This is a genomic window from Paucibacter sp. KBW04, assembly GCF_003852425.1.
Lineage (GTDB): Bacteria > Pseudomonadota > Gammaproteobacteria > Burkholderiales > Burkholderiaceae_C > Paucibacter_A.
In genome coordinates, this window is sequence record NZ_QAJN01000001.1 from 618749 (window position 1) to 731885 (window position 113137).

The 113137-nt window shown below is 64.7% G+C and carries 100 protein-coding genes (2 of these 100 cut by a window edge); 52 read left to right on the forward strand and 48 right to left on the reverse strand.

All coding sequences use genetic code 11. From position 1 onward, the window contains the following. Nucleotides 1-449: the beginning of a LysR family transcriptional regulator gene (locus tag DBR47_RS02755; RefSeq protein ID WP_124446596.1), read on the reverse strand. 544 nt of this gene lie to the left of the window's left edge; only the first 449 of its 993 coding nucleotides appear in the window; it begins with the start codon at nt 447-449; its stop codon lies off the left edge, out of view. A gap of 125 nt (nt 450-574) precedes the next feature. On the opposite strand from DBR47_RS02755, the gene DBR47_RS02760 reads away from it, so the two are divergent. From DBR47_RS02760 to DBR47_RS02770, 3 genes are all read left to right on the forward strand, one after another. Further along, nucleotides 575-1312 carry a pirin family protein gene (locus tag DBR47_RS02760; RefSeq protein ID WP_124446598.1) on the forward strand — a complete coding sequence of 246 codons (738 nt, stop codon included), beginning with the start codon at nt 575-577 and terminating at the stop codon, nt 1310-1312. Nucleotides 1313-1392: 80 nt separating this feature from the next. Further along, nucleotides 1393-1947, forward strand: coding sequence for a flavodoxin family protein (locus DBR47_RS02765; protein WP_124446600.1), 555 nt, complete (start codon nt 1393-1395; stop codon nt 1945-1947). A gap of 65 nt (nt 1948-2012) precedes the next feature. Then, nucleotides 2013-2720, forward strand: a complete 708-nt coding sequence (locus tag DBR47_RS02770) for a DUF599 domain-containing protein (protein WP_124446602.1) — start codon at nt 2013-2015, stop codon at nt 2718-2720. Between the two features lie 42 nt (nt 2721-2762). On the opposite strand, the gene DBR47_RS02775 is transcribed toward DBR47_RS02770, so the two are convergent. The 8 genes from DBR47_RS02775 to DBR47_RS02810 form a co-directional block, all read right to left on the reverse strand. After that, nucleotides 2763-3008: a hypothetical protein gene (locus DBR47_RS02775; protein ID WP_124446604.1), complete on the reverse strand. Its 246-nt coding sequence runs from the start codon at nt 3006-3008 to the stop codon at nt 2763-2765. A gap of 176 nt (nt 3009-3184) precedes the next feature. Further along, nucleotides 3185-3952: an ABC transporter ATP-binding protein gene (locus DBR47_RS02780; protein WP_124446605.1), complete on the reverse strand. Its 768-nt coding sequence runs from the start codon at nt 3950-3952 to the stop codon at nt 3185-3187. 12 nt (nt 3953-3964) lie between these two features. Beyond that, the gene (locus DBR47_RS02785; RefSeq protein WP_124446608.1) at nt 3965-5089 is read right to left on the reverse strand and encodes a succinylglutamate desuccinylase/aspartoacylase family protein; all 1125 of its coding nucleotides are present in this window, start codon (nt 5087-5089) and stop codon (nt 3965-3967) included. Nucleotides 5090-5124: 35 nt separating this feature from the next. Continuing rightward, nucleotides 5125-5811: an ABC transporter permease gene (locus DBR47_RS02790; protein WP_197046848.1), complete on the reverse strand. Its 687-nt coding sequence runs from the start codon at nt 5809-5811 to the stop codon at nt 5125-5127. Further along, a complete protein-coding gene (locus DBR47_RS02795) occupies nt 5811-6500 on the reverse strand; it encodes an ABC transporter permease (RefSeq protein ID WP_124446612.1) in 690 nt (229 codons plus the stop codon). Before DBR47_RS02795 ends, DBR47_RS02790 begins: the two co-directional genes overlap by 1 nt. Nucleotides 6501-6572: 72 nt before the next feature. Continuing rightward, nucleotides 6573-7382, reverse strand: a complete 810-nt coding sequence (locus tag DBR47_RS02800) for an ABC transporter substrate-binding protein (RefSeq protein ID WP_124446614.1) — start codon at nt 7380-7382, stop codon at nt 6573-6575. Between the two features lie 105 nt (nt 7383-7487). Then, nucleotides 7488-8453, reverse strand: a complete 966-nt coding sequence (locus DBR47_RS02805) for an alpha/beta fold hydrolase (RefSeq protein WP_124446616.1) — start codon at nt 8451-8453, stop codon at nt 7488-7490. Nucleotides 8454-8489: 36 nt separating this feature from the next. Next, nucleotides 8490-9311, reverse strand: a complete 822-nt coding sequence (locus DBR47_RS02810; protein ID WP_124446618.1) for a sulfurtransferase — start codon at nt 9309-9311, stop codon at nt 8490-8492. Nucleotides 9312-9415: 104 nt separating this feature from the next. Between DBR47_RS02810 and DBR47_RS02815 the strand changes: the two genes are divergently transcribed. Both DBR47_RS02815 and DBR47_RS02820 read left to right on the forward strand, forming a co-directional pair. Further along, entirely contained in the window at nt 9416-9637 is a 222-nt protein-coding gene (locus tag DBR47_RS02815) for a SlyX family protein (protein WP_124446620.1), read from the forward strand. 199 nt (nt 9638-9836) lie between these two features. Then, a complete protein-coding gene (locus DBR47_RS02820; protein ID WP_124446622.1) occupies nt 9837-10520 on the forward strand; it encodes a PEP-CTERM sorting domain-containing protein in 684 nt (227 codons plus the stop codon). 16 nt (nt 10521-10536) lie between these two features. On the opposite strand, the gene DBR47_RS02825 is transcribed toward DBR47_RS02820, so the two are convergent. Genes DBR47_RS02825 through pedF form a run of 5 tightly spaced genes read right to left on the reverse strand, consistent with a single transcriptional unit; the run spans nt 10537 to nt 15604 of the window. Then, nucleotides 10537-11478, reverse strand: a complete 942-nt coding sequence (locus DBR47_RS02825) for a beta-propeller fold lactonase family protein (RefSeq protein ID WP_124446624.1) — start codon at nt 11476-11478, stop codon at nt 10537-10539. Nucleotides 11479-11492: 14 nt separating this feature from the next. Beyond that, on the reverse strand, nt 11493-12023 hold the full coding sequence (locus DBR47_RS02830) for a cytochrome b (protein WP_124446626.1): 531 nt from the start codon (nt 12021-12023) through the stop codon (nt 11493-11495). 1 nt (nt 12024) lies between these two features. Further along, nucleotides 12025-14193, reverse strand: a complete 2169-nt coding sequence (locus tag DBR47_RS02835; protein ID WP_124446628.1) for a TonB-dependent receptor — start codon at nt 14191-14193, stop codon at nt 12025-12027. Beyond that, nucleotides 14190-15056, reverse strand: coding sequence for a transporter substrate-binding domain-containing protein (locus tag DBR47_RS02840; protein WP_231512092.1), 867 nt, complete (start codon nt 15054-15056; stop codon nt 14190-14192). Before DBR47_RS02840 ends, DBR47_RS02835 begins: the two co-directional genes overlap by 4 nt. After that, on the reverse strand, nt 15053-15604 hold the full coding sequence (pedF, locus tag DBR47_RS02845; protein WP_124446632.1) for a cytochrome c-550 PedF: 552 nt from the start codon (nt 15602-15604) through the stop codon (nt 15053-15055). Before pedF ends, DBR47_RS02840 begins: the two co-directional genes overlap by 4 nt. Nucleotides 15605-15929: 325 nt before the next feature. Here pedF and DBR47_RS02850 point away from each other — a divergent pair, with 325 nt between their 5' ends. Next, entirely contained in the window at nt 15930-18221 is a 2292-nt protein-coding gene (locus tag DBR47_RS02850) for a sigma-54-dependent Fis family transcriptional regulator (RefSeq protein WP_124446634.1), read from the forward strand. Here DBR47_RS02850 and DBR47_RS02855 read toward each other — a convergent pair whose 3' ends face one another. Together DBR47_RS02855 and DBR47_RS02860 are read right to left on the reverse strand one after the other, a co-directional pair. After that, a complete protein-coding gene (locus DBR47_RS02855; protein ID WP_124446637.1) occupies nt 18222-18704 on the reverse strand; it encodes a DUF456 domain-containing protein in 483 nt (160 codons plus the stop codon). Between the two features lie 59 nt (nt 18705-18763). Continuing rightward, nucleotides 18764-19756 (reverse strand): hypothetical protein, encoded by a 993-nt coding sequence (locus tag DBR47_RS02860; RefSeq protein WP_124446639.1) that lies wholly within the window; start codon nt 19754-19756, stop codon nt 18764-18766. Nucleotides 19757-20008: 252 nt separating this feature from the next. Here DBR47_RS02860 and DBR47_RS02865 point away from each other — a divergent pair, with 252 nt between their 5' ends. From DBR47_RS02865 to DBR47_RS02900, 8 genes are all read left to right on the forward strand, one after another. Beyond that, nucleotides 20009-20854, forward strand: a complete 846-nt coding sequence (locus DBR47_RS02865; RefSeq protein WP_124446641.1) for an MBL fold metallo-hydrolase — start codon at nt 20009-20011, stop codon at nt 20852-20854. Further along, nucleotides 20851-21549 (forward strand): MotA/TolQ/ExbB proton channel family protein, encoded by a 699-nt coding sequence (locus DBR47_RS02870; protein WP_124446643.1) that lies wholly within the window; start codon nt 20851-20853, stop codon nt 21547-21549. Before DBR47_RS02865 ends, DBR47_RS02870 begins: the two co-directional genes overlap by 4 nt. Further along, nucleotides 21546-22172: a hypothetical protein gene (locus DBR47_RS02875; protein ID WP_124446645.1), complete on the forward strand. Its 627-nt coding sequence runs from the start codon at nt 21546-21548 to the stop codon at nt 22170-22172. Before DBR47_RS02870 ends, DBR47_RS02875 begins: the two co-directional genes overlap by 4 nt. A gap of 7 nt (nt 22173-22179) precedes the next feature. Then, on the forward strand, nt 22180-22674 hold the full coding sequence (locus DBR47_RS02880; RefSeq protein WP_124446647.1) for a hypothetical protein: 495 nt from the start codon (nt 22180-22182) through the stop codon (nt 22672-22674). 4 nt (nt 22675-22678) lie between these two features. Next, nucleotides 22679-23401, forward strand: coding sequence for a hypothetical protein (locus tag DBR47_RS02885; RefSeq protein ID WP_231512093.1), 723 nt, complete (start codon nt 22679-22681; stop codon nt 23399-23401). Then, entirely contained in the window at nt 23398-24354 is a 957-nt protein-coding gene (locus tag DBR47_RS02890; RefSeq protein WP_124446649.1) for a sensor histidine kinase, read from the forward strand. The genes DBR47_RS02885 and DBR47_RS02890 overlap by 4 nt, the downstream gene beginning before the upstream one ends. Next, complete coding sequence (locus DBR47_RS02895) at nt 24351-24947, forward strand: response regulator transcription factor (RefSeq protein ID WP_124446651.1); 597 nt, start codon at nt 24351-24353, stop codon at nt 24945-24947. The genes DBR47_RS02890 and DBR47_RS02895 overlap by 4 nt, the downstream gene beginning before the upstream one ends. A 266-nt stretch (nt 24948-25213) precedes the next feature. Beyond that, nucleotides 25214-27727: a TonB-dependent receptor gene (locus DBR47_RS02900; protein WP_124446653.1), complete on the forward strand. Its 2514-nt coding sequence runs from the start codon at nt 25214-25216 to the stop codon at nt 27725-27727. Between the two features lie 144 nt (nt 27728-27871). Here the strand turns inward: DBR47_RS02900 and DBR47_RS02905 are convergent, their stop codons facing one another. From DBR47_RS02905 to DBR47_RS02920, 4 genes are all read right to left on the reverse strand, one after another. Continuing rightward, nucleotides 27872-28198, reverse strand: a complete 327-nt coding sequence (locus DBR47_RS02905) for a high-potential iron-sulfur protein (protein ID WP_124446655.1) — start codon at nt 28196-28198, stop codon at nt 27872-27874. A 26-nt stretch (nt 28199-28224) separates the two neighbouring features. Further along, nucleotides 28225-30000, reverse strand: a complete 1776-nt coding sequence (locus DBR47_RS02910; protein ID WP_124446657.1) for a PQQ-dependent methanol/ethanol family dehydrogenase — start codon at nt 29998-30000, stop codon at nt 28225-28227. A gap of 188 nt (nt 30001-30188) precedes the next feature. Beyond that, entirely contained in the window at nt 30189-31127 is a 939-nt protein-coding gene (locus DBR47_RS02915) for a quinoprotein relay system zinc metallohydrolase 1 (protein WP_124446659.1), read from the reverse strand. Next, the gene (locus tag DBR47_RS02920) at nt 31124-31945 is read right to left on the reverse strand and encodes a quinoprotein dehydrogenase-associated SoxYZ-like carrier (RefSeq protein ID WP_231512094.1); all 822 of its coding nucleotides are present in this window, start codon (nt 31943-31945) and stop codon (nt 31124-31126) included. Before DBR47_RS02920 ends, DBR47_RS02915 begins: the two co-directional genes overlap by 4 nt. Nucleotides 31946-32233: 288 nt before the next feature. Here DBR47_RS02920 and adh point away from each other — a divergent pair, with 288 nt between their 5' ends. The 3 genes from adh (at nt 32234) to DBR47_RS02935 (ending at nt 34941) form a co-directional block, all read left to right on the forward strand. Continuing rightward, on the forward strand, nt 32234-33754 hold the full coding sequence (adh, locus tag DBR47_RS02925) for an aldehyde dehydrogenase (protein WP_124446661.1): 1521 nt from the start codon (nt 32234-32236) through the stop codon (nt 33752-33754). Beyond that, nucleotides 33754-34131 (forward strand): DUF779 domain-containing protein, encoded by a 378-nt coding sequence (locus DBR47_RS02930; RefSeq protein ID WP_124446663.1) that lies wholly within the window; start codon nt 33754-33756, stop codon nt 34129-34131. The genes adh and DBR47_RS02930 overlap by 1 nt, the downstream gene beginning before the upstream one ends. Nucleotides 34132-34245: 114 nt before the next feature. After that, on the forward strand, nt 34246-34941 hold the full coding sequence (locus tag DBR47_RS02935; protein ID WP_124446665.1) for a bifunctional 2-polyprenyl-6-hydroxyphenol methylase/3-demethylubiquinol 3-O-methyltransferase UbiG: 696 nt from the start codon (nt 34246-34248) through the stop codon (nt 34939-34941). 10 nt (nt 34942-34951) lie between these two features. Here the strand turns inward: DBR47_RS02935 and DBR47_RS02940 are convergent, their stop codons facing one another. Further along, nucleotides 34952-35497, reverse strand: coding sequence for a LuxR C-terminal-related transcriptional regulator (locus DBR47_RS02940; RefSeq protein ID WP_124446667.1), 546 nt, complete (start codon nt 35495-35497; stop codon nt 34952-34954). A gap of 14 nt (nt 35498-35511) precedes the next feature. After that, a complete protein-coding gene (locus DBR47_RS02945; protein WP_124446669.1) occupies nt 35512-35919 on the reverse strand; it encodes a PaaI family thioesterase in 408 nt (135 codons plus the stop codon). A gap of 266 nt (nt 35920-36185) precedes the next feature. Here DBR47_RS02945 and DBR47_RS02950 point away from each other — a divergent pair, with 266 nt between their 5' ends. The 4 genes from DBR47_RS02950 to DBR47_RS02965 all read left to right on the forward strand — a co-directional run bounded on the left by DBR47_RS02950 (nt 36186) and on the right by DBR47_RS02965 (nt 42622). Next, nucleotides 36186-36887: a CoA transferase subunit A gene (locus DBR47_RS02950; protein ID WP_124446671.1), complete on the forward strand. Its 702-nt coding sequence runs from the start codon at nt 36186-36188 to the stop codon at nt 36885-36887. A 64-nt stretch (nt 36888-36951) separates the two neighbouring features. Beyond that, complete coding sequence (locus tag DBR47_RS02955; RefSeq protein ID WP_124446673.1) at nt 36952-37590, forward strand: CoA transferase subunit B; 639 nt, start codon at nt 36952-36954, stop codon at nt 37588-37590. Between the two features lie 206 nt (nt 37591-37796). Continuing rightward, on the forward strand, nt 37797-40769 hold the full coding sequence (locus DBR47_RS25325; RefSeq protein ID WP_124446675.1) for an EAL domain-containing protein: 2973 nt from the start codon (nt 37797-37799) through the stop codon (nt 40767-40769). Between the two features lie 74 nt (nt 40770-40843). Further along, complete coding sequence (locus DBR47_RS02965; protein WP_231512095.1) at nt 40844-42622, forward strand: gamma-glutamyltransferase family protein; 1779 nt, start codon at nt 40844-40846, stop codon at nt 42620-42622. Here the strand turns inward: DBR47_RS02965 and ubiM are convergent. The 3 genes from ubiM to DBR47_RS02980 all read right to left on the reverse strand — a co-directional run bounded on the left by ubiM (nt 42609) and on the right by DBR47_RS02980 (nt 44983). Beyond that, on the reverse strand, nt 42609-43898 hold the full coding sequence (gene ubiM / locus DBR47_RS02970; protein WP_124446677.1) for a 5-demethoxyubiquinol-8 5-hydroxylase UbiM: 1290 nt from the start codon (nt 43896-43898) through the stop codon (nt 42609-42611). The two genes, DBR47_RS02965 and ubiM, sit on opposite strands and share 14 nt — an antisense overlap. Nucleotides 43899-43988: 90 nt before the next feature. Then, the gene (locus DBR47_RS02975) at nt 43989-44480 is read right to left on the reverse strand and encodes a disulfide bond formation protein B (protein WP_124446679.1); all 492 of its coding nucleotides are present in this window, start codon (nt 44478-44480) and stop codon (nt 43989-43991) included. Then, a complete protein-coding gene (locus DBR47_RS02980; RefSeq protein WP_124446681.1) occupies nt 44480-44983 on the reverse strand; it encodes a RidA family protein in 504 nt (167 codons plus the stop codon). The genes DBR47_RS02975 and DBR47_RS02980 overlap by 1 nt, the downstream gene beginning before the upstream one ends. Nucleotides 44984-45133: 150 nt before the next feature. Between DBR47_RS02980 and DBR47_RS02985 the strand changes: the two genes are divergently transcribed. Both DBR47_RS02985 and DBR47_RS02990 read left to right on the forward strand, forming a co-directional pair. Further along, nucleotides 45134-47629: a DNA internalization-related competence protein ComEC/Rec2 gene (locus DBR47_RS02985; RefSeq protein WP_197046850.1), complete on the forward strand. Its 2496-nt coding sequence runs from the start codon at nt 45134-45136 to the stop codon at nt 47627-47629. Nucleotides 47630-47731: 102 nt separating this feature from the next. Then, nucleotides 47732-50512, forward strand: coding sequence for a pitrilysin family protein (locus tag DBR47_RS02990; RefSeq protein WP_124446685.1), 2781 nt, complete (start codon nt 47732-47734; stop codon nt 50510-50512). Nucleotides 50513-50522: 10 nt separating this feature from the next. Here the strand turns inward: DBR47_RS02990 and mltB are convergent, their stop codons facing one another. From mltB to DBR47_RS03010, 4 genes are all read right to left on the reverse strand, one after another. After that, on the reverse strand, nt 50523-51668 hold the full coding sequence (mltB, locus tag DBR47_RS02995; RefSeq protein ID WP_124446687.1) for a lytic murein transglycosylase B: 1146 nt from the start codon (nt 51666-51668) through the stop codon (nt 50523-50525). Beyond that, entirely contained in the window at nt 51665-53758 is a 2094-nt protein-coding gene (locus tag DBR47_RS03000) for a DUF3488 and transglutaminase-like domain-containing protein (RefSeq protein WP_124446689.1), read from the reverse strand. The genes mltB and DBR47_RS03000 overlap by 4 nt, the downstream gene beginning before the upstream one ends. Next, entirely contained in the window at nt 53755-54720 is a 966-nt protein-coding gene (locus DBR47_RS03005) for a DUF58 domain-containing protein (protein WP_231512096.1), read from the reverse strand. The genes DBR47_RS03000 and DBR47_RS03005 overlap by 4 nt, the downstream gene beginning before the upstream one ends. Before the next feature lie 75 nt (nt 54721-54795). Then, nucleotides 54796-55734: a MoxR family ATPase gene (locus DBR47_RS03010; RefSeq protein WP_124446693.1), complete on the reverse strand. Its 939-nt coding sequence runs from the start codon at nt 55732-55734 to the stop codon at nt 54796-54798. 58 nt (nt 55735-55792) lie between these two features. On the opposite strand from DBR47_RS03010, the gene DBR47_RS03015 reads away from it, so the two are divergent. Together DBR47_RS03015 and DBR47_RS03020 are read left to right on the forward strand one after the other, a co-directional pair. Next, nucleotides 55793-56728 carry a histone deacetylase family protein gene (locus tag DBR47_RS03015; RefSeq protein WP_124446695.1) on the forward strand — a complete coding sequence of 312 codons (936 nt, stop codon included), beginning with the start codon at nt 55793-55795 and terminating at the stop codon, nt 56726-56728. Between the two features lie 81 nt (nt 56729-56809). Then, nucleotides 56810-58111 carry a mechanosensitive ion channel family protein gene (locus DBR47_RS03020; protein ID WP_124446697.1) on the forward strand — a complete coding sequence of 434 codons (1302 nt, stop codon included), beginning with the start codon at nt 56810-56812 and terminating at the stop codon, nt 58109-58111. Between the two features lie 26 nt (nt 58112-58137). Here the strand turns inward: DBR47_RS03020 and DBR47_RS03025 are convergent, their stop codons facing one another. From DBR47_RS03025 to DBR47_RS03055, 7 genes are all read right to left on the reverse strand, one after another. Beyond that, nucleotides 58138-61344 carry a response regulator gene (locus DBR47_RS03025; RefSeq protein ID WP_124446699.1) on the reverse strand — a complete coding sequence of 1069 codons (3207 nt, stop codon included), beginning with the start codon at nt 61342-61344 and terminating at the stop codon, nt 58138-58140. A 104-nt stretch (nt 61345-61448) separates the two neighbouring features. Next, entirely contained in the window at nt 61449-62738 is a 1290-nt protein-coding gene (locus DBR47_RS03030) for a sensor histidine kinase (protein ID WP_124446701.1), read from the reverse strand. Between the two features lie 22 nt (nt 62739-62760). Further along, entirely contained in the window at nt 62761-63327 is a 567-nt protein-coding gene (locus DBR47_RS03035; RefSeq protein WP_124446703.1) for a carboxymuconolactone decarboxylase family protein, read from the reverse strand. Nucleotides 63328-63379: 52 nt separating this feature from the next. Then, the gene (locus DBR47_RS03040) at nt 63380-64174 is read right to left on the reverse strand and encodes a HAMP domain-containing sensor histidine kinase (protein WP_124446705.1); all 795 of its coding nucleotides are present in this window, start codon (nt 64172-64174) and stop codon (nt 63380-63382) included. 41 nt (nt 64175-64215) lie between these two features. After that, nucleotides 64216-65055, reverse strand: coding sequence for a response regulator (locus DBR47_RS03045; RefSeq protein ID WP_197046827.1), 840 nt, complete (start codon nt 65053-65055; stop codon nt 64216-64218). Between the two features lie 223 nt (nt 65056-65278). Further along, on the reverse strand, nt 65279-66481 hold the full coding sequence (locus DBR47_RS03050) for an ISL3 family transposase (RefSeq protein WP_124447011.1): 1203 nt from the start codon (nt 66479-66481) through the stop codon (nt 65279-65281). A gap of 188 nt (nt 66482-66669) precedes the next feature. After that, a complete protein-coding gene (locus tag DBR47_RS03055) occupies nt 66670-68217 on the reverse strand; it encodes a fumarate hydratase (RefSeq protein WP_124446709.1) in 1548 nt (515 codons plus the stop codon). 432 nt (nt 68218-68649) lie between these two features. Here DBR47_RS03055 and DBR47_RS03060 point away from each other — a divergent pair, with 432 nt between their 5' ends. Further along, complete coding sequence (locus tag DBR47_RS03060) at nt 68650-69177, forward strand: cache domain-containing protein (protein ID WP_124446711.1); 528 nt, start codon at nt 68650-68652, stop codon at nt 69175-69177. A gap of 69 nt (nt 69178-69246) precedes the next feature. Next, the gene (locus tag DBR47_RS25330) at nt 69247-70788 is read left to right on the forward strand and encodes a methyl-accepting chemotaxis protein (protein ID WP_197046828.1); all 1542 of its coding nucleotides are present in this window, start codon (nt 69247-69249) and stop codon (nt 70786-70788) included. Between the two features lie 77 nt (nt 70789-70865). On the opposite strand, the gene DBR47_RS03070 is transcribed toward DBR47_RS25330, so the two are convergent. Beyond that, a complete protein-coding gene (locus DBR47_RS03070; RefSeq protein ID WP_124446713.1) occupies nt 70866-71498 on the reverse strand; it encodes a TIGR00645 family protein in 633 nt (210 codons plus the stop codon). Between the two features lie 208 nt (nt 71499-71706). Between DBR47_RS03070 and acs the strand changes: the two genes are divergently transcribed. Next, complete coding sequence (gene acs, locus DBR47_RS03075; RefSeq protein ID WP_124446715.1) at nt 71707-73668, forward strand: acetate--CoA ligase; 1962 nt, start codon at nt 71707-71709, stop codon at nt 73666-73668. A 60-nt stretch (nt 73669-73728) separates the two neighbouring features. On the opposite strand, the gene DBR47_RS03080 is transcribed toward acs, so the two are convergent. Continuing rightward, a complete protein-coding gene (locus DBR47_RS03080) occupies nt 73729-74055 on the reverse strand; it encodes a c-type cytochrome (protein WP_124446717.1) in 327 nt (108 codons plus the stop codon). Nucleotides 74056-74246: 191 nt separating this feature from the next. Here DBR47_RS03080 and DBR47_RS03085 point away from each other — a divergent pair, with 191 nt between their 5' ends. Further along, nucleotides 74247-74501 carry a TIGR04438 family Trp-rich protein gene (locus DBR47_RS03085; protein ID WP_124446719.1) on the forward strand — a complete coding sequence of 85 codons (255 nt, stop codon included), beginning with the start codon at nt 74247-74249 and terminating at the stop codon, nt 74499-74501. Continuing rightward, a complete protein-coding gene (locus DBR47_RS03090) occupies nt 74498-76717 on the forward strand; it encodes an NHL repeat-containing protein (RefSeq protein WP_197046829.1) in 2220 nt (739 codons plus the stop codon). Before DBR47_RS03085 ends, DBR47_RS03090 begins: the two co-directional genes overlap by 4 nt. Nucleotides 76718-76719: 2 nt before the next feature. Here DBR47_RS03090 and DBR47_RS03095 read toward each other — a convergent pair whose 3' ends face one another. The 7 genes from DBR47_RS03095 to DBR47_RS03125 all read right to left on the reverse strand — a co-directional run bounded on the left by DBR47_RS03095 (nt 76720) and on the right by DBR47_RS03125 (nt 85377). Further along, on the reverse strand, nt 76720-77766 hold the full coding sequence (locus DBR47_RS03095; protein ID WP_124446721.1) for a response regulator transcription factor: 1047 nt from the start codon (nt 77764-77766) through the stop codon (nt 76720-76722). Nucleotides 77767-77850: 84 nt separating this feature from the next. Continuing rightward, nucleotides 77851-80175 (reverse strand): N,N-dimethylformamidase beta subunit family domain-containing protein, encoded by a 2325-nt coding sequence (locus tag DBR47_RS03100; RefSeq protein WP_124446723.1) that lies wholly within the window; start codon nt 80173-80175, stop codon nt 77851-77853. Nucleotides 80176-80178: 3 nt separating this feature from the next. Then, a complete protein-coding gene (locus tag DBR47_RS03105; RefSeq protein WP_124446725.1) occupies nt 80179-81714 on the reverse strand; it encodes a branched-chain amino acid ABC transporter permease in 1536 nt (511 codons plus the stop codon). A gap of 6 nt (nt 81715-81720) precedes the next feature. Further along, nucleotides 81721-82593: a branched-chain amino acid ABC transporter permease gene (locus tag DBR47_RS03110; protein ID WP_124446727.1), complete on the reverse strand. Its 873-nt coding sequence runs from the start codon at nt 82591-82593 to the stop codon at nt 81721-81723. Between the two features lie 45 nt (nt 82594-82638). Then, a complete protein-coding gene (locus tag DBR47_RS03115; RefSeq protein WP_197046830.1) occupies nt 82639-83343 on the reverse strand; it encodes an ABC transporter ATP-binding protein in 705 nt (234 codons plus the stop codon). Continuing rightward, nucleotides 83340-84083: an ATP-binding cassette domain-containing protein gene (locus DBR47_RS03120; RefSeq protein WP_124446729.1), complete on the reverse strand. Its 744-nt coding sequence runs from the start codon at nt 84081-84083 to the stop codon at nt 83340-83342. Before DBR47_RS03120 ends, DBR47_RS03115 begins: the two co-directional genes overlap by 4 nt. 1 nt (nt 84084) lies before the next feature. Further along, nucleotides 84085-85377, reverse strand: coding sequence for an ABC transporter substrate-binding protein (locus tag DBR47_RS03125; protein ID WP_124446731.1), 1293 nt, complete (start codon nt 85375-85377; stop codon nt 84085-84087). A gap of 316 nt (nt 85378-85693) precedes the next feature. On the opposite strand from DBR47_RS03125, the gene DBR47_RS03130 reads away from it, so the two are divergent. From DBR47_RS03130 to DBR47_RS03195, 14 genes are all read left to right on the forward strand, one after another. Beyond that, a complete protein-coding gene (locus DBR47_RS03130) occupies nt 85694-86596 on the forward strand; it encodes a transporter (protein ID WP_197046831.1) in 903 nt (300 codons plus the stop codon). A gap of 291 nt (nt 86597-86887) precedes the next feature. Beyond that, entirely contained in the window at nt 86888-88024 is a 1137-nt protein-coding gene (locus tag DBR47_RS03135; RefSeq protein ID WP_197046832.1) for an amine dehydrogenase large subunit, read from the forward strand. 8 nt (nt 88025-88032) lie between these two features. Then, on the forward strand, nt 88033-88611 hold the full coding sequence (locus DBR47_RS03140) for a MauE/DoxX family redox-associated membrane protein (protein WP_124446737.1): 579 nt from the start codon (nt 88033-88035) through the stop codon (nt 88609-88611). A 30-nt stretch (nt 88612-88641) separates the two neighbouring features. Continuing rightward, entirely contained in the window at nt 88642-89229 is a 588-nt protein-coding gene (gene mauD, locus DBR47_RS03145) for a methylamine dehydrogenase accessory protein MauD (protein ID WP_124446739.1), read from the forward strand. 28 nt (nt 89230-89257) lie between these two features. After that, nucleotides 89258-89812, forward strand: a complete 555-nt coding sequence (gene mauA / locus DBR47_RS03150; RefSeq protein WP_124446741.1) for a methylamine dehydrogenase (amicyanin) small subunit — start codon at nt 89258-89260, stop codon at nt 89810-89812. A gap of 2 nt (nt 89813-89814) precedes the next feature. Further along, the gene (locus DBR47_RS03155) at nt 89815-90249 is read left to right on the forward strand and encodes a cytochrome c (RefSeq protein ID WP_124446743.1); all 435 of its coding nucleotides are present in this window, start codon (nt 89815-89817) and stop codon (nt 90247-90249) included. 5 nt (nt 90250-90254) lie between these two features. Continuing rightward, complete coding sequence (locus DBR47_RS03160; protein WP_124446745.1) at nt 90255-90728, forward strand: cytochrome C; 474 nt, start codon at nt 90255-90257, stop codon at nt 90726-90728. Between the two features lie 69 nt (nt 90729-90797). Then, complete coding sequence (locus DBR47_RS03165; protein WP_124446747.1) at nt 90798-92186, forward strand: DUF1329 domain-containing protein; 1389 nt, start codon at nt 90798-90800, stop codon at nt 92184-92186. Nucleotides 92187-92201: 15 nt separating this feature from the next. Then, nucleotides 92202-93977 carry a DUF1302 domain-containing protein gene (locus DBR47_RS03170; RefSeq protein WP_124446749.1) on the forward strand — a complete coding sequence of 592 codons (1776 nt, stop codon included), beginning with the start codon at nt 92202-92204 and terminating at the stop codon, nt 93975-93977. 20 nt (nt 93978-93997) lie between these two features. After that, a complete protein-coding gene (locus DBR47_RS03175) occupies nt 93998-96358 on the forward strand; it encodes an RND family transporter (protein ID WP_124446751.1) in 2361 nt (786 codons plus the stop codon). Nucleotide 96359: 1 nt separating this feature from the next. Next, nucleotides 96360-97334 carry a glycosyl hydrolase gene (locus DBR47_RS03180; RefSeq protein WP_124446753.1) on the forward strand — a complete coding sequence of 325 codons (975 nt, stop codon included), beginning with the start codon at nt 96360-96362 and terminating at the stop codon, nt 97332-97334. Nucleotides 97335-97442: 108 nt separating this feature from the next. Then, nucleotides 97443-98399: an AraC family transcriptional regulator gene (locus tag DBR47_RS03185; RefSeq protein ID WP_124446755.1), complete on the forward strand. Its 957-nt coding sequence runs from the start codon at nt 97443-97445 to the stop codon at nt 98397-98399. A gap of 36 nt (nt 98400-98435) precedes the next feature. Continuing rightward, complete coding sequence (locus DBR47_RS03190; RefSeq protein WP_124446757.1) at nt 98436-100163, forward strand: AMP-binding protein; 1728 nt, start codon at nt 98436-98438, stop codon at nt 100161-100163. Beyond that, nucleotides 100156-101364, forward strand: a complete 1209-nt coding sequence (locus tag DBR47_RS03195) for a GAF domain-containing protein (RefSeq protein WP_124446759.1) — start codon at nt 100156-100158, stop codon at nt 101362-101364. The genes DBR47_RS03190 and DBR47_RS03195 overlap by 8 nt, the downstream gene beginning before the upstream one ends. Here DBR47_RS03195 and DBR47_RS03200 read toward each other — a convergent pair. Beyond that, nucleotides 101350-104280 (reverse strand): response regulator, encoded by a 2931-nt coding sequence (locus DBR47_RS03200; protein ID WP_124446761.1) that lies wholly within the window; start codon nt 104278-104280, stop codon nt 101350-101352. The genes DBR47_RS03195 and DBR47_RS03200 overlap by 15 nt on opposite strands. A gap of 639 nt (nt 104281-104919) precedes the next feature. Here DBR47_RS03200 and DBR47_RS03205 point away from each other — a divergent pair. The 4 genes from DBR47_RS03205 (at nt 104920) to DBR47_RS03220 (ending at nt 108229) form a co-directional block, all read left to right on the forward strand. Further along, nucleotides 104920-106428, forward strand: coding sequence for an aldehyde dehydrogenase family protein (locus DBR47_RS03205; protein ID WP_124446763.1), 1509 nt, complete (start codon nt 104920-104922; stop codon nt 106426-106428). 142 nt (nt 106429-106570) lie between these two features. Continuing rightward, nucleotides 106571-107077, forward strand: a complete 507-nt coding sequence (locus DBR47_RS03210) for an OmpA family protein (RefSeq protein ID WP_197046833.1) — start codon at nt 106571-106573, stop codon at nt 107075-107077. A gap of 300 nt (nt 107078-107377) precedes the next feature. Further along, nucleotides 107378-107728, forward strand: a complete 351-nt coding sequence (locus tag DBR47_RS03215) for a hypothetical protein (RefSeq protein ID WP_124446767.1) — start codon at nt 107378-107380, stop codon at nt 107726-107728. Between the two features lie 66 nt (nt 107729-107794). Then, nucleotides 107795-108229 (forward strand): DUF2846 domain-containing protein, encoded by a 435-nt coding sequence (locus DBR47_RS03220; RefSeq protein ID WP_124446769.1) that lies wholly within the window; start codon nt 107795-107797, stop codon nt 108227-108229. Nucleotides 108230-108343: 114 nt separating this feature from the next. Here DBR47_RS03220 and selD read toward each other — a convergent pair whose 3' ends face one another. Next, a complete protein-coding gene (selD, locus tag DBR47_RS03225) occupies nt 108344-109429 on the reverse strand; it encodes a selenide, water dikinase SelD (RefSeq protein WP_124446771.1) in 1086 nt (361 codons plus the stop codon). A 144-nt stretch (nt 109430-109573) separates the two neighbouring features. Between selD and DBR47_RS03230 the strand changes: the two genes are divergently transcribed. From DBR47_RS03230 to phnE, 4 genes are read left to right on the forward strand one after another with little or no spacing between them, the layout of a single operon-like run. Next, nucleotides 109574-110485: a putative selenate ABC transporter substrate-binding protein gene (locus DBR47_RS03230; RefSeq protein ID WP_124446773.1), complete on the forward strand. Its 912-nt coding sequence runs from the start codon at nt 109574-109576 to the stop codon at nt 110483-110485. A gap of 13 nt (nt 110486-110498) precedes the next feature. Next, on the forward strand, nt 110499-111314 hold the full coding sequence (locus DBR47_RS03235; protein WP_124446775.1) for a phosphonate ABC transporter ATP-binding protein: 816 nt from the start codon (nt 110499-110501) through the stop codon (nt 111312-111314). After that, the gene (locus DBR47_RS03240; RefSeq protein ID WP_124446777.1) at nt 111311-112159 is read left to right on the forward strand and encodes an ABC transporter permease; all 849 of its coding nucleotides are present in this window, start codon (nt 111311-111313) and stop codon (nt 112157-112159) included. Before DBR47_RS03235 ends, DBR47_RS03240 begins: the two co-directional genes overlap by 4 nt. After that, entirely contained in the window at nt 112156-112962 is an 807-nt protein-coding gene (gene phnE, locus DBR47_RS03245; RefSeq protein WP_124446779.1) for a phosphonate ABC transporter, permease protein PhnE, read from the forward strand. The genes DBR47_RS03240 and phnE overlap by 4 nt, the downstream gene beginning before the upstream one ends. A gap of 169 nt (nt 112963-113131) precedes the next feature. On the opposite strand, the gene DBR47_RS03250 is transcribed toward phnE, so the two are convergent. Next, on the reverse strand, nt 113132-113137 hold the 3' portion of the coding sequence (locus DBR47_RS03250) for a peptidylprolyl isomerase (RefSeq protein ID WP_124446780.1). Its footprint extends 876 nt past the window's final position; 6 of the gene's 882 nt are visible here — the last part of the coding sequence; the start codon falls outside the window, past its right edge; its stop codon occupies nt 113132-113134.

The following is a 113137-nucleotide window of genomic DNA, read 5'->3' on the forward strand; positions in this document are numbered from 1 at the left end:
GACAAGACCTCGGTGCGCAGCTTCAGGCGCGTGGGTGGGCCCTGGCGTTCGCCGCTTTTGCCGTCATCACCGGGCAGTTGGTAGAAGGCCTCCATCAGATCGAAGAGGGCGCGGCGGGCGATGGCGTCATCGATCGCGATGGTCAGCTCGCTCTCCCAGCCGGTGGCGATGCGGCGCACCCGATTGGCCACGCCGTCCATCTCGCTGAGCAGGCGCCGGCCTTCGATGAGCAACTCCTGGCCCGCAGCGGTCAACACGGCCTGGCGTGAGCTGCGATCGAAGAGCAAGACGTCCAGGGCCTCTTCCAGCTGGCGCACGTTGTAGGTGAGGGCCGAGGGCACCTTGCCCATCTCGCGGGCGGCGGCGGCAAAGCTGCCACTGCGGGCGATGGCGTCCATCATGGCCAGGGCCTCGGGGGTGAGTGCGCGGCTTTTGGGGGTGGTTTGCATGAGGGGAGGGGGCGGGCATGCGAATTCTTGAGCCCTTCATCTTATTTGAATGCTGGCTTCAAGCCGCCTCTCCCACAGCCCGGGCCTGGACTTCTACAGTGAAGACATTCAAGGAGAGAAACATCATGTTTGAACTGATCAAGTCTTGTGAGCGCGGTTATGCCGATCACGGCTGGTTGAAGTCCTTCCACAGCTTTTCCTTTGCGGATTACTTTGATCCCAAGCGCATGGGCTTTGGCGCCCTGCGGGTGATCAATGAGGATCGCATCGCCCCTGGCACCGGCTTCGGCACCCATGGTCACAAGGACATGGAAATCATCAGTTATGTGCTGAGCGGCGAGCTGGCTCACAAGGACAGCATGGGCAATGGTCAGCCCGGCCAGAGCGGCCAGAGCGGCAAGGCCGCTGGCGTGATCTTGCCCGGCGATGTGCAGCGCATGAGCGCGGGCAAGGGCGTGATGCATAGCGAGTTCAACCATGCGCAGGACCGCGAGACGCATTTTCTGCAAATCTGGATCCAGCCCGATGAGCGCGGCATCTCGCCCAGCTACGAGCAGCGCAGCTTCGGGCTTGAGCAAAAGCGGGGTCAGCTGCGCCTGGTGGCCTCCAAGGACGGGGCGCAGGACTCGGTGCTGATTCATGCCGATGCCAAGCTTTATGCCGGCCTCTTCGATGGCTCTGAGCAGGCACAGCTGAACCTGGCACCCGGCCGCCTGGCCTATGTGCATCTGATCCGCGGCGGCTTGACGGTCAACGGCCAGCGCCTGAGTGGCGGCGATGCCCTGGCTCTGCGTGAAGAGACGGCGATCGAGCTGAGTGCCGGGGCCGACGCCGAGGTCTTGGTGTTTGATCTGGCGCCCTGAGCGTCGAGGTTTTTGTGTTCAAGAGCTGGGTTTCGCGGCCTTGAACGGATTTTTAGACAGATGTGTGAGAGGTTCTTCCCATGAGCAAGATTGCGATTGTTTTTCATAGCGGCTACGGCCATACCCAAAAGGTGGCCGAGGCCGTCGCCGAGGGCAGCGGCGGGGCCTTGTTGGCCATCGACGCCGAGGGCCATCTGAGCGAGGCCGATTGGGCGCACTTGGCCGCGGCCGACGCCATCATCTTTGGCACGCCCACCTATATGGGCGGCCCGTCTTGGCAGTTCAAGAAGTTCGCCGATGCTTCCAGCAAGATCTGGTTCTCGCAGGGCTGGAAGGACAAGATCGCGGCCGGCTTCAGCAACTCCGCCTCGCTCAACGGCGACAAGTTCTCCACCCTGCAATATCTGTTCACCCTGTCCCAGCAGCACGGCATGGTGTGGACCGGCCTGGGTCAGATGCCGGCCAATCGCAAGGCAGCGACCCGCGACGATCTGAACAATCTGGGCGCCAGCATTGGCTTGTTGACCGCCACGCCTTCGGACGCTTCGGTGGATGAAATGGTGGCGGGTGACTTGGCCACGGCCAAGGCCTTCGGACAGCGCGTGGCAGCGGTGGCGGCTCGCTGGGCGGCCTGATGCTTTGAGGCCTTGAGCGGCGTCAGTTCACTCGGGCGGGGCCCGGGAGGTTTTACAGTTCGGGCATGAAGAATCTTCTAGCCGTCCTCAACTTCCTGCCCGCCACCGATTGGCTGGCGCTGCTGCTGTTCTTTGTTGGCTGGCTGGGCTATGCCGCTTTTGCCAAGCGGCAGTCACAGTTCGACGGCACGCTCTTGGCGGCCACCAACCGCGAGCGACGCCGCTGGATGCTGCAGACGACTTACCGCGATGTTCGGGTGATCGACGGGGTGGTGGTGCAAAACCTGTCCACCAGCCCCTCGTTCTTCGCTTCCACCACGATTCTGATCATCGGCGGCTTGCTGGCCAGCCTGGGTGCCAGCGAGAAGGCGACGGAGTTGGTGCAGGAGTTGCCCTTCACCGCCCGCACCAGTGCCCTGGTGTTTGATCTGAAACTGGTCTTGCTGATCGGCATCTTTGTCTATGCCTTTTTCCGCTTCACCTGGAGCATGCGCCAATACACTTTTGGCGCCTTGCTGGTGGCGGCGGCCCCTTCGGCCGAGGCCTTTGTTGAGCAAGGCCTGTCGCGCGAAGCCTTTGCCGACCGCGCCGGTCGGGTGATGGGCATGGCCGCAGAAACCTTCAATGACGGGCTGCGTGCCTACTACCTGGCTTTCGCCGCCATTTGCTGGTTCTTCTCGCCCTGGGCGTTTATGGCGGGCACGCTGGGTGTGCTTTTTGTGCTTTACCAGCGTGAGTTCCGTTCGGACGTCTTGTCCGTGCTGCAGAGCTGACACCGAAGCGGAGCTTGGGCCAAGCTCCGCTCAAACCGGGGCTTACTTGATGCTGCCGGACATGATCGCGTTCTGCTCCCGCAGCGCGTCCTTGGCAAATTCCTTGTCAGCCTTGGCAATGGGTTGAGCGCCCTTGTAAGGGATGCGCGAGCCGGTCACATAGGTGCGCTGCACATCGTCGTCGGCAGCGCTCTTGAGATTCGCCGGGCTGCTGCAGGCGCTAAGCGCGCCGACACCGATCAGCGTGGCCGTCAGACCGAGGCTGCGGAGTGAAAGAGATTTCTTCATGGCTAAGGTTCCCTGAACGTGTCGAGAAATCGCCTGAGCCCATGTATCCAGACTTGCGGCGAGGAATGCCTGGACTGAATGTCCAAGCCACAGACCTTGTGTGCCGGGATTTTGGGCCGGAAGCCAAACCTGAGTCAGTACGGGCAAACCCAGCCCGACTCAGGGAGGGTTCTCGCCTACTTCAAACCACCACTCAAGAACTGCTGCAAGCGCTGGCTCTGCGGCTTGAGCAAGACCTCGCGCGGATTGCCTTCCTCCACGACCTTGCCCTGGTGCAGGAACAGGGTGTAGTTGGAGACCTCGCGGGCAAAGCCCATTTCGTGGGTCACCACAATCATGGTGCGGCCTTCGGCGGCCAGGTCACGCATGACCTTGAGCACCTCGCCCACCAGCTCGGGGTCCAGGGCCGAGGTGGGCTCGTCAAACAGCATCACCTCGGGCTCGACGGCCAGGGCACGGGCAATCGCCACGCGCTGCTGCTCGCCGCCCGAGAGTTGGGCGGGGTAGACGTCTTTGCGATGGCCCACGCCGACCCGGGCCAGCAAGGCCTCGGCCTTCTCGATCGCCTCGGCGCGGGGCACGCCCAGCACATAGATGGGCGCCTCGATGACGTTTTCCAGCACCGTGCGATGGCCCCAGAGATTGAAGTTCTGGAACACCATGGCCAGGCGCGCGCGCCAGAGCTGCAACTGCTTGGCGTCGGCGGCCTTCAAGCTGCCGTCGCGGTCGCGCACCAGCTTGAGCTCCTCGCCCTTGAGCGAGAGCTTGCCTTCATAGGGTTGTTCCAGCAGATTCAGGCAGCGCAGAAAAGTGCTCTTGCCCGAGCCGCTGGAGCCGATCAGGGTGATCACATCGCCACGGTTTGCAGACAGGGACACGCCCTTGAGCACCTCGCGCTCGCCATAGCGCTTGTGCAGACCTTCGACTTTCAAACTGACTGTCATTTTGTTTTTCTCTCAAGCACCTAGCAGCTTGCCGGTGCGGATTGCTTCCTTGCCTGCGACCTTGGCCACGCGCATGCCGGCCGTGGCAAAGCGCAGGAAGTCGCGCGCAAAGAAGAGTCCGTCCACCGGGCTCTTCAGCTCGGTCACTTCGGCCGTGATGGGGTCGATCACATGGGCCAGCACATCACCGGCAGCCACTTGTTCGCCGACCTGGCGGACAAAGGTCAGCACACCGGTCGTCGTCGATTTGATGGGCATGCTGCCGGCCAAGGGGCGGCCATCGCCGATCGCGTCGGGCAGGGCGGGTTTGGGGCCGGCAATCAGGCCGCGGTAGCGCAGGAAGTCAACAATGTTCTGCGCATCCTGGCGCGCCAGCTCATGCTCGACATCGGCGGCGCCGCGCAACTCCACCGTCACCGACATGCAGGCTTGCGGAATGGGGAAGCGATCGCCGAAACGGTCTTTCCATTTCCACCAGACCTGGGAGCAGGCCTCATCAAAGGGGCTGTCGCCCGATTCCTGGGCCAGCAAAGCCACACGCGAGCCGATGAAACGGCCCAGCACCTCGCACTCCGGCCAGCAGGGGATCTCGGTATACATATGCATGACGGCCTGGGCATCGCAATGCAGGTCCAGCACGATGTCGGCATCGCAGCTCAGCGACATGAGCTTGCGGCGCAGCGACTGCAGCTCGGTGTCCACCTGGGACTCATCCACCGCTTTCTTCAGCTCGCGTCGCAGCACCCGCACATTGTGGGCGGGGTCCTGCGTCAGCTGCGCCTCGGCGGCCAGGGCCGCCGCCTCGGTCTGCTCGGGATAGTGGCGGTTGAAGTTCTCGCCTGTCATGGTTTCGAAGCGGCCCATATGCATGTACAGCAGATGCTGGGACAGGCCGATCGGGTTGGCCATGGGCACCAGAATGATCTCGCCCGTGATCTGGCCGGCGGCCTGCAGCGCGTTCAGCTGCTGGCGCAGATGGTGGGCGACCAACATGCCCGGCAACTCATCGGCATGCAGGGACGCCTGGATATAGGCTTTCTGCGTTCCAGCACCGGCGGGCTGGCCGTAGTGCAGGGAGATCAGCTCGCGTTGGGTGCCCGGAGCGGGCGAGATCAGGGCGTGTTTTTGAATCTGCATGGGAGCTTTTGCGGTTTATCTCGGCCTAGCGAGGCTTATCTCGGCATCAGCGGCTTCAGCCATTTGGCCTCGGCCTTGTGGAACAAGGCCACCAAGGTCAGGGTCATCAGGAAGTAGAAGACGGCCGCGGTGATGAAGGCTTCAAACGGGATGTAGTGGGTGGCGTTGACGCGGCGTGCCGCGCCGGTGATGTCCAGAATGGTCACGATGCTGGCCAGGGCCGTGCCATGCAGCATGAAGATGGCTTCATTGCTGTAAGCGGGCAGGGAGCGGCGCAGGGCCGAGGGCAGCACGATGCGGCGGAACATCACCCAGCGGCTCATGCCCAAGGCCTTGGCGGCCTCGATCTCGCCGGCCGGCAGGGCACGGATGCTGCCCGCAATGATCTCGGTGGTGTAGGCCGCCGTGTTGAGCACAAAACTCAGGCAGGCGCAGAACCAGGCCGAGCTGAAGTAAGGCCACAAGACGCTGTTGCGCACCGCTTCAAACTGGGCCAGGCCGTAATAGATCAGGAAGAGCTGGACCAGCATGGGCGTGCCGCGGAACACATAGGTGTAGAGCCAGATCAGGCGCGAGATCCAGCTGCCCGTGAGGCTGCGCAGCACGGCCAGCGGGATGGCCAGGGTGAGGCCCAGGACGAGCGAGATCAGCAAGAGCTGAAACGTGGTCCAGGCGCCGCTCAGATAGAGCGGCAGATTCTCAAGAATGGTGTCGTAGGCAATCACAGCGAACCCCTCCGCACGCCGGTGGAGAAGCGCTTTTGCAGCCAGTCAAACAGCAGTTCTGAAACGCTGGTGAAGGCCAGATAGATCAGGGCCACGGCCAGATAGAACACAAAGGGCTCACGAGTGGATCCGGCTGCTTGCTGGCCGCGTGTCATCAAATCGTGCAGGCCGATCACCGAGACGATGGCCGTGCTCTTGATCAGCACCAGCCAGTTGTTAGACAAACCCGGCAAGGCATGGCGGAACATCTGCGGAAAGGTGATGCGGCGGGCAATCTGCCAGGCCGACATGCCATAAGCCAGGCCGGCCTCGCGCTGCCCCGGCGGCACCGCCAGAAAAGCACCGCGGAAGGCCTCGGTCAGATAGGCACCGAAGATGAAACCGATGGTCAGCACACCCGCCACATAGGGGTTGATGTCGATGTATTCCTCGTGGCCAAGCGAGAGGGCGATGCTGTTCACCGCCACCTGGCCGCCGTAGAAGATCAGCAGCATCAGCACCAGATCGGGCACGCCGCGGATCAAGGTGGTGTAGAGATGGGCCAGTCCTCGGGCGAAACGCCATTTGGACAATTTGGCCAGGGCGCCCAACAAGCCCAGAATCATCGCCATCGCCAAAGAGGCCAGGGCCACGCTCAGCGTGACCCCGGCGCCTTCGATCAGGCTGGGCAAAAAGCCGTGCAGCATTGAGTCTTTCGAAAGTTCATTCAAGCGGCGGCGGGCCGCAGCAGCCCACCGCCGAGGCCAACAGGCCCGGGTTTACTTCTTCTTGATCGAAATGTCGTAGTCGAAGTACTTGTCGTTGATCTTCTTGAAGGTGCCATTGGCCTGCACGGCGGCGATGGCGTCGTTGAACTTCTTGCCCAAGGTCTTCTCGTCGGCCTTGCGCAGCCCGACGCCAGAGCCGACGCCAAAGTACTTCACATCATCGAAGTTGGGGCCGACAAAGGCGAAGCCCTTGCCCTCGGGCTTCTTCAGGAAGCCGAAGTCGGCGGCCGGCATATCGGCCAGGGTCAGGTCCACGCGGCCAGACTTCAGGTCCAGAAAGACCTGGTCTTGCGACTGGTAGCGCACGATATCGCTTTGCTTGAAGATGGCCGAGGCATAGGCCTCGTGGATGGTGGCGCTTTGCACGCCGATCTTCTTGCCCTTCAGACCGGCCGGGGTCAGATCAAACTTGACGCCGCTCTTGGCCACAAAGCGGGCCGGGGTGTTGTAGTAGGGGTTGGAGAAGGCGATGACCTTCTTGCGCTCGTCGGTGATGGAGACGGAGGCGATGATGGCATCGACCTTGCGGGCCTGCAGAGCGGGGATCAGGCCGTCAAAGTCTTGCTGCACCAGGGTGCACTCGGCCTTCATCTCGGCGCAATAGGCCAGGGCCAGATCGATCTCGAAGCCCTTGAGCTTGCCGTCGGCGCCCACTTCGGAGAAGGGTGGGTAAGCACCTTCCACGCCGATGCGGATCTTCTTCCATTCCGGGCCTTGGGCCTGGACGCTGAAACTGCTGCAAGCCAGGGCGGCAAGGGCCAAGGCGGTGGTGGTACGGGCGATCAGGGAACGGCGTTGCATGAGCTCTCCTAGAAAAAGGATGGGGGCAGTAAAGAGGTACAAAGAAGAGTACGGGGGAGGAAATGTCCAAGCTTTGATCTTGCAATGCGAATCAAGACTTGGCTCTTAGGGTTTGAGCGTATGCAGAAAGTCCAGGACGGGCGCCAAGGAGGCGGCGGGGTCCTCTTCCTGGGGAACATGGCCCAGGCCCGGCAGCATCACCAGGCGGCTGCCGACGATGTCGCGGGCAAAGTTCTGCGCGAAGCTGGGAGGGATCAGGCGGTCCTTCTCGCCCCAGAGAATCAGGGTGGGCAGGCGCAATTGGCGCAGTTTGTCCGCATGGGCGCCGGGCTGCATCTGCGCGAAGCGCTCGCGCAAGGCGGGCCGATTGCCGCTGCGCAGGGTCAGCTCAAAATAGCGATCGACCAGTTCCGCGCTCACCCGGCTGGGCTCACCGTAGACGGATTGCAAGCTGCGCTCCACCAGGAAGCGCGGCAAGACATAGTCGGCAATATGAGCGAGCACGGGCAGGCGCGCCAATCTAAAGCCCATGGGCATGGATTCGGGGGCCAGGGCATAGCCGGCAGCATCCACCAGGATCAAGGCCTTGACGCTGCTTGGGTGCGCCGCCGCGTACTCCCAAGCCAGCTCGCCACCCAGGGAATTGCCGCCCAGCACGACTTGTTGCAGTCCCAAATGCTTCAGCAAGGCCTCGATCAGGCGTAGGTAAGCCGCGTTGCTGTAATCGCCCTCGGCCTGTGGGCCGGTCAGGCCAAAACCCGGCAGGTCCAGGGTGATGATGCGGCGCGCCTCGCCGGTTTTTTGCAGGCCGTCGATCCAGCCCTGCCAGGTGTGCAGGCTGCTGGAGGTGCCGTGCAGCAAGAGCAGGGGGGCGGGGTCCTCGCGCGGGCCCACATCGCGGATATGCAGCAGCTGGCCGTTCAGGTCCAGGAACTCCGAGGGCGGCAGGGCCCAGCGGCCCACCAGGCTTTCCAGCGGGCGGTCGGGGGCCTTGGTGGCGGCAAAGCCCAGGGCGGCCAGCAGCAAGGCCACGCCAATCAGGCGCGGCAGGATCTCGGAGAGCTTTTGCACCGGGAAAGTCTAGCGCTTGTCGGCGAGGGTGTTGATCTAAGCGACTTTGGCGCGCAGCGCCTGAGCCGAGGCTTCGCGATGCGCCTCAGAGGCGGGGCGGACGATCTCGGTGGACGGCGCCAGGCCGGCGTCCAGCGCTTCGCGCTGGTCAAACACAAAGCAAGCGCCTTGGTAATGCGGGCCCCCGGTTTCCTCGAAGTACTTCAGGATGCCGCCTTCCAGCTGGTAGACCGGGCCATCTAAATTTTGTTGCTGCAGGTAAATCGCCGCCTTTTCACAACGGATGCCGCCGGTGCAAAAGCTCACCACCGTCTTGCCCAGCAGCTCTTCGCGGTGGGCTTGCACGGCCTCGGGGAATTCGCTGAACTTGGCGATACGCCAATCGATCGCGCCCTCAAAAGTGCCGTAATCCACCTCGAAGGCATTGCGGGTGTCCAGGGTGACCACGGGCCGGCCCTCGTCGTCATGGCCTTGGGCCAACCAGCGCGCCAGCGTGGTGGCCGGCAGGGCGGGGGCGCGGGGCAGGGCGTCCGGTCGAATGGCCGGATGGTTCATGCGGATGATCTCCGGCTTGACCTTGACCAGCAGCTTGCGAAAGGGCACGCCCTCGCTCCAACTCTCCTTGGGCGCGAGGTCGGCAAAGCGGGCATCTTCTTGCAAGGCCTTGACCCAGGCGCGCACGCCCTCGGCCGAGCCGGCCAAAAACAGATTGATGCCTTCCTCGGCCAGCAGCACGGTGCCCTTGAGCGCCAGCGCTTGGGCGCGCTCGAACAAGTGCTCGCGCAGGGCCAGGCAGTCCGGCAAGCCCACAAATTTGTAGGCGGAAATATTGAGAATGGGCAAGGCGTTGTTTGGCATGGTGAGCTAGGGATTGTAGGCAAGCCGAGGCACTGCTCAGGTCAAGTGTCTTTTTGCACCCCCAGCCCAGGCCGGGCCCGGCGCGGATGGGGTCCAATACGGCCATGGATCAACACAACATCACCGAGCAACGCCTGACCGAGCTGGAGATCAAGGCCAGCTTCACCGAGGACCTGGTCGAGCAGCTCAATCAAGTCATCGTGCGTCAGCAGCAGCAGATCGACGCCCTCGGGCGCGAGTTCGCCCGCCTGCAATCGCAGCAGCTGGAGCAGGGTAGCGGCCCGGGCTTTCGCAGCCTGCGCGATGAGTTGCCGCCGCATTACTGAGGAGCGCGGCCGCCTGGCGCGCAGGGTTCACCTATCGCCCCGGCCTGCACTGCCGGCCTCATTCGGGCAAACCCGTGGCATCAATTGATGAATTTCGGAGCCTGAATCCCCTAGCTCAAAGGATGCGCTAGTGCCCTAGGCGGACTACTCTGAACAGGCCTTCCCAGTGCTTGTTCAACCCCATAGAAAGAGAGCTCCCATGCGTCATACCGCCTCACTTCGCCTCCTCGTGGCCGCCAGCGCCTTGTCGGTGTCGGGCCTCAGCTTCGCCGGTTTCAGCAACGCCACCTTTGCCTACTCCGGTGGCAGCACGACCAACTATCTGCAGCTCAATGGCAGCAACCAGGTGATCGAGTTTTCGCGCGGCTGGGTCGACCAGACCGGCTCCAACAACGGTGGCGGCAGCGGCGCCAACTACATCGCCGGTGTCTGCGGCAGCTCCGATGGTTGTTTCGGTAACGATGCCGAGTACCACAACTACTTTGCCTTCAATTTCAACAATCTCTTCAGCGGCACGGTCAATACCGCCAGCCTGGTTTTGAATCAACCGAGCAATGGCTACATCACGCCAGCCAGCACCATCACCTACACCTTGTTCGATGTGAGCAGCAACCCTTCCCTGGGATCGGGCGTGGCGCTTTACAACGATCTTGGCTCGGGCATCAGCTATGGCACGGTGGTGGTGGATGCCAGCAGCGCGGGTGGCTTGGTCACGGTCAACTTCAATGCGGCCGGCCTGGCGGCTTTGAATGCGGCAGTCAGCAATAACACCAACTTCTATGTCGGCGGTGCTGTGGCTGCGGTGCCCGAGCCTGCCACCTGGGCATTGAGCGCCGCGGGCTTGCTCCTGCTGGCCCTGCGTCGGCGCGCCGCCCAGGCTTGAGAAAAGCGCCCAAGCTTTAGCGAATCGCCACACCCCAAGGCAGCTTGCCCACGGCGATATCGCTGAGTTTGCGGCGGCTCTCGGTATCGATGACCGAGACCGTGCCCGCGCGGCCACAGGCCACGTAGAGCTTTTTGCCGTCGGGCGTCAGGGCCATATTCCAGGGCCGGGCGCCCACGGCAATCGTCGCCACGATTTGCAGCGAGGCGCTGTCCAGCACCGAGACGCTGGCCGCCCCGCCATTCGAGATATAGACCTGGCGCCCATCTGGGCTGACGGCGATGCCATTGGCTCGCAGGCCGGCCGGAATCTTGGCGCTGATGCTCAGGCTGGCCCGGTCGATCACATAGAGCTCGCTGGCGTTCTCCGCCGCCACATAAGCCCGCCGTCCGTCGGGCGAGAAACCAATGCCGCGCGGCCTGGCGCCCACGGCGATCTGGCCGATCTGGCGGCGTGCGGCCACATCGATCACATCGACCGCCTCGCCTTCTTCGGCACTGACGAAGACCTGCAAGCCGTCCGGGCTGAAGACGGCGTGCTCGGGGTTCTTGCCTTTCAAGCTCACGCCAAAGGCCTTGCTCTGGGTTCGGGTGTCCACAAAGACCACCTCATTGCTTTCCTCAATGGCCGCCACCACCCAGCGCCCATCGGGCGAGATACCCACGCCCTCGGGTGATTCGCCCAGATCGATGCTGGCGATGGCCTTGCGTGCCTGTAGGTCCAGCAAGACCAGCTGGTTGCCCGCTTGATCGCTGACGTAGGCCAGCTTGCCGTCCAGGCTGATCACCGTGCCGCGCGGCTTCTTGCCTGCGGCGATCTCGGTCAGCACCTGATCGGTGGCGGTATCGATCACGCTGAGCGTGCCCGAGCCCTCGTTGGGCACATAGGCAAAGGGTGCGGCCCCCGCGCACAGAGGCAGGAGCAGGGCCAGAAAAGTCTTGAGTTGACGGGTCAGCATGGGGTACTCCAAGCTCAGGGCCAGATTCTTTGCAAGAGGCCGTCGCGGTCCACAAAGTGGTGCTTCAAGGCCATGGCGATATGGCCCAGGATCAGCGCGCAGAAGACCCAGGCCAGACCTTTGTGAAAGCCATTCAAGGCGGCGTAGACGGCCGGCGATTCGGGCCCCCAGGGCGCGATGGCATGGCCAAAAAACTTGATGCCGTGCTTGCTGAAGTTGGAGGCCAGATAGGCGCTCAGCGGCATCAGCAGCATGCAGGCGTAGAGGGCGCGGTGGCCCCATAGCGCGGCCAGGGTCTGTGCCCGGCTCATGCGGGCAGGCCAGCCGGGTGAGGGCTGTCGCAGACGCCAGAACAGGCGCAGCAGCAACAGGCCCAGCAAGATCAAGCCCCAGGACTTGTGCAGATTGATGACTCCAGCGCGCGCCGGTGTGCCACGCGGGGCCAGTTCATCGAGCGCGAAGCCAAAGCCGATCTGGGCCAGCAAGGCCAGGCCCATCAAGGCATGCAGCCAGCGGGCAAAGCGGTCGTAGCGCGGCGCGCCCATCTCAGAAGCTCAGGCCGGCCGAGATGCTGGCCAGCCAAATGCGGCCCGGCGCGGGCTCGAAGAAGCGGCTGTTGCCCTCGTTGACGATGACCGAGCCCGACACCTGGCGATCGAAAAGATTGTCGATGCGCACAAAGGCGTTCACATCCCAGGCCCCCAGCTTGAGCAGATAGCCCGCGTTGGCGCTTAGCAGGCCATGGCCGGGTGCGGCATCGCTATTGAGGTCGTTGACAAAGACCTGGCTCAGGGCGCGAGCCTCCAGCCCCGCGCGCCAGCCCTGTGGTGGCGCCCAGTTGAGCGCAGCGAAGAAGGCATGCTTGGCGATGCCAGGAATCTTGCTGCCCGCGGCGATGGCTTGATTGGGCGAGGCACAGGGGCTGCTGGTGCAAGTCATGAAGCCGTCGCGATACTCGGCGTCCAGATAGGTGTAGGCCAGCTGGGCTTGCAGGTCGCGAGGCAAGGTCTTGCTCCAGGCCAGCTCTAAACCCAGGCGGCGGCTGCGGCCGGCGTTCTGGTAGCTGGCGCGGCCGCCCACATTGCTTTGCGTCACGATCTCCTGCGCCGTGTGGGTCTGGAACAGGGCTAGGCTGCCTTGCCCCCATTCGCTGCTTCTAGCCTTGAGGCCCAGTTCCAGGCTGTCGCTGCGGGCGGCTTGCAGGGCGAAGTTGAGGCCGGTCTGGCCGTTGGGCCGGTAGGACAGCTCATTCAGCGTGGGCGTCTCAAAGCCTCGCCCGGCCGAGGCGTAAACATGCAGGCCAGGGCTGAGGGCGTAGAGCAGACCCAGCACTGGCAGGGTGGCACGGTAGTCGGCGCTGCCACTATCGTCCGGGTTGCTGGCCGTGATGTAGGCGTCGTTGGACTTGAAATGCACTTGGGTGCGGCGCAGCCCGGCATTGAGGGTCCAGCGCGGCGCGGGCTGCCAGCTCAGCTGCAGATAGGGGTCCAGGCTGCTGACCTCGTTGTTTTCCTGGCGGCGCAAATCGCCCTGTACGCCCAGGCTGCTGCCCACATAGTTGAGGTAGCCGCGGCGCTCTTCTTTCAGCTGGTCATAGGCCAGACCCGCGACGGCCTGCAAGAGCCCGCCGGCCCACAGGGTCTTGAGGTTCCAGCGCAAATCGGCTCCGCGGTAGTCCCGCGTTAGGTCGATCACGCCGCCCGGATGCAGCGGATTTTTTTGAGTGGCGACCGGGATGGACTGGAACTGCTCGGTGTTTCGGTGGCCGCCGTAGACCATGGCCGTCAAGGCATTGCTGCTGTCGAGCTGGCGTTCGTAGATCAGGCCCAGCTGGGTTTGATCCATGGTCTTGCGGGTGTTGAAGCTCAGGGCCGAGGGATCGACGCTGCGCGGGTCGGCCTGGAACTGGGCCCGTGTAAGGCCTAGCGGGTCTTGGGCGATGGGCAGGTCCACCCGATTGGCAACGAGGGTCAGCTTGCTAGCCTCATCCGGCCGCAGGCTCAGCTTGACGTTGCCCAGGCGGCGTTGGGCCTGGCTGTGCTCGCGATAGCCCTCGGTGTCGAACTGGCTGGCGCTGAGCATATAGCTGAATTGTTTGGGGCCTTCCACCGCGCCACTGAGCTGGCTGCTGATGCGGCGCAGGCCATCGGAGCCGGTGGCGACGCTCAGGCCCAAGCGAGGCGGCCCCGCGCCGTCCTCGCTGAAGACATTGATGACGCCGCCTGAGGAGTTGCCGTAGAGCGCCGAGAAGGGGCCGCGCAAAACCTCCATCCTGCCAACCGACCCTAGGTCCACATGGCTGATTTGGCCCTGCCCATCGGGCAAGGTGGCGGGGATGCCGTCCACATAGAGGCGCACACCGCGGATGCCAAAACTGGCCCGCGCGCCAAAGCCCCGCACCGAAATCTGCACGTCTTGCGCATAGTTTTGGCGGTCCCGCGCCAGCAGGCCGGGCACGGCAAGCAAGCTCTCGGAGATATTGATCTGGGCGCGGCGGTCCCGGGCTTCGTCGCCGTCGATACGGCTGATGGAGGCCGGCACGTCAAAGCTCTGCGCCTCGCTGCGGGTGGCGCTAACGACCACGCGCTCCAGGCTGGCGCGTGCCTCCGTTTCTTGCGCCTGGGCCGTGGCGCAGAGCAGCAGGGCGACGCACACGGTCGGGCGCAGGCTCAGGCCTTGGCGAGGGCAGGGCCGCGGGAGTGGGCGGCGCTTCATGCTTTTTGCCAGCTCACATTGTGGGCCTCGAAGATGCGCTTCAACTCGCCTCGGCTCGTCAAGGTATTGAGTGCCGCTTGCAGGGCTTGCGCCAGACCGACCGCGTCTTTCTTGACGGCCAGTCCGGTGGCCCAGCCATCGCGTGGCGCGCGGGCCAGGGGCAGGGCTTCGATGGCGAAGTCGGCGCGGCCACGCAAGACCGATTCCAGCTCCGAGGCCAGGCCCACGGCGGCCGCGAACTCGCCTCGCAGCAGGGCTTGGGCGCATTCGGCGCCATCCTTCCAATGGGTGTTCAGCTGGCCTTGGTAGGCCCCGCCATCGGCACCCAGCATCAACCAACCGGCCAAGGTCTGGCCCGGCACGGCCACCGTTTCGCGGCCCAGCTGGGCGAGTTGCTCCAGCTGCGGCAGGCGCGCCTTGTTGCGAGCCAGCACGATGTGCTCGCGGTAGTAGGGCGCAAAAATCAGGGCCTGGGGCGTGGCGTCCATCAGCGGCCGGTCCACCGGCACATGCATCAGCACATCGGCCGGGCCGTAGCCCAGGTAATGCCCTTTCCAGACCATATTGCGCAGGTCGTCGTTCATGCTTTCGTCGGCGTTGAAAGGCATCAGCTCCAGCTTGAGGCCCAGGGCCTGTGCCAGGGCTTGGGCCAGATCCACATCAATGCCCCGGCCCCGCACATGAAAAGGCGGCATGTCTTGGTAGATGCCCACGCGCAGGCTGCCACGGGCGAGGATCTTGTCCAGGCTGCTGGCGGGCTGATCGACGCCGGCTGCCCAGGCCTCGCCCAGGCTCGTGCCCGCACAAGCCAGCCCGGCCAGCTGAGCCAGCTGAGTCAGCAAGCGGCGTCGGCCGGCCTTCATTGCGACACCTGCAGAGGCTTCTCGCGACGACTTTCCAGATAGCTCTTGATGGCCCATATCGCCTCCTGATCGAAGACGCCCTCAAACGGCGGCATGTAAACCGCGCCGTTTCGACTGCGGCCATGGCGCACCGTGGTGAGGAAGTACTCGTCGTTGTCCTTGACGCAGGCCTCACGGCGCTTGAGCTCTTTGAGGCCGCTGCAGTCGTTGTCCAGCCGGCGCAGGTCGGGGGCGATGCCCCCGGAGATGGCTTCAAGCCCGTGGCAGCGGGCGCAGTTCTGGCCAAAGGCCGAGCTGCCGACCTTGATGGCGGCTTCGTTCTGGCGATAAGGGTTTTCGCTGCGCCAGCCCTCGCCCAGGCGGGGCAGGCTGGAGGTGTCCACCGCCTGGGGAGTGACATCGCCATGACTCCAGACCAGGCCCGTGCCGCCCAGCAGCAGGGCCAGGGCAAGGGCCGAGGCGCGCCAATGCAAGGGCTTGCTCAGGCCCGGGCTGGGCGCTGGCAGGCCTTGCTTGCGGGTGTGGGAAGAGGGGCTTGGCTGGCGCATGGTTTGTCTCCGCTTTGGGCTTTGGATTTGGGCTGGGTTGCTGTGGCTTTGCCAAGCTTGTGCAAAGTCCATGCCACGCGGGCCTGTCCCAATCTGACACAGATCAAACTGGGGAATGTTCCATGGACAAGTTTTGCTCCGGCGCGCAGCATGGGCCTGGGTGTTCAAAAGAGCGTGAACACCGGTCCGGCTCGGCTTCAGAGCGAGCTTTCTGCCCATAGGCAGGGCCATGCGGGCGAGCGGCGAGCAGCCAAGCCATGGATCGATGACCGGTGCGCGCGATGAGAGACAAGCTGCTTTGGGCAGCGCAAAAAGGAAGACCTTGATGTCCACGACTTCCAATCCTGCGCTTGGCAACGCGTCTGCATTGCCGCGTGCCGAATTCATCGAGCGGTCCCATCAGCGCAGTGCGGGTCTGGGCCTGTCCCGGGCGGAGAAGCGCGAAGTCGAACCCATGGTGCGCAGCGACCTGACCCTGGCGCGTGAGCGCAATCAGCGTCTCTATCTGCATGCCGCGCCGGTGATGCATATGCTGTTTGAGCAAATCATCAATACCGAAAGCATGATCGTGATGACCGACGCGGCCGGCACCATTCTTCACTCGGTGGGCGACGATGATTTCCTGGCCCGCGCCGATAAGGTGGCCCTGGCGCCCGGCGCCAACTGGGCCGAGCATTCGCGCGGCACCAATGCGATTGGCACGGCCTTGTTCGAGGGTTCGCCCACGCTGATTCATGGCCCCGAGCATTTCATGCACGCCAATAATTTCCTGACCTGCTCGGCCGCGCCCATCTTTGACCCCCGCGGCAATATGCTGGGCGTGCTCGATGTGACCGGCGATCACCGCAGCTATCACCAGCACACCATGGGCTTGGTGCGCATGTCGGCCCGCATGATTGAGAACCACTGGCTCTCCGACGATTACAACAACCGCCTGCGCCTGCACTTCCACAGCCGGGCCGAGTTCATCGGCACGCTGCTGGAGGGCATTCTGGTGGTGGGGCCGGATGGCAAGCTCTTGGGTGCCAATCGCGGGGCGCTTGATCAGCTGGGCTTGAGCGGCGCGGCCTTGCGGGCGCAGACCCTCACCAGCTTGCTAGGCACGACCACGGCCGCCATTTACGACCATTTCCGCATGCCTTTGTCGGCGCCCATGCGTCTGAGCCTGGTCAATGGCCAGAGCTTTTATGTCAGCGCCCGCTTTGACTGGCCCTCGCGCCCGGTGGTGGCGGGCCTGGGTTTACTCAAACCCGATCAGCAAGAGGCGGGCGCCTTCGATGGCGCGGCTGCGGGCGGCCTGAACAGCGACAGCGGCCCGGTGCGCTCCTGGCTGCCCGGCGCTGAGGCTTGCGAGCCGGGCTCCGTTGAGCAAGGGGTGGGCATGGAGCGTTCGGCACGCAAGCTCGGGGCCCCGCCAGCGCTTGCGGCCCAGCCTGGCGAGCCCGGTCATAAACTTTCGGGGCTGCAATATCTGCGCACCGGTGACGCCCAGGTCGACACCTTGGTGCAGAAAATTCAACGCATTCTGGACCGCGACATCCCCTTGCTGATCCTGGGCGAAACCGGCACCGGCAAGGAGTTGCTGGCGCGTGCCGTGCATGTGGATTCCAAGCGGGCGCGCCAGCCCTTTGTGGCCGTCAACTGCGCCTCCATCCCCGAGTCCCTGATCGAGGCCGAGCTGTTTGGCTATGAGGACGGCGCCTTCACCGGCGCGCGCCGCAAGGGGGCGACCGGCCGCATCGTGCAGGCCAATGGCGGCACTCTGTTCCTGGATGAAATTGGCGATATGCCTCTGCCTCTGCAGGCGCGGCTGCTGCGGGTTTTGCAGGAACGCAGCGTGACGCCGCTGGGCTCTAACAAATCGATCCCGGTGGACATCGCGGTGTTCTGCGCCACCCACCGCAATCTGCGCGAGATGATCGCCGCTCAGTCCTTTCGTGAGGACTTGTACTACCGCCTCAACGGCCTGGCCGTGCGCATCCCGGCCCTGCGTGAGCGCAGCGATCTGGATGTGATCGTGCGCCGCATCTTGCTGGCCGAGCGGCCCCATGATGTGCCAAGCTTGAGCCCGCAGGTGGCCGAGCTGTTCATGGCCTATCACTGGCCCGGCAATATTCGCCAGCTCTCCAATGTCTTGCGCACGGCGGCGGTGATGTCGGCCGGCGAGGCCCAGATCACCAGCGCCCATCTGTCCGACGATTTTTTGGAGGATGCGGGGGCCCAGCAGTCGCAGCGGGCCTCGCCTGCCGCGCCCCAACGCGAAGTGATAGAGAAACTGAGCGAGGCCACAAGTCCGCAGGGTCTGCCAGCACAGGCTTGTTCAGGCTTTGCGGGCCAGGTGGGCGCTCTCGATCCCTTGCTCGCTCAGCAACAGGCCGAGGTCGCCATGCGGGCCAGTCTAAGCCCCTTGAGTTCCATGAGCTCCATGAGCTCCTTGGGCCACGAGGCCAGCCTGGGCCATACCCTGGAGCAGGCCGAGATCGAAATGATTCGCGCGGCCTTGGCGGCCGCGGGCGGCAATATCTCGGCCGCCTCCAAAAAGCTGGGCATCAGCCGCAACACCATTTACCGCAAGCTGCACTGGAACAACACGCCAGCCGTGACCAAGAGCTCTTGATCACAGCAGCAGGGCGATCACAAACACGCCTATCATCATGAAGGCCAGCACCACCTTGGCGATCAGGCCCACCATGATGCCCAGCCAAGTTGCCAGGCCGACCTTAAGGGCTCGGCCCTCGTCCCGGCGGGCCAGATACTCGCCCAGGGCCGCGCCCAGCAAGGGCATGAAGAACACACCGATCAGGCCCATGAAGAGCCCGGCCACCGTGCCCAGGGCCGCGCCCGCGATGGCCTGCTTGCTGGCCCCGGCCTTGCGTGCGCCTAGCAGACCGGCCACATAGTCCAGCACCCAGGCCAGCACGGCCATGGCGCTGATCAGGGCCAAGCTCCAGGGTCCCACTTGCTTGAAGTCCCCCACCCAGGCCCCCAGCACGATGCCGCCCAAGACCAGGGCGGTGCCGGGCAGGGCCGGCAGCACCGTGCCGATCAAACCCAGCACGATCAGGCCCACACTCAAAATCCACCAGCCCGTATCCGCCATCCCCTTGCCCTCCATAACTGTTTTGTTGAGCAGAACAGATGGGGCTGCTCAGCCGACTTTCAAGGCGCGGCCGGTTGGAAGAGCTGGGGCTCCAGCTCCTTCCACAAATGTTGCAGATTGAGCGGATGGCGCAGCGCGTAGCTGGGCAAGGCGGCGAACTCGGGCAGGGCCAGACGGGGGTCTTGCACATCCAGCGCTTGACCGGCTTGCAGCTGCGCCCAGACTTTGGCGCGCAAGGCCTCGATGTAAGCGATATGCCGGGCCAGGCTGCCCGTTTGGCCTGCGGCATTTTGTTCGGCCTCGCCCTGCTCGCCCAGCAGCCGGGCCGAGCCGGCAAACTTCTGCAAGGAGCGCAGGGCGAGCAGGAACAGATCGCTGCGGCTTTTCTGCAGATCGGGCACATCGCCCACCCACACCAGGCCTTGGGCCAGCACCGTGCCGCTGTCGCGGTGGCGCAGCACCAGCACATGCTCGCCCATGCCGCGATCCAGGTTCAGCCAGTCAAAGGGGCCCAGCTCGGGTGCTTGCACCGCCTGCTTCGGTGTGCGAATCGTCTCGGGCAGCAGGCTGGCGCCCACCACGGGCCCCAGCTTGGCGCGCAGTTTGTCCTGGCACATCTGGCAGCGCTTGTTCATCAAGGCCATCACCTCGGGCAAGGCCCAGATGCGGGCCGGCTCAAAAGCGATATTGCCCATGGCCAGCTCGGGCGTGGCGCGGCTGTTGATCAGCTCGCTGGGCAGGCGCTGGAATTGGGTTTGCAAGGCGCAAGCCAGGCGCGCGCCAAAGGCCGGCGTGGGCCCGCTGCCGACCAGCCACAGCGACTCGGGGGCCTTGGCGTCCTGGGCCACAAAAAGCTGGCTGGTCAGGCCGCCGTTGCTGGCATTGGGTTCGCCTCGGGCAGCGGCAATGCGCCACAAGCCCGGGCCCACCGGCAGCAGCTGGGGCCAGCCGGCGGATTCGCTGGCGGGGCAGGGGCTGGCGGTGTCTGCCTGCGCTTGGGCCAGCGCCGGGGCCAGCAGCAGTAGCAGCAAGATCAGGCCTTGGGACAACATCTGCTCCAGTCTGCAACAAAGGCGGTGCAGCTTGGCGCAGTTGAGGGCCAAGGCATGCGGGGAAATGCGGGGCCGAGCCGGTTGCGCATACCGCTGGCTTCGGCATGGATATTGCGGTGACACAGGCATGACAAGGACTTTCATCAAAGGGCTGGGGCAGGCGGTGGCGCTGTCGGCCTATGCCCTGCAACAAGCAAGAAACCTGCCCCGAATCAGCGTGGCCCAGCTTGCCATGGGGGAGCCGAGCCAGCCATGAAGATTTTGGTCTTGGGCGCGGCTGCCAGCGGTGGATTACCGCGTTGGAACTGTGCGTGTTCGCAATGCCAGGGCCTGCGCCAGCAGGCGGGTGAGGGGGCCATGACACAAAGCGCCTTGGCGATCTCGGCCGATGGCCAGGCCTGGGTCTTGGTCAATGCCTCGCCCGATATTGCCGCGCAGATTCGCGCAAACCCGGTCTTGCAGCCCGGCCCGGATGCGGGGGGCAGCAGCCCCATCAAGGCCCTGGTCTTGCTGGATTCGCAGCTGCAAAGCGTGGCCGGCCTGCTGAGCCTGCGCGAGAGCCGCCAACTGGAGGTCTATGCCACGCCCATGGTGTTTGAGGACCTCACCGATGGCTTGCCCTTGCTGCCCGTGCTGGAGCAGTACTGCGCCGTGCGCTGGCACCCCTTGCCGGTGGCGGGCACGCAGACCGCCGCCGAGTTTAGCATCCCCGGCTTTGAATCCCTGCGCTTTGTGGCCCTGGCTGTGCCCGGCCAGCGCCCGCCCCATGCGCGCCAGCGCGAAGCCAGCGTGGGTGACAACATCGCCTTGTGGGTGCAGGACCTGCGCGGCGCGCAGAGCCTGATGTTTGCACCGCTGCTGGCAGCGGAGCCGGAGGCCTGGGGCGCTGAGGAGGCAGGCACCGAGGGCGGCACCTGGCAGTTCTGGCAGCGTCAAGCCGATTGCTGGCTGCTGGACGCACAAGCGCCCGAGGCCTGGCAGGCGCGGGCGGCCGGCCGCCGCATCCTGACCCGGCTGGGCCATGCGGCCTCTGGGCCTCAGAGCCAGGAACAGGCCGCGCTGGAGCAGGCCTTTGACGGCATGGTGATCGAGCTATGAAGCCCCTCAGCTGGACCCTGCCCCAAGCCAGGAGCGCGCCGCCCAGGCCGCAGCTGCCGCTGCACGAGCCCCTGTGGCTGGAATGGTTGGCCCTGGCGGGCTTGCTGGGTTTTGCGGCCTGGCTGCTGGGCCTGCGCGGGATTTGGGCCCTGTTATTGCGCAGCGATCCGACCGGCATCACCTTGCTGATCCTGCTGGTCTTTGCCGCCGCGTCGCTGTGGTGTGGCGCACGCTCCCGCTTGCTGCAGGCGCAAAGAGAGGCCTTGGGCAGGCCCCAGGATGGGCAGAGCTGGGCGGCGGAGTTTTTGCGCACGGCCAACTCGCCCGAGGCCGAGCAAAACACCGCCCTGGACCTGCTGCTGGAGCGCAGCCACGGCCCGCATGGCGCGGCCTGGTGGGTCAACAGCCTGCAGCTCAAGCTGGGCTTGCTGGGCAAGGTGGTGGGTTTCTCCATCCTGGCGATCAATATCAGCAGCATGCAGAGCTTTGACCCGACCCAGACCCAAGACCTGCTGCGCAGCCTCACCTCCGGCCTGGGCGTGGCCTTGCTGAGCACCATGGTGGGCCTGGTGGGCAATATCTTGCTGGGCCTGCAGCTCACGCGACTAGACCGTTATGCCGACGCCCTGGTGAGCGATATCCAGCGCGCCGGCCTGGCCCTGGCGCACAGCCAGGCCGCAGGGGCGCCCGCATGAATGCCAGAGGACAGCGCGCGCGGGGCGGCGGGGGTCCGCGCGAGCCCGAGGTCGACCCCTTTTACGACATGCTCTTCAATCTGCTGATTGCCTTCGTCTTCTGCTTCATCGTGGCCTTGCTGGCGATGAACCCCAAGGCGCTGAAGGCCGGCGACATCCCCTCCAAGGCCGAGTACATCATCAATGTGAGCTGGCCCGACAACAATCCGAACGACATCGACACCTGGGTGCAGGACCCGGCCGGCAATCTGGTCTGGTACCGCCAGCGTGAGGCCGGCCTGATGTATCTGGACCGGGACGACCGAGGCGACGCCAACGACGCGATTTTGATCAACGGCCGCCGCATCACCAGCCCTTTTCGCCAGGAGGTGGTGACGCTGCGCGGCATCGTGCCTGGCGAGTACACCGTGAATTTGCAGTACTACCAGTCGCGCAACGGCCAGCCGGTGGAGGTGAGTGTGAATGTGATCAAGGTCAACCCACGCGCCGAGGTGGTGTTTTACGGCCAGCTCAAGCTGGCCAAGCCCGGCGATGAAGCCACGGCCACGCGCTTCACCGTGCAGGCCGATGGGCAGGTGGTGCAGGTCAACACCCTGCCCAAATCCTTGGTGCAAAACTTTTGAGGCCCGCATGAGCTTGCCCTTGTTGCTCAGTCTGGTGGCCCTGGCCTTTGTGGCCTTGCTGGCCTTGTTGTGGTCGCGCTGGCCGGCCTGGCTCAAGGGCCTGCTGGTGCTGAGCCTCAGCGTGTTCTATTTCTTTGCCGCCGAGGCGGTGAGCCAGCTGGCCGGCTGGCCCTCGGCCGAACCCCTGCCCGAGCAGTTTGTGCTCTTGGCGGCCGTGATCGAAGAGCCCAGCAACAAGCGGCTGGGTAGCTTGCAGCTGTGGGTCCAGCCCTTGGAGGAAGGCAAGCCCACCGCGCAGGCACGGGCCTTCAGCCTGGCCTATCGCAAGGATCTGCATGCCTTGCTGAACGAAAGCCTCAAGAAAACCCGCGAGGGCGTCACCCAGGTCGGCAGCGCCACGCTGAAAAAAGGCCAGGGCGGCCTGGCCTGGCTCAGGCCCAGCGGCAGCGAGCAGCAGGTCAAGCTGCGCGATCTGCCCGTGCCCCAGCTGCCGGAGAAATGAGGCCATGCGCAAGCTGCTCGCCTTCGCTCTCTTGGCCCTGCTTTTGCAATTTTTGCAGGCCTGCCGAGGCGGCGCGGGCGTGCCAGACTACTTTCCCCTGGAGGCCGGGCACCGCTGGACCTATCGGGTGCAGACTCAGCTGGACGATGGCAGCCCGCCGGAGCAGGAAGTCTTGCGCATCGCCAGCCTGGGGGCGCAACGCCTGGCCGTGCTGGGCGATGCCGAAGCCTGGTGGCGCCAGGGCGATGCCGGGGTGGACTACTGGCTGCGCCGCGATGAGAGCGGCATCTACCGCGTGGCCAGCAAAAGCTTGGTGGACGAGCAGCCGAAGGCCGATCAACCGGTTCGTTATGTGCTGAAGGCCCCCTTTGTCGTGGGCAGCAGCTGGCAGGCCGACACCACGGCCTATCTCTTGATGCGCAGCAATGAGTTCCCGCGTGAGATCCGCCATGTCCACCCCCACATCCTCATGACCTACCAGATCAGTGCCACGGCGGTGGCGCTGGCCACGCCGGCCGGGCAGTTCAAAAACTGCCTGGTGGTCAGCGGCCTGGCCACCTTGCGCTTGTATGCCGACCCTGCCACCGGTTGGCGCGACCAGCCCTTGCGCAGCAAGGAGTGGTATTGCCCCGGCGTCGGCCTGGCCCGCCTGGAGCGCAGCGAACCCGCCCACACCGCATTTCTGCGCGGCGGCGAGCGGGTCTTGGAGCTGGAGGCCTACGAATGAAAGCATCGCTGCCAAACGCCCGGCCTCAGCGGCTCAGGGCGCGTTCAGATTTGGCCTGGGTTTTGCTCTTGACTGGCTTGAGTTTTGGCCTGGCCAGCGCCCTGGAGTTGCATGAGCTGTGGGTGCATTGGGCGCGCGGGCGCGAGGCCTGGCAGCTGGACGAGCTGCCCCTGGCCCTGTTGGTGCTATTCCTGGGCCTGGCCTGGTATGGCTGGCGGCGCGGGCGTGAGACGCAGGCCTTGTTGCAACACAGCCAGCAGCTGGCCCGCCAGCTGCTGACGCTGCAGGAGCGCGAGCGCCTGGCCCTGGCGCGTGAGCTGCACGATGAGATGGCCCAGCATTGCACCGCCATCCGCTGCGAGGCGGCCTGGATGCGCGGGGCGCAGGCCCAGTTGGCCAAGGCGGACTCGGCGGATTCGGCGCAGCGCATCAGCGAGCTGTGCGCCGCAGCCGAGCGCAGCGCGGCCGTGGCCGAGCAGCTCTCCAGCAGTCTGCGCTCGATGCTCAAACGCTTGCGACCGGCGGAGCTGGACGAGCTCGGCCTGTTTGAAGCCTTGCGGGCCCTGTGCCAGGCCTGGTCGGCCAGGACCGGCTTGCCGCATGAATTGGAGGTCAGTGCAGATTTGCAGGAGCTGCTGAGCCGCCAGCCTAGCGCGGCCCGCGACACCGCCTTGTACCGGGTGGCGCAGGAGGGTTTGTCGAATGTGGAGCGGCATGCGCGCGCCGGGCGGGTGCATCTGCGTTTGCAAAACCTCAGGGGCGAGCTGGAGCTGAGCGTGCTCGACGATGGCCAGGGCTTCGCAAGCCCGGCCAGCCCAGGCGGGCTGGGTTTGCTGGGCGCGGCCGAGCGCGCCCAGGCCTTGGGCGGGAGTTTGCAGATGCGCGGCCTGCCGGGTCGAGGCAGCTGCTTGCGGATGCGGGTACCGGTGGGTGCCCAGGGCCTGGCCACATGATTCGCGTGCTCTTGGTCGATGACCATCCGGTCGTGCGAGCCGGCTATCAGCGTTTGCTGGAGCAGCAAGGCGATATCGCGGTCGTGGCGCAAGCCGGCGATGCGCAGGAGGCCTTCGCCCTGTTCTGCCAAACCCAGCCCGACTTGGTCATCAGCGATATCTCCATGCCGGGCAGCAGCGGACTGGCCCTGATTCAGCGTCTGCGTGAGCGGGAGCCCCGCTGCCGCATCCTGATTTTCAGCATGCATGACAGCGAGGCCATGATGCGCCGGGCCCTGGACCTGGGGGCGAGTGGCTTCGTCAGCAAAAGCAGTGCGCCCGAGGCCTTGCTGGAGGCGGTGCGCAGCGTGCATGCGGGCAGGGTCTACCTGCCGCCCAGCGCGCCCGCAGAGGCGGACTTGAGCTGCCTGAGCCCGCGCGAGTACGAGGTGTTTCGGCTGCTGGCCTCCGGCCACTCCTTGCAGGACTGTGCCAAGGCCCTGCAGCTGAGCGCCAAAACCGTCTCCAACCACCAGACCCTGATCAAGGAAAAACTGGGCCTCAGCAGCCTGGCGGCCCTGGCCTTGCTGGCGGTCCGGCAGGGCCTGGTCTGAGAGCATCCCTGGCCCCGGCGGTGCCCGGCGTTCGCGGAAGAAACGGTGAACAGGTGAACAAGTGAACGAGTGAGCAATACAGACGGTTCGACGCGTTGACTTGTTCACTGTTCACCTGTTCACCTGTTCACCTGTTCACTTGTTCACCATTCTGTTTCTCATGCGGCTGAGCCGGGCAAACCCCAAGGCGCGGCGGGAAGTCTTCCCTGTGCATTGGCGCCCGGCCTTTGTAGTCTAGAAAAACAAGACGAACTGGAGGCGATTCGATGATCAAGAACTTTGGCGGGGTGGCTTTGAGTGCATTGGCCGTGAGCGCCTGCTGGGCCGACCCGGCCCCGGCCACCGAAGTGGCGCCACCCGCTCAGCTGCCGAGGGTGGAGGTGATCAGCAGCTCGCCCTTGCGTGGCAGCGAGCAGGCGCGTGACCAACAGCCGGGCTTGGTGCAAACCGTGAGTGCGGCCGAGCTGGAGCGGCGCCAGGCGCTGGACCTCTCCAACTACCTGGCCCGCCATATGGCCAGCGTCAGCATCAACGAGGTGCAGGGCAACCCCTTGCAGGCCGATCTGAATTACCGTGGCTTCAGCGCCTCGCCCCTGCTGGGTACGCCGCAAGGCTTGTCGGTCTATCTGGACGGGGTGCGCATCAACCAGCCTTTTGGCGATGTGGTGAGCTGGGACCTGATTCCTACCGCCGCCATCGAACAGGCGGTGTTGATGCCGGGCAGCAATCCCCTGTTCGGCCTCAACACCCTGGGCGGCGCGCTCTCGGTGCAAACCAAGACCGGGCTGAGCAGCCCGGGCAGCGCCTTGCAGCTCAGCGGCGGCAGCCATCAAAGAGTGGAGCTGGCGTTTGAAAGCGGCGGCGGCAAGCCCGATTTGCACTGGTTTGTCACCGCTCGTCGGCTGCACGAAAAGGGCTGGCGCGCCGCCTCGCCGACCGACTCTGCGCAGCTGTTTGCCAAACTCGGCGGCCGCTTGGGCCAGGCTGAGGCGCGACTGAGCGTGGCGCTGGCCGACAACGAGCTCACCGGCAATGGCCTGCAAGAGCAAGGCGCCTTGCAAAGCGACTGGAAGAGCATCTACACCGCGCCCGACAACACCCGCAACAAAGCCCAGCTCTTGAATCTGGAGCTGAGCCAGGGCCTGGCTGAGGGCTTGCGCCTGAGTGGCAATGCCTACTACCGCCGTATCTCGACGGACACCTTGAATGGCGACATCAATGAGGGCGCGCTGGATCAATCGGTCTACCAGCCCAGCGCAGCTGAAAGGGCCGAATTGACGCAGGCCGGCTACACCGGCTTCCCGGCCTCGGGCGCGACTGCCAGCAACACCCCCTTCCCCAAGTGGCGCTGCATCGCCAACGCCTTGCTCAACGACGAGCCGAACGAGAAGTGCAACGGCCTGCTCAACCGCAGCCACACCCTGCAGCACAATGCGGGGCTGAATCTGCAGCTCTCGGGTGAGTCGCAATGGGCCGACATGAAGGCCCAGTGGCTCTTGGGTGGCTCGCTGGATTGGAGCCGGGTCAATTTCGAGCAGAGTTCGCAGTTTGGCTATATCAACTCCGACCGCACGGTGACGGGCGTGACCGGGCCGGGTGCCTTTGCCGACGGTAGTCAGAACTCGGAAAATGCCTTCGATTCTCGCGTCAATTTGCGCAGCCGCAGCCAAACGGCCAGCATCTTTGGCAGCAGTACCCTGAATCTGAGCCCGGCGGCCCAGCTCACCCTGTCGGGCCGCTACAACCGCGCCAGCATCAGCAATCGCGACGCCATCACCCCGGGCGGCGGGACGGGCTCGCTGGACGGTGACTATGTGTTCAGCCATTTCAACCCCGGTCTGGCTTTGAGTTATGCCGCAGCGCCAGGGCTGAAGTTTTATGCCAGCGCCAACCAGGGCGCGCGCGCGCCCACGGCTGTTGAGCTGGGCTGCGCCGACCCGGCCAGCCCCTGCAAGCTGCCCAATGCCTTTGCGGGCGACCCGCCGCTGCGCCAGGTCATCACCCGCAGCCTGGAGCTGGGCGCAAGAGGGCGCTTGGGCCATACGCTGGACTGGCATTTGGGCCTGTTCCGCGCCGACAACCATGATGACTTGCTGTTTGTGGCCGACAACAGCAGCGGCTTTGGCTACTTTAAGAACTTTGGCCTGACCCGCCGCCAGGGCCTGGAAGCCAGTTTGCAGTGGCAAGCCCACCGCGACCTGCGCCTGAGTGCCAGCCTCAGCCTGCTGGACGCCACCTACCAAAGCGCCGAGGTGGTCGGTGGCTCGGCCAATAGCAGCAACGATCAGGCGCAGGCTGGTTTTCCGGGAGTGGAGGGCGTGATCGAGATTCGACCCGGCGACCGTATACCCATGCTGCCGCGCAGCCTGCTCAAGCTGGCGGCCGACTGGCAGCTCAATGCGCAATGGGGTCTGAGCCTGGACCTGAGCGCCACCTCAGGCGCCAAGGCGCGAGGCAATGAAAACGGCTTGCACCAGCCCGACGGGGTCAATTACTTTGGTAGCGGCCGCAGCGCGGGCTATGCCCTGCTCAATCTCGGGGTGGACTACCGGCCCAGCAGTCATATCAAGTTATTTGTGCAGATCAAAAACCTGCTGGATACGCGCTACAGCAGCGCGGCGCAGCTGGGGGTGAATGCTTTTGATGAGCAGGGCAATTACCGCGCCCGGCCCTTGCCCGCTAACGCGAACGGTGACTATCCGCTGCGCTACTCCACCTTCTTGGCCCCCGGCGAGCCGCGATCGGCTTGGATCGGTTTGTGCTATGAATTTGGGCATTGAGGAGAGGTCGTGAAAAAGAAAGGCGGGCAAGCGCCCGCCTGTTGAGATGGCTTCGGGAAGGGAAGCAAGTGAGTGAAAGCGCCTAGAAGGTGAAGGGCGGCACCGCAAGCACCGCCCTTTTTGATCGGCTCATCTCACTTGGACTCAGCTCGGCGCCTTGGCCCAGACCTGGCACCAGCCGCCATTGGCGATGTGCTTGCGGCCGAACATGGCGCAGCCCGCCCAGGCATCGGTGGGCTTGCCTTGCCAGAAAGTGCAGTTGGCGCAGTGCTGGCTGGCCTCATGCTTGGGGTACTTTTTGGCGTCGACCTTGGCCGTGTCCTGGCGGTAGCCCAGGGCTAAAGCCTGCTCATCGTTCTCGTCCACATGGGCGCCGGCCTGGGCGATGGCCGGTTTGCCTGCGATCAAGGCGCCGCCCGCCAGCAGCGCATGCAGGGCGATGAAGCGACGGCGGGAGTTACTCGTTTCCATGAGGGATCTCCTTGGCTTGCCGGGGCTTAGGGCTTGGGGATCTTGAAGACCCAGACCATACCGCCTTGCTCCAGGAAGTTGACGCGCTTGGCCACATCCCCGCCCCACAGCGGCACGGCGCCGCCCCAGCCCGAGACCACGCTCACGTATTGCTCGCCGCCCTGCATCCAGGTGATGGGCGGGGCCACGACGCCGGAGCCGGTCTGGAACTCCCAGACGATCTTGCCGGTCTTGGCATCGGCCGCCTTCAAGAAGCCTTCGGGCGTGCCCCAGAAGACCAGATTGCCGGCCGTGGTCAGCACACCGCCCCACAGCGGCGCATTGTTCTTGACCTCCCAGACGATCTTGCCGGTCTTGGGGTCCACCGCGCGCAGGGCGCCGATGTAGTCCTCGTTGAGCGGTTTGATGGTGAAGCCAGCGCCCAGATAGGCCGCGCCCTTTTTGTAGGTGATGGGCTCGTTCCAGATCTCCATGCCCCATTCATTGGCCGGCACGTAGAAGAGCTTGGTGTCCGGGCTGTAGGCCATGGGCATCTGGTTCTTGCCGCCCAGGAAGCCGGGTGCGGCGAAGACGGACTTGCCCTTCTTGCCGTCGGCACTGGCGGTAGGGTCGCCGCTGCGGTTCTCGGGGATGAAGTTGGGGCGGCCGGTCTTCAGGTCCACGCCCGTGGCCCAGGTGAGTTTGCGCACAAAGGGAAAGGCGTTCTCCAGTTTGCCGGTCGTCGCGTCGTTGACGTAGAAGAAGCCGTTGCGGTCGGCCTTGCCGCCCATGCGTTTGCCGTCCATATCGAAGGTGATGAACTCGTTGGCGCCGTCAAAGTCCCAGGCATCGTTGGGCGTGCCCTGGTAATGCCATTTGATCTTGCCGGTCTTGATGTCGATGGCGACGGTGGCGCAGGAGAACAGGTTGTCACCCTGGCGCAGATGGCTATTCCAGGGCGCGGGGTTGCCGGTGCCAAAGTAAGCCAGGCCGGTCTTGGCGTCATAGGTGCCGCCCATCCAGGTGGAGGCGCCGCCGGTTTTCCAGAGGTCGCCGGGCCAGCTCTTGTTGGTGGTGCCGGAGATGCCGTTCTCGCTCTTGTTGCCATCTTTGTCATAGGTGTAGCCCATATGGCCTTCCACCGTGGGGCGGGACCAGATCATGCGGCCGGTGCGCGGGTCGCGCGCCTCCACCCGCCCGACCACGCCGAACTCACCGCCAGAGACCCCGGTGAGCAACATGCCACCGGCGATCAGCGGGGCGGCGGTGGCGGAGTAGCCGGCGGCGTAGTCGTCGATCTTTTCCTTCCAGACCACATCGCCGGTGGCCTGGTCCAGGGCCACCAGCTGGGCGTCCAGGGTGGCGAAGATGACCAGGTTGTCGAACAGGGCGGCGCCGCGGTTCACCACATCGCAGCAGGGCATGATGCCCTCGGGCAGGCGGTGCTCGTATTTCCAGAGCTTTTTGCCGCTGGCCGCGTCCAGGGCGTAGATGCGGGAGTAGGAGGCGGTGACAAACATCTTGCCGTCGTGGATCAGGGGTTGGGACTCCTGGCCGCGCTGTTTTTCGCCGCCGAAGGAGAAGGCCCAGGCCGGCAAAAGCTTGGCCACATTGCCGGTGCTGATCTGCTTGAGCGGCGAGTAGCGCTGGCCTTGCGTGCCCAGGCCGGAGGACAGCACCTCCGCACCGCTGCGCGGCGAGTCCTGAATCATCTGATCGGTGACGCCCGCACTGGCCGCGATGGCATCGGGGCTGAGGCCGACGAGTGTGGCCACGGTGCCCAAGCTCAGCTGGGTCAGCAGGACGGAAAGCTTCAAACGCATGGATGTCTCCTCTTGAGGGGGTGGGAAGTCCGGCTCGCCTGAAGCGCTGCAAGAGCAGGGCGCGCCAGTCCGGGCGGATGCTCTTTGTCCGCAACAAACGTGCCACCCCAAGAAGCCCCGAATTGTTCTGTTTTGGACGAGTTCGGCCGCAGGGTTGCTACATCCTTGAGCAGGCCGGGGGGGAGCGATCAGCGCGCCTTCAGCACCGCCTGCTCATAGCGCGGGTAAAGATGGGCCACATTGCGGATGTATTCGGTCTCGAAGGCCGCCCAGCGGCGGAACTCCTCGGGCGCGGGCTGGCGCAGCAGCTCCACCATGTCCAGGCCTTGCTCGGCGGCGCGGCGAAAGCGCTGGTCCAACCAGGCCAGATAGTGCTGGGTCATGGCGATGGCGGCCCCGTCGCGAGCCGCCTCCACACTGCCGTGGCTGGGCACCCATTGCGGGTAGGGCAGGGCGGCCAAGGTCTTGAGGCTGCGGCTCCAGGCGGGCAGATCGGCATGGGGCGTGGTGGGCACGCGCTGGCTGAACACCAGGCCACCGGCGAAGACGACGCCCGCGCTGCGATCGATCAGCACCAGATCGCTGTCGGTATGGCCGCCCAATTCCAGCAGCTCGATTTCCCGCCTGCCTAGCTGCTGTGTGCCTGACGTGATGGGGCCGTCGGGCAGCAGAGTCTCCGTGCCCTTCATCCACTCGCCGCAGAGGCGGTAAAGATTGCTCTCATAGCTGCCTGCGTTGGCCGCCATCGCGGCGCGGGTGCTGGCGGTGGCCAGGCGCGGCACGTCGGCAAAAGCCTGGCTGCCGAGGAAGTAATCGGGGTGCTGGTTGAGCAAGACCAGCTTCAGAACAGGCTGGCGCGTCGTGCGCCCAATCAGCGCCCGCAGCTGCTCGCCGTAGCGGCGAGACGGCCCGGCGTTGATCACCAGGACCCCGGCCTCGCTGACGATGAAGCCGGTGTTGATGATGTTGCAGCCATTGGCCGGGCTGAAGTCGGCGTTGGCTCCTTCCACCACATAGACCCCAGGCGCCAGGGCGCGGGCTTGCAAGTGGTAGTCCAGCTCATTGTTCTGGGCGAAGGCAGCTGGCAGCCAGGCCAGCAGGAGCCAGACCTTGAGCAGGCGCTTCATGGCAAGCCTCCCTCGATGCGATTGCCGTTGTTGTCGCTGCCTTTGATCAGCAGAGGGCCGGGCGGCGCTTGAGCAAAGTCGACGCTGAAAATGGGGTTCTCACTCACCGGCTCAAAGGTCTTGAGCATGAATAGCGTGCGACCGGTGCCGTCCTGCAGCTGCAGTTGTTTGAGGTAGAAGGCCGGCACACCGCCGGCCAGGCCGGTGTCCATGGGGTGCATCACCCGCAGGCGCAATCGCGTGCCTGCGCCCTCAGCAGCATCGCGCGTGAAGCTGCGGGCGCTGACCTGGCCCAGGCTTTGCGCCCAGCTGCCATCGCTGCGGCTGCTGGCCGGGGCGGTGCAACCGCCGCCGGCCGACTCCACCCAGGTGCTGCCCACATGCCAGCGCCCATCCAGGGTCTGCACGGCGGCGCGCACCGGGCTGGCCTGCTCCAGCTTGAAGCGAAAGCTGAGTCGCGGCAGGGCCTTGAGGGGCTGGAACTCCAGCACCTTGCGTATGGGGTTGCGATCCACCAGCACGATGATTTGCTGCACCTGGCCCAGACCCGGCTCAACCACAACGCTGATGGGCACATTCATCGGGTCTTCGGCAAAGGCGGGGCCTTGCACCTGCACCCGCGGGTCAAACCGGACCCGCGCCTGGGCCCCCAGGAACTCATCGCGCAGCACTGGCCATTGCATGGAACCCAGAGGATCGGTGTCTTGCGCTTCTGCACGGGCGCACTGGGCCGTGTGCATCAGCACAAAGGCCATCAAGAGCAGGCCGGATCGCCGGAGCTGGATTTGAAGCTGTCTGTGAAGGGTGGGTAGGGGCATGCCGATCTCCTCCCACTCAGAGAAGCAAGAAGCGTGCTGTGAGGCCAGGCCCGGTTTTGCAACAGCCTGGTACAGGCCGCGGCGCTGTTTGTTCAGAAAAGGCACAAGTGGCCTGGCGTTTTCCCTGCTCGCGGCGGCGACTGCAGCTGTCCAGAAAGTGCCGATGCAGATTTTTCAGCGGGCAGGCAAGACCTGGCACGCAAGCTGCAGAGAAGGGTTGTGCTTGCTTCGCGAGCCCTCCGCTCCGGCTTTGCTGGATCGGCCTCATGAACCCTGAAGGAGAATCAAATGGACATGCTTGAACCCGGTAAATTCGGAACCCCTGTTGCTTTCAAAAAGCGCTATGGCAATTACATCAACGGTGAGTGGGTGGCGCCCGTCAAGGGCCAGTACTTCGACAACATCACGCCGGTGACCGGCCGCGCTTTTTGTGAAATCCCTCGCTCCACCGCCGAGGATGTCGAGTTGGCCCTGGATGCCGCCCATGCCGCCAAGGGTGCTTGGGGCCGCACTTCGCCGGCGGGCCGCGCCAATATCCTGAACAAAATCGCCGATCGCATGGAGGCCCATCTGCCCATGCTGGCCGCCGCCGAGACCTGGGACAACGGCAAGCCCATCCGCGAAACGACGCTGGCCGATCTGCCCCTGGCCGTCGACCACTTCCGTTATTTCGCCGGCTGTGTGCGCTCGCAAGAAGGCGGCATCAGCGAGATCGATGAGAAGACCTATGCCTATCACTTTCACGAGCCCATCGGCGTGGTGGGGCAGATCATTCCCTGGAACTTCCCGCTGCTGATGGCAGTGTGGAAGCTGGCCCCGGCCTTGGCGGCCGGCAACTGCGTGGTGCTCAAGCCGGCCGAGCAAACGCCGGTCTCCATTCTGGTCTTGATGGAAGTGATCGGCGATCTGCTGCCGCCCGGCGTGCTGAACGTGGTCAACGGCTTTGGCCTGGAGTGCGGCAAGCCCCTGGCATCCAGCCCGCGCATCGGCAAGATCGCCTTCACCGGCGAGACCACGACCGGCCGCATGATCATGCAGTACGCCAGCCAGAACCTGATCCCGGTAACTCTGGAGTTAGGCGGCAAGTCGCCCAATATCTTCTTCGCCGATGTGATGGCCAAGGACGATGCTTTCTTCGACAAGGCGCTGGAAGGTTTTGCCCTGTTCGCGCTCAACCAGGGCGAGGTCTGCACCTGTCCCTCGCGGGCGCTGATCCAAGAAAGCATTTACGAGCAATTCATGGAGCGGGCCGTCAAGCGGGTCAATGCCATCAAGCAGGGCAATCCCCTGGACATGAGCACCATGATTGGTGCCCAGGCCTCCAACGAGCAGCTGCAAAAAATCCTGAGCTATCTGGACCTGGGCAAGCAAGAAGGCGCGCAATGCCTGACGGGAGGCTCGCGCAACAACCTCAGCGGCGATCTGGAAGGCGGCTTCTACGTCAAGCCCACGGTGTTCAAGGGCCATAACAAGATGCGCATCTTCCAGGAAGAAATCTTCGGCCCGGTGGTTTCGGTCACCACCTTCAAGGACGAGGAAGAAGCTCTGGCCATTGCCAACGACACGCTTTACGGCCTGGGCGCCGGGGTGTGGAGCCGCGATATGAACACCGCCTTCCGCATGGGCCGTGGCATTCAGGCCGGCCGGGTCTGGACCAACTGCTATCACGCCTATCCGGCGCACGCCGCGTTTGGCGGCTACAAGCAGTCCGGCATTGGTCGCGAGAACCACAAGATGATGCTGGACCATTACCAGCAGACCAAGAACCTGCTGGTCAGCTACGAAGAAAAAGCCATGGGCTTCTTCTGATGCAAAGCTCGGTCGAGCAGGTGGTGGCGACCGAGGCGGCGCTGGCGCTTGTTCAGCGCCTGGCGGCCCAGCACGGCCCGCTGATGTTCCATCAGTCGGGCGGTTGCTGTGACGGCAGCGCGCCCATGTGCTACCCGGAAGGGGATTTGATCGTGGGCGCGGGCGACCGCTTCTTGGGCCGCATCGGTGGCATGCCCTTCTACATCAGTGAATCGCAGTTCGAGTACTGGAAGCACACGCAGCTGATCATCGATGTGGTGGAGGGGCGGGGAGGGATGTTCTCGCTGGAAGGGCCGACAGGTCTGCGTTTTCTGACCCGCTCGCGGCTTTATGAGGACGCCGAGTGGGCGCAGATTGTGGCCAGCGGGCGTGACTGAAACGTGTCAGGGCCTGTGCTGATCTGGTGGCCCGCACGAGCCATGGACAGCCGGCCCAGATCGGGCTTAGGCTAGGGCGCCGGCCCCCATGATCTGGGGCCAGGAGTTGTGCCCATGAAAGCCTTCTTGATCGCCCGCTTCGCGCCCTTGGCGCGCTTGCAAAAGCGCTACTGGCGTTGGCAGTCCTCGCGCCGAGCCCAGGTGGAATTCGCCAATTCGGGCGCGTACTGGGAGTCGCGCTATGCCCAGGGCGGTAACTCCGGCGTGGGCTCTTACGCCTTGTTTGCCGAGTTCAAGGCCGAGCTGCTGAATGCTTTCGTGGCCCGGCATGCCATCGCCCAGGTGATGGAGTTTGGCTGTGGCGATGGCAATCAGCTGAGCCTGGCCCAGTACCCGGCTTACCTGGGCTTCGATATCAGTCATAGCGCGGTGGCCGCCTGCCGCCAGCGCTTTGCCGATGACAGCAGCAAGCGCTTTCTGCATGTGAGTGAGTACGCCGGCGAGACGGCCGATTTGGCGCTGTCCTTGGACGTGATCTATCACCTGGTCGAAGACGAGGTGTTTGATCGTTATATGCGCCAGCTATTCAAAGCCTCGACGCGCTATGTGATCGTCTATGCCAGCAACTTTGACAGTGCGCCTGGCAGCACCGAGCCGCATGTCAGGCACCGGGCCTTTATCACCTGGGTCAAGACCCAGGCGCCGGCTTGGCAGCTTCTGGAACATATTCCCAACCGCTATCCCTACCGGGGTGACTACAAAACCGGTTCGCCGGCGGACTTCTTCATCTTCCAGAAGGCCGAGGCCTGAGCTTGGCCGCTCAAGCCACCAGCAACTTGTGAATCAGCTCGGGCGTGGAGGCGGCCGCGTATTTTTTCATCAGGCGGGCGCGGTAGACATCGACCGTGCGCGGGCTGATCTCCAGGCGCTTGCCGATCAGCTTGCTGGTCAGGCCTTCGATCAGCAGGGCGGCGATCTCGCGCTCCCGGGCGGTTAAGTCGGCCTTGATTTTGCGATGGGCCGACAAGTCCTCGAAGCTCCAGATGCCTTCCGCATGGGGATCGGCCGGGTTGATGGCGCGGCCGGCCACATGGCACCAGAACAATTGCCCACAGCCGACCCGGCGCATCACCCGGTCATCGGCGTAAAAACCGTCGGCGTCCAGGCTGGCGACGATGCGCGCACCGGTGCGCTCGAACTCGTCCAGGCTGGGGTAGAGCACCTCGAAGCTCTTGCCGATCAGCTGCTCGCGCTCGGCGCCAAACATGATCAGCAGCTGGCGATTGCAATCCTTGATCAGGCGTTTGGCGGACAGTACCAGGCCGATGGGGGCATGGTCGAAAGCGGTTCGGTAGTCCAATGGCATGGGTCGGGCGGAGGTCAAAGAAGGGCGTAGGTGGTGGTGGACTGAGCGGCCAAGCGGCCCTCGGCATCGCAGATGTCTATGCTGCCAAAGGCCAGGTTTTTGCCCCGGCGCAGCAGCGTGGCGCTGACGGTACAGAACTCACCGCTGATGGGGCGCAAAAAAGACGTTTGCAACTGCACGGTGGTCATGGGTTTGAACTCGCCCAGGCTGCTCATCATGGCCAGCACCATGGCCGTGTCGGCCGCGGCCATGGCCGCCTGGCCGCACATGACCTGGCCCACATGGACCAGGGCGGGGTCCACCGGCAAGCGGAGTACGACACGATCCGCATCGGCGCTCAAGACCTCCAGGCGCAAGGCCACGATCCAAGGCGCGAAGATCTTGGGGATGGCGGCTTGCAGGTCTTGGGCGTTCAGGGGCATGGCGGGGGCTAGAGCAAAGGGATCGAGCACACAGGATCGAGCAAAGGGGTTTGAGCCCGCGTATTGTGTCGCAGTGCGGCGCGGGCAATGGTGAGCTGGGGGCCAGGCCGGGTCCGCGCCTATCCCAGGGGCGGTGGCCGCGCAAGCCCCAAGAGCTCGGGGCGGCAGCTTAGGCGAATCTACGTAAGCCCTTTGACCCGGCTTCGGTAGTACGCTTGCCGCCATTGCAAAAGCGTCTAGCTAGACCACAGCGGAGAACTCCTCTTATGAACAAGATTTACCCCAGCGCGGCCGCCGCGCTCCAGGGCATCGTCAGCGACGGACAGTTGCTGGCGGTGGGCGGCTTTGGGCTTTGCGGCATCCCGGAGGCGCTGATCGCGGCCTTGCGCGATACCGGCGTCAAGAACCTGACCGTGATCTCCAACAACGCCGGCGTGGACGGCTTTGGCCTGGGCCAGTTGCTGGAAACGCGCCAGATCAAGAAGATGATCTCCAGCTATGTGGGCGAGAACAAGGAGTTCGAGCGCCAGTACCTGGCCGGCGAGCTGGAGCTTGAGTTCACCCCCCAGGGCACCCTGGCCGAGAAGCTGCGCGCCGGTGGTGCGGGCATCCCGGCCTTCTATACCCGTACCGGTGTGGGCACCTTGGTGGCCGAAGGCAAGGAGCTGCGCGAGTTTGATGGCCATACCTATGTGATGGAGCGTGCGCTCAATCCCGAGGTGTCCCTGGTCAAGGCCTGGAAGGCCGACAAGAGCGGCAATCTGCTGTTCCGCCGCACGGCGCGCAATTTCAACCCGGCCGCGGCCATGGCCGGCAAGCTGACGGTGGTGGAGGTCGAGGAGATCGTCGAGACCGGCAGCATTGATCCTGATTCGGTGCACCTGGCCGGCATCTATGTGCACCGCATCGTGCACAACCCTCACCCCGAGAAGCGCATTGAAAAGCGCACGCTCAGCGCAGCCAAATAAATTTGCGGGACAGACCGCCCGAGCGAAGCGAGTAGCTCTGTCCCCAACTGAAGGAGAAATGATCATGGCCTGGACACAAGACCAAATGGCGGCCCGCGCGGCGCAGGAACTGGAAGACGGCTTTTACGTCAATCTGGGCATAGGCATCCCCACCCTGGTGGCGAACTTTGTGCCGGCCGACAAGGAGGTCTGGCTGCAGAGCGAGAACGGCATGCTGGGCATAGGCCCCTTCCCGACCGAGGAGGAGGTCGATGCCGACCTGATCAACGCCGGCAAGCAGACGGTCACCACCCTCCCCGGTTCCAGCATCTTCGGCAGCCATGATTCCTTCGCGATGATTCGCGGCGGCAAGATCAATCTGTCCATTCTGGGCGCCATGCAGGTGAGCGAGAAGGGCGACCTGGCCAATTGGATGATCCCCGGCAAGATGGTCAAGGGCATGGGCGGCGCCATGGACCTGGTGGCCGGTGTTAAGCGCGTGATCGTGCTGATGGAGCATGTGGCGCGCAAGAAAGACGGCAGCGAAGATCTCAAGATCCTGCCCAGCTGTACCCTGCCGCTGACCGGTGTGGGCGTGGTCAACCGCATCATCACCGACCTCGCCGTGATGGATGTGACTCCTGAAGGTCTCAAACTGGTCGAGCTGGCCGAAGGTGTCACGCGCGAGCAGGTGCAGGCCAAGACCGGTGTGCCTCTGAAGTAAGGCTTGGGCGAACCAAGCCTCTCCTGAGCCCTGCAGGGCCGGCCAGCAGGTCGGCCCTTTGTTTTTTTGCCCACTTTTTCAGGGTTTTCGGCTTTGTTCGCGACCCAAGGCTTGGGCTGTGGGCTCAGTCAAACATAAGCCCATACTTCAGCGCCATATTCCGGTAAATTCGCTCCGCGGCCCTGTTGCCCATCTCAGGAGTGTCGATGAACCTGGTGCCCGGAGCGAGATCTCGAAACTTGCGCATGGTGGCGATGCTGCTGGGCATCTTTGCGGTGGCTTGCGTCCTGGGTTATGCGGTGGTGCGCGACGCCGTCACCAAGATCATCGAGACCGAGGCCCAGGCGGTGGCCGAGATCATCGCCATGCAGGCCGGCGCTTCGCGGGCGGTCTATGCCAAGGAAGTGTTTGCCAAACTCAACCCTTCCGCCGCCTCCCTGAAGGACGCGTCCGGGCAGCCGGTGCACCTGCCGATTCCGGCGGAATTTCTGAAGCTGGTGGGGCGGGCGGCCCCCTTGTTCGGCGACAAGCTCTACGAGTACAAGCCCGTCAGCAAATGGAATCTGGAGGAGAGCCAGGGGCTTAGCGATGAATTCCTGCGCTGGGCCTGGCCCCAGCTGGAAGCCCAGGATCAAGTCGCGCCGCAGCAGCCGATTCAGTGGAAGCCGGTGTCCCGGCTGGAGACGCAGGACGGGCGACGGGTGTTCCGCTATCTGGCCGCCGACCCGGTTTCGCAGCAGCTCTGCGCTAGCTGCCACAACGCGCTGGAGCAAACGCCGCTGATCCAGGCCCGGCGTCTGGCCGCCGGCGTGCCGGCAGGCAAACATTTTGCTCAACATCAGCTGATGGGCGCCCTGTCCATCACCATCCCGCTGGACAAGGCCGAGCAGATCGCCCGTGCCGAGATCGACGACACGGCGCGCTTCTTCTTCGGGCTGGTCCTGGTTTGCTTTATCGCCCTGGCCTGGTTTGCCTGGCAGCTGGCCTCCCACCAGCGCCATTTGCGTGATGCGGTACGCCAGCTGGCTCAGGCGGAGCTGGACTCGCGCGGTGCGGCACTGGCGCTCGAAGCCAAGCAGGGGGTGGAGCAGGCCTTTGCCGAGCTGTCCACCTTCATCCAGGCGATTGATCTGCATGCCATCGTGTCGGTCTCCGACCGGCAGGGGCGCATCACCCATGTGAATCAGAAGTTCATCGAGATCAGCGGCTATAGCCGCGAGGAGCTGATGGGCCAGGACCATCGCATCCTCAACTCGGGTCAGCACCCCCACAGCTTCTTTGATCAGATGTGGGCCACCATCGCCAACGGTGAAATTTGGCGGGATGTGATCTGCAACCGCGCCAAATCGGGGCGTTTGTACTGGGTGGACTCGGCCATCGTGCCGCAGCGTGACGCGGCGGGCCAGATCGTGCGCTTCGTCTCGATTCGCATCGACATCACCGAGCAGCGCCGCCACGAAGACGCCCTGCATTACCAGGCCACTCACGACGGCCTGACCGATCTGCCCAATCGCGTGCTGCTGCTGGATCGCATCAGCCATGCCATCGCACGCGCCAAGCGAGGGGGCGGGCTGATCGTGCTCTTCTTCATCGATCTGAACAAGTTCAAGTACATCAACGACAGCCTGGGCCATAGCGCGGGTGACGAGGTGCTGCGCGAGATGGCGCGGCGCCTGAGCCTGCTGGCGCGCGAGGGCGACACCGTGGCGCGCCTGGGTGGGGATGAGTTTGTGGTGGCTTGCGAAGGCTTGGCACGGGAAGATGTGGACCAGATAGGCGCGCGCATCTGCGATGCCCTGAGCGCGCCGGTGAACTTGCAGGGCGAGTCCCACACCCTGGGCGGCAGCGTGGGCGTGGCCATGTTCCCGGATGATGGGGAGGACACCGAAACCCTGCTCAAGCGCGCTGACATCGCCATGTACGAGGCCAAGTCCCGGGGCGGCTCGGTGCTGACGCATTTTTCGCCCGAGATGCAGGCCGCCATTGACCGCCGCCTGCAGATGGAGATCCGCCTGCGTGAGGGCATACCCAAGGGCGAGCTGGTGCTGGAGTTCCAACCCCAGGTGGACTTCAAGAGCGGCACCTTGGTCAGCTTCGAGGCCTTGGTGCGCTGGAACTCGCCGGAGTACGGGCGGCTGGGGCCGGGCCAGTTCCTGCCCTTGGCGGAAGAGTCCAATCTGATCGAGTTGGTGGATTCCTTTGTGCTCGATGAAGCCTGCCGGCAAATGGCCGCCTGGGCCCGTGCCGGCCATGGCTGGATACGGGTGGCGGTGAATCTGGCGGCCACCAAGTTCTCCGACCCCGAGTTCCTGCTGGAACTGCGCCGAGCCATGCAAAAACATGGTGTGCCCCAGGGCGTGCTGGAACTGGAAGTGACCGAGAGCCTGGCCATGCGCGACCCCAAGGCCAGCCTGGAGCTGATGCAGCAGCTGCGCGGCATGGGGGTTTTGCTGGCCATCGACGACTTTGGCACGGGCTATTCCAATCTGGGCTATTTGCGCAGCTTCCCGGCCGAGCGGCTCAAGGTCGATCAAGGCTTTGTGCGCGGCCTGACCAAGAACCCGCAGGACCGCGCCATCGTCGCCGCCGTCATTCAGCTGGCCCACAACCTGCACATGCGGGCCATCGCCGAGGGGGTGGAAACCGAGGAAGAGGCCATCATCCTGTTCTCGCTCAATGTGGACGAGGTGCAGGGCTATCTGGTTGGCCGGCCCCAGCCGCCGGAGCAGGTGGAGCGCTTGTTCAAGCAGCCCACCCTGCTGGACCCGCGCCTGTTCATGCATGCGGACGAGGTGCCGGTGGTCTTGCTGGTGGAGGACCACGAGGTCTCGCTGGAGCTCATGGAACATCTGCTGGGCACTTACGGGGTCAAGGTCGTTTGCGCACGCAGCGCCGAGCAGGCGCGCGAACTGTTCCATCAGCACCACTTCGCCCTGGCCATCGTCGACCATGGTCTGCCGGGCGAAAGCGGCATCCAGCTGCTGGCCTCGCTCAAGCAGCTGATGCCTCAGACCGTGCGGGTGCTGGTGACCGCCAGCGTGGACCCGCAGGTGATGCGGGATGCCATCAACTTAGGGGGCGCGGGGCATTTTCTGGCCAAACCCATCGATGCCGATGCTTTGCGCGCTATCGTGATGAAAAGTTGTTGGAACCATCTGCAGCAAAGGCCTGTGCTCTGAAACCGCTTGCCCCCACATTCCCCCCAGTCGCCCGCCCCCACGTCCTTTGGCTCAGCGCCTGTCTGCTGGCGCTGGTGGCCTGCAGCCCACTCAAGCCGGCGCCCTCGGCGCCGCCGCAGACCCCGAGTGCGGAGCACAGCAATCCCGAGGCAGCCGTGGCTTGGGCGGCCAAGCCGGGCTGGAGCAATCAACACACGGCCGTGGCAGCGGCCCACCCCCTGGCCGCCGCCGCCGGGCAGGAGATGCTCAATGCTGGTGGCTCGGCCATGGATGCCGGCATCGCCGTCCAGCTGGTGCTCAGCCTGGTGGAGCCGCAGTCCAGCGGCATCGGGGGTGGGGCCTTTCTGATGTACTGGGACGGCAAGAGCGTCAGCGCCGTCGATGGCCGTGAGACCGCGCCGGCCGCCGCGGACGAAGCGCTTTTTCTCAAGCCCGATGGCCAGCCCATGGGCTATTTGCAGGCCGTGGTGGGTGGGCGCTCGGTGGGCACGCCGGGCTTGCTGCGCATGCTGGAGCAGGCCCATGCCCGCTTCGGCAAGCTGCCCTGGGCGCGCCTGTTTGAGCCCGCCATCCGCCTGAGCGAGCAAGGCTATGCCTTGTCGGCCCGCAGCGTGGGCCTGCTCAAGCAAGATAAGTTTCTGATCAAGGACCCCCAGGCCGCCGGCTATTTTTACGATGCCCAGGGCCAGCTCTGGCCGGCCGGTCATGTCTTGCGCAACCCGGCACTCGCAGCGGTGCTGCGCCAGGTGGCCCAGGGTGGGGCGGATGCATTTTTGAAAGGCCCCATCGCCCGCGACATCGTGCGCCGCGTGCGCGAGTATCCGGCCAATCCGGGGCGCCTGAGCGAGGCCGATCTGGCCGCTTACACGCCCAAGTTTCGCCAAGCCCTGTGCACCGATTGGCGTGCCAGCTGGCGGGTGTGCGGCTTTCCGCCGCCATCCTCCGGCCATCTGACGCTGATGCAAATCCTGGGCATGTTGCCCGAGCAGAACGCCGCCCAGGCCTTGACGGCAGGCCTGCCGAATGCCGCCTGGCTGCACCGTTATGCCGAGGCCTCCAATCTGGCCTTTGCCGACCGCGCTCAGTACATTGCCGACCCCGACTTCGTGCCCGCACCGGCCGGTGATTGGCGCAGCTTGTTGGCCCCCGACTATCTGCGTGGCCGCGCCGCGCTGATCGGCGAGAAGGCTGCCGGTGAGGCCAAGCCGGGACGCCCGGCCGGCAGCACGCTGGCCTGGGCCCCCCAAGCCGATCAGCCCGAGTACGGCACCAGCCATATCAGCATCGTCGACGGCGAGGGCCATGCCCTGGCCATGACCACCTCCATCGAATCCGGCTTCGGCGCCCGCATCATGAGCGACGGCGGCACCGGCCTGGCCGGCGGCTTCTTGCTCAACAACCAGCTGACCGACTTTGCCCTGGCTCCGCGCGACGCCCAGGGTCGGCCGGTGGCCAATCGGGTCGAGGCGGGCAAGCGGCCGCGCTCCAGCATGAGCCCCACCCTGGTGTTCGAGCGCCGCGCCGGGGCCCAGGGCCGATTGCTGATGAGCTTGGGGGCGCCGGGTGGGCCCGCCATCATTCATTATGTGGCCAAGACCTTGATCGCCACCCAGGACTGGGGCCTGGATGTGCAGCAGGCCGTGGCCCTGCCCAATTTCGGAAGCTTCAATAGCGGGCCCCTGCTGTTGGAGGACGGGTTCTTCCCCGCCAGCACGATTGCCGGCTTGCGGGCCCATGGCCAGCGGGTGCTGCAGACCGATCTGCCCAGCGGCATCCAGGCCATCGAGCGGCGTGATGGCGGTTGGTTTGGTGCGGCGGACCCGCGCCGCGATGGGGTCGTCAGGGGCGATTGAGCGTGAGGCCGGCGCGCAGCTGCTGCAGCTGGCGCAACAAATTTGAGCCCATGCCCGGCTGGCGACCGGTCAGCTGGGCGGTGATGGCGGCCTTGAGCGGGGGCAGATGCTGGGCCACTTGCAGCACGCCACGGCGCAAGACTTTGGCGGCGGGGCGGTCATCGGTGAACAGGCGCACGACCGCATTCGTGCCCTGGTAAATCGCCCAGGTGCGGCGGCGATGCTCTTGGGCATAACGCGCTAGCAGGGCGGCTTCACCCAGGTCCTGCCCCAGCTTCTTTGCCTGACCTAGGATGCTGGCAAGCAGCTCGACGCCATACAGACCAAAGTTATAGCCATGGGCCGTGACCGGGTGCATGCCCACGGCCGCATCGCCCACCAGGGCCAGGCGCTGGGTGGCAAAGCGATGGGCGTAGCTGGCGACCAGGGGGTAGAGGTGGCGCGGGCCGGCCAGGCTCAGATCGCCCAGGCGACCGTCGACCTGGGTGCGCACCCAGGCCAGGAAACGGTCCTCGTCCCAGGCCATCATCTCGTTGGCCTGATCGGCCGCGATGGTCAGCACCAGGGAGCTGCGATCGCCGTTGAGCGGCAGCAAAGCCAGGGTGTGGCCGTAGTGGAAGCACTCCAGCGCGATGCCCTGATTGGGCTGGCTGTGTTTGAGGCGGCATAGCAGCACGCTGCGGCCAAAGTCGTGCATCTGCGCGCCGATGCCGGCCGCGCGGCGGGTGGCGGAGAAGCGGCTGTCGGCCGCAATCGCCAAGGGCGCGCTGAGCGTATCGCCGGATGCCAATGTGACGCTGGCCTGCGCTTCACCCAGGCTCAAACCGCTGACGCGTTGGCCGGCACGAATCTCGATCATGTTCTGGCGTCGCAAGGCCCCTTGGTAGGCGACCCGGCGCAGCCAATGGTTGGCGACTAGCTGGCCTAGCAAATCGCTGCCGGAGCCCCGGGCGTCAAAGCCCAGAAAGCGCTGCGCGCTGGCTTCGCCCTGGCCATTGAAAACATGGGCCTGCCGCAGCGGGGCTTTCTCTTCGGTCGGGATCTCGTCCCATTGGCCGAGGCTCTTGAGAATGGCCATGCCATGCTGGGTGAGGGCGATCTCGCGGCCATCCTCGGCCGGATCGGCCAGGCTGTCCAGGGGGGCGGCCTCCAGCACGCAAGAGCGGATGCCGACGTCGGCCAGGGCGCAGGCCATGCTGAGACCCGCCGGCCCGGCGCCGATGATCAGCACATCGGCAGTGGTGGGCGTCGAATTTTGGCTTTGGCGGGTGGGCATGGCAGGCGTGCTTTGTGGCTCAAGCTTTTCAGCTTAGCCACAAAGCCCAGGTGCTGCCTTGACCTCGGTCAGCCTTTGCTCAGCGTTTGATCAGCGTTTGCGCAGGGCCAGCAGGCTCAAGCCCGCAAAACCCAGGAAGAGCAGGCCGCTCCACAACTCATAAGGCAGGCCCAGAAAGCGGTAGGCCGAGGCCTGGCTGCAAGAGGCCGTCACCATAAAGACGCTGGGCAGACGGGTTTCCAGATCCAGGGCGCTGAGGATGCGATCGGCCAGGGTCATATCGCAAGAGGCCAGCTTATTGGCCACCTCATGCTGGTAGTAGGCCGCCGTCACGCCCGCCAGGCTCAGCAAGGCCACCAGGGCCAGAAAGAGCTGGCGCAGGCCGCGCTGGCGCTTGAGCAGCCAACCCAGGCCGGCGGCCAGGGCGATCAGCATGAAGACACCGCGCTGCATCACGCACCAGGGGCAGGGGCGGATGCCAAACGCGTGCTGAGCGATCAGGGCGGTGGCCAGGGCGGCCAGGCTGGCCAGGCAGATCAGGCCCAGGGCCCGGGCCGGCAGTTTGGAGCGGGTGAGGAACATCAGGCTTGGCCTTCGGCGCTCGAATCTTCGGTCAGCTCAGCGATCAGCTCAATCTCCACGCAGGCGCCCATGGGGATCTGGGCCACGCCGAAAGCGCTGCGGGCATGCGAGCCCTTCTCGGCACCAAAGACCTCGGCAAACAGCTCGGAGCAGCCATTGGTGACCAGATGCTGTTCGGTGAAGTCAGGGGTGCTATTGACCAAGCTCATCAGCTTGACGATGCGCTTGACCTTGTTCAGATCACCCACGGCGGCATGCAGGGTGCCCAGCAGATCGATGGCGATGGCGCGGGCGGCTGCTTTGCCGGTGGCGGTATCGGTGTCGCGGCCCAGCTGGCCCACCCAGGGCTTGCCGTCCTTCTTGGCGATATGGCCGGAGATGAAGATCAGATTGCCGGTGCGCACAAAGGGCACGTAGGCAGCGGCCGGCACGGCCAGCGGCGGCAGCTCAATTCCCAGGGTCTTGAGGGTGTCGTAAACGGAAACATTGGCGCTGGAGCTCATGGCGGTACTCGGCAAAAAAAGACAGGTGAACATTGCGGCTGCGTTGCCGGGTGGCAATCGCTAGCATCGGCTGGCGGGCATCCTACACCGGCCGGCCGTCTGAGTAGCGGCACAGTCTTCTTTGCCTCGCCTGCTTTTGCGGAGCTTGTCTTGCCTCAAACCTCTGCCTCAAGTCTGGGTTCGCCTGGCCCGCTGCTATGGAGCCTGCCCGCGCTCGCTTGGCTGACGGGTCTCGGTTTGCTGCAGCAGCTGTCGGCCTTGCCCAGCCCGCCCAGCTTGGCTCTGCTTGGGCTTGCAGCCCTGTTGGCCTGGCTCCTGACTCTGGTCTGCTGGCGGCGGGGCAGGCGCCCAGCGGCCCTGCTCTGCCTCAGTCTGAGCCTGGGGCTGCTGGCCTTTGCTCAGCTGGGTTGGCGTGCGCAGCAGCGCTTGAGCGCCAGCGTGCCCGCCGCCTGGGAGGGCCGCGATGTCTTGTTGCAAGGCCGGGTGGACTCCCTGCCCACTGCTGTGCAGGGCATGGCTGGTGCGGTGGGCTGGCGTTTTGAGTTTGACCTGCTGTCGGCCCGGGATGCCTCGGCCAGTCCAGGGCAAGACCTGACCCCCGTGCTGCCGCGCCGCCTTTTGCTGAGCTGGTATGCCGAGCCGGGTGAGCCCGCGCCGCCGCTGCGGGCCGGTGAGCGCTGGCAGCTGATGGCGCGGCTTAAGCAGGCGCATGGCTTGATGAACCCGCATGCCTTTGACTACGAGCTGTGGTTGTTCGAACAAGACCTGCGCGCCACCGGCTTTGTGCGCCTGCAGCGCCCGGCCCAGCTGCGCCGCCTTCAGCCCGCTGCCTGGTACAGCTTGGACGCCGCCCGCCAGCGCCTGCGCGAGGCCTTGCAGCAGCGGGTGGCCGACCCCGCCCATGCCGGCATCTTGGCAGCGCTCAGCCTGGGCGACCAGGCAGCCATCGCGCGGCCGGACTGGGCTTTGTTTCGCGACACCGGGGTGGCGCATCTCTTGAGCGTCAGCGGCCTGCATGTGACCATGTTCGCTTGGGGCGCTCAGGGCCTGATCGGCATGCTTTGGCGACGCAGCGCCCGGCTCTGCCTGGCCTGGCCAGCACCTGCCGCAGCCCGTTGGGGTGGCGTGTTAGCGGCCTTGGCCTATGCCTTGTTCTCCGGCTGGGGCGTGCCGGCCCAGCGCACCGTCTGGATGCTGGCCAGCCTGGCCTTGCTGCGCGCCCTGGGCCTGCGCTGGCCCTGGGGTTTGAGCCTGCTGGCGGCCGCCCTGGTGGTAACGGCTATTGACCCCTTTGCCATCAGCCAGGCGGGCTTTTGGCTGTCTTTCGTGGCCGTGGGGCTTTTGATGGCCAGTGGCAGTGAAGATGCTTCGGCCAAGGGCTGGCGCAATCATCTCTTGCTGGGTCTGCGTAGCCAGTGGGTGGCCACCTTGGGCCTGGCGCCGCTGAGCCTGCTGTTCTTCCAGCAACTGTCCTTGATTGGCTTGCTTGCGAATCTGCTGGCGATTCCTTTGGTCAGCTTTGTCATCGCACCCTTGGCGCTAGCGGGCGCGCTGCTGCCGCCTTTGTGGATGCTGGCCGAGGCCATGGTGGCCTTGTTGATGGCCTATCTGCAGTTCTTGGCCGCCTGGCCCTGGGCGGTGTGGACGGTGCCGGTCGCGCCGCTCTGGGCTCAAGTCTTGGGCCTCTTGGCGGGTGTGCTCTTGATCCTGCCCCTGCCTTTGCGACTCCGTCTGCTGGGCCTGCCCCTCGCATTGCCTTTGTTGTGGCCCGCGCCGCCACAGCCCGCAGCAGGTGAGTTCGAAATCTTGGCCGCCGATATCGGCCAGGGCAATGCGGTCCTGCTGCGTACCGCCTCGCACAGCCTGCTCTACGACAGCGGCCCGCAGTACGCGCCGGGCGTCGATGCCGGCCAGCGGGTGCTGGTGCCCCTGCTGCGCGCCCTGGGCGTCAGGGAGCTGGACAGCTTGATGCTGAGCCATCGCGACAGCGATCATGTGGGCGGCGCCGCCTCCATCATCGCCGCCATGCCGGTGAAGTTGCTCCACAGTTCCCTGGAGGACGGCCACCCCCTGCACGCGCAAGCGCCCGCCACGCGCCGCTGTGAGCAGGGCCAGCGCTGGAGCTGGGACGGCGTCACGTTCGAGGTCCTGCATCCACGTGCCGAGCACTACGCCCAAGCGCTGAAGAGCAACGCCATGTCCTGCGTGCTGCGCCTGCGCAGCCAATCCGGTCGCACGGCCTTGCTGGTGGGTGATCTGGAGGCCGGGCAGGAGCTTGAACTCTTGCGCGATCTGGGGCCGGCCGCCTTGCAAAGCGAGCTGCTGCTGGTGCCGCATCACGGCAGCAAAACCTCGTCCACGCCCGAGTTTCTGGTGGCGGTAGCCCCCCGCTGGGCCCTGGTGCAGGCCGGCTACCGCAACCGCTTCGGCCACCCCGCACCCGCTGTGTTGGCGCGTTATCAGGCGCAGGGAATTCCGGTGCTGGATTCGCCCAACTGCGGGGCTTGGCGTTGGCGCAGCGAAGCGCAAGAAGGGGCTTGCCTGCGCCAAAGCCAGCGGCGCTACTGGCATGCCCAGGCAGCACAGCCAGCGCAGATCATGGGCCCTTGGCCGGAGGGCGAGGGGACTCAGGGATTGCAGGATTGAGGGGCTGAACTTGCTGCCCAAAGCCCTGGGGGCAGGGGCGTTACATTCACGCGTTCGCTTCGCTGTGGCGCCCTGTCTACTTTCAATCATTGAACCTCTTTTATGCATAGCCCTATTCGCTTGGCCACCCTGGCTTTGCTGACGAGTCTTTTCGCCAGCAATCTGTGGGCGCAAAAGTCTGCCAAGCCGCAGGCGGCACCCTTGCCCGCCGTGAAGGCGCCAGCAGCCGTCGCCGCGCCGGAGTTCTTGCGCGAACTCGGCGGTATCGAGGAATACCGCCTGCCCAATGGCCTGCAAGTGCTGCTTCTGCCAGACGCCACCCAGACCACCACCACCGTCAACATCACTTACCGGGTGGGTAGCCGCCACGAGTCGGCGGGTGAGTACGGCATGGCGCATTTGCTGGAGCATTTGCTGTTCAAGGGCACAGAAAAGCAGCGCGACATTCCTGGGGCCATGGCGCAGCGCGGCGTGGGCTTCAATGGCACGACGACGGTGGATCGCACCAACTATTTCGCCAGCTTCAATGCCAATGCCGACACCCTGGCGTTTTTGCTGGAGTTGGAGGCGGACCGCATGCTCAATAGCCGCATCGCCAAGGCCGATCTCGACACCGAGATGACTGTTGTGCGCAATGAGTTTGAGCGCAGCGAAAGTGAGCCCTTTGCGGTGCTCGCCCAACGCGTGAACGCAGCCGCCTATGCCTGGCACGCTTATGGCAAGTCCACTCTTGGCGCCAAGAGCGATATTGAGAATGTGCCCATCGCCCGCTTGCAATCCTTTTACAAGCGCTACTACCGGCCCGATAACGCAACTCTGCTGATCGCCGGTGCCTTTGACAAGGCGGCCACTCTGGCTTTGATCTCCAAGCATTTCGGCCCTTTGCCAAAGCCCGCAACTGCCCTTGCGCAACCCTACACAGTGGAGCCCGCTCAAGACGGAGAACGCAGCGTGGTCGTGCGGCGTGTTGGCGGTCAGTCCATCTTGCTGGCGAACTACCATGTGCCGGCTGTTTCGCATCCGGACACGCCGGCCTTGCGCATCTATGGCCTTTTGATGAGCGTGCCGCCCAGCGGGCATCTTTACAAGCAATTGGTGGAAACTAAGCTTGCCGGTGGCGCAGGCCTGGGAGGGTCTGGCGGTGCAGACCCCGGCAGCATGAGCGCCTTTGCAATATTGGGTCCTGATGCAAACACGGAGGCAACCGAGAAGCGCTTGCTGGACCTCGTTGAAGGGCGCAACACCACGCCTTTTGAGGAAAGCGAGCTGGCACGGGTGCGCGAACTTGCTGTGATTGCCTACCGGGAGCAGATGAAAAACCCGGAGGCCTTGATCCAGCAGATTTCAGGCTTGATTGCGGCAGGTGATTGGCGCCTGTTTTTCCAGATCATGGACGACTTGCCCAAGGTCACCTTAAGCGATGTGGAGCGGGTGCGCGCCGCCTACTTCCGCCCGGCAAATCGAACCCTGGGCCGTTATCTGCCGTCCAAGGGAGTGGAGCGGGTTGAGATTCCGGAAGCGCCATCGCTGGAGCAGCGCCTGGCCACGCTGAAGGCGCCGCCCAAGGTGGAAGAGGGTGAACGCTTGGACCCATCGCCGACGCTGCTGGAATCCCGTATGACGCGCAGCGCCCTGCCCAGCGGCATCGTGCTGCACACCCTGCAAAAACAAACCCGTGGCAACACGGTGCAACTGCAATTGCAACTGCTATGGGGTGAGCACGAGACAAGCTTCACCCGCCGAGGCAGCGAACTCATTGCCCAACTCTTGGCCGAGGGTAGCAGCAAGAGTTCCAAGCAAGCGCTGATGGACGCTCTGATCAAGTTGCGCGCAAGTTTCACTGCGAGCAGTAGCGACCAGGGCATGACACTCTTTCTGACGGCAGAGCGTGACACCTTGTTGCCCGCCCTGGCCGTAGTGGCTGATGTGCTGCGCAACCCGGCCCTGCCGGAAGCGGCCTTCGAGCGGCAGCAAAAGGGCGGCATCTCCGCCTTGCAAGCATCGCGGCGGGAGCCCGAGACCTTGCGGCGTGAGGCGACCCGCAGTCACTACAACCAGGCTCTAGGCCTGAGCTTCGGTCATCCCGACTACTCCCGCAGCCTGGATGACCGCATTCACGCTCTGCAAAGCACGAGCCTGGACGATCTCAAAAGTTTCCATGCCGACTACTGGTCCGCCAATGAGATGCGGGTCAGCGCGGTGGGCGCCTTGCCCGAGGGCTTGGCGCTTGAGTTGGAGCGCTTGTTTGGCGATTGGAAGAAGCCGGCGGCGCCGAAGTTTGTCCGCTATCTCCCCAAGTTTCAGCCAGTCCCGGCGGCTCGCTTTGATGTCGTCGCCCGTGACAAGGCCGCCGCCATCTTCCAGATGCAAACCCTGTTTCCCCTCAACAGCGCAGACCCTGATTTTGCCGCCCTGCAATTGGCCGTGAACATCTTTGGCAGCGGCACGCTCGAGAGCCGTTTGGCAGAACGGCTGCGGGGTCGGGAGGGCTTGAGCTATTCCGTTGCTGCCAGCCTGAGCGTGCCTTTCTTTGGGAATAACGGCTATCTGACCCTGCGGGGAATCTACGCGCCTGACCAGCGGGATCGTGTGATTGCCGTGGTGCAAGAAGAGATCCTGCGCATGAACGAGTCCGGCATCACCGAGGCGGAGTTAAGCCGGGCTCAGAAGAGCCAGGCTGAGTCGCGGCGGCAAGCTCGTACAGATATTAAGGACTTGGCGAACTCGCTGAACGGCATGTCTGAGCGAGGCGAGACTTGGGCCAAGGTCGCCGCGGAAGACGCCGCTTTCGAGGCGGTGACGGTGGCCAGCGCCAATGCCGCATGGCGCAAATACATCCGGCCCGATGGATTTGTGATCTCGACGGCGGGCGATTTCAAATAGACCGTTGGCCTCAACGCGCCTTGCGTAAATCGGCCAGAGCCCGCCCCAGATCAATCACCGCGAAGGCGTAATAGCTGGACCAGTTGTAGCGCGTCAGGGCGTAAAAATTCTCGGTGCCCAGCCAGTAGGTCGGCGCGGCCGCGCCGTTTTGCAGCTCCACCACGGCCAGTGGGCCGCTGTGCTCCAGGGCGGCTTCCGAGGGCGCAGCGCCCAGGGCTTGTAGCTGGGCGAGGCTGAACGTGGGTTTGATGTCGGGTGCGAGCAGCGTGGCGCGGGCGGTCGTTTCCACCGGCATGGCCAGGCTGTAGTGGGTGGGCTGGCCGGGCTTCCAGCCATGTTGAGCCAGATAGTTGGCGACGCTGCCGATGGCGTCGGCCTGGCTATTGATCAAGTCCACATGGCCGTCGCCGTCGAAATCGATGGCGTAGCGGTTCCAACTGCCGGGCATGAACTGCGGCCAGCCCAGGGCGCCAGCGAAGGAGCCTTTGACGGTTGTGGGGTCCAGGCCCTCGCGGCGGCAGAGCTTGAAGAACTCGGCCAATTCGCTGCGGAAAAATGGGCTGCGGTCGCTGCGGCCACTGGGGAAGTCGAAGCTCAAGGTGGCCAGGGCGTCGATGACCCGAAAGCCGCCGGTGATCTGGCCGTAAAAAGTCTCGACACCGATCAGCCCGGCGATCAACTCGGCCGGCACGCCGAAGCGGGCCTCGGCCTTGGCCAGGCTGGCGGCGTTGGCCTCCCAAAAAGCCAGGCCGGCCTGCAGGCGGCGGGGCTCGACGAAGCGGGCGCGGTAGGCGGCCCAGTCTTTGGCCGTGCCTGCGGGCGCGGGCATGATCAGGCGTTGCACCACCGGCAGGCTCAGAGCTTGAGCCAGCTGGGTTTCCACCCGCTTTTGGCTGACTTCATCCCAGCCTTGATCCTGGGACAGCTCGGCGGCGAAGCGCTGAATCTCGGGCCGCTCGCCAAAGGCTTGGCCGGCTCTATCGCTGGCTTTTGCCGATTTGGCCGGTTTGTTCTTCTTGCTCTTGCTGGTTTTTTTGAGGCTGGGCTTGGCCTCGGCGGCATGGCTGCTCAGGCTCACACCGCCCAGGGCAAGTGCCAGGCTGAGCAAGCTGGTCTGGAGCAGAAGGCGGCAAGGCGGCAGAGGGGCAAGAGTCATGGGCGGGAGGCGGGCTTGGGTCGTGCGATGGAGTGAAGGGCTTGGTCGAATTCTCGCTGCCAGCGCAGACGCGCCGCCCAAGGCGGAGGGCGAGGGCTGGCTTGCGGGCCGTAGCGCTGGCTTTCCAGCTGCATGAGCAAATGAACGGCGGCTTGTGTAGGGACTGCGCCAAAACGGCTTTGCAACTGATGGGCCCATTCGCGAGGCCCTTGGTGGGCTCGGGGGTCTAGACCCAGACGGCGCAGGCGCCGCATCAGCTGCTGGCGCTGCCGCAGCCAGGGATCGCGGGTCCATAGCGCGCCCGAGTGCCACAGCGTCCAAAGGCCTGCGCCCAGGGCGATGGTCGCGATCAGCAGGGCGCTCAAGCGGCCCAGGGCCAGCCAGTCGGGCGTCTCCACCCCCAGGCTTTTGAGCAGGTCGAACTGGTTCTGGCGCGAGTAGTTTAAGACCAGCTGCTGCCAGCGATTGTTCAGCGCCTCCCAGCTAGAGCGCAGGCTCAGCCATAGATTTGGGCTCAGCTGGCCCAGCGCGTTAGCAATCGCGCCGGCCTGGGGCTGCAGGGCCAGGCCTTGCTGGATGCGCTCGGGCGCGACGGCCGCCGTCGGGTCCACCCGCTGCCAGCCCTGGCCGGGCATCCAGACCTCGGCCCAGGCATGGGCATTGCTGTTGCGCACGATCCAGAAGCCGTCTTGCGGCTCGGCGTCCATGCCTTGAAAACCCGTCACCACCCGCGCTGGGATGCCCAAAGCCCGCATCACCACGACAAAGGCGCCGGAGAAATGCTCGCAAAAGCCCAGGCGCCTATCGAGCCAGAACTCATCGATCAGATGGGGCGAGGTCTGGCCGTAGCGGCCGGGGGAGAGGGTGTAGATGAAGTCCGCTGTGCGTATGTGCTGCAAGACCGCTTGCACCAGGGCGGGGCCGAGGGCGGTGGCCTCCAGGTCCTGGAAACGCGCCTCGCGGCGCAGGGCGGCGGCCCAGGCCAGGCTGCGCGGGTTGAAGCCGGGCGGCAGCTCCAGATAGTTTTGCAGGCTCAGATTGGCTTGCTGCGGGCCGTGGCGGTAGTCCAAGAAAGCCTGGGCATTCAAGCGCAGCCGCTCGGTGATGGGGCGCGGCGCACTCCACTGCAGCTCGGATTCGCGGCGCAGCGTCATGGCGTCCAAGGCAATCTCGCTGCCGGCCGGCTGAGGGCTCATCTCCAGCAGAGGCAGGACCTTGATGCGCAGGGGCTCCAGAGTCAGCTCGTAGTTCAGTGCCGGGCCACGCACTTGCAGCGCGTCACTTCTGCCGGGCCAATCGTTGCTGTTCGAAGCGGCCGGTCGCCAGATGCGGCCATCAAACTGGGCCAGCACCGGGCCGCGGAAGTAGCGCGCTTGCGGCGGCGGGGCCTGGCCCTGGAAGCGCAGGCGCATGGCGATGCTGTCGTCATTGGCGATCTCGGCCATGGCGCCCATCTCCATGGTGTTGGAAAGGCCGGTGCGGCCCACCGAGTCCGCCGGTATACCCCAGAGCGGCGCGATGCGGGGGAAGAGCAAGAACAGCAGCACCATCACCGGCAGGCCGAACAAGGTGCTGCGTGCCGCCAGGCCGGCGGCCAGCTTGAGGCTGGGCTGGCCTACTGGCATCTGGGCCAGCACCAGGGCGCTGAGCAGGGCCCAGACGCTCAGCAGGGTCCACAGGGCGGTGAGCAGGCTTTGTGAGTACAAAAAGTGCGTCAGCACCAGGAAGAAACCCAGGAAGAAGACCACGAAGGCATCGCGGCGGGCGCGCAGCTCCAGGGTTTTCAAGGCCATCAGCATCACCAGCATGGTGACGCCGGGCTCGCGGCCGATCAGGCTGCGGTGGCTCGCCCAGGTCAGCGCCACCGACACCGCCAACACGGCCACCAGCGGCCAGCGCCCCGGCAAGGCTTTGCCGCGCCAGGCCAGCAGCCCGCGCCACAGCAGCACCAGACCGGTGATGGCGCTGGCCCAGAGCGGCAGGTGGCCGGCATGCGGGATCAAGGTGGCGGCGATGCCGCCGAGCAGGAATAAGGTGTCCCGGCACTCACGCGATTGCTGGGCCAGGGCCAGGCCGATGCGATTCCTCATGGCCGCGCTCCGTCCTGGCGGCTCAGCAGTTCCAGGCATTGGCGTTTGTGCTGGGGCCCCAGGTCCTGGGGCAAGACCTGAGCCTTGATGCGCAGGCCGTAGGGCGCTTGCAGCTTCTCCGCCGCCAGCACCCAGGCCGTCAGGCGGGATAGCCTGGCCTCGGGTTCAAGCGGGGCGGCGTCGCGCCAGTCCAGCCACAGCGCGTGCTGGGCCGGGGCTTGGGTTTCACGTACCCATAGCGGCGTGCCTTGCTCCATGCTGAGCGCTGCCTTCTTCCACAAGACCTGGCGCAGGGAGTCGCCCCGCCGGTAGGGGCGCACGCCCTCGAAGTCCTGGCCCTGGGCTTGCGAGCCGAGCGGGGCGGCGGGGTTCTGGGGCTGGGCCTCATCACCCTCGCCACCGTGGTTGACTGAGAAGGGCGGGGCGGGCGTCTCCGGCTGGGGATAGACCCAGACCTGGGCGGCCGGCCGCCACACGCTCCAGGCGCGGAACAGGCCCAGGGGAAAGCGGCTGATGATTTGCAAGCTGGGCAGATGTTTGTGGCCTCGCGCCCCCGCCGGCAGGCGCAGATGCAGGACGGCGTGGCCCAGGGCGGGCACATCGGTCCAGGCGATCTCGTCACTGAGCGACTCAAAGCCCGGCGTGCCGCGCTGGGCCCGCAGGCCGATGCCGTAACGTGCCGCGCCGGGGTTGTGCAGGCGCAGCTCCAACTGCAGGTCTTGGCCCGCGAAGCCGGGCTCGGGGGCTTTCAGGTCCAGGCTGAGGCCGCGCAGATTGGCGTGGGTCAGCTGCATGGAGGCCAGGCCGGCGCCGGTGAGCAAAAAAGTGAGCAGATAGCCCAGGCTCAGCTGGTCGTTGATGGAGGCAATCAAGAGCAGGACCAGAGTCAGGCAAAAAGCCAGACCGGCGCGGCTGGGCACGATATAGATATTGCGCTGCACCAGCTCGGTGGTGTCGCTCAAGGGGTGGCGGGCCGCCAGCCAGGTTTGCCAGCGACGGCGAAGCGTAGGTCCTAACATCAAATCTCGGCGCCGTGATCAGGGAAGCGGGATGGCTTCGATCATGGCCCGCACCTGCTCACGCGGGCCGCGCGCGCTGCCGGGCTTGGGCCGCAGGCGGTGGGCGATGGTCTGGGGCAGGATGGCTTGCACATCGTCGGGCGCCACAAAGTCGCGCCCATCCAGCAGGGCACGGGCGCGGGCGGCGCGCAAAACACCCAGGCCGGCGCGCGGGCTCAGGCCTTCGGCAAACCATTGGCCAGAGCGGGTCGCAGCGATCAGGGTTTGCAGATAGTCCAGCAAGGCCGGGGCGGCGTGGATGGCGCGCACATCGGCTTGGGCTTGCTGCACCTCGGCCGGGCTCATCACCGGGCGGAGGGCGCGCAAGGCCTCCCGGCTGTCTTGTCCCATCAGCAACTCGCGCTCGGCGGCCTGGTCGGGGTAGCCCAGTGAGATGCACATCAGAAAGCGGTCCAGCTGCGATTCGGGCAGCGGGTAGGTACCCAGTTGTTCGCTCGGATTCTGAGTGGCGATGACGAAGAAGGGCTGGGGCAGGGGGTGGCTCACGCCGTCCACGCTGACCTGGTTTTCTTCCATGGCCTCCAGCAGGGCGCTTTGCGATTTGGGCCCGGCGCGGTTGATCTCATCGGCCAGCAAAACCTGGGCAAAAACGGGGCCGGGGTGGAAGACGAAGCTGGATTGCTCGCGCTCGTAAATACTCACGCCCAAGAGGTCGGAGGGCATCAGGTCGGCGGTGAACTGCAGGCGCGAGAACTTCAGGCCCATGGAGATGGACAGGGCGTGGGCCAGGGTGGTCTTGCCGACTCCGGGCAAGTCCTCGATCAGCAGATGGCCACCGGCAATCAGGCAGGCCACGCAGTCACGGATCTGCTGCGGTTTGCCCTTGATGATCGTGCTAATCTGCTGCTGAAGGGCGCTCAAAAGTGCGGTGCTGTGTTGGCGTGTGGCGGCGGTCATGCGCGCACCATAGCAAAACTCAGACGCCTAATCATTCAAATGAGACTTGTCTTCGCCCATGTCTACTGCCTATCTGAGCCATCCCGACTGTCACCGGCACGATATGGGCGCCGGCCACCCCGAATGCCCGCAGCGTCTGGATGCGATCGAAGACTGGCTGATCGCCAGCGGCATCGGTGAAACCCTGGTGCATCTGGAGGCGCCGGTCGTCGATCTGGCCGATGTGGAGCGGGCCCATACCCACGGCTATGTGTCCGAGGTGGCCGATGTGTTGCAGACCTGTGCCAGCACCGGCAACTGCCATTCCATGGACCCCGACACGGTGGCCAACCCGCACACCTGGGCGGCGACTGTGCGTGCAGCTGGCGCGGCGGTGGAGGCGACCCGTCTGGTGCTGGACGGCAAGCATGAGAACGCTTTTTGCGCCGTGCGCCCACCGGGCCACCATGCCACACGCGACCAAAGCATGGGCTTTTGCTTCTTCAACAATGTGGCGGTGGCGGCGCGCTATGCCCTGGATGTGCGCGGCCTCAAACGGGTGGCCATCGTGGACTTCGATGTGCACCATGGCAACGGCACCGAAGACATCATCGCGGGCGACGATAGGGTGTTGATGGTGAGCATCTTCCAGCACCCGCTCTACCCCTATAACGGCGCCGTGCCCAAGGGCGAGAACATGGTCAATGTGCCGGTGCCGGCCTATACCAAGGGCGCGGAGATCCGCGAGATGGTGGAGGCCATGTGGATGCCGGCGCTGGAGCGCTTCAAGCCCGAGATGGTGTTCATCTCCGCCGGCTTTGACGCCCACCGCGAGGACGATCTGGGCCAGCTCGGCCTGGTCGAGGCCGACTACGAATGGATGACGCTGCGCATCATGGATGTGGCCAATCGCTATGCCAAGGGCCGCATCGTTTCCTGCCTGGAGGGGGGCTACCACCTGGGGGCCTTGGCACGCAGCGTGGGCGTGCATCTGCGCGCCTTGTCGGGCAGCTGAGGGATCAGTTTGCGGCGTGTTCTTGCACATTGGCGACAATAGCCGACTCCCACTCGCGCAATTCGCCTGACTCTGGAACGCATGAATACAGAAACCACGTCCTTCGATTTCCATGAACTCATGGCCTTGTTTGAGGCCTTGGCTACGCCCACCGCCCTGATGGGTTTTGCCGTGCTGCTGGGCTGCCTGGCCCTGTCCTGGCTGGTGGTCAGCGCCGCCTTCCGCAAGGTCCAGCATCGCGCCACCTCGGTTCTGTTTGGCACCCATGTGGTGGACGGCGTGCTGTTCCCGGTGCTGGCCCTGGGCCTGGCCTATATCGCCAAGCGGGCGCTGCCGGCTTTTGGCGTGTCGCCGGCGGTGTTCAAGCTGGCGATCCCCGTTTTGCTGTCCCTGGTGATGATCCGCCTGACGGTGCGGGTGCTCAGCGCGGCCCTGCCGGCTTCCAAATGGGTCAAGCTGATGGAGCGCACCGTGTCCTGGCTGGCCTGGGGCGGTTCCATCCTCTGGGTGACCGGCATCCTGCCTTTGATCCTCGATGAGTTCGACGCCATCACCTGGAAGATGGGAGGCAAGGAGGTTTCGCTGGGCGCGCTGATCCAGGGCGCTTTCAATGCGGTGATCGTGCTGATCGTGGCCTTGTGGATCTCCTCGGCCATCGAAGCGCGTTTGCTGCGCGGCGGCACCATGGATTTGTCCCTGCGCAAGATCGCGGCCAATGCGACCCGGGCGCTGTTCCTGTTCGCCGGCCTGCTGATCGCCTTGTCGGCCGCCGGCATCGACCTGACGGCGCTGGGCGTGCTGGGCGGCGCCTTGGGCGTGGGTATTGGTTTTGGCTTGCAGAAGCTGGCCTCCAACTATGTGTCGGGCTTTGTGATCCTGGCCGAGCGCTCGCTGCGCATCGGCGATATGGTCAAGGTCGACAATTTCGAAGGCCGCATCAGCGATATCAACACCCGCTACACGGTGATCCGGGCCCTGAGCGGCCGCGAGGCCATCCTGCCCAATGAGATGTTGATCACCCAGCGGGTGGAAAACATGTCCCTGGCCGACCCCCAGGTGTCCCTCAACACCGTGGTGCAGGTGGACTACGGCACCGATCTGGACCGCTTGATGCCGCTCTTGGCCCAGGCCACGGCCGCCGTGCCCCGGGTCTTGGCAACGCCGGCGCCCTCGGTGCTGCTGAGCAATTTCGCGGCCGATGGCCTGGAGTTGACCGTCTACTTCTGGATCGCCGACCCCGAGAACGGCCAGGGCGGCCCGCGCTCGGATGTAAATCTGGCGATTCTGCGGGTGCTCAATGAGCAGGGGGTTGGCATCCCCTTCCCGCAACGCGTGCTGCACCAGCCCGCCGTGCTGCCGCCAGCCGGCCCAGTCGGCGCGTAGCAAGGGAGCGGCCGACCCGGCCTCTCTCAGGCCTCGGTGCCGATGGGGAAATGCCGGCTCAGCAGCTCGGCCGCAGCCTCGTAATCAAAGGCGTCGATGGCCCGGCTGATCTGCAGATAGGCGGCCGGGTTGGCCGAGTGGAAGAGGTCGGAGTTGGCCGTCAGCAGGCTCTCGGCCTCGGTGTCGTTTTGCTCCAGCAGATCGGCCAGTTGGCTGACCAGCTTGACCAGTTTTTGCGTATCCACCTGCACCGATTTGCCGCGCTGGCTCTCGGGCAGATTGCGTTTGAGCGCCATGATGAGTTCGTGCAAAGGCCCGGTCAAGGCCGCCACCAGCGGGCGCAAGACCGGCTCCTGGCGGCCTTCACGCAGCGCCAGTTCCAGCTCGGCGGCCCGTTCCTGCACCTCGGTAGCGCCCAAGCTACCGGCTACGCCCTTGCAGCTATGAGCCAGTCGCTCGGCGGTGGCCCGGTCATCGCGAGCCAGGGCGCTGTTGAGCTGCTCACCCAGACCGGCCTGGTTGCGCGCAAACAAGCGCAGCATTTTCAGATACATGGCGCGATTGCCGCCGATGCGGCCCAGGCCTAGCTTCATGTTCAGGCCCGGGATGGCGGCTGGCAGCTCGACATTGGGCTCGACGGCCTTGGCCGCGCTCTTGCGTGCCGCTTTTGGCAGCGCGGCGCCGCTGGGCTCGGCCGCCTGCGCCGAGTCCTCGGCGCCGCCGTCTCCTGCCTCGGGCGAAGCCTCGCCGCCCTCGGCGGGCTCACCAATGCCGGCGTGAGGCCGAATCCAGCGCAGCAGCACGGCCCACAATTCCTCGGGTTCGATGGGCTTGTTGACCGTGGCGCACATGCCGGCTGCCAAGCTGGCCTCGATGTCGGCGCGCATCACATTGGCGCTCATGGAGATGATGGGCAGGCCGTTCAGAGCCGGCAGCTTGCGAATCTCGCGCGTGGCCTCCAGCCCGTCCATCACCGGCATCTGCACATCCATCAGCACGGCGTCGTAGTGCTTGCGCTGCACCATCTCCAGAGCCTGCAGGCCGTTGTCGGCCATCTCTACCTTGAAGCCGGCACCTTGCAGCAATTCCTTGCCCACATACTGGTTGAACTCGTTGTCGTCCACCAGCAGGATCAGCGCGCCGGCAATGCTGGCCACGGTGTGGGCGACCTTGACGCCGTGGGTGAACTCCTGCGCACCGGCCTGGTCCCGCATCAGCGCCTGTTGCAGCGCGTCCTGCAGGGCACCGGCGTACACCGGTTTGAACAGCACCGCGTCTACGCCTTGCTGGGGCAAGTCTTCACGGCCGAACTCCGAGGCCAGGATTTTGTAGGGCCGTGGTGTCAGCTCCAGGGCCAGCAGTTCGGCCTGCGCAGCGTTCAGCGCCTCGGCCGACTGGCCGCTGTCGGCTGGGGCGTGCCAGTCCAGCAGCAGCAATTCAAACCCAGATTCCTGGCGCAAAAGCTGCAGCCCAGCGCTGGGGTCGCCGCATTCGCTGACCGCCAGCCCCAGCTGGCTCAGTGCCTGAGCCAGCACCTTGCGGGCCTGCGGGTGATCGTCGATCAGCAAGGCCTTCTTGCCGCTGAAGCGCTCGCGCAGGCCCTGGGTCTGGGCCATTTTGGCGCGCGCTTCTTCCGAGAGCTGAGCCTCGCCGCACAGGCCCAGGCGGGCGGTGAACCAAAAGCTGCTGCCCTGGCCTAACACGCTGTCGACGCCGGCCTGGCCGCCCATCAGCTCGGCCAGACGTTTGGAGATGGACAGGCCCAGGCCGGTGCCGCCGTATTTGCGTGAGGTGGAGGCGTCGGCCTGATGAAAGCTCTGGAACAGCTTGGCCATATGGGCCTCGGACAGGCCGATGCCGGTGTCATGCACCGAGAACTTGAGGCAGACGCGCTCGGTGTCGCTCGCTGCTTCGTTCAGCGGACCGCTGGGCAGGCATTCGATCTGCAGGCAGACCTGGCCTTGCTCGGTGAACTTGAGGGCATTGCTGGCGAAGTTGATGATGATTTGCACCAGGCGCAGCGGGTCGCCGATCAAATGCCTGGGCACGCCGGGATCGATCTCGAAGAGCAGCTCCAAGCCCTTGGCAATGGCCTTGTCCGCGATCAGATTGGCGACGTTGGAGAGCAGGCTGTCCAGCTCAAAAGGCACGGCCTCGATGTCCAGCTTCTCGGCCTCGATCTTGGAGAAGTCCAGGATGTCGTTGATGATGCCCAGCAGATGTTTGCCCGAGAGGCAGACCCGCTCGATGTACTCGCGCTGGCGCGGCAGCAATTCGGTCTGCAAAGCCATTTGCGAGAGACCGATGATGGTGTTCATCGGCGTGCGAATCTCGTGGCTCATATTGGCCAGAAAGGCCGATTTCAGCTGGTTGGCGCTCTCGGCCATGTCCTTGGCCTGGCGGATGGCAGCGGCGGCCGATTTCTCGTCCGTCACGTCCTCGATATAACCGTTCCAGATTTGGCGCAGGTCCAGCTGCCAGCCGCCGAAGCTGGTGGAAATATGCAGCCAGCGCATCTCGCCCCGCACCTTGGCGCGCACGTCCACGCTGTACTGCCCGGCCTTGGCGCCCTTGCGTATGTGCTCGTGGGCACCGCGGATCTCGCTCCAGAGCAAGCTGCTGTCTTCCGCCAGCAAGGGCTTGAAAACGGTCACCGATGGGTCGCGCAGCAAGGCCTCGGCCGGGATGCCGGTGATCTCCATCATCTTCTCGCTGACGAAGCTGAAGCGGATGCGACCTTCGTCATCGCTCTCGTACTGAAAGATTACCAAGGGCAAGGTATTGGACAGGCCGACGATCTGGTCTTGCACCTTCTCCGAGCGCTGCTTGGCGGCCTCCAAAGCTAACTCGGCATTGCGGCGGGCGGTGGCTTCGCGGAAGGCCAGGGAGACAAAGGGCGAGTCGGCCTCCTCGCCCGGCAGCAAGGCCATGGTGACGTCCAGGGCAAAGGTGCTGCCATCGCCATCCTGCACCCAGTACTCGTGCACGGTCTGCCGGCGCTGCAGGGCGGCGCTGGCGACTTCGCTGCTGCCGGCCAGCACCTGCTGGATGGTGTCGCGGCATTGGGGCAGGAGGAAGTCGATGGGCAGGCCGCGCAACTCGCCGGCGGCATAACCGAACATTTGGGTGACGCGGGCATTGCTGGCCACGATAGAACCGGCCGCGTTGATGATGATCAGACCGTCGGGCAGCAAGTCCATCCAGCCGCAGTCTGCGGGGGCGAAGGTACTCACGGCCAAGGGCTCCTTGTTGCGCTAGCGCGGCCCAGGGCCCCACACCAGGCCTGGCGGTCCGATGTAGCGACTCCTGCGACTTGGCTTGCGAAGCTCATGGCGCCTTAGACCGTGTTGAACTCAAGACTGACCCGCGTGCCTTGCGCATCGGTGTGCAGTGACAGCTGGGCACCCAGGGCTTCTTGCGCCACATTCTTGGCAATGTAGCCGCCGATGCCGATATGCCCAAGGCTTTGCTTGCTGCTGTAGAAGGGCTCAAACAGGCGCAGCGCCTGTTGCGCGTCCATGCCTGGGCCTTGGTCCTGCACATGGATGAAGCACTGCTTGCCCTGCTGCTCCAGCGCGATATGGACCTTGGGCGGCGCTGCACTGCTGCGCGCATGGGCCAGCACATTGTCCAGCAGCTCGCTGATGACCGTGTGCAAGCCACTTGGGTCCAGCTCCAGGCACAGGTCTTGGGGGCCGCTCAGGCGGATCTCCAGGCTGTCGCCAAAACTCTCGGCGATATAGCCCAGCTCCTCCAGCACCGGGGTGCTTTGTCTGGGGCTGGACAGGGCCGCGGCCGAAATTTGTTTGAGCCGTTTGACGATGCGGGCGGACTTGTGGGCCTGCTGCTCGATTAGCTGCACCGTCTCTTGCAGATCGGGGGCCAGCTCGGCCAGTTCGGCGGGGTTGCTGAGCAAGTCGCTGAGCGCGCCGCAGGCCGAGATCTGCACACCCAGCGGGGTGTTGAGCTCGTGCGCCACGCCATTGACCAGGCGGCTCAAGATGGTGGCCTGGCGCTGCTGCATCAGCTCGCGCTCGGCGCTGAGCAGATCGGCACGCAGGGTTTGCTCGGTCAAGATGGCCAGGATGCGGGTGCACATGGCGCCGGCCACCAAATGGATGAATTTGCGGTCCAGGGCGTCGAAAGCCTGGTCCAGGCCCAGCACATTGAGCAGGCCTATGGTGTTGCTGCCTTGCTGGATGGGCAGGACGCTGAGCGCCTGAGCCTGGGGCAGGGCCAGCTCGGGCGGCAGCTTGTCTTGCTCGGCGGCCAGCTCCTTGGGGCCCAGATGGCGGGGAATGCGGCGCTGCCACTGTTCGGCATCGAAGGGGCTCAAGGCCTCCAGTCGCAGCTCTTGCACTTTTGTTTGATTGCCCTGGGCGGTGATCAAGGCGCAGTGCTGGCCGTAGACGCAGAGCAAGCGCCAGTTGTTGACGCTGGCGCAGTGCTTCCAGCGCGTGGCCACCACCTTGACCACATCCTCGATGCTGCGGCGGCGCTGGACCTCGTCAATCAGCTGTACCAGCCCATCAAAGCGGATGCTGCGGTGGGCGTCCATCACCCGCTCGCTGGGGGGCGCGCCAGGGGTGTCGGTCTTGACCGGGGTGTAGCAGTCCTTGCTTTGCATGGGCGGCAATCGGCGCTTTCGATCAGGCCTCGACCAAGGCCTTGTACTGCGGGTCCAGGGGCAGGCGCAGGCCGCTGGTGTAGCAGTTGAACATCATGGCCAGGTCGATGACGCTGAGCAACTCCTTGATCTCGCTGTCGGAAAAACCAGCGTCCGCCAGGGCCTGGAACTCGGCGTCACTGACCGCATTGGCGTCGCGGGCCATCTTGTCGGCAAACTGCAGGGCGACGCGGTGCGAAGGCGGCAGAGGCACGGCGCTGTTCGGGTCCAGAATGGTGACGAGGTCGTGGTAGCTCAGGGTGGGATCCAGCTGCAGGGCCGAATGGGCATGGCAGGCGCTGCAGTACTCGGCGCCATTGATGCGGGAGACCACGAACACCGCCATTTCCTTGAGCACATGGGGCAGTTCGCCCTCCAGCAGGCAGCCGCGGGTCTTCTCCCAATAGGCTTTGATCAAGGTGGGGTTGTGGCCCAGGCTGGTCATCCAGATCGGCGGTTCGGCCGCACCGCTCAGGCGCAGGAACTCGTCGTAAACCTCGCGGGTGCCAGGGCTGGCTTGCTCGTAGCTGGTCAGGGTATAGCGTTCCATTGAGAATCACTCCGGGTTGAGGAATCGTGAGATGGGGTGGCTCGCTGAGGAGTCACGTCGCTTGAAAAACCTTGGTTGGTAGCTCGAAGCTGAATTGCGCGCCTTGGCTGGAAGGCAAGACCTGCATGCGGCCGCCCAACTTCTTGCTGACCAAGTCCTGGACGATGCCCATGCCCAGGCCTTGATGACCTTGGCCCAGGCGGGTGCTGAAGCCGTTGTTGAACAAGGACTGGCGGGCCTGCTCGCTCAGGCCCACGCCGTCGTCGGCATAGCGCAGATAAAGATTGGCGTTAGGCAGCAGACTGGCCTCGATGCGAATCTGGCCGCCCTTGCGTCCCTGGAAGCCGTGGGCCACCGAATTGCTGATGAGGTTGCCTATCAACATATGCCAATCGCTGGCCTCGCCCATCAGGCGCAGATTGGGGGCGATGTCCAGGCTGATCTGCAGGTCCACACCGCCGTGGCGAGCGCGTTGCAGGGCGACGACTTGGGCCACCGTCTCGGCCAGATTCAGTGCGCTGTTCTCGCCTTCCTGGCCGGGCGCGGGGGACATCAGCATCTGAATCGCCAGCTGCACGCTGGCCTGGATCATCTCGTTGGACTCCTGCAACTCGGTCAACAGGCCGAGCGCCTTGTGCGGCGGCGGCTGCTGCTGGGCCCCGAGCTGCTGGCTCAATTCCTCGAGCTGCTGTTTTTGCACCGAGTTGGCCATCAAGATCACGCCTAGCGGCGTGTTGAGCTCGTGGACAAAGCGTCGCAGCTTTAGCTGGGCGGCGGCGACGCCATCCGCCGCTGCGGGGGGCGAGTTCTGAGCCTGCGGGCAAGTCGATGGGGCGGGTGTTGGCATGTCGTCTGGTCAGGGCGGTCTTGCGGCCGGTGGTCCGTCGGTCAGAGCGAGCAGCGCGTCAGGGCTGCCCCTGCACTATCGGCAAGAAGGTTGAGCACATAAAGCTCGGCTTCGCTCAGCGCCGTTTTCTCTTGCAGGCTCAGCAGGCAAGGCGCTTGTGCGTGGGGCAGGGCCAGCAGCTGATAGCCCTCGGCGGCCAACGCAATCCCCGGTGCGGCTTGGGCTTCGGCAAACCGGGCGATGACGCTCTCGGGGGGCGGGCCTGCCTCGCCTTGCTGCGCGGCCGCTGGGCCTTGGGGCGAGCCCCACCACAGAGTGCCGCTCTTGAACAACTCCAGCTGCATGAAGTGCCGCAGCAGGCATTCCGCCAGGGCGGCCTTGTCTGGGGCGGCAAACATTTCCCGATTCAAATGGCCCATGGCCTCCAGCCCAGCGCGGTTGTGGCCGATGGCGTAGATCTGCTTGAAGTTGCGCACGCTGGACATCACGGCGGTGAAGAGCTTGGCCGCCGTGAGCTCGGTCTTTTCCTTGTAGTCGTTGATGTCGTACTCGACCATCACGCTGCGCTCGGGGGCCTGGCCGGGCTGGCCGGTGCGCAAAATAATCCGCACCAGGGAGTTCTTGGCCACCTCGCGGATGTGCTTGACCAGATCCAGGCCCGCGCGCTCGCTCTCCATCACCACGTCGAGCAGGATGACGGCGATATCGGGATGGCGTTCCAGCTGTTCCTTGGCATCGGCCGAGGACATGGCGCTGATCAGCTGGCTGGAGCGGCCTTCGACCGAGAAATTGCGCAGGGCAAGCTTTGTGACCTGGTGAATGGCCGGTTCATCGTCCACCACCAGAATCTTCCAAACTGCTTCGGTCGCTGCATCTGCCACGCTTGCTTCCTCCGGCTGACTGATCCATTAGCTCTAGGGCAAAGTCTGCCATAGCAAGAAGGGATTAGGGGCGAGACTTTGCAGGCATCGCGCTAAAGCAGGTCGCAGTTGGCGGCTTTGCCCAGGAATGGGGCAGGGCGGGCATGGCTTGCCGAAATCTGTGCGGATGGCGCAACAGTCTGGGCCTGCCGGCCCGTGTTGAGGGCGCAAGAAAAAAGGTTCTTCACGGATTCCCGGGGAAGGCTGAACGGATCTTGAGGAAGAAGTATTCGGTGTCCCGGTAGCCATAGGCCATGCGCTTGATGACCTTGATGCGGTTGTTGATACCTTCGAGTTGGCCGGTATGCATGGGCCAGCGCACGCGTGAGACGATGCCGCGCCAATAGGGTTGCAGCGTTCTGGCGAAGCGCTGCAGCGCCGGGATAGCACTCTGCTCGGCATGTGCCAGCCACTGCTTCCAACGACGGCGCCACTCCCAGGCCGTGGGCGCAGTCCACAGGGCCCTGAGCTGCTCCTTCATCAGGTAGCTCGTCATCAACGGCGCATTGACAGCCAACACTTCATCAAGACGGACTTGCTCGGTGTCGCTGAGCGATTTGCGGTTGCGTAGCAGCAGCCAGTGCGCCTGCTTGACCACGCGCCTGGCGGGTTTGTCTTGACGCAGTTGATTGGCCGCGTCCACGCGCACGCGGCTGATGACCTCGCGGCCGTACTTGGCAACGACATGGAAGAGGTCATAGACCACGCGAGCCTTGGCGCAATGCCTGCGCACCTCAAGGTCGAACGCGCTATTCATGTCCATGGCAACCGCTTCGATGCGTGTGCAGCCTGCCTTACCCAGCTCCTCGAAGAACGGGCGCACGGACTTGCGGCTGCGCCCCTCGGCCACCCACAGCACGCGACGCGTGTCGGCATCCAGGATGACACTGGCGTAGCGATGGCCCTTGAAGAGCGCGAACTCGTCCATCACCAGACGCCTGGGCTGCGCTGGGGGCAAGGCATCCACCTGGGCCTGCATGCGTTGGCGGTCCAACTCCCGCACGGTGCTCCAGTGCAGCCCGAAGAGTTCAGCCACATGCGCGATGGGCAGGCGTGCGCAGCAGGCCGAAGCCGCCTGCGCAAGGCGCTGAGTGAGTCGGGCATATCGTGCAAGCCAAGGCACATGCTGGACGCGCTGGCCGCAGTCGGGGCAGGCGACTCGGCACAGGTGCACTTCCAGTGTCACGGGATAGCCCAGCATCGGCAGATCGCGCACGCGGCGACACAGTCGCTCGTGGACTTGATCGCATGCTCGACAGCAGTGCCCGCATTGCATGGCCTGCGCGGTCTGAGCTTCAAGCTGAATCCGCACCTCTTGGGCTTGCAGCTTCAACTCAACAACGCGGAATCCCTCCCAGAACGGGAGCCAGCTTGTATCCTTGTGCATAGAGCGGTGCTCTCGAAGATTGATGATTGGTCGCACAACCATCTTCTCCGAGCGTCACCGCTCTACCTACTTGCGGTCCCGCAATTCCGCGAAGAACCAGAAAAAAGGCCTGACGCATCCTGTCGATGCATCAGGCCCCTGGCCCAAGCCCGTTTTATCGGGGCTTGGAAAGTTGGCTGAATTTGAATTTAAGCGCTGGCGATGGGAATGCTCAGCGACTTGCCCGAGGCAATGCGCTCCTTCCACTCGGCCGGGCCGGTGATGTGAGCGCTGGTGCCACCGGCGTCCACCGCCACGGTGACGGGCATGTCTACCACATCGAACTCGTAAATCGCTTCCATGCCCAGATCGGCAAAACCGACCACGGGCGCGGCCTTGATGGCCTTGGAGACCAGATAGGCGGCTCCGCCCACGGCCATCAGATAGGCCGAGCCATTGTCCTTGATGGCTTCGATGGCGACGGGGCCGCGCTCGGCCTTGCCCACCATGGCGATCAGGCCGGTCTTCTCCAGCATCATGCGGGTGAAGCCGTCCATACGGGTGGCGGTGGTCGGGCCGGCCGGGCCCACGACTTCCTCACGCACCGGATCGACCGGGCCCACGTAATAGATGACGCGGTTGCTGAAGTCCACCGGCAGTTTCTCGCCCTTGGCCAACATATCGGCGATGCGCTTGTGCGCGGCGTCACGGCCGGTCAGCATCTTGCCGTTCAGCAGCAAGGTGTCGCCCGGTTTCCAGCTGGCGACCTCGGCCTTGGTCAGGGTGTTGAGGTCGACTCGGCGGCTCTTGTTGTAGTCCGGCGCCCACTTCACATCGGGCCACAGATCCAGGCTGGGCGGGGTCATGAAGGCCGGGCCCGAGCCGTCCAGCACGAAGTGACCGTGGCGGGTGGCGGCGCAGTTAGGAATCATGGCCACGGGCTTGGAGGCGGCGTGGGTGGGGTAGGTCTTGATCTTGATGTCCAGCACCGTGGTCAGGCCGCCCAGACCTTGGGCGCCAATACCCAGGGCATTGACCTTCTCGTACAGCTCGATACGCAGCTCTTCGAGCTTGTTTTGCGGGCCGCGTTCCAGCAGCTCGTACATATCGATGTCTTCCATCAGGGCTTCTTTGGCCATCAGCATGGCTTTTTCGGCCGTGCCGCCAACGCCCAGACCCAGCATGCCCGGCGGGCACCAGCCCGCGCCCATCAGAGGCACGGTCTTGAGCACCCAGTCCACCAGGTTGTCACTGGGGTTCATCATCACGAACTTGCTCTTGTTTTCGGAGCCGCCGCCCTTGGCCGCCACCATCACGTCGATGGTGTTGCCGGGCACGATGCTGACGCTGATGACCGCCGGAGTGTTGTCCTTGGTGTTCTTGCGCTCAAAGATGGGGTCATTCAAGACCGAGGCGCGCAGCTTGTTGTCGGCATTGTTGTAAGCCTGGCGCACGCCTTCGTTGACGGCGTCTTCCAGCGAGCCAGGGAAGCCTTCCAGGCGCACATTCATGCCAATCTTCAGGAAGACATTGACGATGCCGGTGTCCTGGCAGATGGGGCGGCGGCCCTCGGCGCACATTTTGGAGTTAGTCAGGATCTGTGCGATCGCGTCCTTGGCGGCGGCGCTTTGCTCGCGCTCATAGGCGCGGGCCAGATGCTGGATGTAGTCGGCCGGGTGGTAGTAGCTGATGTACTGCAGGGCGGCAGCCACGCTTTCAACGAGGTCGGCGTAGCGGATGGGGGTGGAAGTGCTCATGATGGGCTGGCTTTGGCTGGAGGCCGTTGCTGGAGGAAAAGATGGCGACGGCCGCGCGCAGCCGCAAAAGCAGCAGCGCGCACGGCCAGGCTCAAACTCTGGGACGCTGCCTCGCAGTTTACTGAATCGTGCGGGCGCCTTGGCGTTGGCGGCGAGTTGGCGCCACTAGCCCGGGCAGGATTTGGTGCGACTTTTTGCGCTCGGTGGGCCGATGAGTCCGCCCTAGGTTTCGGCGCCGATGCCAGCAAACACCGCTTTGATCAAGGATTATGTGATTTTTCGCAAACTCTTGGCGATTCCCTGAGATTGCGCAGATGTCATGTCAAGTTGGCGTTAGGGTTGTCGATAGACTCGGGGTGCATCGGCCGAGTTTCCGAGAGCCCGGGGTCGGCAGAGGTGAATCAAACCCATCACAGCAAGGACATGGCCATCATGAAGTCTGCTTACGTTTCGAGTTCTGTTTCCCTCAACAAACGGCAAGAAAAGGCGCTCGCCTCTTCCGCTGCGGCCTTGGCCTTGGCGCTGGCCGTCGGTGCCCTGGGGCTGCTGCCGTCCAGCAGCCATGCCGCCGATGGCGGCGCCACCCCTGAGCAGGCAACTAGCATGGTCAAAAAGGGCGTGGCCTTTATCAAGGCCAATGGCAAGGACAAGGGCTATGCCGAGATTTCCAATAAGGCCGGCCAGTTCATCTACCAGGACTTGTATCTGGTGGTTTACGGCCTGGACGGCACGGTGCGTGCCCACGGGGCCAATGCCAAGATGGTGGGCAAGAACTTGATCGAACTCAAGGACGTGGACGGCAAGGCCTTCGTCAAGGAACGGGTGGAGATGGCGCAAAGCAAGGCCAACTTCTGGCAGGACTACAAGTTCACCAATCCCGAGACCAAGAAGATCGAGCCCAAGAGCATGTATTGCGAGAAGCTGGACGACAGCGTGGTTTGCGGCGGCATCTACAAGTAAGCCTCTGGACACCGAGTGGCCGCTGTGCCTTATCTTTGTGTTCGATCACTGCAATAGCTGGGCCGGTTTATGAAACTTGCGACAAAGCTTTTGGCCGCCCCTTTGCTGACCGCGGTGCTGGTGTTCTCTGTTGGGGAGATCCAGTCCCTGGTCATAGGGCGGGCTGCGGCGGAGAACCGCCAGAGCTTTCTGGCCCAGCAGCAGACGGTTCACACCCTGGAGGCGGCGCGGGAAAAAATGGCCACTTTGCACGCCGGGGTGTACCGCAATCTGGCGCTCGCTGCCTCCCTGGATGAGGCGCAGTTTGTGCAGCACCGCAAGGATCTGGCTCAGCAGGTGGGGCAGGTCAAAAGCAGCTTGCTCGGCTTGGCCCAACGCCAGGACTTGGATGAGGACTTGCGCAAGGCAGCAGCCAAGCTTGGCGAGGTGTTGGACAAATACCTGAAAAACGCCGACTCGGCGCTGGACATGGCCTCGGTGGATGCCAACACCGGAGTGGCCGCCATGCAAAACGGGGACAGCTCGTTTGCCGATCTGTCCAAACAGATGAGCGCCTTGCTTGCTCAGGAGGAGGCCGATGCGGCGCGCAACACCGCCCAGGCCGATAGCAGTACCCAGCGCATCGTCTGGGGCTTGTCGGCCCTGGGGCTGCTCTGCGCTGCGCTGGCGGTGATGGGGTCATGGCTGATGCAGCGCTCGATGGTGGCGGAGTTGAAGCGGGCGGTCAGCCTGGCCGGTGAGGTGGCGCGCGGCAATCTGTCCATACGCGCCGACAGCGAGCGTGCCGATGAATTGGGTGAGCTGATCCGCGCACTGGGCGCGATGACCGTGCAGTTGGAGAGTTCGCTGCGCTCGGTCTTGGATTCGTCCGACTCCATCCGCAGCGCCAGCGGCGAGATCGCGCTGGGCAATCAAGACCTGAGTCTGCGCACCGAGCAGACCGCTTCCAATCTGCAAAGAGCCTCCTCCTCGATCGAGCAACTGGTGGCGGCCTTGAAAGCGTCGGCCGACTCGGCGGGCGAGGCCAATCGCATGGCTGTCTCGGCCGGCGAGGTGGCGGCGCGCGGCGGCCAGGTGGTGTCCCAGGTGGTTCACACCATGGAGGACATCAATAGCAGCTCGCGCCAGATCGGCGACATCATCGGCGTGATCGACAGCATCGCCTTCCAGACCAATATCCTGGCGCTGAACGCGGCGGTGGAAGCGGCCCGCGCGGGCGAGCAAGGGCGCGGCTTTGCGGTGGTGGCGTCCGAGGTGAGGGCGCTGGCCCAGCGCAGTGCGCAGGCGGCACGCGAGATCAAGACCCTGATCAATGCCTCGGTGGAGAAGGTGGAGGGCGGCAGTCGCTTGGTGGCTGACGCCGGCCGCACCATGAGCGAGATCGTGGGCAGTGTGGAGCGGGTCACCGGCATCATTGGCGAGATTTCTGCCGCTCTGGATTCACAGTCCTCCGGCATCGGCGAGGTCAATACCTCGGTGCTGGAAGTGGACCAGATGACGCAGCAGAACGCGGCCCTGGTGGAGCAGTCCGCCGCCGCCGCGGAGAGCCTCAAGGAGCAGGTGGGCAAACTGGCCGACGTGGCCCATACCTTCCGCTTGTCGGGCCCCTGAACCCTGGCAGACCAAGATCGTAGGCAAGAAAAAAGCGGGCCCGAGCCCGCTTTTTTGTTTGTGCCTGTGTCGAGTCCTCAGTGGGCTTCATCCTTGCCGTGGCTGCCGCTCAAGAGCCGGTCGGTGTAGGCAATCGCGATTGCCGAGGCCAGGAAGGCGACGTGAATCAGGGTCTGCCACATCAAGGTCTTCTCCGCATAGTTGTCGGCGTTGATAAAGGTCTTGAGCAGGTGGATGGAGGAGATGCCGATGATGGCCGTGGCCAGTTTGACCTTGAGCACCGAGGCGTTCACATGGCTGAGCCATTCGGGCTGGTCTGGGTGATCCTCCAGACCCATGCGCGAAACAAAGGTCTCGTAGCCGCCCACGATCACCATGATGAGCAGATTGGAGATCATCACCACATCGATCAGGCCCAGCACGACCAGCATCAGAATGGTCTCGTTGAGCTTGGCGATGGGCTCGTAGCCGATCACATTGCCGCTGATGTCCTTGATGGCCGTGGCCTTGTAGCCAATGCTCTTGACCAGCATCGTCAGCGCTTCCTGATTGCCGAAGGCGGCCTCGATCAGATGCACCAGCTCGGTCCAGAACTGAAAGACATAGACCGCCTGGGCCAGGATCAGGCCCAGATAAAGCGGCAGCTGCAACCAGCGGCTGGCGAAGATCAGATTGGGCAGGGGGCGAAGGCGGCGAGGGGCTTGGGACATAGGCGCTGTCTTTCTTTTATGGATGAGTGTGCGGTGCTCGATTTTAGAAGCCACATATTGCAGTCTCTTGGCCCGGGGCGAGCGGCCATGAATTTAGAGTAAGCGCTTCGTCAGAGACTGGATGCACAGTTGCAGCAAAGCGTGGCCGAGGGTGACCGAACCTCGCCCGCGCCGTATCCAGATTAACCCGTGTTGAGGAGACAAACTCATGAGTCATTCAGACCAATATCTGCCCAGCGCCGAGTGGCAGGCCCAGGCCCATGTCAAGGGCATGGCCGGCTACCAAGCCCTGGTGGATGAGGCCGAGCGCGATTACGAAGGCTATTGGGGCCGTCTGGCCCGTGAGTTCGTCAGCTGGAAGAAGCCCTTTACCCAGGTGCTCAACAGCAGCCAGGCGCCCTTTTTCAAGTGGTTTGAGGACGGCCTGCTGAACGTCTCCTACAACTGCCTGGATCGCAATATCGAGGCTGGCAAGGGTGACAAGGTCGCCATCATTTTTGAAGCCGACGACGGCTCGGTCACCAAGGTCACTTACAAGGATCTGCTTTCGCAGGTGTCCCGTCTGGCCAATGCTCTGAAGGCGCGCGGCGTCAAAAAGGGCGACCGCGTGGTCATTTATATGTCCATGTCCGTCGAAGGCGTGGCCGCCATGCAGGCTTGCGCCCGCATCGGTGCCATCCACTCGGTGGTGTTCGGCGGCTTCTCGGCCCAGAGCCTGCGTGACCGGGTGCAAGATGCCGGCGCCGTCGCCATCATCACCGCCGACGAGCAATTGCGCGGCGGCAAGGCCTTGCCCTTGAAGGCCATCGTCGACGAAGCCCTGGACGGCGGCAGCTGCCCCAGCTTGAAGGATGTCATCGTCTTCAAGCGCACCGGCGGCAAGATCAACTGGGTGGAAGGACGCGATCTGTGGCTGCACGATGTGGTGGGCGGCCAGTCGGACGTCTGCGAACCCGAGTGGGTCGAAGCGGAGCATCCGCTCTTCCTGCTCTACACCTCGGGTTCCACCGGCAAGCCCAAGGGCGTGCAGCACAGCACCGGCGGCTATCTGCTGCATGCCGCGCTGACGACCAAGTGGACCTTCGACCTGAAGGACAACGATGTGTTCTGGTGCACGGCCGATATCGGCTGGGTCACCGGCCACAGCTATATCACCTATGGCCCCCTGGCTCTGGGCGGCACCGAGATCGTGTTTGAGGGCGTGCCCACCTACCCGGACGCCGGCCGTTTCTGGCAGATGATCGAGAAGCACAAGGTCACGGTCTTTTACACCGCGCCCACCGCCATCCGCTCCCTGATCAAGGCGGCTGAAGGCAATGAAGCCGTGCACCCGGCCCGTTATGACCTGAGCAGCCTGCGCCTCTTGGGCTCGGTGGGTGAGCCCATCAACCCGGCCGCTTGGGAGTGGTATCACAAGCATATCGGCGGCGGCCGTTGCCCCATCGTCGACACCTTCTGGCAGACCGAAACCGGCGGCCACATGATCACCCCGCTGCCGGGCGCCACGCCCCTGGTGCCAGGCTCCTGCACCTTGCCCTTCCCGGGCATCACCACCGCCATCGTGGACGAAACCGGCACCGATGTGCCCAATGGCCAAGGCGGCATTCTGGTCGTCAAAAAGCCCTGGCCCTCGATGATCCGCACCATCTGGAACGACCCCGAGCGTTTCAAGAGCAGCTACTACCCAGCCGAGCTCAAAGGCTATTACCTGGCGGGCGACGGCGCCATTCGGGACGCCGAGACCGGCTACTTCACCATCACCGGCCGTATCGACGATGTGCTGAACGTCTCCGGTCACCGCATGGGCACGATGGAAATCGAATCCGCTCTGGTCAGCTTTACCGAGCTGGTGGCCGAAGCGGCGGTGGTGGGTCGTCCTGATGACACCACGGGCGAGGCCATCTGCGCCTTCGTCGTGCTCAAGCGCGGCCGCCCCAGCGGCGACGAGGCCAAGGCCATCGCCAAGCAGCTGCGCGACCATGTGGCCAAGGAAATCGGCCCCATCGCCAAGCCCAAGGACATCCGCTTTGGCGACAACCTGCCCAAGACCCGCTCCGGCAAGATCATGCGCCGCCTGCTGCGCTCGGTTGCCAAGGGCGAGTCCGTCACCCAGGACACGAGTACGCTGGAGAACCCGGCCATCCTTGAGCAACTCGGTCAGGCCTACTGATTCGGTCGCTTCAAACAAGTAAAGGCCCCTCGGGGCCTTTTTTCTTGGCTGTGCGTCGGCTTACTTCACCGACAAAATCCAGGTCGCCAGTTGCTTGGCTTCGGCCTCGCTGACTTGTGAGTTGGCGGGCATGGGCACGGGGCCCCAGACGCCGGAGCCGCCCTTAATGATCTTGGTCGACAAGGTGGCGACGGCGGCTTTGTCCTTGGCGTACTTGGCCGCCACATCCTTATAAGCCGGGCCGACCAGCTTTTTGTCCACCGCATGGCAGGCCATGCAGTTCTTCTTCTGGGCCAGATCGGCGTTGGCAAAGGCCGGGGCAGCGATCAGGCCGGCGCCCAGTGCGGCCGACAGTGCCAGAACGGTCTTGGTGAGGGAGGACTTCATGGTTTCCTTTCGAGGAGCAAGCAAAGAGTTCATCGCCTTTGATCAGACCGAGCGAGCGTTCAGTGAACTACAGTCTGGCGCGAGTCGTTCGAAAACGATCAAAAGATTCTAGTGCTCACCCGTGACCCGGGTGTTGCGGCTGTGCGAGCCCCGTATTTGGGGCATGAGTTCTGCGTTTGGGGGAAAAGAAGATGTGGTTTGTTGTGATCGGCCTGGGCCTGCTGGGCCTGAAGTTTTTTGAGGTGGCGCCGGTAGCGGGCTGGGACTGGTGGATCGTGCTGTCGCCCTTCGTCTTGGCCGCCGTCTGGTGGCATTGGTCGGACTCCAGCGGCCACACCCAGCGCAAGGCCATGGAGGCCATGGAAGACAAAAAGGCCCAGCGCCGCCAGCGCACCCTGGAGGCTTTGGGCCAAGGCGAGGTCGACAAGAAGAAATCGCGCAAGTGAGCTTGCGCAGCGACAAGCGTCTCAGCGCCTGGATGCTGGGCCTGCTCGGCCTCAGCCTTTTGAGCACGATGGGGGCCTGGTGGTGGATGTCGGCCACCCAGACAGGCGAGTCGCCGCGCACTTCGCCGCTGATCAAAAAGGTCCAGCCCTTTGTGGCCAGCACGCCTTTTGGCGGCATCGCCCAACTCAGCCTCCTGGCGGGTGATGGTCACCCCGGTCGGCGCGATGGGCCGGCCGCCCAGGCCCAGTTTGCCGATCCCTACGGCCTGGCCCGCGATGCCGACGGCAATCTCTTTGTGGCCGATGGTGGGGAGTCCAACAGTGTTCGGCGCATCAGCCCGCAAGGCCTGGTCACGGTCTTGGCTGGAGGCGCGGGCGAGGGCTTGCGTGATGGCCAGGGCACGCAAGCCCTGTTTCACACGCCTTCGGGCCTGGCAGTAGACAAGTCGGGCAATGTCTTGGTGGCCGATACCGGCAACCATGCCATCCGCCGCATCACGCCCCAGGGCTTGGTGACAACCGTGGCCGGCAGCGGCGTGGCGGGCGACAAAGACGGCCCCGCCGCCCAAGCGCAGTTCAACGGGCCGCTGGCCGTGGCCGTCGACGCGCAAGGCCGCATCTATGTGGCCGACAGCTATAACGACCGCATCCGCATGATCAGCCCGGAGGGTCTGGTCTCGACCCTGGCCGGAGGCAGCCTGCCGGGCTTTCAGGATGGCGAGGGCAGCCTCGCGCGTTTCGACACGCCCATTGGCCTGGCGCTCGATGCACAAGGCCAGCTTTGGGTGGCCGACAGTCGTAACGACGCGATTCGGCGCATCACACCGACCGGTCAGGTGACAACCCTGCTGCGCAGCGACCCCGAGGCCAATCCCGCCGACGAGCAGCATCCGCTGCGGCGCCCGCTGGCCTTGGCCGCCACGCCCGACGGTTATCTCTACGTCAGCGTGCTGCGGCGTGGCGCTGTCTTGCAAGTGGCCACCGCCAGCGGCGACTACCGGGTGCTCAGCAGCGGGCCTGAGCTGCGCTTTGCCCGGCCGACTGCCCTGGCCCTGGACCCGGCCGGCGTGCTCTATCTGGCCGATGCGGGCAGCTACCGCCTGCATAAACTGCTGCCGCAGGCGCGCAGCGAGGCCGCTCAGACCTCCCGCTCCCTGGATGGGGTCATCGGCCCAGCCGCCGACATCGCCCTGCCTGCCACGGCCAAGCGCTGGCCCCTGGCGCCCCAGCAGGCCTGGCATGAGGTGGTGGGCACGCCCGGCGAGGTGCGCGGCAACTACCGAGGCGAGAGCCGCGACCATCTGCATGAAGGCCTGGATGTGCGCGGCGATGTGGGTAGCGAGGTGCTGGCCCTGGCCGACGCCAAGGTGGTCAGCCCCTTGTCGACCTGGTCCTTCGGCGGCCAGGGCGAGGGCCTGGCCCTGGACAGACTCAGCTACATCCATATGAAGGTGGGCCGCGATGCCAAGGGCCGGGTCTTGGACCCGGCGCGTTTCATCTTGCAACTGGATGAGGCCGGCAAGCCCGAGCGCCTGCGGGTGCGGCGCGGCACCCGTTTTGCCGCGGGCGAGCCCCTGGGCACGGTCAACAGCATGGCCCATGTGCATCTGGCCCTGGGCGTAGGCGGCTATCAGCTGGACCCGCAGCTGCTGGGCTTTGAGGGCATGCGTGACCATGTGGCGCCGGTGATCGAGGCGGTGGAGTTGTACGACGCCTCCGGCCGCCGTTTGGGCGCGCCTGTGGCCAAAGCAGGCAAGAAAAGCAAAGCCAAGGCCAAGCCGCCCGGGCCTTTGCTGATCACCCGCGATGATGCCGGCCTGCAGATCGTCGTCGAAGCCTGGGACCAGGTGGACGACAACGAGCCGCGCCGCCGTTTAGGCCTGCACAGCCTGGGCTACCAAATTCTCTCGCCCGATGGCCGCCCAGCGCCGGGATTTGAGCAGCCGCGCATGACGCAGAACTTTGCCCGTCTGCCGGTGGATGACGTGGCGGTCAAGATGATCTACGCCCCTAGCAGCGGCATCACCGTGCATGGCAGTGCCGTCACCCGTTTTCGTTATGTGCTGACCAACCAAGCGCTTGGGGGTCAGGTCTTGCCGGGGCGTTGGCAGACCCTTGACTTGCCGGCTGGCGACTACATCTTGCGCATCTTGGCGCAGGACTTTGCGGGCAATGCGGCGCTCAAGGGGCGGGATCTGGCGATCACGCTGAATTGAATTCAGTCCGCCAAGAGCTGGCCAAAGCCATGCGACAGGCCCGGCAGTTCTTCAAAAATACTGCGGCCCTCCAGGTCCAGGGTTAGCTCGTCGGCGGCAAACAGGCGCTGGGCCAGCTGGGCTTTGTCGGAAACCTCCAGCTTGCGATAGATCTCGCGCAGATGGTGGCGGGCCGTGGCCGGGGCGATGCCTAGATTGCGGGCAATCTCTTTGTAGCTGGCGCCGGTGGAGAACTGGCTGGCGATCTCGTTTTCGCGCGGCGACAAACGGGTGGGCAGGGAGCTGACGCGCAGGTCCACCAGCCAGAGGTCGCCCACCGGATGCATGCGCACCCCCAACTGCTTGCCTTGAAACGTAGTGCCGGCTTGCAGATGGCGGGTCAGTTCCTCGGGCAGCATGGGGCCGGTCCAATGCGGCCATTCCAGGCGCAGGGCGGCGGTCAGGGCTTGATCGGCCACATACAACATGCCGCGCCGGTCCACCACGGCCAGGGAGGCGCGGGCCGAGGCACGGTTGGCGCGTACCCGCTCCAGATGCAGCATCCAGTTGGAGCTGAGCGCGGCGGTGAGGTGGGGCATCAGGATCTGCTTGGTGCGGCGCTCATGCTCGGTGAAGGGCGGCTTGCCTTCGCAGCGGTAGAGCGAAAGAAAAGCCATCAGATTGAGCTCAGGCAGCAAGGTGACGGTGCACAAACAGCTGGTGATGCCGAAACGCGCCATCAAGGAGGCCAGGCCGGGTGAGCTTTGCACGGCCTTGCGGCCGAAGTTCACGCTGCGGCCCGGCGTCGCCATGACGGCGGCGGCCAGGGTGTCTTCATCCTTGATCTCATCCCAGAGCGAGGGGTAGAAAGCCGGCAGGCGGTAGGGCAGGGAGGCGTGAATCTCCAGCGGGCCATCAGGGGGCTGAGAGGCCATGCCCCACCAGGCGGCGTCGAAGTCAAAGCGCGCGCTCAGCGCGTCCAAAGCCAGGCGCTGAAAGGTCTGTATCGGCGCCAGATGGGCGAGACGGTACAGCTCCAACAAGGTCTTGCCAAAGGTTTCGGTGTTCATACGGCCCCGAATTGAGCAGAAGGCTCGCTCGCTATTGAAGCGAAGAAGCGTCGATCAGACCATCCAAGTTTTCGCCTAGCTTTGCTAGCGCCAGAGCTTCTCGTCCGCGATGTACTCCGTGCCCGGCAGCGGCCCGGGCCGCATAAAGGCCCGCAAGACATTGCCCATGATGCGAGAGATCTCGTTGTCAAAGCCCTGGCAGGGCAGGGCATGGCTCCAGGCGATGGAGCTGGGCGAGAACACGGCACCGTGGCCGGGGGTCGTGAAATAGACCAGGTCGCAGCGCACGCCGGGGTGTTGGGTGCCGCCCATGCCGGGGTGGTTGTACATGATCTCTTCCTGCACCAGGGGGTAGTTGTCGCTGAACTCCAGCGAGCTGGCCAGGATGCGAGCATGCGGGGGTGAACCCAGGCTGAGGTCGTAGCGGTCAATCTCCACGCCGGCCGCGCCTCCACCGGCCAGGCCGAAGTCGCCGAAGACTTCTTTGTCAACGCCCTCAAAAATCCAGGCCACGCTTTTGTGCCAGGAGTCCGCCATGCGCCGGTAGGGGCGGGACTGGTCCATGCCCTCGCTGGCAAAGCCCGTGCCCACCAGCTTCTGCGGCGCGCGGCCGCGATGCCGCCACAGGCCGCTGCGCTCGCCCGTGCTGGCCAGATAGCTCTCGCCCGGCCGGCTCTGCCAGGCGCGCGAGCCGCTGTCCAGCTTGCGTACCTCCATCAGCCAGGGCTCATCGGCGCGGAAGCCCGTCACCCAGTAGTAACCATTGCCCGACAAATACATGACCCGGCCGCCCTGAGCCAGATAGTCTTCGGTGCCGTCCAGCATGGCCTCGCTGTAGTACTCGGCATGGCTGCCGTTGATCACCACCGCATAGGGCTGCAGGGCGGCGCTGCCTTCGGCATGCAGCTCAGCGTCGGTGAGCACTTCGTAGGCGATGTCTTGGTTTTCCAACCAGGCCACGATGGACAGATCGGCCGGGAACTGCCAGGGCCAGGCCACGCCGGGCATGCGGCATTTGGGCCGCATATTGATGATGGGCCGGCGCGAGGAGCTGAGGCTGCAGCCCTCGCCGTCGCGGTGATGGTCGTAGGCGCTCAGGCCAAAGGGCAGGCCGTCGCGGTAGTAGTCGATATCGCTGGGCTGAAAAATGGGCACAACCGAGGTGATGGACTGCACCGCATTGACCTCAAACGCCAGCTGGGCGTTGGCATAGGCCAGATAGCTGGTGGTCGGGATCAGCAAGGCGACCTTGGCTTTGGGCTGCTTGGCGCAGAGGAAAAAGGGCAGGTATTCCTCTACCGCTTGTTCACCCGTGCCGGCGGTCAGCTTGAAGGCATAGCAGCCGCTGCGCAGATCGCTTGGTGCCTCGAAGGCAAAGCTGGGCTGCCAGCGGCAGTCGGTCAAGGCGTCCTCATGGAACTCGATGGCGCCGTACTCTTGGGGTGCCAGGCGATAGCTGTCGTTGCGGCCCTTCCAGTTCCAGCCGGTCTGGCCGCGTATGGGGCGGTTGAAGCCCTGGGCATGCAGGCCCAAAGGGCCGACGTCCAAGACCTCGTCGCCAATGCCGTTGTCGCTCAGACCCAAGCTGGTGTCCCAACAGGCCAGGATTTGTTCGGGGCGCGGGCTGCCTCCGTCCACCAGATGCGCGAGCAAGGAAGCGTCGGCGATCTGCTGCAGCACGCCCGGCCGGTCGATCTTGCCGTTGAAGCATTGGCTGAAGAACTCACCCCGGGCGGGGTTGTGCTCATGGGCAGCGGCCAGCAAAAAGCCGCCCGCTGCGGCGCGAGGTTTGACCCGCATCGTCATCGACACATGGGAGTGCAGATCAATCGGGCAGACCCGCAGCGACAGGCGTGAGTTGTAGCGATTGGCCACCGGGATTTGATGCACGCTGGCCTGGCCTGTGCTCGGGTCGTAGCTGGCGGCCACAAAACACCAGATATGCGGCAGCATGGGCACCTCGGCGCAGACCGCGTCGACCCGCTCGCCATCGCCCAGCCACAGCTCCAGCAAGCCCTGGGCATTGATCCCCAAGGCCATGCCGCGCTGGCTGCTGACGCACCAGCGGCCCAAGATCACCTGGCGCCCGCCGCTGGGCAGGGTGGGCATCACAAAGCCAAACAAGGTGATGGGCCCCTCGCACAGATTCAGCGTGTCGCCGGGGTCTTGCACCTGCAAGAAACTGCCTTGCTGGGTGTATTGGCGCTGCACCGGCCATTCGCGGTTGATGTTGCTGGGTAGCAGCTCTTCGATAAAGCCGGGGCCATCGGGGTGTTCATCGCCGTGGATCAGGCGCACCAGTTGGACCTTCACCCGCTCGGTGCCCTCGGCGCTGATGAAGGCCTGCACGGTTTGCCCGTTACGCAGGCTCAGGGGGTCGGTGTATCCGTGGAGTCGAATTTGGGCCATGTCTTAGCTCTCCAGAAGGTCTTGGCAACGTTTGAGGAAGACCGCGTGGGTGGCGGCTTCGATGGAGTCGTAATGCTTGTCGTCCACCAGACGGGGCGGCACGCCGCGTTGGCCGGACAGCGCGATCAAGCGGTAGCGCTTGAAGGCTTTTTTCTCCGACATCAGCGCGTATTTGTCCGTGATGGCGGCAAAGCGGAAGTAATGCAGCAAACGCGTCAGATCCTCGGCATGCTGGCCCCAGGGCAAGACGCGGTGTTCTTCCAGCACGGCGGGGGTGATCAAGCGCTTGAGGCCGTCGCGCTGGCGTTTGTCGTGGCTGCGCAAAGAAATCAAGGCCTTGTCGGCGATGGCAATCGCCTCCTCGGGCATCACCTCGCCGCCCGCCTCGCTGCGCATGGCGCGCGCCTCGCTCTGTTTTTTAAGGCGCCAGGCGCGGAACTGGGCACGCACGCCCATCAAGCCGGCACGGGTGTAAAGCACGGTGGCCAGCATCAGCGCGCCTATCAGCACCAGGCGCCAGGAGCCCCACTCGATCAGCAGCTTGTCCAGCATGACGACGATCAGGGTGCCGGCCACCGCGCCCTCGGCCGTGCCCAGGCCGCCAATGACGATCATGGCCAGCATCAGCAAGAGGTTGTCGATGCCGAATAGCGAGGGCGAGGCGCCCTGGAAATGCGCGGCGTAGATGCCGCCGATGGCGCCCAGGGCGCTGGACGAGATGATGAAGACCTGCAGCCGGGCGCGCCGCACATCGATGCCGCAGGCCTGGGCAAAGGCCTCTTGCTTCTCGGGTGCGCTGCGCAGCAAACGCCCCAGCCGCATGCCGTTGACCACCCGGTAGAGGCCCAAGGCCAAGAGCATCACCGAGAAACAAACGACGTAACTCAGCAGCATGGCGCTCTGCTCGTCCAGGCCATCGGGCAGGTAGGAGGCGGCGCCAAACAAGCCGCCTGTGGCCGAGCCCAGGGCTTGCGATTGCACGACCGAGACCCGGCACAGCTCCACCAGGCCCAGGGTGAGCAAGGCGTAGTAAAAACCTTCCAGCCGCATGGCTGGCAGCGCGATGATCAGCCCGAACAAGCCTCCGGTCGCCGCGCCCACGCCCACCATGCCCCACCAGGGCAGGCCAAACTCGATGGACAAATATGCACCGCAATAAGCCGCCGCACCCACGATGGCCAGGCTGGCCAGCGAGAAGATGCCCGCCGTGCCTATCACCAGCATCCAGACCAGATTGATGGCGGCGTAGAGGGCGAAGATGGCGGCGGCCGACAGAAGGCTGGCGCTCTCCAGCTGCAGGCCCAGCACAGGCGGCAAGATGGCCAGCAGGCCAAGCGCAGCCGCCCACCACAACGGGCGCTTGTCGAGGATGAGGATCTCGCGCGACAAGTCCTTGGGGTTGTAGCGGCCCTGGGTGAGCAAGAGGGTGCGGCGGCTGCCGGGGATGCGCCAGCGTGCCCACAGCTGCTCGCTATGGCCGCGCCAGCGCGGCCGCCAGTAGCGCGCGCCGACGCGATGTTTCTTGGCTGCGATGGCCATGGTTTTTTACTCCCGCGTATGGTCGAGCAGACCGCCCAGGCCCCGGGGGCGCAGCAGCAGCACGGCGATGATGAAAAGAAACTGGGTGATCAAGACGTATTGACCGCCCAGCAAGGCGCCGGTGAGGGCTTCGATCACGCCCACCAGCACGGCGGCGGCCACCGCGCCCGGCACCGAGCCCAGGCCACCGGCCAGGGCCACGATCAGCCCCTTCACCAGCGGCGTGGTGCCGGCATAAGGGCTGACGAAATAGGTTTGCGACAGCAAGACCGCCGCCATGCCCGCCAGGCCTCCCGTCACCGCCATCACCAGCAAGGCGGTGCGGCGCACGCCGATGCCGACCAGGGCCGCGCCCTCGGGGTTTTGCATCATGGCGCGCACCTGCAAGCCCATGCGGCTGCGCGTCATCCAGAGCAGGGTCAGGCCCATCAGCAAAAGCGCGCAGGCGATGGTACCGGCCTTGTCGGCCGGAATGCCGCCCCAAGCCCCCGCGCCAAACAGAGGCGGCAGGCTGCGCGCGCTGGGCCCGAAGGCGGTTTGCAAACCCTGGATGCCCAGCAGATTGATGGCCAGGGTGGCCACCATGCCGCGCATCACGAAGTTAGGCTTTTCGTGCAATGGGATGAAGGCAATGGCGCAGATCAGCAGGCCGCAGAGCGCGCCGACCGCCAAGCCACCGGCCATCACCAGCCAGGGGTTGCTGCTCAGATAACTGGCCACCAGCCAGGCGCCATAGCCGGCGGTGGCAAAGCTGAAGCCATGCGCCATATTTACCAGGCCCAGGCTGGCAAACACGATGGAGACGCCCAGCGCCAGGAGCGCATAGATGCAAGACAGATTGAGGGCCGAGAGGGCGATGAAGCTGAGGTCGGTGCTCATGGGGAATCCTTTGACGCGCGTGTCGTCGTAAATGAGGCGGCCATCTCAGGCGCTGCCCTTGAGTTGGCCGGCGTGCATGCCCAAGACCCGGTCCACCCGGCCACTCAGCAGGGCCAGGTTTTGCTCGGCGATCACCAGGGCCCCGGCACCCAGCTCCAGGCTGAGCAAGGCATCGACGATGCTGCGGCTGATCTTGGGCGCCAGGCCTAGCGAGGGCTCGTCCACCAGATAGAGCTTGGCCGGCGTCATCAGGCCGCGCGCCAGCGAGACCATGCGGCGCTCGCCGCCCGACAGGCTGCCCACCGGCGACTTGATCAGCTTTTGCAGGGGCGCGAACAGGGCCAGCAACTCCTCTTGACGGCGCCGGCGCTGGCGCCAGGCCTGGGCGGTGAAGGCGCCGCAGTCCAGGTGCTGGGCCACCGTCAGGCCGGGAAAGATGGCGTCGCCCTGCGGCATATGGGCCAGGCCCATGCGGACGATTTTGTGGGTCATGCGGCCCGCGCCGCCGCTGCGCACGCGGCCGACCTCCACCCCGCCCAGACGGATCGAGCCGCGCTGCCAGTCGGTGAGGCCGCTGATGGCGCGAAACAAGGTGGACTTGCCATGGCCGTTCAGCCCCACCAGGGCGACCTTCTCGCCCGCCGTGACGGCAAAGTCCAGATCGTGCAGCACCGTCAAGGGCCCGTAGCCGGCCGATAGATTGCGCACCTGCAAAATGCCTTCGCTCGCGTGCATGGGCTTGTTGTTCATGCGGCCTCCGCTTCAAAGTAGGCCGCGCGCACCCGGGGTTCTTGAAACACCTGTTCGGGCAGGCCGTCGGCAATCAGCTCGCCCCCGTCCAGCACCACCACCCGACCCGCCAGGGCGGCCAGCAGCTCCAGCCGGTGCTCGACCAGCAGCACGGCGACCTGCAGCTCCTGGGCGACATAGCGCAGGATGCCGTCGATGGCGTCGATCTCGGCATTGATCAGGCCAGCGGCCGGCTCGTCCATCAGCAAGACCTTGGGCTTGCGCATCAAGAGGCAGGCCAGCAGCAGACGCCTTCGGTCCAGCGCGCCCAGCGAGCCCGCCAGGGCGGCGGGCCGCCAGGCCAGGCCCACCTGATGGGCCGCCCATTCGGCATCGTGGGCGCTCAGGAATGGCCGATAGGCTTGGCGTGCGGCCCTGAAGACCTCGCCCAGGCTCAGGTGTTCGGGCACCACCGGGCTTTGGTAGGTGCGGCCTATGCCGAGTCGGGCGCGGGCATGCAAGGGCAGGCGGGTCAGCTCGGTCTCGCCCAAGAACACCTGGCCGCGGCTGGGCCGCAGGCGGCCGCTGAGGATCTCGAACAAGGTCGTCTTGCCCGCGCCATTGGGCCCCACCACGCCCAGCACCTCGCCGGCCTGGGCGGCCAGGGAGATGTTCTTCAAGACCTCCCGGCTGCCAAAGGCGTGGCCGATAGCCCGGCAGCTGAACAGGGCCGGGCCTGGCTTCAAGCTCGCAGCGCTCATCTCATTTCATCCATGGCGCGGCCTTGAAGCCGGACTGCTTGAGCGCGTCCGGCGCGATGATGCGGTGCTGGCCGCCCTGCACCTGGTAGAAGAGCTGGGCAATGCCTTCCTCGGGCTTGCTGACCTCTAGCGGATAGTTCAGCGGCGCCTGGTTGGCGTTGTCAAAACGGTAGAAGCCGTTGACGCCGCGGTACTTCAGCTGGCGCAGTGCAGCGTTGACGGCCTTGAAGTCCTCGGGGGCGGCCTTGTTCCAGGCCTGGGCCAAGAGCTGGACCGCGTCATAGCCGCCGCCGGTGTAGACCAGGCCCATCACGCCGCCCTTGGCTAGGTATTCGGCCTGGTATTGATCGCGGAAAGTCTGGCCTTGCTTGTCGGCATATGCGCCATAGACGGTGCCCCACACAAAGCCCTCGGCGGCCGCACCAGCCAGGTTGAGGAACTCGGGTTGCGAGGGGCCGTACTGCAGATAGACCAGGGCGCCGGGCAGGGGGTTGGCGGCGAACTGCTTGGCAAAAGCGGCCAGCTCGGCGGCCACCCAGTGATTGACCATCACGATGCCGGCGCCGGTGTTCTTGATGTCTTGCAGCACCGGGCCCCAGTCCTGCACCGGGAACTGGATCTGGGTGATCTTGGCGACTTCGTATTTGCCCCGGGCCTTGAACTGCTCGGCCGCCGCCTTCGTGATGTTCTGCGTGTAGGCGATCTGCTCGGTGATGATGTGGACCTTTCGGTTCACCGGCTTCCAGCTGCCATGGGCCTCCAGCTGCTCGCAGAACAGGGGGAAGCCCGCGCCGTAGAACGTCTCCGGCGGATCGATCTGGTAGATGTGGCCGTACTGGGCCGGGTTCTTGCGCACCAGGTCCAGCGAGGCCTGCTGGGTATTGCCGTGCAGATAGGGCGCTTTGTAATTGGCCACCGTGGCCATGGCCGGCACGGGGATCAGGACGAAGGGCGAGACGATGGCCTGCACCTTGGCGTCGACGATTTTGCGCAAGGCTGCTTGCGTGCCTTCGGGCGTCAGCAGGTCGATGTCCACCACCCGCAGGGTCAAGGGGCGGCCCTTGATGCCACCGGCCGCATTGATCTGCTTGAGCGCCAGCTGGGCGCCCTTGAGGAAGTCGGCATGGTCGGCCACCCCGGCCGGCCCGCTTTGCGCAATCGGCATGCCGATGGTGATGGGCGTTTTGTCCTGGGCTTGGGCCCAGCCGGGCAAGACGGCGGCGGCCGCTGTGCTGGCCAGGCCTTGAAGCAGTTGGCGTCGACGTTGTGCATTAGCGCTGGATCGATGGGACATGGGAGCTCCTGTTGAGGGGAAAGGGCAGCGCAGTCTAGGAATCTGGCGCGCTTTGCAACACCGTCCCAATGCACCAAGGGGAAGTCCTGGGCTGGTGCATCTGCATCAGGTGAAAACCCCTATCCCTCGCTTTGCATGCGGCTTTGCACTGACAAAAAGCCCTGGTGCAGATGGCCCTGGTGCAAATGGAGGAGGTGCAACTGAACGATGGGTGGTAGCCGCAGCGCTGCCTAGCATCCGCCAGCTCTTGAGCCAAGGCATTCGATGCCAAGGGCTCAAGAACTCCTCTCGCACATGTCCAAAAACGGAGACCTCCATGACTCAGTCCACCCGCTTGCCCATACGCCCGCTTCCTTCTGCAGCGGTCCAGCTGTCCGCCCTGATTGGCGGCCTCGCCTTGGCCGCCAGTTCGGCCCAGGCTCTTGAAGCCCATCCGGGCGATGCGGTCGCACCGCCGCCCGGCATGGGTCTGGTCGGCCTGTATGCGATTCACACCGACTTGGGGCCGCTGCGGGTGCAGGGGCAGACGGTGGAAGGGCCCAAGGCCAGGGCCGATGTGGGCTTGCTGCGCTTGTTCTATGCCACCCGGCTGGGCAATGTGCAGATCAATCCGCAGATGGTGATCCCCTTCGGCCGCGTCGCGGGCCAAGGCACGCTCGCAGGTCTGGAGAGCGCCAGCGGTATTGGTGATGTCAGCCTGCTGGCCTCGGTGATGCTGGTGCAGGATGCGGCCTCGCGCAGCTCCGTCTATCTGATGCCTGGCGTGACCTTCAAGACCGGGGCTTACGAGCCCTTGAAGCTGTCCCTCGGCGAGAACCGCAACAAGTTCGTGCTGCAACTGGGAGGGCAAACCGGCCTGGGCAAGGACTGGATCGTCGATGGCTATCTGGACCTCACCGCCTATGGTGATAACGATCGCAATGCCGCCGGTGCCTTGAGCCAAAAGCCGCTGCTGACCTTGCAGAGTTTTTTGCGCTATGCCCTCGCACCGGGCAGCGAGTTGGCCTTTGGTTTGCGGCATTTCACCGGCGCCGAAACCTCGCTGGCCGGCGTGGCGCAACACGACGGCCAGAGCCGCACCAGCTTCTTGCTCAACGGCTCGCATTGGCTGTCGGACGGCAAGACCCAGCTGATGTTCAACTGGGGCCGCGACCTGAACACCGAGAACGGTTTCAAGGCCACGAGCAACTTTGAGTTGCGCGCCATTCGCTTGTTCTAAAGCCCGCGTTTCCCGCCTCGCACTGGGTCGCGGCAAGCTCTGGGGCTGCGCGCCGCTTCGGCTCTGTGAAGGGCCGAAAGGTCGATGAACACTGCGCAAAGTCTCGTCCAGGGGTTTTCCCCTGCGAACTGCGTTCTTGCCGAAACGTGATATGCGGCAAGCCCTGCGGCTTCCAAACTGCGACCCAATCGCTCTCGCCGGTATGTCATCGGCGCTGTCCTTGGAAGGATTTGGATCATGCCCATGCCCCCCGTGCCGCCCCGGCGTCCCCGCCTTCTCGCGCCCTTGCTCATGAGTCTCTCAGTCGCTGCGGCCACGGCAGCGACCCCCGCCGCCTTGCCGCCCGAGTTGCCGCCCGAAACGTTGAGCACCTCGACCCTGGATGCCGCCCAGCAAGCCCGCGTCTATGTGGCCGATGTCTCCATCGCCCATATCCACGACGGCCGCATCCGCATCTACGACCCCCGCGATGCCAAGTTTCTGGGCACCATCTCGACCGGCTATGTGGGCAACTTCACCCTCAGCCCCAAGCGCGATGAACTCTATGTCGCCACCAGCTTTCTCTCGCGCGGTGTGCATGGCGAGCGCCTCGATGTGCTGGAGATCCATGACACCAATGCCCTGACCGTCAAGGGCGAGATCCTCTTGCCGCCGCGCCGTGCCCAGGCCCTGACCTATCGCGGCCTGGTGCGGACCAGCGCCAACGGCCGCTTTGTGCTGGTGCAAAACGCCACGCCCGCCACCTCGATCACGGTGGTTGATCTGCAAGAGCGCAAGGCCGTGGCCGAGGTGCAAACCCCCGGCTGCTGGGGCTTGCTGCCCGCCGCCAGCCATGCGACGCGCTTTTCCATGCTGTGCGGCGACGGCAAGGTGGCCACCGTCACCCTGGACGAGCAAGGCCAGGTGGCCGATCGCCAGCTCAGCGAGAAGTTGTTTGATGCCGATGCCGACGCCTGGTTCCACCATGCGGAGCAGATCGGCGATCGCTATTGGTTTGTCTCCTTCAAAGGCACTTTGACCGAGCTGGATCTGGGCGGCCCGGCCGCGCGGGTCAGGGCCAAGACGGACTTGGTTCAAGGCTTGAAAGGCGGTTGGCGTCCGGGTGGCTACCAGCTGTTCGCGGTCCATCCCGATGGCCGCTATGCCGTCGTCGCCATGCATGACAAGGGCGTCGAGGGTTCGCACAAACGACCCGCCACCGAGCTGTGGACCTTTGATCTGCAGACTGGCAAGCGGGTGGCCAAGGCGCCCGGCCTGGGCACGGCGGCCATGACCTTCTCTCGCAATGGCCAGCGCCTGCACACCCTCAGCGGGGTCAACGGCGAGATGCGCAGCTGGCAATGGCCGCAGGCCGGTGTGACGCCCAAATTGCTGAGCGTGGTCAAGCGGGCCGGGGAGAGTGCCTTGCTGCTTGAGACGCAGGACTGAGCAAGATCATGTGGAACGCTTCTTCCTCTTCGACCGCGCTGCTGGATCCGCTCCTGGTGTGGATCGCGGCGGCCCTGATCGCCACCTTGTTCGCCCATGCGGCCCTGGCCAAGTTTGGGGACCTCGATCTGTTTGAGCAGCATCTGGCGGCCTATGGCGCGGCCCGTCTGCCCCTGGGCTTGCAAACCCTGTTGAGCCGTTTGATCCCCAGCCTGGAGCTTTTGACCGCCGTGCTGAGCCTGAGCCCCGCTCGCAGCCTGGGGGCGGGCCTGGCCTTGCTCCTGCTGCTGAGCTATGCCGCGCTGATGGCCTGGCATCGCCTGCAGCGTCACAGCCTGGACTGTGGTTGCGGTGGGGCGCCGCTGCCGGTCTCCTGGCTGCTGGTGGGGCGCAATGTGGCCCTGGCCCTGCTGGCCTGGCTGGCCACTGGAACCGACAGCGGGCGCGCGCTGGGCCTGGCCGATTTCGCCGTGCTGGTGGGCAGTCTGGTCTTGGCCTTGCCCTTGTACGCCGCCTTCAACCAGGTCTTGCGCCACCCCCTGGCGCGCCGCCTGCCCCCTGCGGGCCATCGCGGCCACGCCCATTGACGCCTCTTTTTTGCTGACGGAGTTCATGCGATGAATGCAATCACTATTTCCCTGCTGCTCTTGTGGCTGGCCGTGCTGGCCCTGGGCCTGATGTTGTGGGCCTTGTCCCGCCAGGTCGGTGTGCTGTTTGAGCGGGTGGCGCCCATGGGCGCCCTGGTGACCGACTCGGGCCCGCCTATCGGTTCACCTAGCCCGCAATTTGCGCTGACCGGCATCCAATCCGAGCCGGTAAACCTGGGCGGCGCTCAAGCCACGCCCACCCTGGTTTTCTTTCTGGCGCCCACCTGCCCGGTGTGCAAAAAGCTGATCCCGGTGCTCAAGGCCTTGATGCGCGACGAAGGCCGGCAATTGCGGGTGGTGCTGGCCAGCGATGGCGATGCCGATCACCTGGGCTTTGTGCGCGAGCAAGGTTTGCAAGCCATGCCTTATGTGGTGTCCAGCGAGCTGGGTATGGGCTACCGGGTTTCACGCCTGCCCTATGCCGTCTTGCTGGACGCCCAGGGCCTGGTGGCGGCCAAGGGCTTGGTCAATTCGCGTGAGCAGCTCGACAGCCTGCTCAATGCCCACGATATGCATATGCCCACCATCCAGCAATACCTCACAGGCAAGCCGGCCTGAGCCCACAGCCGACTACAGGAGAACTCTCATGCAATGGCTGACCGATTTGATTGACAAGAAAACCGAGAAACGCCTGCGCCAAGTGGCCCACAGCCAGGGCCGGCGCAGCCTGCTGGGCCGCCTGGGCGTGGCGCTGGTGGGTGGGGCCGTCTTGCCCATGCTGCCGTTTGACCGCAGCGGTCAATTTGCTGGCAGCGCCCAGGCGGCGGAGCTGCCCAAGGGCGGCAAGGCCAAGCTGGCGGCCAATCAGGACCCGACCCAGTGCGAGTACTGGCGCTACTGCGCTTTCGACGGCTATTTATGCACCTGCTGCGGCGGCAGCCTGACCCAATGCCCACCGGGGGCCGAGGCCTCCAAGGTCAGCTGGGTGGGCACCTGCATGAATCCGGCCGACGGCCGCCACTACTTGGTTTCCTACAACGACTGCTGCGGCAAGAGCGCCTGCGGCGAATGCCTTTGCAATAACAACGAGGGCGAGCGGCCGGGCTACCGCCTGGGCATCCATAACGACATCAATTGGTGCATGGCCAATACCAGCCCCATGTTCCATTGCACCACCTCCATCATCGTCGGGGTGGCCTGAGCATGAAGCGCGGCTTGCTTGTTTTGATGCTCAGCGCAGCTGCTGTTGCGCAGGCGGCCGATGGCCAGGCCTTGTTCGCCCAGCATTGCGCCACCTGCCACCAGGCCGATGCCTCCGGCACCGTGGGCCTGGCACCGCCGCTCAAGGGCGGGCATTGGCAGCGCCTGGGGGCGGACAAGGACTATCTGCCCTCGGTCTTGCTGCATGGCTTGTCGGGCCGCATCCAGGTGGAGGGCCAGGTGTTCTCCGGCCTGATGCCCGCCTTCGGCCCGCAGCTGGACGATGCGAGCCTGGCCGCCATCGCCACCCATTTGCGCGGCTTGCAGGCCCAGCCCGAGCCGCAGGCCCTCAGCGCCGAGCAGTTCAAGCAATTGCGCGCGCAGCCCGGCAACCCGGCTCAAACGCGCCAGCGTCGCCAGCAAATCTTGGGTAGCTGAAGATCATGAAGCTCTTGTGCGCCATCTTCTTTCTGCTCCTGCTGTGCTCGGTGGCCAAGGCCGAGGGCATGGGTCGACAGGTGGTGCCGCAGGCCGCCACGCCTGCCGCGCCCAGCAGCAGCGCGCGCAGCCTGTTTGTCTTGCGCTGTGCTGGCTGCCATGGCATGGATGGCTCAGGTTCCAAACTAGGCCTGGTGCCCGATATGCGCCGCCTGGGCAACTTCCTGCGCCTGGAGGGCGGGCGCGAGTTTCTGATTCAGGTGCCAGGGGTGATGGGCTCGGGCCTCGATGACGCGCAGGTCGCGGCGGTCAGCAACTGGCTGCTGGCCACGGTGGCCAAGGACTCGGTGCCGGCCGAGCACAAGCCCTATACGGCCGAAGAAATCACCCGCTTGCGTGCCAAACCCCTGGTGGACGTGGCCGCAGCCCGCCAGGCCCTGGTGGCACAGGGGCAGGCCTTGGGCATCACCATCGACTGAGCTTGCTATCGCCGGATCACGCGGCGGGAATGACGCTCGCTTCTTTTGACCTCCAACAGGTAAACCACCATGCATGCGAAAAAGAACAAGTCTGCTGCGCAGCGCAAGCTGCATCTGCACCTCCCTGTTTGGGCTTTGCTGGCCGCCGCGGCCATCCCAAGCCAAGCCGCCGGCCCCGAGGCCCTGGGCAAGGAGCTGACGCCCATGGGGGCGGAGCGCGCCGCCAGCAAGGACGGCCTGGTGCCCGCCTGGACGGGTGGCGATATGAAGGCCCCGGCCGGCTGGAAGCCAGGCCAGGCAAGACCTGACCCCTATGCCGCCGACAAGCTCTTGTTCAGCATCGACGCCAGCAATGCCGACAAGTACAAGGACCGCCTGAGCGAAGGCCAAATGGCCTTGCTCAAGACCATCAAGGGCTACCGCATGGATGTGTACCCCACGCGGCGTAGCTGCGGCTACCCCGAGGCGGTCTACGAGAACACCCGCAAGAACGCCGGCGGTGGCGCCAAGCTGGCCGCCAATGGTTTTGATCTGGACAAGGCCTTGAGCGGCGGCGCGCCTTTCCCCATCCCCGCCAACGGGGCCGAGGCGATGTGGAACCACAAGCTGCGCTGGCTGGGGGAAGGGCGCATCGAGCGCTATTCCACCGTCTTCTCGGACAGCAGCGGGGGCAAATTCGTGCCCCTGGTGCAGAACCAATGGACCTCGACGCCGGCCGGCAATCTGGCCGGCAAGCCCATCACCGAGGGCGAGGGCGTGGAGTACCGCCTGCTCAACGAGGTGGTGACGCCGCCGGCCCGCACCGGCGAGCTGATCCTGCTGCATTACTCGCTCAACAAGGACAACGACGCCTGGCTCTACTTCCCCGGCCAGCGCCGAGTGCGGCGCGCGCCCACCTTCTCCTACGACAACCCGGTGCCGGGCTATGAAAACCTGCTGGCCGTGGACCAATACCCCATGTTCGGCGGTCGCCTGGACCGCTATGACTGGAAGTTAATGGGTAAGCAGGAGATGGTCGTGCCCTACAACACCTTCCGCTTCAATGACCAGAACAAAAAACTGGAGGAGGTGTTCGGTGCCGACTCGCCCAAGCGTGAGCTGATCCGCTACGAAACCCACCGGGTCTGGAAGATCGAGGCCACCGTCAAGCCGGGCCAGCGCCACACCTTCCCCAAGCGGGTGATCTATCTGGACGAGGACACCTGGATGATGCTCTCGGCCGATCTTTACGACGCCCAGGGAAAGGTCTGGCGGGTGCAGGAGTCCTACCCCTATGTGGCCTGGGAGTTGCCGGCCTGCGTCTACCAAGGCTATGTGGGTTATGACCTCAATGTGGGCCGCTATATGGCGGACAACATGCCGCAGAGCGGCACGACGGACTGGCTGGCCGGGCGCGAAGGGCGCATCGATGCCAACAAATTCAACTCCGATGAACTGCGCCGCGCCGGTGGCCGTTGAAGAAGGAGGCAGAGCATGAAAACACCCCACAGCTTCAAGCAACATCGCCTGGCCGCCGCTCTGGCGCTGGCCTTGATCGGCACGCAGGCACTGGCCGTCAGCACGACGACCGAGAACGGCACGGTGATCGACTTCAGCTCCACCCTGTCCTTCGGCGCCCAGGTCCGCCTCAAATCGCCCAACCCCCAAGCCCTGGGCAATGACAACGGTGGCAATGTGCCCACCAGCGCGCCCTTGGGCTCCTTGATCAACGGCCCGGGCAATAACGCGGCCGCCAATCCGGACTTCAACTTTCTCAATAGTGACGACGGCAATCTCAACTACCGCCGCGGCGACATCGTCTCGGCGCCGCTGAAGGGCACGCATGAGCTGGGCGTGAAGACGACCGACGGTTGGCGTGTGCTCTTGCGCGGCAGCTGGGTGCTGGACCCACAGGCGGCGCAGACCCGCCGCACCGAGCTCTCCAGCGAGGCCAAGGGCATCGCCGTCCACAACTTCACCTTGCTGGACGCCTGGGTGTCCAAGGACTTCCGCTGGCTGGACGACAAGGCCGCGACGGTGCGCCTGGGCAATCAGGTGCTGAGCTGGGGTGAAGACATCTTCATCATCGGCGGCATCAACCAGACCAATGCGCTGGACCTGCGCAAGCTGCACACCCCCGGCACCCAGGTCAAGGAAATTCTGCGGCCCGCACCCATGCTGAGCCTCAACACCGCCTTGAGCCGCAGCCTGAGCATGGAGGCTTACTACCAGTTCGGCTGGAATGCCTATCGCTTCGACCCGGTGGGCACCTTCTTCTCCACCGCCGATGTGGTCGGGGCCGGCCAGCGGCCTGCCTACATCCCCAGCTCGGTCTTGGGCTGCCCGGCCAGCGCGCCTTGCGGTGACCATGGCACGGCGATTCAGCCGGGCCTGAATGTGGTGGGTTTTGAGGCCGACCACGAGCCGCCCCAGGGCAAGCAATACGGTCTGGCCCTGCGCTTCAAGCCGCAGGCCCTGGACACCGAGTTCTCCTTCTACTACCAGCGCTATCACGACAAGCTGCCCTTCACCACCTTGTTCACCGACCCGGCCTATGCCGCGCAGAACGTGGCCAATATCGGTTACTACAACGAGTATGGGCAGAACAAAGACCTGTTCGGCTTTTCCTTCAACACCAAGGCCGGGCCCATCGCCCTGGGCGGTGAGCTGTCCTACCGCCCCAAGGACTCGGTGGCCATCGATGGCAGCGTGCCGCTCTCGGGCCGCTACAGCATCTTTGACCCCGCCAATGCCGATGCCAAGGGCCGTGCAACGGTGCGCGGTTTTGTCGAGGAGAAAAAGATCCAGGCCCATCTCACTGGCTTGTATTTCACCGAGGTCAATTCACCCATGGGCGCCCTGGTCAAGGCCTTGGGCGCGGCCGAGGGCACGGTCTTGGCCGAGGTGGCCGTTACCCATTACCCGAACTTGAAGACCAGCGAGATCCCCTATCTGGTCTTCCCCACCTATGCCTCGCCGGACAAGACCTCCTGGGGCTATGCGATGGAGTTTGATCTGAGCTACCCGCATATCTGGGGCAGCGACTGGAATCTGACCCAATCCACGGTCTTCACCCATGACGTCAAAGGCGTCTCGCCCAATACCTTGCCATTCTTGGAAGGTCGCAAATCGCTGTTCCTGGGTCTCTTGTTCGACAAGGGTTCGGAGTGGAAATGGCAGCTGGGCTACACCGCCTTCTTCGGCGGTGGCCAGGCGAATCTGCTGCGGGATAGGGACAACATCGCCACCAGCCTTTCATTTAACTTTTGAGTGGCCAGGCCCCCATCTCCATGCTGAATCAATTCGTCCACGCCTGCGAACGCCTCTTCTTCGGCCATCGCCGCGCCTTGCTGGCCCTGCTGGCCCTGATCACCGTGGTGATGGGGGTGTTCGCCCTGAGGCTGCATATGACGGCGGGCTTTGGCAAGCAGCTGCCGCTAGGCCATGAGTACACCGACACCTTTCTCAAGCACAAGGATCAGCTCTTCGGCGCTAACCGCCTGATCATCGTCGTCCATGCCCGCAAAGGCGAGATCTGGCGGCCGGCCGTCTTGCAACGCCTCAACGAGGTGACGCAGGCCTTGCTCTATCTGCCGGGGGTGGATAGACGCTCGGTCACCTCGCTGTGGACTCCCAACACCCGGGTGATGCAGGTGACCGAGCAGGGTTATGAGGCCCACGATGTGATCGGCGGCGATGTCACGCCCGAGAAGCTGGACGCCGCCACCATGGCTCGCATCCGCGACAACGTGATCCAGGGCGGCTATGTGGGCAGCCTGGTGGCCAGCGATTTCTCCGGCGCCATGGTGACGGCCGACTTGCTGGACATCGACCCCAAGACCAAGCTCGCCACCGACTACATTGCGCTCGGCCCGCAGATCGAGCGTGAGCTGCGCGCCAAGTTCGAGGACGCCGAGGTCGAGATCCAGATCATCGGCTTTGCCAAGCAGATCAGCGATATCGCCGAGGGCGCCCAAGGCGTGCTGGCCTTCTTTGCTCTGGCTTTTGTGCTGACGGCTTTGGCCGTGTTCTGGTACTGCCGCTCCTGGGCCTTCACGGCCGTGGCCCTGTCTTGCTCCCTGGTCTCGCTGATCTGGCAGTTCGGAACCCTGCATCTGCTGGGTTATGGCCTGGACCCTTTGGCCGTGCTCGTGCCTTTTCTGGTGTTTGCCATCGGCGTCTCGCATGGGGTGCAGCAGATCAATGCCATAGGCCGCGAGGTGGGAGCAGGGCGCTCGGTGTTCGAGGCCTCAAAAGCCAGCTTCGGCAGCTTGCTGGTGCCCGGCACCATGGCCTTGATCACGGCCTTTGTGGGCTTTGCCACGCTGATGCTGATCCCCATCCCTGCGATCCGCGAGCTGGCCATCACCGCCTCGCTGGGCGTGGCCTACAAAATCGTCACCAATCTGATCATGCTGCCGGTGCTTGCTTCGTACGTGCGGCTGGACGCGGCTTACGGCCCGCGCACCCAGGCCTTGCGCCAGCGACGCGAGCATGGCATCCAGGTCTTGGCCCGGGTGGCCGAGCCGCGCATCGCGCGCTGGGTGGTCTTGGCCGGCTTGGTTCTGTTCGCCTTGGCTGTATGGAACAGCCGCGATCGCCATATCGGCTATGTGCAGCCCGGCGCGCCCGAGCTGCGTGACAGTGCCCGCTACAACCTCGATGCCTTGAGCATCGCCGCCAAATTCTCGGTCGGCCTGGACGTGCTGACCGTCGTCAACGAGACCGCGCCCGACAGCTGCTACGACTATCGCAAGATGGCCTATATCGACAGCCTGGCCTGGGAGCTGGCGAATACCGAGGGGGTGATAGGTACCACCAGCCTGCCGGCCCTGGTCAAGCTGGGGGCCATGGGATTCAACGAGGGCAATCCCAAATGGGGCGAGCTGCCGCGCGACGCGCGCTCAATGGCCAGCTTTATCGGCCTGGTGGGCGAGGGCTCGGGGCTGTATGACCCGCGCTGCACCGTGCTGCCCATCAATGTCTATCTGGCCGACCACAAGGCCGAGACCATCAAGCGCGCCGTGCAGGTGGTCAAGAACTTCCGCGCGAATGAAAAGACCGAGGGCGTCAATGTGCGTCTGGCCAGTGGCAATGCCGGCGTGCAGGCCGCCACCAACGAGGTGCTGGAGGCCACCGAGCTGCCGATGATGCTGTACGTCTACGCCACCATCGTCGCCCTGGTCTTCCTGACCTACCGCGACTGGCGCGCTGTGCTGGCCTGCTGCCTGCCCCTGACCGTGGCCACTTTTGTGGGCTACTGGTTTATGAAGACTTTGAACATCGGCCTGACGGTGGCCACCCTGCCGGTGATGGTGCTGGCCGTGGGCATAGGCGTGGACTACGCCTTCTACATCTACAACCGCTTGCAGATGTATCTCTCCGAGGGCATGGCCATCGTGCCCGCCTTCCGCCTGGCGCTGACCGAGACCGGCATCGCCACCGTGTTCACCGCGCTGACGCTGTCGGTGGGGGTGGCGACCTGGGTGTTTTCACCGCTGAAGTTCCAGGCCGATATGGGCTTGCTGCTGGCCTTTATGTTCATGCTGAATATGGTGATGGCCATCACCCTGCTGCCGGCCCTGGCCGTCTGCATCGACCTGCTGCTGCCGCGCCGCGGCCCGGTTCCCAAGCCTTTGATGGTGCATTGATATGACTCAGCCTAAGCAATCTCAAGGGCTCTCGCGCCGCGCCTGCCTGGGCTTGGCCGCTGCGGCCTTGTTGCCGCAAGCCCCAGCCGCCGGGGAGCTGGCCCTGCATCGCCCCCTGGCCGCGCGCAGCACTTGCCTGGATGTCTGCCAGGCCGGTACCCGCCTGGTGACCGTGGGCGAGCGGGGTCATGTCTTGCTCTCTGACGACCAGGGCCAGCATTGGCGGCAAGCGCGCAGCGTGCCCACCCGCACGATTTTGACGGCGGTGCATGCGGTCGATGCGCAGCGTCTGGTGGCGGCAGGCCATGGCGGCTTGATTCTGAGTTCCAGCGATGCGGGTGAGAACTGGCGGGTGGCGGCCGGCTCGGCCACGGGGCCGGATACCTTGCTGGCCATTCGCCTGGAGGCCGATGGTGTCGGCCTGGCCGTGGGCGGCTTTGGCTATGCCTTGCGCACGCTGGATGGTGGCGCTACGTGGAAGCGGGTCGAACTGCTCAGCGGCGAGGCGGGCGAGCGGCATTTCAACCGCATCTTTGTCTCGACTCGCGGCACCTGGCTGATCGCGGCCGAAGGGGGTCAGGTCTTGCGCAGCGAGAACCGAGGCGAGCACTGGTCCGCCGTGGTCACGCCGTATCAAGGCTCTTTGTGGAGCGGCCTGGCCTTGAGCGAGGGCACGCTGCTGGCCTGCGGCATGCGAGGCAATCTGCTGCGCAGCGTGGATGACGGCCTGACTTGGCGCCACATCGCCATGGCCGCCGCGGGCGCAGGTTCGCTGACCGGGCTGACCCTGCTGGCCGATCACAGCCCCTTGCTGGTGGGCTTGGACGGCAGCTTGCTGCGCGGCAATGTGAGCGGCGAGCAGTTCAAGTTTCAGCGCCTGGAGGACAGGCCCAGCCTGAGTGGGGCCCTGGCCTTGGCCGATGGGCAGGTGCTTTTGATCGGCAATGGCGGGCCGCGTCTCTACCACCCGATTTGAGTGCCCATCGCTGAAACCCGCAATGGACAAAGACCGGGTGAGTGGTGGAATGGTCCAGGGAGTTCGAAAACAACATGCACCAAAAGCAGTTCAAGAGGTTCATGAGCAATGGCAGTTCAAGTTTCCGAACACCAGTCAAAGGATGTTGACGATCAGGCCAAGGCCTTGAATGGCTGGCATCAGAGTTATGAGCAGCTGGGCGCAGGTCGCTTCAGCGGCTTTGCGCGCCAGATCGAGACGCCCGATGGTGTGCTGCTGCGCGAGATCACCAACCGTAGCCTGCGCGAGCACATCAGCCCGCCCAAAGACCATATCGCCATCGCCTTGCCGCTGCGGGTGGACCCGGGGGCGGTGTTCGCCGGGCGGCCGTTGGAGGCCAATTCCCTGGTGTTCCTGAACAGCGAGCAGGAGTACGACCTGGTCAGCACTGGCATGCTCGATCTGGTCGGCTTGTGCGTCTCCCGCGAGATGGTGGCGCGCAGCCTGCCGCCCGCCAAACTGGCCTGGTTGGACAAGGCCGAGCGTGAGCGCAGCATGGTGCTGAATGCCGACATCGCGCAGGATGTGCGCAGCTTGCTGCAAGTGTTGAATCAACAGTCAGTGGATCCCGAAGCCCTGGGCGGCAATGACAGTGTGGGCCGAGCCCTGAGCCACACGGTGGCCATGGCCATGAGCAGCGACGGCATCGAGCTGACGGCGGTGGTGCCGCGGCGGGCCGATACCCGCATGAAGGTGGTCAACCGGGCGGTGGACTTTATGCGTGCCAATCTACACAACGATATCGGCGTGGCCGAGATCTGCGCCGCCGCCTGCACCAGCCGGCGCAGCCTGCAGTACTGTTTTGAAGAGTTCCTGCGCTGCACCCCGCAAGCCTATCTGCGCGCCTTGCGTTTGAACGAGGCGCGGCGCACGCTCAAGCTCAGTGCCGATCAACCCATCACCAGTGTGGCGACCACCCTGGGCTTCAGCAGTGCCAGCCACTTCACCCGGCATTACCGGCTGATGTTTGAGGAGCTACCTTCGGAGACGCTCAAGTTCAATAGCTGCATGCCTGGCCGCTTGTGAGGCGGGCAGCGCGCAAAAAATCATGGAGGACGGACGATGAATGAACCAAGCCCTGGCGCGGCCCAAGAAGCCGCAAGGCCGGCCCCGCCGACGCTGTCCTGGGTGCGCGGCAGCACCGAACAGCCCTTGTCGGAGCGCACCGTGTTTCAGCTGCTGGCCAGCGCCGCCCAGCAGTGGCCCGAGCGCGAGGCCGTGGTGTTTGTGGAGCAAGGCCTGCGCTGGACCTGGCGCGAGCTGCTGGCCCAGGTGGAGATGGCGGCGGCCGGCTTTTGGCGCCTGGGCGTGCGCAAGGGCGACCGGGTGGGTATCTGGTCCCCCAACCGGTCCGAGTGGTTGATCACCCAGTTCGCCACCGCCCGCTTGGGCGCGATCCTGGTCAGCATCAACCCGGCTTACCGCCTGGCCGAGCTGGAGTACGCGCTCAACAAGGTGGGCGTCAGCGTGCTCGTCAGTGCCGCCGCCTTCAAGAGCAGCAACTATCTGGGCATGTTGCAAAACCTGGGTGTGGGGAACGCCGCGGGTGGTGTGAGTACTGGCGGCGGCACCCGCCTGCCGCAGCTGCGCCTGGTGATACGCCTGGGCGAGGAACCCACGGCCGCCATGCTTAACTGGTCCAGCGTGATCGAGCTGGGCGCCAGCCATCTGCTGGAGCTGCCGGAGGAGGCGGCCCTGCAATGCCGCGATCCCATCAATATCCAGTTCACCAGCGGCACCACCGGCGCGCCCAAGGGCGCCACGCTGACGCATAGAAACATCGTCAACAACGCCAGCGCGGTGGCAGCCTGCATGCGTTTGAGCGAGCAAGACAGCTTGTGCATCCCCGTGCCGCTGTACCACTGCTTTGGCATGGTCCTGGCCGTGCTGGCCTGCACCAGCCGGGGCGCCAAAATGGTGTTTCCGGGCGAGGGCTTTGAGCCTCGCGCGACCTTGGCGGCGGTGCAGGCTGAAGCCTGCACCGCCTTGCACGGTGTGCCCACCATGTTCATCGCCGAGCTAGGCCTGCCCGACTTCGCCAGCTTTGATCTGGCCAGCCTGCGCACCGGCATCATGGCGGGCGCCCCCTGTCCGATCGAGATCATGCGCAGGGTGCAGACCGATATGCATATGCAGGAGGTCACCATCGCCTACGGCATGACGGAGACCAGCCCGGTGTCCTTCCAAAGCGCGGTGGACGATCCGCTGGAGAAGCGCGTCACGACGGTGGGCCGCATCCTGCCGCATCTGGAGGTCAAGATCGTCGACGAGCTGGGTCAGGTCTTGCCACGCGGCCAGACCGGCGAGCTCTGCACCCGCGGCTACTCGGTCATGCTGGGCTATTGGAATGATGAGGAGCGCACGGCCGATGCCGTCGTGGAGGGCTGGATGCACACGGGCGACCTGGCCACGCTGGACGAGGAGGGCTATTGCAATATCGTCGGCCGGCTCAAGGACATGGTGATACGCGGCGGCGAGAACATCTACCCGCGCGAGATCGAGGAGTTCTTGTTCCGCCACCCCAAGGTGGCCGCTGTGCAGGTGTTTGGCGTGCCTGACAGCCGCTACGGCGAGGAGTTATGCGCCTGGGTCATCACCCGGCCGGGCCAGTCCTGCACCGAGGACGAGCTGCGCGAGTTCTGCCGCGACCAGATCGCGCATTACAAGCAGCCGCGCTATATCCGCTTTGTCGATGAGCTGCCCATCACCGTCACCGGCAAGGTGCAGAAGTTTGTGATGCGCGACGCCATGATGAAGGAGCTGGGCCTGCAGGTGGCGGCCAATGCCTGAGCCCGGCGGCAAGCCTGGTGACGGCCTGCCGCCCCAACCCTTTTTCGCCAGCCCGGCCCAGCGCATGGCGCGGGCGCGTGAGGTGTTTTTCGAACAGGGCCAGAGCCCCGGCGGCTTGGTGCAGCAAGAGGTGCTGCAGTCCTGGCATCGCTGCCTACGCGCAGGCCTGGAGCCTGAGCAGTCCCTGCAGCCCGAACCGGTCAGCGCCCTGCGCCTGGACAGCGCGCTGCGCCGCAGCCGCTTGCTCATCAAGGCGGCAGCGCCCGAGATGCAGCAGCTGGAGCAGGCCTTGGACGGCACGGCCTGCCGCATTCTGCTCGTCGACGCCGAGGGCTTGGTGCTGCGCAAGGGCCAGGGCCAGCGGGCCGAGGGTGCCGAGCGAGCCCAGGCCTCGGTGCTGGGCGCCGTGGCACGCCTGGGCGTCAATGTGTCGGAGGCCGCGCTGGGCACCAATGCCCCGGCCCTGGTGCTGCGCAGCGGCCGGGCTTGCAGCGTCACGGCGGGCGAGCATTTCTTCAGCGGCATCGCGCCCTTGCATTGCACGGCCGCGCCCATCCACGATGCCCAGGGCCGGTTGGCCGGGGCCTTGAATCTGGCGGTGGACACGCGTTCGGGCGGCTTCCGCTTCGAGCCCGCGGCCCTGGTGGGCATGGTGGCCGCAGCGATCGAGAATCGCCTGCTGTGCGCCCAGTCGCAAGCCTTGATCGTGCTGGAGTTCCAGCTCAGCCGCGAGGGCCTGGGCTCGGCCTTCAGCGCCCTGGCCGGGGTCAGCCCCGAGGGGCAGGTGCTCTGGCTGAATGCGGTGGCCCAGAGCCTGAGTGGCGGGCCGGCCGAGGGCGGGGTGGCCGTGGAGGGTTTGTTGGGTCTCAGCGCCGCGCGCCTGCGCGCCATGCTGGGCGCAGCGCCTTGCCAGGTCTTGCTGCCCAACGGCTTGCGCCTGTGGATGCGGGCCAGCCTGGGGCCGGGCACGAGATTGGCGGCCCAGGAAGAACTGGCGGTTGCGCCAGCGCCGGTCGCGCACCCGGCTGTGTGTGTTGAAGAGGCACCGGCCCGCTTGCTGGATCGCAACCGCGAGCTGATTCTGGCGACGGTGGCCCAATGCGGCGGCAATATCAGCCTGGCGGCTCAGCGCCTGGGAATTTCGCGCGGGCGGATCTATCGTCAGTTGACGACTCAGCCACCGGCTTCAAGGCCCGGCTGAGCGCAGGGCCTGCAGCTCGCGAAGATGCCGCAGCGCCTCTTCGTGTTCGTACTGGGTCACGCAAGCGATCAGCTCGCTGCAGCATTGCTGTTGTGGGCCCGGGGGCAGGGCGCCGAGCAAGCGGCTGGCGCAGTCTTCGGCGTCGGTGTCTGACTCTTGCAGCAGGGTCTGCAGCTCGGCGATCAGGGCTTGGGCCTCCTGAGGCTGTGCGGCCTCAAGGCCGGGCGTCGCGGCCTGCGCCGAGCTCTCACTGGGCAGGGCGGCCCGCGCTGCGGCCAGGGCGTGCAGCAGGGGGCGCAAAAGGGCCTCGATCTCGGCCGCAGGTGGATCGCGCCGGCAGCAGGTTTCCAGGGCCGCTGCGGCCTCGGCCAGGGCTTGGGCGCCGACGCTGGCGGCGCTGCCGCGCAAGGTGTGGGCACAGCGGGTGGCGGCGCTGGCGTTGCCGTCCTCGCCGGGCTGTCGGCTGGCCAGGGCCTGGGCAAAGTCTTGCTCAAAACCGGCCAGCCTGTGACCGAATTTCTGCAACTGCCGGCCATAGATGGCCGAGTCGCCCATGCAGCGTTCCAGGCCCTGGGCGAAGTCGATGGCCGCATCGCTAGGCAGGCTGGGCGCTGCATCTGTCGGGCCCGAGGCTTGGGGCGCGGGTGCGAGTGGCACGCCGTTTTTGGGGCTGATCCAGCGCGCGATGGTGCTGAACATCAGCTCCAGATTCAGGGGCTTGGCGATGTGGTCGTTCATGCCGGCGGCCAGCACTTTCTCGCGCTCCTGGCTCATGGCATTGGCCGTCATCGCGATGATGGGGATGTGGGCCAGTTCGGGCTGGGCGCGGATGCGGGTGGCGGCGGTGTAGCCGTCCATCACCGGCATCTGGCAGTCCATCAAGATGCCGTCAAAATCGGGGTCGCGGGCCAGCAGTTCGAGGGCCTCCAGGCCATGGTTTGCCACCACGACCTGGATGCCGGCGCGCTGCAGCAGCTCGATTGCCAGCTCCTGATTCATATCGTTGTCTTCCACCAGCAGCAGGCGTGCCCCGCGCAGTTTTTGTCGGCTTGCGTTGTCGGCGCTATCGGCGTTATCGGCGTTGGCGGTCTTGGGGCTCTGCTCATGCTTGGCCTGCGGGCGGCCCAGGGCCAGTGCGATGGCGCCCAGCAAGGGTGCGACCAGCACGGGTTTTTGCAACACCGCGCTGAAGACCTGGCCGCGCTGGGCCAAGCGCTGCTGGGCCTGGTCCTGCCCAAAAGCCGTGACCAGAATCAGCGGCGGCAGGGCGGCGCCGAACTCCTGGGCGAATAGCTCGGCGCAAGCCATGCCATCGAGCTCGGGCATCTTCCAGTCCAGCATCACCAGCTCATAGGGCTGCGGGCCGGCCAGGCTGGCGGCCAGCAGCCTGCGCGCCTGTGCCCCGTCTTGCGCCAAATCACAGAGGCAGCCCAGCTGCTGCAGCAGCCCGGCAAGAATCTCGCGGGCGGTCGCGCAGTCGTCCACCAGCAGCACGCGCAAGCCTTGCAGCTCGTTGCGCGCGGCGCGCGGCGCGAGCACACGGCTGCCGTCGTGCAGGCCAAATCGTGCGGTGAACTGGAAGTTGGAGCCCCGGCCCGGCTCGCTCTCGACCCAGATGCGGCCCCCCATTTGCTCCACCAGGCTTTTGGAGATGGCCAGGCCCAGGCCGGTGCCGCCGTATTTGCGGGTGACCGAGGCGTCGGCCTGGCTGAAGGACTGGAACATGCGGGCGCATTGCTCCGGCGTCATGCCAATGCCGGTGTCGCGCACGCTGACTTGCAACTCCAGCTGCTGAGCCTCGATGCGGCGGCCGCTGATGCTGATCAGCACATGGCCGGTCTCGGTGAATTTGACGGCGTTATTGCCCAGATTGATGAGGATCTGGCCCAGGCGCAAGGGGTCGCCGACCAAGGAGGTGGGCAGGTCGGCGGGCAGCTCAAACAAAAGCTCCAGGCCTTGGTCGCGCGCCTTTTGGCCCAGCAGATTGGCGAGATTGTCCAGAACATCTTCCAGCTTGAAGGGCTGGACATCCATGTCCATCTTGCCGGCCTCGATTTTGGAGAAGTCCAGGATGTCGTTGATGATGCCCAGCAGGTTCTCGGCCGCGCGATTGACCTTGCTGATGTAGTTGCGCGCATGCTTGTCCAGGTCCAGCTGCAAGGCCAGTTGCGACATGCCGATGATGGCGTTCATGGGCGTGCGAATCTCATGCGACATATTGGCCAGGAACTGACCTTTGGCGATGCTGCCCGCCTCGGCGGCCAGGCGGGCTTGTTGCAGGCTTTCCACCAGGGCCTCTTTTTCCAAACGAAGGCGCAAGGCCTTGTCCAGCGTGTCGTGCATATAGAAGCTGCTTTGGTTCAGCGATGCGATGCCCAGGGTCGACATGATGGAGAAAGCCCAATGCGCCGCCGAGTCCGCTTGCCAGGCCATGGTCAAGGTCATGGGCAACACGGCGAAGATCAGATAGAGCCGCAAGGTCTTGGGATCGGGAGACAGATTGGGCACCGCTGCCGCACACAGCCCGGAGATCACCATGCCGGTGATGAAACGCCCGCTATCGGGGGCGGCCCAGACGAAGTAGGCGGCTCCCATACCCCATACCAGGCTGGTGGCGATGACGGTGTAGGCGTAGCGCCTATGCCATCCAGGCGCGTCCAGGGCATTGGGTTGGGCGAGGTGGTACTGCCTGGCGAGCAGCAATCGACTCAGCGCAACCGCATAGGCCAGGCCAAGCCAAACCAGTGTGAGCTGGGTATTGACCTGCAGCGACAGCTGCACAAAGCCCAGGAGTGAGGCGATGGCGATGGCAAAGACCTGGGCCAGGCTGGCGTTCTTGAACAACAGCTCCGTCTTCAGACGTTGAACTTCAAGTTCAAGGTCTAGCGATTGCGGCAAAGAGGTGTCATTTGGCATGCGAGCAGATCAGGGCGTGGAGCTGTCGTGGGCCTGTGCGAGTATGCCAAGCAAAGTCGGCTAGGCCCGCTGGCCTGGCCTGCGGCCGGCTTGGGTAAGCCGAATTCTTGTCTTTTGGACCCGGTGTGCCGCCTTGGGCGCGGCGGTGACGAGCAGCTTGTCCATGCGAACTCCTGATGACATTCGGGCGAAAACGGCCGCGCCGAGCCTGGTTAGATGCATTGTCTGCCGCCAAGTGTCACACAGGCTAACTCTCTTTGTCAGCGTGCAATGTTGACGCTTGACGACGAAACAAGGCTGTCAAGCCCTGCTTGCCGGCAGTTCGTGCAAGTCTGCACAAAGCAATGTTCCGGCATGGAACAAAAAACCTCGGTGTAAGTCCTAGGGCTGCGGGCCTGGTCGCCGATCTTTAGCCTTGGCTGTGTCGCTGGCCTAGGAGTCTGCGCGGCAGAAGGCGTCGATAGCGAGAAGTGGCCCCAGCGAGACCAGTTTGCGCTGGATTTGCAGTCCCATAGCCCGGCTATGGGGCAAAAAGCCGGTGCGAAATGGGCCGCTGCGGCCACTTCGCAGCCGACGTCTCTTCTGCCGCGCAGACTCCTAGCAGCGATCCATTCCAGACCCACCAAGGACGAGCCCATCATGAACTTAGCCGACATCCAGCATCTGCTGACCGAACGCAGCGCGGCCTTTCTGGCCCGCGGCACCCACGGCCTTTTTATCAACGGTGCCTGGCAGCCCGCCCAAAGCGGCCAGACCTTTGCCAGCATCAACCCGGCCAGCGAGGAGCTGATCGCCCAAGTGGCCAGCGCCGGCCCCGCGGACGTGGACCGCGCCGTGCGTGCCGCCCGCGCCGCTTTTGACGAGGGCCCCTGGGGCAAGATGCGGCCGGTGCAGCGCCAGCGCTTGATGCTCAAGCTGGCCGATTTGATCGAAGACCATGCCCAGACCCTGGCCGAGCTGGAGTCCATAGACAACGGCAAATCGGCCGCCATCGCCCAGGCGGTGGACATGGCCTTGGTGGTGGACTTCTTCCGCTATATGGCCGGATGGGCCACCAAGATCGAGGGCAGCACGACGGAACATTCGATTCCCTACGCCTTGCAGGCCGAGTTCGTCACCTACACCCGGCGCGAGGCGGTGGGCGTGGTGGCCGCCATCGTGCCCTGGAACTTCCCCCTGCTGGTGGCGGCCTGGAAGCTCGGCCCGGCACTGGCGGCCGGCTGCACCGTGGTGCTCAAGCCGGCCGAGCAGACACCGCTGACGGCGCTTTACCTGGCGGAGCTGATCACCGAGGCGGGCTTCCCACCTGGCGTGGTCAATATCATCACCGGCGACGGCCCCGGCACCGGCGCACCCCTGGTTCGTCACCCCGGCGTCAACAAGATCAGCTTCACCGGCTCCACCGAGGTGGGCAAGCTGATCGGCCATGCCTCGGTCGACAATATGAGCCGCTTCACGCTGGAGTTGGGCGGTAAATCCCCCGTCATCGTGCTGGATGACTGCGACCCCGCCGTGGCCGCCGCTGGCGCAGCCAACGCCATCTTCTTCAACCACGGCCAGGTCTGCTGCGCCGGCTCGCGCCTCTTCGTGCACAAAAAGATGTTCGACCGGGTGGTGGGAGACATCGCCCAGATCGCCGCCGCCATGCCCTTGGGCCATGGCTTTGACCCGGCGGCCCAGATGGGCCCCCTGGTTTCGCGTGAGCAGATGGAGCGGGTCTGCGGCTATATCGACATCGGCCGCAGTCAAGGCGCTAGCGTGGTAGCCGGCGGTGGGCGGCAGGGCGACAAGGGCTTCTTCGTCAAACCCACGGTGCTGGCCGATGTGAGCCGCGAGCACCGGGTGGCGCAGGAAGAAATCTTCGGCCCGGTGCTGGTGGCCATGCCTTACGACGATATCGATCAGGTCGCCGCCTGGGCCAATGACTCGCCCTATGGCTTGGGTGCCAGCATCTGGTCCAACAATCTGTCCAAGGTCCATCGCTTGATCCCCAAGATCAAGGCCGGCACCGTCTGGGTCAACTGCCACAGCGCCCTGGATCCCAGCATGCCTTTCGGTGGCTATAAACAGTCAGGAATTGGCAGGGATATGGGGCGGGCCTCCTTGGACGCGTATCTGGAGACCAAGTCCGTTTTCATGGCCATCTAAGTTTGCTTCGCGCCCGCCGGCCCGACCGCTTGAGCCGGCCCGGCGGGTTTGTTTGTGCGCATACCGATAGAATGCCCGGCGAAACTTTGTATCGCTTGTCTATCTGTTTTTTGTCTGCACTCACACTGAAGGAAAAATGAATATGGCCGCCTCCGAACAACAAGACGACAGCCAACGCGCCGCACTCTGGATCGTGGGCCTGGTGGTGGCCGCTGTGCTGCTGGTGCTGCTGGGCCGTGTGGTCTTCAATCAGCTGCACCACGCCAAGGCGCCCGTCGCTCAGGGCGCGGTGGTCGAAGAAGAGGTGGTGCTGATCGACGTACCCCTGAGCGGCGATCTGGTCGGCACCGTGTTCTTCGCTGTTGCCGAGTCCGCCGTCCCGGCCGAAGCCGGCACCGATCTGGCCAAGGCGGTCGTGATCCTGGCGGCCGCCCCGACGCGCAAGATCGTTATCGCCGGCTTCCACGATGCCAGCGGCGACCCGCTGAAGAACGCCGCCCTGGCCAAGGCCCGCGCCATCGCCGCCCGCGAGGCTTTGAAGGCCGCCGGCATCGATGCCGCCCGCCTGCAACTGCGCAAGCCCGAATCCGCCCTGGCCGACGGCCCGTCCGAGCAGGCGCGGCGGGTGGAGATTCGATTGGTGGATTGAGCGCCTTGAATCGACTTGCCCGACTGGCGAGTTGAGCAATCAGAAAGAACCGCCTGAAGGCGGTTTTTTTCTGCGCGAGTATTCATGCTGACCTTTGGGTGGCAGTCAAATTAGCTGAGTAATATTTCCGTTATGTCTGCGGGGAATGCTGTTCGCACGGACGCCCCGGTACGTCGAATAACATCCCGCCTCCCCGGATAGTTGCTCGAACTTTTGTTGAGTGGCATGTTGGATTTCCTTCAGGAGGTGTCCGGGTAATTTCAAACTTCGAACAAAAAAATGCGAACTAAGAATGTAGTTTTGACGGTTGCAATGGTTGCGGCCGCTTTGCTGTCCGGTTGTGGCGGGGGTGGCGATAGCCAAGAAGATGGACCGAACGTGGTCTTTAGCGAATCACGATCTCTCAGCGATGGCGCATACCTCTCCATCCCACTCAATTCAGGTAACTACTACGCTGAAGTGACGGGGAGTGTGAATGGCATTGCTGTGGAGTGGGTAGGCGGCGTGAATTGTGCCAAGACCGCCGAGGTCAAGGCTTATACGGGTCATTGCACGCTGACTCAAAAGGGTCAGTTGATCATCAAGAACCCTTCCACTTTTGGCCTTGGTCCGGATGAAATTTCCACGATTCGAGTTTCTGTCGTGCGCTAATTTCTAGTATCCAAGCTCGTGCCCGCGAACTTTCACAGTCAACCGTTTTCCCCGTTTCAGAGTCTTATGAAAAAACTACTTCTTACTACAGTCTTGGCCTTGAATTTGGTGGGCTGCGCATCCGTGAAGATGGGCGATCCGCACCAAGACATTGAGGCGAAGCGCTTCATCGCTCCCAAGGATGCAGCAGCCGTTTATGTGTACCGAAATGAGACCATGGGCGCGGCGGTCGGTATGGAAGTGCTGGTTGACGGCAAGTTGGTAGGCAAGACCGGCGCGAATACCTTTGTCTACAAGGAACTCGCGCCAGGCAAGCACACCATTCAATCGGTGGCCGAGAACACCGACGCACTCGAAATCGATGCCAAACCTGGTGTTCTTTACTACATCTGGCAAGAGGTCAAGATGGGCGTGATGTATGCCCGTACCAAGCTACATTTGGTGGATGAGGCTAGGGGAAAAAAGGGCGTGTCGGAAACGAAGTTGGTTGAAAGCAAGTGATCAAGCAATTTCAGTCGTTTGGACGGAAGGCCGGGTGAGTCGAATCGAAACCGAACACTGATTGAGCCATTTTTGGTAAGAGCCGCCGCTAGAGCGGCTCTTTTTCTTTTCGAGCTAGTTTTTGATGAGTAAGCGTGACCGGTGTTCTTGCTTGATGGTCGTCCGGCCAACCACCCGCGCTCGCTCAAAGCCATGCTTGGCAAACACCCCCATCACCTCGTCCAAAGCCTCCGGCGCGCAACTCACCAGCAAGCCGCCGCTGGTCTGCGGGTCGCTCAGCAAGGCTTGCGCGGTGGCCGGCAGGCCGTCGGCCAGCGCGATCTCATGGCCGTAAGCAGCCCAGTTGCGGCCCGATGCCCCGGTCACAAAGCCCTGTTCCGCCAATTCACTAACGCCGGGCAAGAGCGGCACCTGGCTCCAGTCAATCTCTACCGTGAGACCCGAGCCGCGAGCCAGCTCCAGTGCATGACCGGCCAGGCCGAAGCCGGTCACATCGGTCAAGGCATGCACGCCGGGCAGGGCGGCCAGGTCGGGGCCGGGGGTGTTGAGTTGGGTGGTGCTGGCAATCATCTGGGCATAGCCCTCGGCGCTCAGCTGCTCCTTCTTCAAGGCGGCGGACATGACGCCCACGCCCAGCGGCTTGCCCAAGATCAGCACATCGCCGGCGCGGGCATCGGCATTGCGTTTGACACGATCGGGGTGAACCAGGCCCAGGGCAACCAGGCCGTAGATGGGCTCGACCGAATCGATGGTGTGGCCGCCCGCGATCGGGATGCCGGCGGCCCGGCAGACCGAGGCGCCGCCTTCCAGAATGCGGCCAATCGTGGCGGTGGACAGCACATTGATGGGCATGCCCACCAGGGCCAAGGCCATGATGGGGCGGCCGCCCATGGCGTAGACATCGCTGATGGCATTGGTGGCGGCGATGCGGCCGAAGTCGTAGGGGTCATCGACGATGGGCATGAAGAAGTCCGTCGTCGCGATCAGGGCTTGCTCGTCGTTGAGGCGGTAGACGGCGGCGTCGTCGGCCGTTTCAATCCCCACCATCAGTTCGGGTGGGATGGGCAGGGCGGCCGTGCCCTTGAGAATCTCCGACAAGACACCTGGCGCAATCTTGCAGCCGCAGCCGCCGCCGTGGGACAGGGAACTCAGGCGGGGTTCGGCCTTGGCCGGGGTGGCGGTGGATTTAATTTCGCTCATGGTGTGGGGCCGGGTGGCGCAGGTCGGTTTGTTTGGGAAAATGTAGCAGTTGCTGCCTGGCCTCTGGCCCAGGCCAAGGCGTTTTGCAGGGCGGCTTTCGCCCAAGTCAATGCTTTCAATCCCACCATCCCATCAAGGAGTGTCATGACCCAAGCCTCGCCCCGATTCAAGGACATCTCGGCCCGTCGTCGTCTGCTGTCTGGCGCTTTCGCATCCAGTCTGGCACTCGCGGCTCTGAGCGCCGGTCTGCTGCCTCGCGCCGCTTTGGCGCAGGCCCCGGTCTTCCGCGTCACCGCCATTCCCGACGAGTCGCCGACCGAATTGGCACGCAAGGCCGCACCCTTGGTCAAGTATCTGGAAGCGCAGTTGGGCGTGAAGGTCGAGTTCACTCCGGTCAGCGACTATGCCGCCGCCGTCGAGGCCTTGGTCAATAAAAAGGTCGATCTGGCCTGGTTTGGCGGCTTCACCTTTGTGCAAGCCCATGTGCGCTCCGGCGGCAAGATCCTGCCCCTGGTGCAGCGCGAGGAGGACACGAAATTCCGCTCCGTCTTCATCACGGCCGAGCCCAGCATCAAGAGCCTAGCTGATCTGAAGGGCCGCGATGTGTCCTTCGGTTCCGCCAGCTCCACCTCGGGCCACTTGATGCCGCGCAGTTTCATCCTGCAGGCCGGCCTGAACCCGGAGCGCGATTTCCGGCGCGTGGCTTTCAGCGGCGCGCATGACGCCACCATTGCCGCCGTGGCCGCTGGCAAGGTGCAGGCGGGTGCGCTGAATATCTCGGTGTGGGAAAAGTTCGTGACCGAGAAGAAGGTGGACACCGAGCGCGTCAAGGTTTTCTACACCACCCCGGCTTACTTTGATTACAACTGGTCGGTGCACGCCGATATGCCGGCCGCCCAGCGCGAAAAGCTCAGCCGTGCCTTCCTGAGCCTCACGCGCGACACCGAGCAAGGCCGCGAGATTCTGGACTTGCAGCGCGCCACCCGCTTCATCCCTAGCCAGGTGGATAACTACAAGGGCATCGAAGCCGCAGCCCGCAGCGCCTCTTTGCTCTGAGTGCTGGTCGCCCATGCTTGAACTGAAGGCGCTCTGCGCCGCCCCGGCCGGCGCGCCCGCCGATGTGCTCAAAGGCATTGATCTGCGCGTAGCTGCGGGCGAGCAGCTGGCCTTGATCGGCCCCTCGGGTGCCGGCAAGACGAGCTTGCTGCAGGTGCTGGCCGCTGCGCTCAAGCCGCGCAGCGGTAGCTTGGCGATCGCGGCTCAAGCGCCCTGGCGTTTGTCGGCGGCGGATCTGCGGGCCTTGCGCGCGCAGATCTTTCTGGCCCCGCAGACGCCGCCTCTGCCGCCGCGCCAGCGGGTGGTGACGGCCGTGCTGGCCGCCCGCCTGCCGGCCTGGGGCTTGCTGCGCAGCCTGCGCTCGCTCATGGCCCCGGTCGATCTGGCCGAGGTGCAGGCGGCCTTGGCGCGTTTTGATCTGGCGGGCAAATTGTTTGAGCGGGTTGACCGGCTCTCCGGCGGCGAACGCCAACGTGTGGCCCTGGCCCGGGCCTGGCTGAGCCCGGCCCGGCTGTGGCTGGTGGACGAGCCGCTGTCGGCCCTGGACCCGCAGCGTGCGGTGCAAGCTTTGCAAGCCCTGATTGATGAGGCACAGGCGCGCAGGGTGACCTTGATCGCCTCGCTACACCATGTGGAGCTGGCATTGGCGCATTTCCCTCGTATCGTCGGCCTGCGCGAGGGTCAGGTCTTGTTCGACCTGCCCGCGGCCGAGGTCAGCCCGGCTCATCTGCGTGAGCTTTATGCCCAGCATGAAGACGAGCTTTTGGCCACGCCGCCCGTGCCGAACCAGGCGGAGCCGGTGGCGTCGATTGTTTACCCCTGCCGATGAGCCGCGCCCCCGCGTCCACCTTGCGCACAAAGCCGCATTTGCGTGACCCGGCATGGCAGGGCCGGGTGCTCAGCCTTAGCCTGGGCCTGCTGCTGCTATGGCCCATGCTGCAGCTGAGCGAGTTCAAGCCCTGGCTGCTGTTGACGCCCGAGAACTTGGCTGTCACCGGCCGTTTTGTTGGCGCCTTTTTCCCGCCGGCCCACAGCGCCGAGTTCTTGACGATGTTGGCGCGTGAGGCCTGGCGCACTGTGGCCATGGCCACCGCTGGCCTGGCCTTGGGCCTGGTCTTGGCCGTGCCCCTGGCCTTGGCGGCGACACGGGTCTTGTCGGTGTCCGCGCTGAGTGGTCGCATGGGCCGCTTGGCGTCGGCTGGGCGGGCGCTGGTGCGCGGTCTGCTGGTGATTTTGCGCAGCGTGCCCGAGCTGGTTTGGGCCCTGATTTTTGTCCGAGTGGTGGGCCTAGGCCCCACGGCCGGGGTGCTCGCGATTGCGCTGAGCTATGCCGGCATGCTCGGCAAGGTCTATGCCGAGGTGCTGGAAAGTGGCGACGCCGTGCCTGCCCAGGCGCTGCTGCGCCAAGGCGCCGGCCGCTTGCAAGTCTTTTTCTACGCCTTGCTGCCGCAGAACGCGGCCGAGCTGAGCTCCTACACCGTCTACCGCTGGGAATGCGCGATCCGCTCCTCCGTGGTGTTAGGCATGGTGGGTGCGGGCGGCCTGGGTCAGCAGCTGGACTCGGCCATGAAGATGTTCAATGGCGGCGAGGTCTCGGCCATCTTGATCGTGTTTGTCTTGTTGGTGGCGCTGGCCGATGGCCTGGGAGTTCTCTTGCGCAGGAGTTTGGGATGACAAGGCCCATCGTGATGCCCGCTGCCTTGCGACGCGCGCGTTTGCAAGGCCTGCTGCTGGTATTGGCCTTGCTGGGACTGGTCGTGGCCAGTTTCATCAGCCTGGATCTGCAGTGGGGCCAGATGTTCTCGACCGAATCCGCAGCCAGCATGGGCCGCTTTGTGGGTGAGTTTTTCCCGCCCGATCTGAGCCCCGAGTTCTTGCGCCGAGTCGCTTGGGCCGGGGCCGAGACCCTGGCCATGTCGGCCCTGGGCACGTTCTTGGCGGCCGTGGCCGGCCTGGCCCTGGCCCTGCCTGCGGCTCGTGCGCCGGGTCAGCGCCAGGCCATGCTGCGTCGACCGGCACGCTGGCTCTTGAATTTGCTGCGCTCCATCCCCGAGCTGGTTTGGGCCAGCCTTCTACTTATTGCCGCGGGCTTAGGGCCCATGGCCGGCACCTTGGCCCTGGCCTTGCATACCAGCGGCGTGCTGGGTCGCTTGTTTGCCGATGCCTTGGAGAACGCGCCCACCGCCTCGGCCCTGGCCTTGCGCGCCCAGGGTTCGGGCCGTTTGCAGGTGTTCTTCTACGCCAGCCTGCCCGAGGTCCTGCCCCAGCTGATCAGCTACAGCCTGTACCGCTGGGAAAACAATATCCGCGCCGCCGCCGTGCTAGGTGTGGTGGGCGCGGGCGGCTTGGGGCAGATGCTGTCCTTCCATCTGAGCCTGTTTCAAATGGGCAAGACGGCCACCCTGGTGGGCGCCATGCTGATCTTGGTGCTGCTGGTGGATGGGGCGAGCGATAGGCTGCGCAGGGCTTTGGCTTGAACGTCCTCGCGTAAGCGCAAGGGCGGTGCTGGCCCGATGCCCATCTTCCGCATAAGCCATGAGCGCCGGCGGACCGCTTTCGCTCATGTCCTCCGGCTTCGCCTCCCCCTTTACTTCGCTACAGCGATCCACCGGCACTCATGGCCAGATCGTTCTTTCGCAACGAAGCTCAGCC

Bases quoted from the DNA above. Each gene is read 5' to 3' on its own strand.
- DBR47_RS02760 (WP_124446598.1), top strand. From the start codon at position 575: ATGTTTGAACTGATCAAGTCTTGTGAGCGCGGTTATGCCGATCACGGC.
- DBR47_RS02765 (WP_124446600.1), top strand. From the start codon at position 1,393: ATGAGCAAGATTGCGATTGTTTTTCATAGCGGCTACGGCCATACCCAA.
- DBR47_RS02770 (WP_124446602.1), top strand. From the start codon at position 2,013: ATGAAGAATCTTCTAGCCGTCCTCAACTTCCTGCCCGCCACCGATTGG.
- DBR47_RS02775 (WP_124446604.1), bottom strand. From the start codon at position 3,008: ATGAAGAAATCTCTTTCACTCCGCAGCCTCGGTCTGACGGCCACGCTG.
- DBR47_RS02780 (WP_124446605.1), bottom strand. From the start codon at position 3,952: ATGACAGTCAGTTTGAAAGTCGAAGGTCTGCACAAGCGCTATGGCGAG.
- DBR47_RS02785 (WP_124446608.1), bottom strand. From the start codon at position 5,089: ATGCAGATTCAAAAACACGCCCTGATCTCGCCCGCTCCGGGCACCCAA.
- DBR47_RS02795 (WP_124446612.1), bottom strand. From the start codon at position 6,500: ATGCTGCACGGCTTTTTGCCCAGCCTGATCGAAGGCGCCGGGGTCACG.
- DBR47_RS02800 (WP_124446614.1), bottom strand. From the start codon at position 7,382: ATGCAACGCCGTTCCCTGATCGCCCGTACCACCACCGCCTTGGCCCTT.
- DBR47_RS02810 (WP_124446618.1), bottom strand. From the start codon at position 9,311: ATGCCAAACAACGCCTTGCCCATTCTCAATATTTCCGCCTACAAATTT.
- DBR47_RS02815 (WP_124446620.1), top strand. From the start codon at position 9,416: ATGGATCAACACAACATCACCGAGCAACGCCTGACCGAGCTGGAGATC.
- DBR47_RS02820 (WP_124446622.1), top strand. From the start codon at position 9,837: ATGCGTCATACCGCCTCACTTCGCCTCCTCGTGGCCGCCAGCGCCTTG.
- DBR47_RS02825 (WP_124446624.1), bottom strand. From the start codon at position 11,478: ATGCTGACCCGTCAACTCAAGACTTTTCTGGCCCTGCTCCTGCCTCTG.
- DBR47_RS02830 (WP_124446626.1), bottom strand. From the start codon at position 12,023: ATGGGCGCGCCGCGCTACGACCGCTTTGCCCGCTGGCTGCATGCCTTG.
- DBR47_RS02835 (WP_124446628.1), bottom strand. From the start codon at position 14,193: ATGAAGCGCCGCCCACTCCCGCGGCCCTGCCCTCGCCAAGGCCTGAGC.
- DBR47_RS02840 (WP_231512092.1), bottom strand. From the start codon at position 15,056: ATGAAGGCCGGCCGACGCCGCTTGCTGACTCAGCTGGCTCAGCTGGCC.
- pedF (WP_124446632.1), bottom strand. From the start codon at position 15,604: ATGCGCCAGCCAAGCCCCTCTTCCCACACCCGCAAGCAAGGCCTGCCA.
- DBR47_RS02850 (WP_124446634.1), top strand. From the start codon at position 15,930: ATGTCCACGACTTCCAATCCTGCGCTTGGCAACGCGTCTGCATTGCCG.
- DBR47_RS02855 (WP_124446637.1), bottom strand. From the start codon at position 18,704: ATGGCGGATACGGGCTGGTGGATTTTGAGTGTGGGCCTGATCGTGCTG.
- DBR47_RS02860 (WP_124446639.1), bottom strand. From the start codon at position 19,756: ATGTTGTCCCAAGGCCTGATCTTGCTGCTACTGCTGCTGGCCCCGGCG.
- DBR47_RS02865 (WP_124446641.1), top strand. From the start codon at position 20,009: ATGAAGATTTTGGTCTTGGGCGCGGCTGCCAGCGGTGGATTACCGCGT.
- DBR47_RS02870 (WP_124446643.1), top strand. From the start codon at position 20,851: ATGAAGCCCCTCAGCTGGACCCTGCCCCAAGCCAGGAGCGCGCCGCCC.
- DBR47_RS02875 (WP_124446645.1), top strand. From the start codon at position 21,546: ATGAATGCCAGAGGACAGCGCGCGCGGGGCGGCGGGGGTCCGCGCGAG.
- DBR47_RS02880 (WP_124446647.1), top strand. From the start codon at position 22,180: ATGAGCTTGCCCTTGTTGCTCAGTCTGGTGGCCCTGGCCTTTGTGGCC.
- DBR47_RS02885 (WP_231512093.1), top strand. From the start codon at position 22,679: ATGCGCAAGCTGCTCGCCTTCGCTCTCTTGGCCCTGCTTTTGCAATTT.
- DBR47_RS02890 (WP_124446649.1), top strand. From the start codon at position 23,398: ATGAAAGCATCGCTGCCAAACGCCCGGCCTCAGCGGCTCAGGGCGCGT.
- DBR47_RS02895 (WP_124446651.1), top strand. From the start codon at position 24,351: ATGATTCGCGTGCTCTTGGTCGATGACCATCCGGTCGTGCGAGCCGGC.
- DBR47_RS02900 (WP_124446653.1), top strand. From the start codon at position 25,214: ATGATCAAGAACTTTGGCGGGGTGGCTTTGAGTGCATTGGCCGTGAGC.
- DBR47_RS02905 (WP_124446655.1), bottom strand. From the start codon at position 28,198: ATGGAAACGAGTAACTCCCGCCGTCGCTTCATCGCCCTGCATGCGCTG.
- DBR47_RS02910 (WP_124446657.1), bottom strand. From the start codon at position 30,000: ATGCGTTTGAAGCTTTCCGTCCTGCTGACCCAGCTGAGCTTGGGCACC.
- DBR47_RS02915 (WP_124446659.1), bottom strand. From the start codon at position 31,127: ATGAAGCGCCTGCTCAAGGTCTGGCTCCTGCTGGCCTGGCTGCCAGCT.
- DBR47_RS02920 (WP_231512094.1), bottom strand. From the start codon at position 31,945: ATGCCCCTACCCACCCTTCACAGACAGCTTCAAATCCAGCTCCGGCGA.
- adh (WP_124446661.1), top strand. From the start codon at position 32,234: ATGGACATGCTTGAACCCGGTAAATTCGGAACCCCTGTTGCTTTCAAA.
- DBR47_RS02930 (WP_124446663.1), top strand. From the start codon at position 33,754: ATGCAAAGCTCGGTCGAGCAGGTGGTGGCGACCGAGGCGGCGCTGGCG.
- DBR47_RS02935 (WP_124446665.1), top strand. From the start codon at position 34,246: ATGAAAGCCTTCTTGATCGCCCGCTTCGCGCCCTTGGCGCGCTTGCAA.
- DBR47_RS02940 (WP_124446667.1), bottom strand. From the start codon at position 35,497: ATGCCATTGGACTACCGAACCGCTTTCGACCATGCCCCCATCGGCCTG.
- DBR47_RS02945 (WP_124446669.1), bottom strand. From the start codon at position 35,919: ATGCCCCTGAACGCCCAAGACCTGCAAGCCGCCATCCCCAAGATCTTC.
- DBR47_RS02950 (WP_124446671.1), top strand. From the start codon at position 36,186: ATGAACAAGATTTACCCCAGCGCGGCCGCCGCGCTCCAGGGCATCGTC.
- DBR47_RS02955 (WP_124446673.1), top strand. From the start codon at position 36,952: ATGGCCTGGACACAAGACCAAATGGCGGCCCGCGCGGCGCAGGAACTG.
- DBR47_RS25325 (WP_124446675.1), top strand. From the start codon at position 37,797: ATGAACCTGGTGCCCGGAGCGAGATCTCGAAACTTGCGCATGGTGGCG.
- ubiM (WP_124446677.1), bottom strand. From the start codon at position 43,898: ATGCCCACCCGCCAAAGCCAAAATTCGACGCCCACCACTGCCGATGTG.
- DBR47_RS02975 (WP_124446679.1), bottom strand. From the start codon at position 44,480: ATGTTCCTCACCCGCTCCAAACTGCCGGCCCGGGCCCTGGGCCTGATC.
- DBR47_RS02980 (WP_124446681.1), bottom strand. From the start codon at position 44,983: ATGAGCTCCAGCGCCAATGTTTCCGTTTACGACACCCTCAAGACCCTG.
- DBR47_RS02990 (WP_124446685.1), top strand. From the start codon at position 47,732: ATGCATAGCCCTATTCGCTTGGCCACCCTGGCTTTGCTGACGAGTCTT.
- mltB (WP_124446687.1), bottom strand. From the start codon at position 51,668: ATGACTCTTGCCCCTCTGCCGCCTTGCCGCCTTCTGCTCCAGACCAGC.
- DBR47_RS03000 (WP_124446689.1), bottom strand. From the start codon at position 53,758: ATGAGGAATCGCATCGGCCTGGCCCTGGCCCAGCAATCGCGTGAGTGC.
- DBR47_RS03010 (WP_124446693.1), bottom strand. From the start codon at position 55,734: ATGACCGCCGCCACACGCCAACACAGCACCGCACTTTTGAGCGCCCTT.
- DBR47_RS03015 (WP_124446695.1), top strand. From the start codon at position 55,793: ATGTCTACTGCCTATCTGAGCCATCCCGACTGTCACCGGCACGATATG.
- DBR47_RS03020 (WP_124446697.1), top strand. From the start codon at position 56,810: ATGAATACAGAAACCACGTCCTTCGATTTCCATGAACTCATGGCCTTG.
- DBR47_RS03030 (WP_124446701.1), bottom strand. From the start codon at position 62,738: ATGCAAAGCAAGGACTGCTACACCCCGGTCAAGACCGACACCCCTGGC.
- DBR47_RS03035 (WP_124446703.1), bottom strand. From the start codon at position 63,327: ATGGAACGCTATACCCTGACCAGCTACGAGCAAGCCAGCCCTGGCACC.
- DBR47_RS03040 (WP_124446705.1), bottom strand. From the start codon at position 64,174: ATGCCAACACCCGCCCCATCGACTTGCCCGCAGGCTCAGAACTCGCCC.
- DBR47_RS03050 (WP_124447011.1), bottom strand. From the start codon at position 66,481: ATGCACAAGGATACAAGCTGGCTCCCGTTCTGGGAGGGATTCCGCGTT.
- DBR47_RS03055 (WP_124446709.1), bottom strand. From the start codon at position 68,217: ATGAGCACTTCCACCCCCATCCGCTACGCCGACCTCGTTGAAAGCGTG.
- DBR47_RS03060 (WP_124446711.1), top strand. From the start codon at position 68,650: ATGAAGTCTGCTTACGTTTCGAGTTCTGTTTCCCTCAACAAACGGCAA.
- DBR47_RS25330 (WP_197046828.1), top strand. From the start codon at position 69,247: ATGAAACTTGCGACAAAGCTTTTGGCCGCCCCTTTGCTGACCGCGGTG.
- DBR47_RS03070 (WP_124446713.1), bottom strand. From the start codon at position 71,498: ATGTCCCAAGCCCCTCGCCGCCTTCGCCCCCTGCCCAATCTGATCTTC.
- acs (WP_124446715.1), top strand. From the start codon at position 71,707: ATGAGTCATTCAGACCAATATCTGCCCAGCGCCGAGTGGCAGGCCCAG.
- DBR47_RS03080 (WP_124446717.1), bottom strand. From the start codon at position 74,055: ATGAAGTCCTCCCTCACCAAGACCGTTCTGGCACTGTCGGCCGCACTG.
- DBR47_RS03085 (WP_124446719.1), top strand. From the start codon at position 74,247: ATGTGGTTTGTTGTGATCGGCCTGGGCCTGCTGGGCCTGAAGTTTTTT.
- DBR47_RS03095 (WP_124446721.1), bottom strand. From the start codon at position 77,766: ATGAACACCGAAACCTTTGGCAAGACCTTGTTGGAGCTGTACCGTCTC.
- DBR47_RS03100 (WP_124446723.1), bottom strand. From the start codon at position 80,175: ATGGCCCAAATTCGACTCCACGGATACACCGACCCCCTGAGCCTGCGT.
- DBR47_RS03105 (WP_124446725.1), bottom strand. From the start codon at position 81,714: ATGGCCATCGCAGCCAAGAAACATCGCGTCGGCGCGCGCTACTGGCGG.
- DBR47_RS03110 (WP_124446727.1), bottom strand. From the start codon at position 82,593: ATGAGCACCGACCTCAGCTTCATCGCCCTCTCGGCCCTCAATCTGTCT.
- DBR47_RS03115 (WP_197046830.1), bottom strand. From the start codon at position 83,343: ATGAACAACAAGCCCATGCACGCGAGCGAAGGCATTTTGCAGGTGCGC.
- DBR47_RS03120 (WP_124446729.1), bottom strand. From the start codon at position 84,083: ATGAGCGCTGCGAGCTTGAAGCCAGGCCCGGCCCTGTTCAGCTGCCGG.
- DBR47_RS03125 (WP_124446731.1), bottom strand. From the start codon at position 85,377: ATGTCCCATCGATCCAGCGCTAATGCACAACGTCGACGCCAACTGCTT.
- DBR47_RS03130 (WP_197046831.1), top strand. From the start codon at position 85,694: ATGACTCAGTCCACCCGCTTGCCCATACGCCCGCTTCCTTCTGCAGCG.
- DBR47_RS03135 (WP_197046832.1), top strand. From the start codon at position 86,888: ATGAGTCTCTCAGTCGCTGCGGCCACGGCAGCGACCCCCGCCGCCTTG.
- DBR47_RS03140 (WP_124446737.1), top strand. From the start codon at position 88,033: ATGTGGAACGCTTCTTCCTCTTCGACCGCGCTGCTGGATCCGCTCCTG.
- mauD (WP_124446739.1), top strand. From the start codon at position 88,642: ATGAATGCAATCACTATTTCCCTGCTGCTCTTGTGGCTGGCCGTGCTG.
- mauA (WP_124446741.1), top strand. From the start codon at position 89,258: ATGCAATGGCTGACCGATTTGATTGACAAGAAAACCGAGAAACGCCTG.
- DBR47_RS03155 (WP_124446743.1), top strand. From the start codon at position 89,815: ATGAAGCGCGGCTTGCTTGTTTTGATGCTCAGCGCAGCTGCTGTTGCG.
- DBR47_RS03160 (WP_124446745.1), top strand. From the start codon at position 90,255: ATGAAGCTCTTGTGCGCCATCTTCTTTCTGCTCCTGCTGTGCTCGGTG.
- DBR47_RS03165 (WP_124446747.1), top strand. From the start codon at position 90,798: ATGCATGCGAAAAAGAACAAGTCTGCTGCGCAGCGCAAGCTGCATCTG.
- DBR47_RS03170 (WP_124446749.1), top strand. From the start codon at position 92,202: ATGAAAACACCCCACAGCTTCAAGCAACATCGCCTGGCCGCCGCTCTG.
- DBR47_RS03175 (WP_124446751.1), top strand. From the start codon at position 93,998: ATGCTGAATCAATTCGTCCACGCCTGCGAACGCCTCTTCTTCGGCCAT.
- DBR47_RS03180 (WP_124446753.1), top strand. From the start codon at position 96,360: ATGACTCAGCCTAAGCAATCTCAAGGGCTCTCGCGCCGCGCCTGCCTG.
- DBR47_RS03185 (WP_124446755.1), top strand. From the start codon at position 97,443: ATGGCAGTTCAAGTTTCCGAACACCAGTCAAAGGATGTTGACGATCAG.
- DBR47_RS03190 (WP_124446757.1), top strand. From the start codon at position 98,436: ATGAATGAACCAAGCCCTGGCGCGGCCCAAGAAGCCGCAAGGCCGGCC.
- DBR47_RS03195 (WP_124446759.1), top strand. From the start codon at position 100,156: ATGCCTGAGCCCGGCGGCAAGCCTGGTGACGGCCTGCCGCCCCAACCC.
- DBR47_RS03200 (WP_124446761.1), bottom strand. From the start codon at position 104,280: ATGCCAAATGACACCTCTTTGCCGCAATCGCTAGACCTTGAACTTGAA.
- DBR47_RS03205 (WP_124446763.1), top strand. From the start codon at position 104,920: ATGAACTTAGCCGACATCCAGCATCTGCTGACCGAACGCAGCGCGGCC.
- DBR47_RS03210 (WP_197046833.1), top strand. From the start codon at position 106,571: ATGGCCGCCTCCGAACAACAAGACGACAGCCAACGCGCCGCACTCTGG.
- DBR47_RS03220 (WP_124446769.1), top strand. From the start codon at position 107,795: ATGAAAAAACTACTTCTTACTACAGTCTTGGCCTTGAATTTGGTGGGC.
- selD (WP_124446771.1), bottom strand. From the start codon at position 109,429: ATGAGCGAAATTAAATCCACCGCCACCCCGGCCAAGGCCGAACCCCGC.
- DBR47_RS03230 (WP_124446773.1), top strand. From the start codon at position 109,574: ATGACCCAAGCCTCGCCCCGATTCAAGGACATCTCGGCCCGTCGTCGT.
- DBR47_RS03235 (WP_124446775.1), top strand. From the start codon at position 110,499: ATGCTTGAACTGAAGGCGCTCTGCGCCGCCCCGGCCGGCGCGCCCGCC.
- DBR47_RS03240 (WP_124446777.1), top strand. From the start codon at position 111,311: ATGAGCCGCGCCCCCGCGTCCACCTTGCGCACAAAGCCGCATTTGCGT.
- phnE (WP_124446779.1), top strand. From the start codon at position 112,156: ATGACAAGGCCCATCGTGATGCCCGCTGCCTTGCGACGCGCGCGTTTG.